Source organism: Parviterribacter kavangonensis, from assembly GCF_056863335.1.
In genome coordinates this window covers 2,153,573-2,265,606 of the sequence record NZ_JBXPJA010000001.1, presented here as the reverse complement: position 1 = coordinate 2,265,606, position 112,034 = coordinate 2,153,573, and the positions used below count along the sequence as shown (strand labels likewise).

The window sequence follows — 112,034 nt, the reverse complement described above, 5'->3', positions numbered from 1 at the left end:
CGGCGGCATGGGGGGAGATCGCGCGATGGCTGACGACCTGACTGATCCGCTCGCGCACTTCCGGGAGCGCTTCGTCGTCGACGACGACGGCCCCATCTACGTCGACGGCAACTCGCTCGGCCGGCTGCCGCACGCCACCGCGCAGCGCCTGCACGCCGCCGTCGAGGAGTGGGGGAGCCGGCTCGTCAGCGGCTGGCCGGACTGGATCGAGCTGCCGCGCAGCACCGGCGACCTGCTGGCCGAGCACGTCCTCGGCGCGCGGCCCGGCGAGGTCATCGTCTGCGACAGCGTCACGGTCAACCTCTTCAAGCTCGCCGGCGCGATGCTCGAAGCGCGGCCCGGCCGGCTCGTCGCGCTGGCCGGCGACTTCCCGACCGACCGCTACGTCCTCGAGGGGCTCGCGGCACGCCACGGCGTCCCGCTCGACCTCGTCGAGCGCGAGGACCTCGAGCGCGCGATGGACGGCGCGCGCCTCGCGGTGCTCTCGAAGGTGGACTACCGCTCGGGCGAGGTGCTCGAGCTCGACGGCGAGCCGCGGTGCCCGGTGCTGTGGGACCTCAGCCACGCGGCCGGGGCGATCGAGCTCGACCTCCACGGCTCGGGCGCCGAGCTGGCGGTCGGCTGCACCTACAAGTACCTCAACGGCGGGCCCGGAGCGCCCGCGTTCCTCTACGTGCGCGAGGAGCTGCAGCGCGAGCTCGTCTCGCCGATCCGCGGGTGGTTCGGCCAGCGCGAGCAGTTCGCGATGGGCCCGGCATACGAGCCTGCCGAGGGCATCGACCGCTTCCTCGCCGGCACGCCGCCGATCCTCGACCTCATCGCGGTGCGCAGCGGCGTCGAGCTCGTCGCCGAGGCGGGCATGGCGGCCGTCGCCGCGAAGCACCGGGCGCTGACCGATCACCTGATCGCGCTGCACGACGCCTGGCTCGCGCCACTCGGCTTCACGCTGGCCAGCCCGCGCGACGCCATGCGGCGCGGCGGCCACGTCTCGCTCGGCCACCCGCAGGGGTGGCAGATCTGCCGCGCGCTCATCGAGCAGGCGGGCGTCGTGCCGGACTTCCGGCGGCCCGACCTCATCCGCTTCGGCCTGCCGGCGCTCTACACGCGCTTCGCCGACGTCGAGGAGGCGGTGACGCGTACCCGCGAGGTGGTCAAGAGCGCTGTCCACTTGGGGATGGACGCCGTCCCCAGTCGGGTGACATAACTCCCCCAGGACGATCGCCAACGCGCCAGCTCGCTGTGGCGACGCGCCAGCGAGGTGCCCCTCCGGCAGGGATCGGAGCGCCCATGCGCCACCATCGCCGCCGCCCGTCGCCTGGGGGGGAACGTGCGGCCAGCTGGGGAGGAAGCTCCCTATGCGGGCGATCGCGCGTTCCGATCACCGGGTGAGAAGTCCCACGTCCCGAAACGGGAGTTCCGTTGCCACATCGTCCCACTTGGTGGGCGCTGCCCGCGCTCGCCCTCACGCTCGTTCTCGCCGCCCTCGGCGGAACCGCCCAAGCCGCCACCGTCACGCCGTCCGCCGACGGCTACGTCCGCGAGGACCAGGCCTCGACGAACTTCGGCTACGCCTCGACGCTCCGCGTCGACGGCTCGCCCTACTCGAAGGCCTACCTGCGCTTCCGCGTCAACGAGGGCGGCGCGCCCATCACCCGCGCCACGCTCCGCCTCTTCCCCAAGTCCACCATCACCAACTCGGGCGTCGCCGTCCGGCCCGTGACCAGCGGCACGTGGACGGAGGGTGGCCTGACGTACCGCAACGCGCCCCTCGTCGGCGCCTCCGCCGGATCGAGCGGCGGTCCGCTGCCCGCCGGGCAGTGGATCTCGGTCGACGTGACCTCGCTCGTCCGCGGTGACGGGGACGTCAACCTCGCCGTCACGACCGGCAGCATGACCTCCAGGACGTTCGCGTCCCGCGAGGACGCCGCCTACGCTCCGCGCCTCGTGGTGGAGACCAGCGCGAGCTCCCCCACCCCCCCGACGTCGCCCGCGCCGGCCCCGGATCCCGGCACCGGCGGCGTGCCGTTCCGCGGCGCCCAGAGCCACGGCCTGTGGTCGAGCTCGCCGCTCGACGTGAGCATGCGTGAGCTCGACATGCTCAAGTCGGCCGGCGCGACCTCCGTGCGGTTCGACGTCGCGTGGAGCAGCCTGGAGACGAGCGCGAAGGGCTCGTACTCGTCGTGGTACGTCGACAAGATCGACACCCTGTTCGCGGCCGCCGCGGCGCGCGGCATGAAGGTCGTCGCGGCGCTGCACACGACGCCGTGCTGGGCGTCCAGCGCGCCGGACACGCTCAAGCAGAGCTGCAGCGGCTCGTGGTGGGACCGCAACGTGCAGAACTACCCGCCGCGTGATGCCCGCGACTACGCCGACGCCGCCAGCTACGTCGCGAAGCGCTGGGGCGGCTACCTCGCCGCGCTGGAGATCTGGAACGAGCCCAACGAGGCGGCCCAGACGTTCCTCGTCTCGCCGGACCCCGCCGCCGACTACGCGCGGATCGTCAAGGCCGCGTACGGCCCGGTGAAGGCCGTTCAGCCCTCGCTGCCGGTGATCGCCGGCGCGACGTCGTTCGCCGACCGGGCGTTCATCGAGCGGCTGTACTCGCTCGGCATCGCCCCGTACGAGGACGGCATCTCGATCCACCCGTACTCCGAGAGCCGCAGCCCGTGGGAGACGGGATCGGCCGGTCAGGAGAAGTGGAACTTCAAGAGCGGCGTGCCGTGGGTGCGTGACGCGATGGTCGCCAACGGCGACGGCGCGAAGGGCCTGTGGCTGACCGAGTACGGCTGGTCGACGTGCACCGTCGGCTCGAGCAAGTGGTGCGTCAGCACCAGCCAGCAGGCGCAGTTCGTCGCCGACTCGTTCAAGGTCGTCCGCGACTCGGGTTGGGGATACGTCAAGGCGATGCTCGTCTACAACCTCCGCAACAAGGGGACGGATCCCCTGGACCGTGAGGCCCAGTTCGGGCTCCTCAACCGGGACTTCTCCCCGAAGCCGGGTTGGAACGCCTTCGCCAACGCCCTCACCACGGGGTGAAGTCACTCCCCGCTGGTTGACCATAACTCCGCTCGCCGGCGCGGCCCGGATCTCACCATCCGCCGCGCCGGCACGCGGGGAAGCCCCGAGTAGGACCTCGCAGGGAGGCAACTTGGGGAGGAGCGCCGGAGTGGGGACCGATGTACGCAGCGAGCTGCGCGCGGAACGGCACGGGGGGACGATCGAGCGGACCACCCGGCTCGCGCAATGCGCAGCGCGCGAGGAAGTTGCCGACGAGCGCCGCTGGATGCGGCTCTGCGCCATCGCCGACGCGTTCGTGCTGGCGGCGGCAGTGGGGATCGCGGGCGGGCGCGAAGCAGCAGAAGCGCAATCCGCGCACGTCCTGCTGTGGCTCTACCCCTTCCTGGTGACGGCGCTGATCGCCCAGCGCCACGGCTACCGACCACGGATCGCCCGCCGTTGCCTCGACGTCTTCGGGGATGTCCTGAGGGCGACCTCGGTCGGCGCGATGATCGTCCTCGCGCTGGCGTCCGTGCTCGAGCACGACGTCCAGCCCTCGATCGTCGTCGCGTGGCTCATCGGCTCGGCCGCGCTGCCGGTCGTGCGGTACGGGCTGATGACCGCGCGGCGGCAGGCGCTGGCCGCGGGAGGCGCCGGCTCGCCGACGATCATCCTCGGGGCGGGACGCGTGGCGGCGCAGGTCGAGCGCCGGCTGCTCGACCGGCCGGAGCTGGGCCTCCGGCCGATCGGCGTGCTCGACGACGACCACCCGGAGAACACGCGCTGCCGCGCGCCCGTCCTCGGGCGCCTGAACGACCTCCCCGAGCTCGCGCGCACACGTGAGATCGGCGACGTGATCGTGGCCTTCCCGGCATGCCGCGGGCGCGACGGGCTGCTGCGCGGGATGCTCGACGAGTGCTGCGCGCTCGGCATCCGTGTCTCGGTCGTCCCCCGTTTCTTCGAGTCGGGCACCACCGCGGCCACGGTCGCGGACCTCGGGGCGCTGCCGGTCTTCACGCTGCACCCCGCCGATCCGAACGGGTGGCAGTTCGCCATCAAGCACGCGCTCGACCGGATCGTCGCGGCGCTGCTGCTGGCGGTGCTCTCCCCGCTGCTGGCGGTCATCGCGCTCGCGGTGCGCATGAGCTCGCCCGGTCCCGTGCTCCTCCGCCAGACGCGGATCGGCTGCGGCGGCCGGCCGTTCGAGATCCTGAAGTTCCGGTCGATGCGGCCCGGCGCCGTGCCGACCGCGCCGCCCGCCGTGGAGGCCGTCGAGCCGGACGTCGCACCCGGAGGCGTCGAAGGCGAGGACCGGCGCACGAAGGTCGGGCGCTTCATCCGGCGGACGTCCCTCGACGAGCTGGCCCAGCTCATCAACGTCGTGCGCGGCGAGATGAGCCTCGTCGGGCCGCGGCCCGAGCGGCCCGAGTACGTCGACCTGTACGAGCGGCGGTTCCCGCGCTACGCCGAGCGCCATCGCGTGCGGCCGGGGATCACGGGCTGGGCCCAGGTCCACGGGCTGCGCGGCAAGACGTCGATCTCCGACCGCCTCGCCTGGGACAACTTCTACATCGCGAACTGGTCGCTCACCCTCGACGTGAAGATCCTGCTGCTGACGCTGAGCGCGGTGGTGCGGGGAGCGGAGTAGCGCGCCGGGGCGGTGCGGCCGGGCGCTCGCCGAGCACGCGCACCGCCTCGCGTAGCACCAGCGCGCACAGCACGATCTCGGTGCCGAGCATCGCGATGGCCGCGCCGCGTTCGGCCAGCGCCGGGATCAGCGCGACGTTCAGCGCCACGTTCAGCGCGACGCCCACGGCCGTGATCCGGACCATCGTCCCCGGGTGCCCGCGCGAGACGACGAGCGACGTCCCCAGGTAGACCAGGCCGATGAGCACGACGGTCGGGGAGAGCAGCCGCAGCACCGTGCTCGCCTCGCGGAACTCCTCACCGAGCAGCAGGACGGTGAGCGGCTCGGCGAGGACGGCGAACGCGATCGCGCACGGCACGAGCAGACCGAGCAGCATCGTCACCGCACGGCGGAACGCGACCCCGACCGGCGGCTGCGTGTCCGGCCCGAGGTAGGTGAACATCGCCGCGAACGCCCCGTTGACCGACGAGGTCAGGAACGCGGTCGCCTCGAGCAGCCGGTACGCCGCGCCGTAGGTGCCGACGGCGGCGGTGGTCGCCAGCACGGACAGCAGCACGACGTCGAGCTTCGCGAGCAGCACGCCGAGCAGGTCGCCCGCGGCGTACGGCCGGCTGCGGCGCAGCAGCTCGCGCGGGAGACGGCCGCGCAGCGAGAACGCGCGGACGCCGAGCCGGCGGCGCGCCAGGATGACGGCCAACGTCAGGCCGGCGGCGGCGCCGATGCTGTACGCGCCGCACACCGCGAGCATCCCGAGCCCCGCCGCGAGCGCGGCGAGCCCGATGGCGGCGGCGCCGGTGCGCTGGACGACGATGCACGCGGACAGCAGCTCGCTGCGCTCGTACGCGGTGAAGACGCCGAAGACCGAGCGCGCGGCCGACTCCATCAACAGCCCCGGCCCGAGGATCGCGACCGCGGCGCACGTCCGCGCGTCGTGGCCCAGCAGGGCGGCGCCGCCGACCGACGCGGCGACGATCGGCGTGCCGGCGCGGAACTTCAGCGCGATGACGCGCGCGACCTCGCCCGCGCGGTCGCGGTCCTCGGCGATGCGCCGGATGAGCAGGCGGTCCATGCCGAGGCCGACGGGCATCGTGACGACCTGCAGGAACGCGAACGCGAAGACGTAGATGCCGACCTCGTCCGGGTCGGTCTCGCGCGCGAGCACGATGAACAGGGCGAGCGTCGCGAGCTTGCCGGCGATCTCGCCCGCCGCGCGAACCACCGTGTTCCTGCGGGCGCGCCGCACCGCACCGGACGGTAGTGCGGAACGCGCCGCCCCGACCGGGAGAGATCTCCCCGGCACCGGCCATGCCTTCGGGGCACGGATCTCCCGGGTCGCCCCCGCCGCGGCGCGCCATCGTGACCTGCGTGGCGAAGGTCGCCCGCAGCGCTGCCGCCCTGCCGGCGGCCCTGGCCCTGGCGTGCGCGGCTGCGGGGGCGGCGACGCTCACGCTCGCCGCGTACGCCATCCACCCGCTCGCGCTGCCGCTCGCCGCCGCGGGGGCCGCGTTCCTCGTCTGCGCCGTCGTCCGGCCCGCCGCGGCCGTGGCGGCCGCCGTGGCCTCGCTGCCGCTCGAGTACGTACGGCTGCCGATCGGCGGCGGCGGGTTGTCGCCGACCGAGGCGATGCTCGCGGTCGTCGGGCTCGGCTGGGCCGTGCGCGCCACGCTGGCGCCGCGCACGGCGCCGCTGCCGCGCCTGGCCGATGCGCCCCTGATCGTCGCGCTGCTCGCGCTCGCCGCCGGACTGCCCGTGGCCGTGGAGCCGGCGCCGGTCGTGCGCACGCTGGTGCTGTGGACGCTCTTCGTCGCCGCGTACCTGACGGTCCGCGGGTGCTCGCAGGCCGAGGTGCGGCTCATGATCGCCGGGCTCGCGGTGGGGGTCGGGGTGCTCGGCGCGATCGGTGCGTCGGACTTCCTGCGGGCCGGGGACGTCGAGACGCTGGCCGGGGGCGCGATCACCCGCCAGCGCGCCATCGGCACGTTCACCGACGCGAACTACTTCGCGAGCGTGCTGCTGCTCGGCGTGTTCCCGGCGCTCGGCCTCGCACTGAGCGATCCACGCCGGTACGCGTGGCTCGCGTTCCCGATCGGGGGTGCGATCGCGGGGATCGTGTTCTCGCTCTCGCGCGGCGGCATGATCGGCCTCGCGGCCGGCGTGCTGGTGCTGCTCGTCTGGCCGCGCGCGCAGCGGACGCTGGTCGTCGCGGCGGCCGCGCTGCTCCTCGTCCTCGCCGCGGGCGCGATGCCGGTGCGGACGTCGTCGTTCTCACCCGTCGTCGAGCGCCTCGCGACGCTCGACAGCGGGTCGGCGACGGTGCGCGACCGGCGGCCGGAGATCTGGCAGCACGCCCGCGACGTCGCGCTCGACAACCCGCTCGTCGGCGTCGGGGTCAACCAGTTCGTGCACGAGGCATCGGTGAGCGGCCTCTACGAGCGCGGGCGCCCGCTCGAGAACGCCCACAACCTGCCGCTGAGCCTCGCCGCCGAGATGGGCTTCGTCGGCCTCGCCGCGTTCCTCGTCTTCTTCGCCCAGCTGCTGCGCCGCGGGATCTCGGCGCTGTCACGCCCCGCGGGCTTCGGGCTGAAGCTTGGGCTTCTCGCGGGCGTCGTCGGGTTCCTCGCGCAGGGGCTGACGATCGCGTCGTTCCGGCCGCCGGTTGCGTTTGGGACGTTCCTCGTCGTCGCCGGCCTCCTGACCGCGCTGCACGACGGGGACCGGCGCCGATAGGTGCGGCGCGAGCCGGTCGGCCACGACGCCCAGCCAGAGCGCCAGCGGCGCACCGATGAGCGCGGCGAGGAGCACGTAGAGCGTGGGCCGGGGCCGCACGACGCGCGTAGCGACCGGCGCCTCCACCGCGATCGCGATGCGCGACCGGGTCGTCGTCTCGAGCCGGCCCGAGGCGTAGCTCGCGAAGACGTGCGCGTACGTGTTGGCCAGCGCCTGCGCCTCGCGCGGGTCGCGCGACTCGGCGGCGATCTTCAGCAGCTGCGTCTCCGTGACGGCGGTGAACTCCATGCTGTCGTGGATGGCCTGCGCGTCGCCGGGCCGGTTCAGCGTGCGCGCCACGAGCTGGGCGATGACCGGGCTGTCGATGATCTCGGCGTACGACCGCGAGAGCGCCTGGCCCGCCTGCAGCGTGTCGAAGCTGCGCTCGTCGCCCGACACCGAGACGAGCAGCGTGCTCGAGGTCGAGTAGACCTTCGGCAGCACCTGCGACACGATCGCCGTGCCGACGACGATCACGGCGAACGCGGCGGCCACGAGCCGGCGGCGGCGCCAGGCCGCACCGAGCAGGTCACGCTCCATGTGCCCCTCCCACCGCCGGCTGCGCGGATCGCAGGACCTCGACGAGCATGTCGGCGCAGGTGGTCGCGTCCGGGTGATCGGCCACGAGCTCGCGCGCGGCGGCGCCCGCGTCCGCGCGGGCGACCGGGTCGGCCAGCTGCGCGAGCGCGTCGGCGACCGCCTCCGGATCGCCCGGCGGCACGCCGATCCCGGCGCGGCCCGCGAGCCGCCGCACGACGGCGCCGCCGCGCACGGCGATGACCGGCACGCCGGCGATCATCGCCTCGAACGCGGAGGTCCCGAAGCCCTCGCGGTCCGGCGCGCGCCGGTTCCCCGTCGGCTTCGTCAGCACGGCCACGGCGTCGAACGCGGCCATCCAGTGCGCCGCGTCCGGCACGTGGCCGACGAAGTGGACGCGCTCGTCGACGCCGAGATCGCGCGCCAGCCCGGCGAGACGAGCGGTCTCGCCCGGTGCGGCCGGGTCGTCGGCGCCGGCGACCACGAGGCGCCAGGGCTTCCCGCCCTCGTACGCGAGCGCGCGCAGCAGGTCGTCGACGCCCTTGAAGGGGACGAGGCGGCCGGCCATGAGCACGAGCGGCTCGTCGCCGACCGGCACGCCGAACCCGCGCAGCCAGTCCCTCGCCGCCTCGCGCCGGGCCGGCGCGACGTCGGGGCGGGGCGGCGGGATGATCACCGCGTCGGGCCGGCGGGTCGGCGCGGCCAGCTCCTCCACTGCCGCGACGACCGCGTCGGCCTGGCGTGCGACCGGCCGGGCGAGCCAGCGGTCGTAGCCGTGGTCGTGCTTGGCCCAGACCGATGGGATCCCGGCGAGCCGCGCGGCGGGCCCGGCGACGAGCTGGCCCTTGAGCACGTTGCCGAGCACGACGTCCGGCCGCTCGCGGCGCAGCACGCGCGCCAGCCAGCCGATGGGGCGGACGAGGTCGAGCGGGCTGCGCCCGACGGGGCGCATGCGCACCGGCACGCCGCGCTCCTGCAGCGCGAGGCGCAGCGGCCCGTCGGCGAGCAGCACGACGCTCGGCTCCAGGTCGTCGGCGGCGTCGAGCAGCCGCAGCAGCCAGCGCTCCGACCCGCCCATGCCCGCGTACGGCTGCACGACGACCACCTTCAGCGGCGTCCTCGCCTCCTCCATCACGACCTCCTCCGTTCGGCCAGCAGCTCGTCGTACAGCTCCGCCACGCCGTCGAGCTGGCGGCGCAGGTCGTGGTGCTGCGTGATGCGGCGGCGACCCGCCCTTCCCTCCGCGTCGGCCCGGCCCGGGTCGCGCAGCCGCTCGACGAGCGCGGCGACCAGGGCGCGGCGGTCCTCGGGGCCGACGATCGCCCCGGCGTCGTCCCCGACGACCTCGCGCATCCCCGGCACGTCGGTCACCACGACGCTGCGCCCGGAGGCGAGCGCCTCGAGGAGCGCCAGCGACATGCCCTCCCAGCGCGACGGCTGCACGACGACGGTGGCCGCCGCCAGCCACGTGCGCACGTCGCCGGTCTCGCCGACCAGCCGCACGCCGGGAACCTCGCGCCGCTCGATGACCGGGCGGTCCGGGCCGTCGCCGACGAGCGCCAGCAGCGCGCCCGGGACCACGTCCCGCACGGCCGGCCACGCGTCGAGCAGCGCCTCCTGACCCTTCTGCCGGTGCAGGCGCCCGACGCAGACCGCCAGCGGGACGGTGCCGAGCCCGAGCTTCCCCTTCACGGCCTCCCGCTCGCCGGGCGCCGGCTCCTCCCAGCGCTCGAGGTCGAGGCCGTTCGGCAGCACGCGGTAGCGCGCGTGGATGCGGTGGCGCTTGCCCGCCTCGCGCTCGTCCGCGCTGACGCACAGCACGACGTCGGCCCACCGCGCGCCGATGCGCTCCCACTGCAGCGCCGCGGTCCGCGCCGCGCCGCGGACGGCGAAGAACGACCAGGCGTGGGGCTGGAACACCGTGGGGATCCGGCGCCGCACCACGAGCCGGCCGGCGAGCCCCGCCTTCGCGGCGTGCAGGTGCAGCACGTCGGGCCGGTGCTCGGTGATCGCCTCGCGCAGGCTGCGGACCTCCCGCGGCAGCGCTCGTCCCGGCCGTGGGCCGGCCGGCCAGGCGTGGAACGTCACGCCGGCGCGCGTCAGCTCCTCCGGCACGGGGCCGCCGGGTGGCGCCGCGACCGCCACGGTGTGTCCGCGCGCGAGCTGATCGCACGCCAGCTCGCTCAGGACCCTCCCGAGGCCGCCGAGCGTCGTCTCGCTGGCGTGCAGCACGCGCAGGGGCACGAGATCGATCTTCCCGCCGGCGGAGCGTCGCGCCGCGCAGGGTTCGTGCGGCGCGCGGGGAACGTCCGTCCCCCACGGCGGGGAGATCTCTGCGCGAGGTGATGGGCCGCGGGGGACGAGCGGCCGGGGACCTGGCACGGGAGGAAGATCCCGGAGAGGGACGCCCGGGGCAGCGCTACAACGGCGCCGAGGGTGGATCCCAAGGACGGAGCACGCAGATCGGCCGGAGCCGTGTTGCACGTCGCGCAGCCGCACGACGCGGGTGTGCCGCGCGTCGCGTCGCAGCTCATCGTCGACCAGCTCGGGCGCGGCTGGCCGGTCGCGGTGGCGAGCCCGCCGGGCGGCGAACTGCAGCGCTTCGCGCTGCGGCACGGCGCGCGTTGGCTGCCGTGGCCGGCCAGCCGCGAGCCGGGCCGGTCGCTGGCCGCCGAGGTGCGCCGGCTGACGGCGATCGTCGCGGTCACCGACCCGCGCGTCGTGCACCTGCACTCGGCCAAGGCGGGACTGGCCGGGCGGCTCGCCGTGCACGGCCGGCGGCCCACCATCTACCAGCCGCACGCGTGGTCGTTCGAGGCGGTTGACGGCGTGATGGCGAGCTGCAGCGTGCGCTGGGAGCGCGTCGCCGCCCGTTGGGCGCAGCGCGTGCTGTGCGTCAGCGAGGACGAGCGGCGCCGCGGCGAGGACCGCGGCATCGCGGCGCGGTGGGCGGTCGTCCCCAACGGGGTCGACCTCGCGGCGCACTCGCACGCCACACCCGCCGACCGGCTGGCGGCCCGGCACGCGCTCGGGCTCGGCGACGCGCCGCTGGCGGTCGTCGTCGGGCGGCTGTGCCGGCAGAAGGGGCAGGACGTGCTGCTCGATGCGTGGCCGCGGGTGCTGCGCCGGGTGCCGGACGCGCAGCTCGTGCTCGTCGGCGACGGGCCGGACCGGGCCGCGCTGGCGGCGCGCGGGTGCCCGCGGGTCCTGTTCGCGGGCCAGTGCGAGGACGTCCCCCGCTGGCTCGCGGCGGCGACGGTCGTGGTGCTGCCGTCGCGGTGGGAGGGGCTGTCGCTGTCGCTGCTCGAGGCGCTGGCCGCCGGCCGCAGCGTCGTGGCGACCGCGGTGGACGGCGTGCGCTCGGTCGTCGGGCGGGAAGCCGGCGCGGTCGTCCGGGTCGGCGACGTCGTCGCGCTGGCGGAGGAGGTGGCGCGACGGCTCGCCGACCCGGTGTTCGCCGACGCCGAGGGCGCGTGCGGCCGGCACCGCGTCGAGCAGGACCACGACGTCCGCTTCACCACCGCCCGCGTCGCGGAGCTCTACGACGAGCTGCTCGCCGCGCCGAGCCCACGACCCGACCGGAAGCGTCTCGTGGGGGCGACGTGCTGACGCGGGCGCTCCGCCACGTCGCCGCGCGCGAGTCGCGGATCCTCGCGTACCACGGTCTCGGCCGGCCCGATCCGTCGGTCGACCCGGACTGGCTGCGCGTCGACCCGCAGCGGTTCCGCGCGCAGCTCGGCCTTCTGCGCGACGCGGGCTTCGAGTTCGTGACGGTCTCCGAGCTGGTGGGGCGGTGGCTGCAGGCCGGCCACCCGCCCACCGGGCTGGTCGCGCTGAGCTTCGACGATGGGATGGAGGACAACCGCTCCGTTCTGCTGCCGATCCTGGGGGAGCTTGGCGCGACCGCCACCGTCTACGTGGTGACGGGGCTGGCCGGGCTGCCCAACCCGTGGCTCGCTCCGGCGGCTCGCCAGCGCATGCTGACCCGCGAGGAGCTGCTCGAGCTGCACGCGGCGGGCGTCGAGCTCGGTGCGCACACCGTCACCCACCCGGACCTCTCGACGCTCGACCGTGCCGCATGCGTGCGCGAGATGGCCGGCAGCCGGGCGTGGCTCGAGGAGCTGATCCAGGCTCCGGTCACCAGCTTCGCGTACCCGTTCTGCCGGTACGGCCCCGAGGCGGTCGCGGCGGCCGAGGAGGTCGGCTTCGCTTCGGCCGCGACCTGCCACTGCCGCGGCGGCTGGGAGCCCTACACGCTCGCGCGCTGCATGATCACCGGCCGCGACGACCTGACGGCGTTCGCGCTCAAGGTGGCGGGGGTCTACGAGCCCCTCTTCCACTCGCGCGCGGGAGCCGCGGTCCGGCGCGCGACGCGAGCCCCGCGCCGCGCCCTGGCACGGAGGCACGCGACGACGGGCGCGTCTCCGCCGGCCGGGGAGGACCTGGTCCGCGGACCGGGCGTCTCCGATCGGCCATCGCCCCGCGCGGACGAGGAGCTCCTGCGGCGGGTCGCCGACGCGGCGCCGGGGGGCGTGCTGCTGTGGCGCGGGCCTCCTTCGCCGACCTCGAGCGACATCGATCTGCTCGTCATGCCGTGGGGGCGCGTGCGCGTCGCCCGGGCGCTGTCGGCGGCGGGGCTGCGGCCCCGGCCGGGCGATCCGGGGCACGTCGTGTGGGAGGGCGGCGCCCGCGACGTCGACGTGCTCGACGCCGAGGCGTGGCCCGACGCGTACCCGTCGCTCGTCGGCGTGGTGGCGCGGTCGTTCCGCGCGCACGGCGCCGCTCTGCCGGCCTCCTCTCCCGCCGATCGCGTGCTCGTCCTCGCCGCCGACGTCGTCGCCGGGCGGCCGGCGGGCAAGCTCGCCCCGCGCGCCGCCGCGCTGCTGACCGAACCGATCGTCGCCCGCAGGGCGCACGAGCTCGCTGCCGGACGGGGGGACGACGCCCTCGTCGGAGTCGTCGACGAACCCCGGACCGCGCGCGGGCGCCTCACCTACCCCGCCGCCATCGCGACCGCCACGCGGTCACCGGCGGCGCGGGCAGCGCTGCGCGACCGGGTGCTCGGGCGGCTCGGCGTCACCCCCGCCCGGCAGCGTGGGCTCGTCATCGCCCTGAGCGGGCTCGACGGCGCCGGGAAGTCGACGCTCGCGGACGCGGTGCGGGCGGGGCTCGAGGAGCGCGGGCGCCCGGTCGCGCACCGCTGGACGCGGCTCGGCACCGAGGACGCGCGGCTCAGCCGCATCGCCGCTCCGGTCAGGCGGCTGCTGGGACGCGACGGCACGATCGCCGATCCGGTCGCGGCCGGCGGTCCCACGGTCACCAAGCGCCAGGACGCGCGCGAGGCCGGCGACCGCTCGCTCGTCGCCTGGGGCTGGGTCGTCGTCGTGGCCGGGACCGCGGCGATCACGGCGCGCCGCGCCGCACGGGCCCGGGCCGCGGGCTTCGACGTCGTCTGCGACCGGTGGCGCACCGACGCCGTCGTCGACCTGCGGCTGCGGTACGGGCGCCATCGCGTCGCCGAGGCGCTGCTCCGCCACGCCGTCCCGCGTCCCGACGTCGCGGTCCTGCTGGCGCTCGACGCGGGCACCGCCGCCGACCGCAAGCCCGGCGATCAGGACCCGGGCGTGCTGCGGCGCGCCGAGGCCCTCTACGCGGAGCGATCGTGTGCCGACGGGCTCGCCGTCCTCGACGCGACGTCGCCGTCCGAGGAGCTCGCCGCGCGCGTGCTCGCGCTCGTCGACGACCGGCTGGGCACGGCACCGTCCCGGGCCGGCACGACGCCGCGGTACGCGCGCTTGACGACCGGCCGGAGGGTGGACCGCCACGCCCATCCCACGGTCCCGCGGCCGCCACGGCGGTACACCCGCGCTACGACGTGGCGCCGGCCGGACGTCGCGAAGAGGCGCTTGTACTCCATGTCCGCGCCGAGGAACTCGTGACGCAGGCGCTCCTCGAAGCAACGCTCGACCACCCAGAGGCGCAGCGCGAGCCCGGGGCCGTGGCGGCGCAGCCGCTCGTCGTAGCCGGTCTTCAGGAGGAAGTACGCGCCGGCGCGGACGAGCGCCAGGTCCATCGCGGCCGGCCGTCCGTCGACGCGCAGCAGCGAGATGCGCAGCTCGCCGGTCGCGTGGAACGCGGCGGCGACGTCGCGGTAGAAGCGCTCGGTCCGCGGAGCCGACGCGATGGCCGTCCCTTCGCGCGCCTTCCAGCCGCTGGCCTCGACGGCGAACGCGTCGGCGAGCGCGGCGTCGAGGTCCGCGGGGCGGGCGATGAGGTCGACCTCGACCTCGTGCTCGCGCAGGAGCTTGCGGCGCCGCCGCTCGATCTCCCGCCAGTGCTTCCGGCGCGCGTCGCGGTAGGCGGCGAAGTCGGTCTCGATCTCGACGACCGGCGAGACGTAGTCCTCCTCGAGGTGCAGCCGGTGCGAGTCCCCGTTCTCACGGAGGCAGGCCAGCAGCGGGTCGTCGTCCGCGAGCCCCCGGACCTCCAGGACATCGGCCCGCCGCGGCAGCGCGGCCTCGACCGCGGACGCGAGCGCCGCTCGGTCCGCGGCGGGCGCGATGAAGCGAGGGGTGTGCTCGTTCGCCATCGCCCGAAGGCGGCCGCGCTCGGCGAGCAGCGGGAAGACCGCGACGAGCTCGCCCGACCGCCACGCGGTGCTGATCGCCTCTCGGTCTCCGAAGGCGGCGGCCCACGCGCGGTACCAGCGCGGGTCGGCGAAGGGGGTGGCCTCGGTGCCCGCTAGCGCCGCCCAGTCTCCGGCCAGGTCGGCGACGGCGTCCGCCCCGGTGATCCAGCGCGTCACGACCGGCGCGTCGCGACGGCGGGCGCTGCCGCCGCGGCTGTCGGTGCGGGCGCCGCTCCCGCTGGCAGCGTGGACCCGCGAGCCGGTCATGCCGGTCCCTTACCCGCTCGCGAAGCCGAGCGCGCGCCTGCACGCCTGGGGCCGCGCCGCGTTGTGGGCGGGTCTCGGCGCGCTCGGCGTGGGGGAGGGCGACGAGGTGCTGATGCCGGCGTACCACCACGGCTCGGAGGTCGAGGCGGTCCGCCGGCGAGGCGCCGGCGTCCGGTTCTACGGCGGCGACGCCTCGCTGCGTCCGGAGGAGGACGAGCTCGAGGCGCTCCTCACCCCGGGCACTCGCGCGCTGCATCTCATCCACTTCCTCGGCCTGCCGCAGGACTCGGAGCGCTGGCGGACCTGGTGCGACCGCCACGGGCTGCTGCTCATCGAGGACGTCGCGCAGGGCTGGCTGAGCACCCACGCCGACGGCCGCCCGGTCGGCGCCGACGGGGACTTCGCGTTCTGGTGCCTGTACAAGAGCGTCGGCCTGCCGGAAGGCGCCGTCTCGACCGGCATCGCGCCCCCGGCCCGCCGCCCGCTCGACCCGCGCAGAGGAGCGAAGGCGCTCGCCCGCCACCACACGCGCTGGATCCTCGGCCGCTCCGGCACCGCACACGCCTTGGCGCGCGTGATCCGCGGGAAGAGGGCGGGGGGAGACGGGAACTTCGGCGTCGCGGGCGGCGACCTCGCGAGGGGAGCCTCCGGAGCGGAGTGGCCGGCCGGCGACATCCCCGAGGTGCTCGCTCTCGGCGATGCGGAGGCGATGCCGTGGTCGACGACCTCGTACCTCGCGGCGCGGCTGGGGGACCCCTCGGTCGCGGCACGGCGCCGGGCGCATCACGCGGCTCTGGCCGCCGCGCTCGCCGATCTGGTTCCGCAGCCGTTCGGGAAGCTGCCGCCGGGCGCGTCGCCGTTCGCCCTGCCGGTCGTCACCAGCGACAAGCTGCGCGCGCTCGCGCACCTGCGCGCGCGAGGCGTCGTCGCGCTGGACCTCTGGGGGGTGCCGCATCCGCTGCTGCCCGTCGACGCGTTCCCGGAGATCAAGGAGCGCCGGGCGACGACGATCGCCGTGCCCGTGCACCAGGAGCTGCGCCCCCGCGACCTCGACCAGATCGCCGATGCGGTCCTCTCGCTCCGGAGCTGAACCACGCGTCGACGTGGCGCCGTGCGCGGCCGCCGACCTGCAGCACGTCGCCGAGCGATGGACCGCGCTCGAGCGGCGCGCGGCGGAGCGGACCCCGTACCTGACCCACGACTGGGTGGCCGCGTGGGCCGCCGCCCACCGCCCGCAACGGCTCAGGCTCATCACGGTGACGGATCCCAGCGGCGACCCGATCGCGATCGGGCTGGTCGAGGAGCAGACCGGGGGGCGCTGGCGGTTCGCCGGGCGGCCGGTGACGCCCGCGCGCGGGCTGGTCGTCGCCGCCGGACACGAGGCGGCCGCCTGGGGCGCGTTCGCGACGTGGCTGCGCGAGCACCCGCGTGCCTGGGCCACGCTCGACGCCGACGGCCTCAGGGCGCCGCACGGCCTCCCCGGCCTGCGGCTGGTGCCGATCGCGAACCCGCGGCTCGCGCTGCCGCCCTCGTTCGCCGCCTACCTCGCCCAGCGGTCGCCGGTCGCCCGCAAGGCGCTCAAGCAGAAGCTGCGCCGGGCGGACCTGGCCGGAGCCGTCACGACGCAGGCGCCGCCGGAAGGCCGGCCGGCGGCGCTCGATCGCTTCCTCGCGCTGCACGCCGCGCGCGCCTCCATGAAGGGCGAGCGCCACCGTGCGATCAACGACCGGCTCGCGCAGCTGCTCGACCGCGTGGGCCGCGGCAGCGAGGTCGGCCTGCGCCTCTTCGAGCTCGAGTGCGGCGGCGACGTCGCCGGCGTCGGCATCCGGCTCGACCACGCCGGCACCGCCTTCTTCTACAACGCCGGCTTCGACCCGTCGTACGCCCGGATCGGCCCGGGGATCGTGCTCGCGCTCGAGTCGATCCGCGACGCGATCGACCGCGGCTTCGACACGTACGACTTCGGGCCCTCCCGGTACCGCTACAAGCGCGACCTCGGCGGCGACGACAGCGCCGTCGTCCGGCTGGAGGCAGCGGCGCCCGGAGCCCATGGGCGCGCGGTCCGGCTCGCCGCGGACCTCGTCGTCGACGCCCGCCGGCGCGGGAGCCGCCGCGACACCCGGACCGAGGCGGCCGCGCCCGCCAGCAGAGCGCTCGCCACCGGGTCGTCGCTCGCCCACACCCCGCCGGCGCAGGGACGCGGCGAGCGGGCGAGCGCGCGCGTCGGGTGACCGCGCACGGCCGCGGCCAGGTCGGCTTCGAGCCACCGGTACCCCACGCCCACCCGGTACGGACCCGGCCGCGGCACCGGCCCGCCGGTGACGGCGCGGTGCCAGGCGTGCGGCAGGTTCACGCCCGAGGCCAGCGCCAGCGGCAGCGATCCGTAGAAGCGGGGGTTCACGTCGATGAGCGCCGCATCCGCGCCCGAGCCGACGAACTGCAGCTGCGCGAGCCCCCAGTACCCCGCACGCCGCAGCAGCGCGGCGCAGCGCTCGACGAGCGCGTCGTCCGGCGCGACGCTGCGCGCCGCGCTGCTCGGGCCCGCGCCCGGCGGCCACGTCCGCACGGCCCGCTGCTGGAAGCGCGCGACGAGCGCGCCGTCCCGGTCGAGGACGAGCGACACCGCCGTCAACGGGCCCGGCGCTCGCGACTGCAGGAGGAGCGGCTCGTCCGGCGGCAGCGCCGCGAGCGCCCTGCGCAGCTCCCCGGCGTCCCCGATCGCTACCGCCGAGCCGACGGCGCCGGGGCGCGCCGGCTTGAGCATCAGCGGCGGGTCGATGGCCGCGCGCGCCAGCTCGGACGCCGTGCCGGCGGCGAGCTGCGCAGGAACCGCGAGGCCGGCCTCGGGCGCGAGCTCCGCCAACCGCCGCTTGTCTCGCAGCGCCTCGAGCGCGGCGGCCGAGGCGTAGGGGAGCGTGACCGCGTCGCGCAGCAGCTCGGGCGCGGCGAGCAGAGCGTCGATCGCGGCCTCGCAGCCGGGGTACACCACCGCGGCCTCGTGCTCGAGCGCCGCCGCCACGACGCGCGCCGCGAACCCGTCGCCGTCGGCACTCGGATCCGGCGCGGCGGCGCGTCGCACGGCGTACCGCGACCACAGCCCCGCCGCTCGCCAGCCCCGTCCGACGGCGATCACGTCGACCCCTGCCCGCCCGAGCGCCCGGACACCCGCGACGGCGCTCCGCACGTGGACGTCCGTGACGACAGCCGCCGGATCAGGCACCGACCGCGACCTCCAGGACCCGCGCGGCAGTGCGGGCGTCGGTGGGGTAGGCGCCCGGCGCGTCGAGGCGATGGCCGACGCGCATGCCGAAGAAGGTGGCCTCGAGCGGCTCGCGCATCGCGTCCGAGACGCCGGCGGCGGCGATCGCGCGGCTCGCCGCCGCGCGCGCGGCGGCACCGAACGGGCCGCTCCACGCGGACGCGAACGTCTCGACGAGGAGGTCCGGCGACCAGCGCCGGAGCCCGACGCCGAGGTCGAGGTACGACACCGCCGCGGTGAGGACGTCGTGCGACGGAGCGCCGCGGCGCACGCCGTACTCCCAGTCGACGAGGCCGCGCAGGTCGCCGCCATCGAAGAGGCAGTTCTGCGGGCCCGAGTCGTGATGGCGCAGGACCGCGACGTCGAGGCGGCGCACGTCGCGCCACGCCGCGGCGAGGAGCGCCCGGGTGCGGCCGTCGAGCACGCCGTCGGAGAGGGCGCTCTCCACCGGTCCCGCCACGTCGTCGGCCGGGCCGCGCACCGCCGTCGCGGCGGCAAGCCGGCAGAGCGCCGACTCGACCTCGGTCAGCGCCGCCGGCCACGCCAGCGACGCGGCGCGCGCCGGCGACAGCGGGACGACGTCGAGCGGCTCGCCGGCCAGGCCCTCCTGCGCCCAGCCGCCGCAGACGCGACCGAGCGGCCGCGGCGCCAGGCCGGCCGGCTCGGCGGCCGAAAGGAGGTCCGCCTCGCGGGCGGCCCGCCCGCCGTCCCCGCCGGCGAGCTTGACGACGACGAGCGGATGCGGAGCGGCCCCGAAGAGGAACACGGTCACGGCGGCGCGGCGCTGGAGGGCGAGGACGTGCAGGGCGTCGGGGGCGCTGCCGGGCAGGCCCAGCGAGCCCCATTCCGTGCGCACCGTGGAGGCGATCGCGTTCAGGTCCGGCCGCTCGCGATCGTTCGCGACGACATCCCCGAGGAGCCCCGCGACGACCTGCGCCGGGATGCCGCGGCGCGCGATGCCCGCCACCAGCGGCCCGAAGCGCCGGCTCGCCGGCAGCCCAGCCCGCAGCTGATGCGTGACGAGCCGCGCGTAGAACCGCAACGGCAGCGGCGACGACCGGGCGAAGGCCGCGCGCCACGGGTAGGCGACGTGCCCGTAGGCCGCGCCCGCGCCGCGCGCTCTCCTCACCCGCCCTGCCGCAACACGCCGAGGTCGGCGAGCCTGCGGTGCAGCTCGCCCTCCTCCATCCCGCGCTGGTGGCGCCCGCCGTCGCCACCCGTGCGCAGCCGCGCGGCCGCGCGGACCGCCTCGTGGCGCGAGTGCGCGCCGAGCTTGCGCAGGATGTGCTTGACGTGCGACCGCACGGTGTCGATCGACACCACCAGCCGCGCGGCGATCGCCTCGGTCGACGCGCCCTCCTCAAGCAGGTCCAGCACCTGCCACTCGCGCGTCGTCAGGACGCTCTCGATCGGCCGGGTCCGCGGCGCGCCGGACGCCACCGCGCGGTAGCTCTCGACGAGCCGGCGCGTCAGCCGCCGCGAGATCGCCGCCTCGCCGCGGCCGACCGACCGAGTCGCCCGGAGGATGGCGTCGGCCTGGATGCCCTTCGACAGGACGCCCGCCGCACCGGCGCGCAACGCGAGCAGCGACAGCTCGTCGTCCTCGCGCGCGGTCAGCAGGAGAACGGACACGCCCGGGTGCCTACGCGTCAACCTCAGCGTCGCGGTGACCCCGTCGACGTCCGGCATGTCGACGTCGATGACAACCACATCTGGAGAAACCGCCTCAAACCGGCCCAATACGTCAACTCCGCTTGACCCCTCAGCGGTGATCACGAGTCCGCGGATCCCGAGCGCCGCGTCGCGCAGCGCGCGGCGCGCCGTCGGGTCGTCGTCGATCAGCAGCACTCGGACGATCCGCTCATAACCCCGATGTCCACTGGCCACGAAGCGGATCGTGAATCCACCGGGGGATGGTCGCATGGTCCTCCTCGCACCCCCAATGAGGGAGGGCTCGGCGGTCATGCGGTTGAAGTTCTCCGACGACCGAACAGCCGTTCGGGTGAGGTTCCTACCTCATACGCCTGAGAGAACCCCTACCGCGGACTTCGACTGGCATGGGGTAAGCCTTTCGATGAGACTTGACGTAGGAACCTAACCCCCAGATGATGAGCATGACCGCTGGTCACATGACTGAACGCAAGGAAGAGCTCGATGTCGAGGAGCAGGGCGAGCGGGTGCGAGTCGTCGTAGCCGACGGCGACCCCCTCTCCCGCACGGTGATCCGCGATGTGCTCCAGCGCGCAGACGGGGTCGTCCTCGTCGCCACTGCGGGCGACGGGGTGGAAGCCGTGGAGCTCACCAAGCACTACCGCCCCGACGTGCTCCTGACCGAGCACCGGCTCGCGCGGCTCGACGGGTGCGAGGTCACCCGGCGCGTCGTCACCGACGTCCCCAGCATCAAGGTGATCCTCTTCACCATCGAGGTGAACGAGGACCTCGCCGTGGCGGCACTGCGCGCCGGGGCGGCCGGGGTGCTGTCGAAGGAGGTGCCGGTGGAGTCCGTCGTCCGCGCCGTGTCGGGCGTCACCCAGGGCGAAGCGGCGATCTCCCGGTCCCTGACGATGCGCCTCGTGGAGCGAGTGCGCCGGTTCCCCGACCGCCTGTCGGGGATGCGGCCGGTGAAGAGCCCGCTGACGCCGCGTGAGTGGGAGGTCCTCGACCTCGTCAGCTCCGGCGCGACGACGCAGCAGATCGCGGAGACGCTCGTCCTCACCGAGGACACCGTCTACAGCCACATCAAGAACATCATGCGCAAGCTCGGCGTCCACACGCGGATGGAGTGCATCGCGCTGGCCGAGCGCATGCGCCGCCCGGACATCGTCGCGCAGGCCCCCGTGCTGCCGGACCAGCGCTAGCCGATCGGGATGTCCTCGACGCCGCGCGGCTCGGCCGGCGGCGAGGGCTCCTGCTCGAGCCTTCCGATCCACCAGTCGAGCACCGCGCGCACGAACACGAGCAGCTGGCGGACGAGCTCCGCGAGCTGCTGACGGAGCTCGGGCGGCAGGACGTCGCGCAGCGTCGTCAGCAGCGCCACGAGCGCGTCGAGCTCGTCCGAGGCGCGCTCGGCGCTGCGCGGGACGTCCCAGCCCGCGGGCGGCGGGTGCTCGTCGGAGAAGCGCTGCTCGCGCTCGCGCGCGGCCTCCTCGGCGAGCCGCTCCGCCGCGCGCCGGGTCGCCTCGAGCCGCTCGCGCAGCGCGGTGAGTGGATCGGCGTCAGGCTGCGGCGGGGGCATCGAAGGAGATCCTGAGGGCTCCGTCCTCGAAGGTGGCACCTGCGGGTCGGTACCCGGCGAGGGCCGGAGGCAGCAGCATCGTGCGCTTGTGCGCGCCGACGCGGACGACGAGCTCGGTGCCGATCTTCTTCAGCTGCAGCTCCCCGCGTTCGGCGAACGGCAGCTCGAGCCGCAGCGATGCGCCGTCGCGACCGACCACGAGCCCCTGCGTGAACGTCGTGTGCAGGACCGACTCCGCCGCGCTGCCGTCGAAGAGTGCGTCGCCGAGCCGGTCGAGCATCTCCGGGCCGCGCACCTCGCGGTCGAAGTACGGCGCCTGCAGCAGCGGCACCGGGGCGAAGGCGGCGCGGACCTCGGCGAGCGCCTCCTGCTGCGTCGCGCGCCAGCCCGCGAAGTACGGCCCGACGTCGTCCGGGAACACGCGGTTCACGACGACCGCGTCCGTGAGGAAGCCGTAGAGGTTCAGGTAGGTGAACGTGCGCCGCGCCTCCTCGACCACCATCCGGTCGGGGTTCATGACGAGCCGCAGCGACACGCGCTCGCGATCGCGGAGGATCTCGTGCATCGCGATGAGGTTGCCGAGCAGGCGCTCGACGTCGGCGAGCACCGCGTCGCCCGGCAGCGTGACGTCGAGCAGCGCGCGCGCGAGCGGGCGCGCCGCGTCGAGCAGCCGCCCCTGCTGCGGGAAGACCTTCTCGAGCCACCAGCGCGCGACGTCGGGGAACGACAGCAGCCGCAGCGTCTCGCCGGTCGGCGCGCAGTCGACGACGAGCACGTCGAAGTCGCCGCTCTCGAAGTGCGCCTTGATCGCCAGCAGCGCGAACAGCTCGTCGCCGCCCGGCGGGACCGTCAGCTCCTCGGCGGAGATCCGGTCGACGCCGCGCTCGACGAGCAGCTCGCCCATCCACGCCTGCACGGCGGTCCAGTGCTGCTCGAGCTCGTCCTGCGCGGTGATCTGCCGGCCCCAGAGGCCGCCGCCGACGTCGGTGGGCTCGGAGCCGAGCTCGACGCCGAGCGCGTCGGCGAGGGAGTGCGCCGGATCGGTGGACACGGCGAGCGTCCGCAGCCCGGCGGCGGCGCAGCGGCGGGCGGTCGCGGCGGCCACGGAGGTCTTGCCGACGCCGCCCTTGCCCGTGTAGAGGATGGTGCGGCAAGGCACGAGCGGCACGAGTCTACGGACCGGACCACTACGCTGGCGCCCATGACCCGCTGGCCTCTTCTGCTCTGCATCTTCATCGCGTGCGCGCTCGGCGTCGCAGCGTGCGGCGACGACGGGGAGGGCGGCAGCAGCGATTCGCCGGACAAGATCCTGTCCGACACGTTCGGCAAGGACAAGGACGTCAAGAGCGGCCGCCTCGGCCTCGACGTCCGCATCGCGACGAAGGGCATCCCGTCGCTCACGCAGCCGGTCGCGCTGCGGCTCAGCGGCCCGTTCGCGTCGGTCGGCCAGGACCAGCTGCCGAAGTTCGCCCTGACCGCCGAGATCGAGGCCAACGGCCAGACCTTCAGCGGCGGCGCCACGAGCACCGGCGACAAGGGCTACCTGAGCTTCATGGGGCAGAACTACCAGCTCGGCAAGGAGCTCTTCGACCAGTTCAAGAAGGGCTACGCCGACCAGGCGAAGTGCAACCGCGACAAGGGCGGCGGGGGCGTCACGCTCAGCTCGCTCGGCGTCGACCCGCGGCGCTGGCTGACCGACGTCAAGAAGGTCGGCGGCGAGGAGGTCGGCGGCGCGCAGACGACGCATCTGACCGCCGGCGTCGACGTCCCGAAGATGCTCGAGGACGTCAACCGGGTCCTCGGCCGCACGGACCTGCAGAAGAGCGACCCGTGCGCGACCGACGGCGCCAACCAGCCGGACAAGACGGCGCCGCGCCAGCTCTCGGCCGACGAGCGCAAGCAGATCGCCGACGCCGTCAAGAGCGCGCGCGTCGACCTGTGGAGCGGCGACGACGACCGCATCCTGCGCCGCATCAACGTGGCGCTGAGCCTCGCCGACAAGACGCGCAGCGGCGACGTGAAGTTCGACCTCACGCTCGGCGACATCAACAAGGACCAGACGATCGAGGAGCCCAAGGACGCCAAGCCGCTCGAGGAGCTCAGCCAGAGCCTCGGCGGCGCGATCCCCGGCCTGGGCGGCGGCAGCGGCTCGTCCGGCTCCGGCTCCTCGGGCAGCGGCTCCTCGAGCAGCGGCTCGACCGGCGGTGCGTCGTCCGAGTACCTCAAGTGCGTTCAGGACGCCGGCCAGGACGTGGCCAAGCTCCAGCAGTGCGCAGAGCTCGTGAACAAGTGACCCGCCCCGCCGCGCTGGGGACCTGGAGCGGCGGGCGCTTCATGCACTTCGGCGAGCCGCTCGACGACGAGCGGCTCGTCGCCCTGCTGCGCCCCGACGCCGCGATCCCGACGGTCATCACCGCCGACACGTACGGCCAGGGTGAGGCGGACCGCATCCTGGGCCGCGCGCTCGAGGGCGCCGACCGCGACGCGGTGCGGATCATCGGGGCGATCGGCCATGACTTCTACGAGGGGCAGCGCGAGGGCGCGAAGGGCTTCCCGCGCTTCACCGACCCGCGCCTGCGCGGCGCCGACGCGTACGGGGACTACCTGCGCATGGCGGCCGAGCGGTCGCTGGAGCGGATCGGCATCGACCGCTTCGACGTCCTGCTCCTGCACAACCCGGACCGCACCGGCTACACGAGCGAGGCGGTCTGGTCGGGCATGGCGGCGCTGCGCCACGCCGGGCTGGCCGGCGAGATCGGCGTCGCGCCCGGTCCCGCCAACGGCTTCACGCTCGACGTCATCGACTGCTTCGAGCGCTTCGGCGACATCGTCGACTGGGCGATGATCATCCTCAGCCCGATGGAGCCGTGGCCGGGCGAGCTGTGCCTCGACGCGGCCGAGCGCCACGGCGTGCGCGTCATCTCGCGCGTCGTCGACTACGGCGGGCTCTTCTGGGACGACGTCGAGCCGGGCCACGACTTCGCCGAGCGCGACCACCGCCTCTTCCGGCCGGGTGGCTGGATCGAGGCGGGCCGCGAGAAGCTCGACCGCATGCGCCCGATCGCGGAGCGCCACGGCCTCACGCCGCTGCAGCTCTCGTGCGCGTGGAACCTCGCGCACGGTCCGGTCGAGCTCGTCGTGCCGACGCTCATCCAGGAGCGCGGCGGCCGGCCCGTCGAGGACAAGCGCGCCGAGCTGGCCGCCGTCGAGGCGACGTCGCCGCTGAGCCCCGACGAGGTCGCCGAGCTGCGCCGGATCGGCGACAACACCGGCTCCATGGCGCTCAAGGGCGCGACGCCCGAGCACGCCGGCCCGCCGCTGCCTGATCGCTGGGAGCTCGACGCCGACCTCGCCGGCCTCGCCGAGCGGTGGCGCATCGAGCCGGCACGTGACCTCGTCAAGAGCGCCGCGTAGCTACCGTCCCCCGGCGTGCGCGCGCTCCGGAAGTTCCTCCTCAGCGGGTCCGGCTGGCCTTACCTGCTCGTCCCGTTCATCCCGGTCGCGATCGCGCTGGAGCTGGGGCACGCCAGCGCCGAGGTCATCTTCTTCGCCGCCGCCTTGGGCGTCATTCCCACGGCGGCGCTCATGGGCCGCTCGACCGAGGAGCTCGCCGCGCGCACCGGTCCGGGCATCGGCGGGCTGCTCAACGTCACGTTCGGCAACTTCCCCGAGCTCGTCATCGCGTTCTTCGCGCTCAACGAGGGGCTGCAGGAGGTCGTCAAGGCCTCGCTGATCGGGTCGATCCTCGGCAACATCCTGCTGGTCATGGGCGCCGCGATGTTCATCGGCGGCCTGCCGCGGGAGCGCCAGTTCTTCGACCGCACGGCCGCCAACGTGCAGGTGCTCATGCTGCTGCTGGCCGCGGCGGCGATGATCATGCCGGCCGTCTTCCAGCTCGTCGACGGCGGTCGCCTCCCGCGCGTGGCCGAGGAGGAGGTCAACTTCGGCAACGACGTCGAGTCGATCTCGTTCATCGTCGCCGGGATCCTCCTGTTCACGTACGTCGCCGGGCTCTTCTTCAGCCTCAAGACGCACCGCAGCCTCTTCAACCCGGAGCACAGCGAGGACGACCACGAGGGCGAGGCGTGGTCGGTCAAGCGCTCCGTCGCGCTGCTCGCGGTGGCCGGCGTCGCCGTCGGCTTCATGTCCGAGATCCTCGTCGGCTCGATCTCCGAGGCGTCGGAGGGGATCGGCATCAGCGAGTTCTTCGTCGGCCTCATCATCGTCGCGATCGTCGGCAACGCCGCCGAGCACTGGGTCGCCGTCTACTTCGCGGCGCGCGACAAGATGGACCTCAGCGTGAACATCGCAATCGGCTCGAGCGCCCAGATCGCGCTGTTCGTCGCGCCCGTGCTCGTCCTGCTCTCGTTCATCCCCGGCATCGGCGACCACCCGATGTCGCTGGTCTTCAACGGCTACGAGCTGACCGCGGTCGTGCTCGCCATCCTCGTCGCGAACTACGTCGCGCACGAGGGCGAGTCGACGTGGTTCGAGGGCCTGCAGCTGCTCAGCCTCTACGCGGTGCTGGGCGTGGTGTTCTTCTACGCATGAGCGGTGCGCTGCCGTGGCTCGGCCTGTCGGCGGCGCTGCTCGTCTTCCTCTGGGTCGACCTCCACTACTTCGCGCGCGGCCGCGAGCCGAGCTTCCGCGAGGGGCTCGTCTGGAGCATCGGCTGGCTCGTCCTCTCGCTGCTGGCCGGCGTCGTCCTCTTCTTCACCGAGGGGTCGGAGCTGGCGGTCGACTACACGACCGTCTACCTCATCGAGCGGTCGCTGTCGCTCGACAACCTCTTCGTCTTCCTGTTGCTCTTCAGCTACTTCGGCGTGCCCGTGGAGCTGCGGGCGCGGCTGCTGTTCGTCGGCATCGTCGCCGCGCTCGTGCTGCGCGGTCTGGCGATCCTCGGCGGCGTCGCGCTCATCGAGGAGTTCCACTGGGTCACGTACGTCCTCGGCGGGCTGCTGCTCGTGCTCGCCTACCGCGTGCTGCGCGGGGTGGAGGAGAACGTCGACCCGGACCGCAACATCGCGGTGCGGCTGACGAGGCGGATCATGCCCGTGTCGAGCGAGTACCACGGCAACGCGCTGCTGTTCCGTCGCGACCACCGGCTGTGGGCGACGCCGCTGCTGCTGTGCCTCGGCGCGATCGTCGCGGCGGACATCGCGTTCGCGGTCGACTCGATCCCGGCCGCCTTCGCGATCACGCGCGACCAGTTCGTCATCTGGATGGGCAACGTCTTCGCCCTGCTCGGGCTGCGGGCCCTCTTCGTGCTGGTGGAGGCCCTGATCGAGCGCTTCCGCTACCTCGACGAGACGATCGCCGTGGTGCTCGCGCTCGTGGGCCTCAAGCTCCTGCTCGAGGACGTCGTGCACGTCGGCCCCGTGGCCAGCCTGCTCGCCGTCCTCGCCGCCTTCGCGATCGGGATGGTCGCGTCGCGGATCGGCGACCGCCGCTACTCGAGCTCCTCGACGTCGATGGTCTCGAGCTCCTCCTCCTCGTCGGGCACGTCGTCGTCCGAGGCGTCTGACGCCGGGCGGCCCGTGACCTGAAAGCGCTCGATCAGCGCGTCGCGGCGCGACTCGTCGACGGGGAGCTCGTCGGAGATGAGGACCCAGTCCGCGCCTTCGAACTCCTCCAGGTTGAAGATCTCGGTGTCGACGTCGGGGGAGTCGTCGACGATCACGATCACGTCGGTCTGGGGGTTGAAGTAGGTGCCAGGGCGGTTGACGAGCTCGTCGAGCTCGAACTGTCTCGGATCAGCCATGGCCGATCTTCTACCCCATGAGGTCCTTCATCTGCCGCCGGACCTCCTCCTCGACGTCGAGCGGCTCCTTGCCCTGGCGCACCCGGCGGGCGTTGCGGGCGACCACCAGCTCGCGCACCTCGGCTACGAGCGCCGGGTCGGCGGCGGGCGCGGGGGTGAGGCGGCTGATCTCCTCGTCCACGTCGAGCGGCGCCTCGCCGCGCGCCGCCCTACGAGCGTTCTTGGCCTCGACGAGCTGGCGGATCTCCTCATCGCGCTCGGCCGCGACGACCGCCGCCGGCGCCGCGGGGCGCGCTGCGCGGTCCTCGTCCTCGTTGAGCGACAGGCCGCCCTTCCCGATGTGGTCGTACCGGGGTCCCTTCAGGCTCAGGACTGCGACGATGGCTGCGACCAGCACCGTGCCGAAGAGGACGTAGCCGAAGGCCTCCTTCACGGCATGCAGGATGACCGATGTGGCGCCGCTTCAGAAGACGGACCTTCGCACCACGCCGCCCGGCGGTGTTCGGAGAGCAATGGCCGCTCGTCGTCGTCACCGGCCTCGTGCTCGTCGCCTCCGTGGCAGTTGTCATTTGGGTTCTGACGCGGTGACGAAGTACTCTCCGATGTGTCGTTGACTCGCGAGTCAACGCATTCTCTTCCCGAAGGAGCTACGCAGAACATGGTCGACTTCACGCTCACCGACGAGCAGAAGAACCTCCGCGACATGGCCCACGACTTCGCCGAGAAGGAGATCCGGCCGGTCGCCTGGGAGTACGACAAGGACGGGACCTGGCCCCAGGAGATCATCAACAAGGCCTGGGAAGTCGGTCTGATGAACACCCACGCGCCGGAGCAGTACGGCGGCGCGGGGCTCGGTCATCTCGATGGAGCCATCATCGAGGAGGAGCTCGCCTGGGGCTGCTCGGGCATCCAGACCTCCCTCGGCGCGAACGGCCTCGCGTCGGCGCCGGTCCAGATCGCCGGCTCCGACGAGGTCCAGAAGGAGTTCTTCGAGGACCTCACCTCGTCGCCGAAGCTCGCCTCGTTCTGCCTGACCGAGCCGGGCGCCGGCTCCGACGTCTCGGGCATGCGCACCCGCGCGGTCAAGAAGGGCGACAAGTACGTCCTCAACGGCTCGAAGTGCTTCATCACCAACGGCCAGTACGCCGACTGGTACACGGTCTACGCGAAGACCGACCCGGACGCCGGCCATCGCGGCATCTCCGCCTTCCTCGTCAAGCGCGATGACACGATCGTCATCGACAAGAAGGAGGACAAGATGGGTCAGCGGGCGTCGAACACGGCGACCGTGACCTTCAACGACACGGAGATCGACGCCAAGTACCTCCTCGGCGAGGAGAACAAGGGCTTCAAGGTCGCCATGCAGACCCTGGACTTCACCCGTCCGGGCGTCGCCGCCATGGCCGTCGGCATCGGCCGCGCCGCGTTCGAGTTCGCCTGCGACTACTCGAAGGAGCGCGTCCAGTTCGGCGTGCCGATCGCGATGCACCAGGCGATCCAGTTCATGCTCGCCGACATGGGCACGAAGCTCCACGCCGCGCGCCTCATGACGTGGAACGCCGCCGTGCTGCTCGACCAGGGCAAGCGCAACACGCTCGAGTCCTCGCACGCCAAGCGCTTCGCCGCGGACTCCGCGATGGAGATCACCACGGACGCCGTGCAGGTCTACGGCGGCTACGGCTTCATCAAGGAGTACCCCGTCGAGAAGCTGATGCGCGACGCGAAGATCATGCAGCTCTACGAGGGCACGTCGCAGATCCAGCGGCTCGTCATCGCCCGCGAGACGCTGCTGCCGCGCCGCGTCGAGGCGCCCGCCGCCGCGCACTGATCGCCCGCGGCATCACCGCCTGACCACGAAGGGCCGCCCCACCGGGCGGCCCTTCGTCGTGAGAGGGCGAGGGCGGCGCGGCTACGGCTCGTCGCCGTGCTTCTCGTGGCCGAGGCCGGCGCCGTTGCCGTGCTCGGTGTGGCCCTTCCCCTTCTCATGCCCGCCGGACGGCGGCGGCGGGGGAGGAGGCGGCGGCGGGTCCACCGGCGGCTCCTTCGCCGGCGGGGTCGTCGGCGGCGGGGTCGAGTCGCCCGTGGCGGCGGTCGTCGGCTCGGAGGCGGGGACCGTCGCGGTGACCGGCGCCGCGGTCGAGGGAGCCGTCGTCTTCGTCGGCGTGGTCGTCGCGGGCGCCTTCTCCTTCGGCGAGGGGCGCAGCGTCGCGGTGGTGCGGTTGGGCTCGCCGCCGGAGCCGGAGCCGCCGGCGCCCGTCCCGCCTCCGCCTCCGCCGCTCGGGGCCGACCCCGTCGGCGTCGCGGCGCGGCTTGCGGCGACCGTCGCGACGACGCCCATCACGCGTCGCTGCTCGCGCGCGTGGCGCTCGGCGACCGCCTTGACGATCTGCGCGCGCGGATCGGCGGACTGCGAGGACGCGACGCTCGGCGGCGCGGCCGCGCGCGCCGGGGGCGGGGCGCCGGGCGTCTCGGTCCCGCTGAGCGCGCCGGTCACCGCGAGGATCCCCGCCAAGACGGAGGCCGCCGCCGCGAAGCCGCCGCCGACGACGACCGCGCTCGACGCGCCGGAGGAGCCGGCTCCGCCCGCGCCGCCCGCGCCGCCCGCCGTGCATCCCGCCGCGACGGCGCCGCCCGCGGCGGCGCTCGCCAGCGCCTCGTGCGCGAGGAACGGCGCGACGGCGATCGGCAGCACCGCGCGGTACGTCGTGCCGACCTCGAGCATCGCGGCCTTGTTGGCCTTGCAGCGCGAGCAGTCGTCGAGGTGCTCCTCCAGCCACGCGTCCTCGGGCGGCGCCAGCGGGCCGTCCTCGCGCAGCTCGAGCAGCGTCATCGCGCGCTCGCACTCCGCGGTCCGCGGGGCGATGCCGCGCAGGGCCAGGCGCCGCAGCCGGCCGCGCAGCGCCGCGCGCGCCCGCCACGCCAGCTGGGCCGCGCCGTTCGCGGTCAGCCCCATGAGCACGCCGATCTCGGCGTACGACATCCCCTCGATCTCGCGCAGCACCAGCACCTCGCGCTGGCGCTCGGGCAGCTCGGCCTCGGCGGCGATGACGTCGTCGCGCAGCGCGTCGGTGAGCACCGCGACCTCGCCCTCGGCCAGGTCATCGCCGGCGGCCTCCGGCGGGTCGGCCACGACCTCGACGCGCCCGTGCTCGGACAGGCGGCGCAGGCAGGCGTTGCGGGCGGTCGCGAAGAGGTAGGCGCGCGGGTGCTCGATCGGCTCGGCGTCCGGGTCGTCCAGCCGCGCCAGGAGGCTCGTGAACGTCTCCTGCAGCGCGTCGGCGGCGTCCTCGGGCGTCCGGCAGAGCCGCAGGCAGTACGTGTAGACGCGATCCGCGAAGTCCTCGTGGAGCGTGAGGAAGGCAGCCTCTGTGGCCGAAGGCGCCACGCGTGGAGTCTGCTCCCCTCGCGCGCGCGGGGCAAGTGGCTGCTCCGAGCTCATGCCGCCGCCAGCCGCTCGCGCGCGATCCGCAGGGCCGTCGCGGCGTCGGTGGGCGCGGACACGACCCCGAGCCGCTCGCGATAGGCGGGCCGGACGCTCGCCCAGCCGGCGCCCTCGCCGGTCGTCGCCTCGCTGGTCCGCAGCACCAGCGCGTCCCGCGCTCGCCAGGCCAGGCGCGCCGCGGTCTCGACCCCCACGTCGAGCACCTCGGCGATCTCCGCGCACGGCATCTCCTCGAGCTCGCGTAGGGCGAGCACCTCCCGGTGCAGGGGAGCGAGGGTGGCGTGGGCGGTGACGACCCGGTCGGGCAGCAAGCGAGCTCGTGCCCCCTAGGCGGCGTGGGCGGCGCTCAGGTGCGCGATCAGCGTCGTGACGATCTCCTCGTCCCACTGCGCGCCGGCGCCCGCCAGCATGATCTCCAGGGCCTCGTCGAACGGCCGCGCGGCGCGGTACGAGCGGTCGGTCCGCATCGCGTCCCACGCGTCGCAGGCGGCGATGATCCGCGCGCCCAGCGGGATCTCGCGCCCGCGCAGGCCGTCCGGGTACCCCCAGCCGTCGTAGCGCTCGTGCGAGTGGCGGACGAGCAGCGCAGCGCCGCGCAGCGCGCTGACGTGCTCGAGCGTGCGCGCGCCGACGACCGGGTGCGTGCGCATGAGCTCGCACTCCTCGTGGCTGAGGTCGCCGGGCCGGTCGAGCAGCGACGCGGGCAGGGCGAGCTTGCCGACGTCGTGCAGGAGCGCCGCGTTGACGACGACCTCGGTCGCGCGGAAGCTGAGCTGCATCCGCTCGCAGACGACCTCGGACAGCACGGCGACGTTCTCCGCGTGTTGGAGGATCCCGCGCTGATCCATGCATCGGACCAGCACGTCCACGAGCGGCATGCGCCGTGCCGCGGAGCGCGTGGGTGTGGTGGGGGACATCGTTCCTCGGAGCAGAAGGGGTTGGACGTCGCTGAGAGCGCCGGGCGGGCCCGTTCTTACGGCGCACCTCCGAGTTGGCGCGTCGGCGGTCGGCCGCCACGGCCGAGCGGCGCGCGACTAGCCTCCACGCCGGTGCCGCGCCGAGCCAAGGACACCGAGCATGCCGTCGCCGCGGCCGCGCCGCTGGACGCCGCACGGGCGGCGGCGGGCGGGCCCGTCGAGGCCGCCGGCCGCGCGCGGGCCGATCCGCTGCTGGGGGAGCTGCGCCGCGCCGGCCTGCTGCCCCTGCTCGTCCTGCACTTCCTCGGCCGCGGGCCGTCGTACGGCAACCAGCTCATCGACCGCGTCGCCGAGGTCACCGGCGGCCTCGTCGCGGTCAACCCGAACACGATGTACCCGCTCCTGCGCTCGCTCGAGGGCCGCGGCCTCGTCGCGGGAGAGTGGGAGCACCCGGAGCGCCGGTCGCGGCGCTTCTACCGCCTCACCGAGGAGGGAGACGAGGAGCGGCGGCGGCTGAGCGCCGAGATCGCGCCGTACCTCGACGCCGTCGCCCGCGCGACTGCCTCCATCCGCGACGAGGTGCTCGACCACGGCCGGGGCGACTGACGGTGGGCACGGTCCGGGTCACGCAGGAGCTGCCCGCGCAGGTCAGCTTCGCCGAGAGCCTCTGGTACGACGTCAGCCGCTGGCCCGCGTTCGTCGACGGCTTCGGCCACGTGCGCAAGGTCGAGGGCGACTGGCCCCGCGAGGGCGCGCGCGTGCAGTGGCAGTCCACGCCGGACGGCCGTGGTCTCGTCAACGAGCGCGTGACCGCCTACGAGGTCCGCAGCGGCCAGACGGTCAGCGTCGAGGACCCGCGCATCGCGGGCGAGCAGGTGGTCACGTTCACGCCCGCCGACGAGGGCGGATCGACGATGACGATCGAGCTGCGCTACCGCATCAAGGACGGCACACCGCTGACACCCGTGGTCGACGCCCTCTTCGTCCGGCGCGCGTTCAGAGATGCGATGGCCAGGACGCTGTCGCGCTTCCGGCGCGAGCTCGCGGGCGATCTCGCCCTTGAGCGAGAGCGCACTTGAACCGATACTCCTGAAATGCGCCTCCGCCGCTTCGCCTTCTCAGCCTGCCTGCTCGGCCTCCTCGTGCCCGCGACCGCCTCGGCGGACCCGGGCAACAGCCAGCGGGACGAGCACGCCGCGATCGCGTCCTACTGGACGAAGGAGCGGATGATGAACGCGAAGCCGAAGGAGCGGATCCGGGCCGGCAAGGGCAAGCCGGGTGGCGGTTCGGCCGGCTTCACGAGCGGCGCCGTCTCGCTGTCCGACGCGGCGTACAGCTCGGTGGGCAAGGTCTTCTTCACGGAGAAGGGCGTGAACTACGTCTGCTCGGGAACGACGGTGCGCAAGCACAACGGCGGCCTTGACGTGTGGACCGCCGGCCACTGCGTCAACGAGGGCCCCGGCGCCTACGTAACGAACTTCGCGTTCGTGCCGGGCTACTACAACGGCACCGCCCCGCTCGGGAAGTGGACCGCTCTCAACAGCGATCTCCGCACGACCCCGGCCTGGCAGAGCAGCGGCGACTTCACGTACGACCTCGGCATCGCGCACGTGACGCTTTCGCAGGGCAGCGGCGACCCGGTCGTCTGGACTCCGGCTTTCAACCAGCCGGTCGAAGCGGGGAAGACGTCCTTCACCTCCTACGGCTATCCGGCGGCGGGCAAGTTCAACGGGCAGACGATGTTCTTCTGCACCTCGACCGTGCAGCGGTTCGACGGCGTCTTCGGCGATCCGATGGCGATCGGCTGCGACATGACCGGCGGCTCGAGCGGCGGCGGCTGGGTCTTCGCCGGCACGCAGACGGTGGGGTCGGTGAACTCGTACGGCTACCAGGGCCTGAAGAACACGATGTTCGGGCCGTACCAGGGCTCCGTCGCCCAGACGCTCTTCAACACCGCGCCGTGATCGGGGGGCCGGGCTGACCCGGCTCGCTAGGTTCCCCGCCCATGTTCGTGTTCAAGGCTGCGGTCGTGGGCGCGGGGACCATGGGCGGGGAGATCGCCCAGGTCATCGCCGCCGCTGACATCCCCGTCGTGCTCAAGGACGTCAAGCAGGAGTTCATCGACGTCGGGCTCAAGAAGGCGCGGGAGGTGACGGAGCAGCAGGTCGGCCGGCTGGTCAAGAAGGAGAAGATCACCGAGGAGCAGGGCCGCGAGCAGATCGAGGCCATCCTCGGCCGGATCACCGGCACAACGTCCTACGAGGGCTTCGGCGATGTCGACTTCGTCATCGAGGCCGTCCCCGAGCGGATGGAGATCAAGCAGGCGGTCTTCGCCGAGCTCGACGAGGTGACGCCGGGCCACGCGGTCCTCGCCTCGAACACGTCCTCGCTGTCGATCACCGAGATCGGCGACGCGACGAGCCGCCCCGAGAAGGTCTGCGGCTTCCACTTCTTCTACCCGGCATCCGTGATGCCGCTGCTCGAGATCGTCATCGGCGACGAGACCGATCGCGACACGGTCAACGCCGCGTACAACTTCGCCCAGGCGATCCGCAAGCAGCCGATCACCTGCGCCGAGGTGCCGGGCTTCGTCGTCAACCGCATCCTCAGCGCGGCGATGTCCGAGGTCTACCGGGCCCAGGAGGAGGGCGGGCTGTCGATCAAGCAGGTCGACGCCGCCATCCAGGAGGCCAAGCGCGCGCCGATGGGGCCGTTCTTCCTCGTCGACCTGCTCGGGCTCGACACGGTGCTCCACGTCTCCGAGCACATGGAGGACTCCTACGGGGACGAGCGCTTCTACGTCCACAAGGGGATGCAGAAGCTCGTCGCCGACAAGCAGCTCGGCGCGAAGACCGGCGGGGCCGGCTTCTACAAGGACGGAGAGCCGCAGATCGAGGGCGACGCCGAGCCGCCCGCCGACCTCCCCGATCGCATGGCCGCCAAGGCGCTCATCGAGGCGTGCCTGCTGCTCGAGGAGGGCGTCGCGGAGACGCGCGCGATCGACCTCGGGATGATGGCCGGCGCCGGCATGGACCCGCGGCGGGGCATCATGCCGCCGCTCATGTGGGCCGACGTGACGGGCCTCGACGTCGTGCTCGAGCAGCTCGAGCAGTTCCAGGAGCAGCACGGCGAGCGCTTCACGCCGCCGCAGACGCTGCGCCGCCTCGTGGCTCAGGGCCGCCTCGGCCTGAAGGCCGGCCAGGGCTTCTTCCCGTGGCCCCGGCCCGACGAGGGCCAGGAAGGCCCGGTCCAGCTCGAGTCGCGCGACGGCTACGCGATCGCCTGGCTGAACAACCCGCCGGCCAACTCGCTGTCGCCCGCCGTGCTCGAGTCGTTCAAGGCGGTGTGGGAGAAGGTCGAGGGGAACTTCGGCGCGCTCGTCGTCGCCTCGGGCAACCCGCTGCTGTTCTCCGCCGGCGCCGACATCAAGGCGTTCACGCAGATGGACGAGTCGAACGGGCGCGCGATGCTCGACGACATGCACGCGCTGCTGCGGCAGATGGAGCAGTCGCGCACCGTCACGATCGCCGCCGTCAACGCGATCGCCTACGGCGGCGGCTGCGAGCTCGCGATGGGCTGCGACGTCCGCATCGCCGCGGAGTCGGCCGTGTTCGGCCAGCCCGAGATCAACCTCGGGATCATCCCCGGCTTCGGCGGCACCCAGCGGCTGCCGCGGCTCGTCGGCATGAGCAAGGCGCTCGAGATGAACCTCACCGGCGACGCGCTGCTGGCCGACTCGGCCTACGAGTTCGGGCTCGTCAACGACGTCGTGCCGGACCACGAGCTCCTCGACACCGCCGTCGCGTGGGCGCGCAAGCTCTCCAAGCAGGCGCCGGTCGCCGTCGAGCAGCTCAAGCGGGCCGCCGCGAAGGCCGACCTCGACGAGGGCATCGAGGCCGAGAAGTCCGGGTTCCTCGCCGCGTTCACCTCGGAGGACGCGAAGGAGGGCATCGCCGCGTTCCTCGGGAAGCGGTCGCCCAACTGGCAGGGCAAGTGATCAACGACCTCCATCCGGCGTCGATGACGGAGATCGAGCGCCTCGCGGACCTCATCCGCGAGGCGTCGTCCGTCGTCGCGCTGACCGGCGCGGGGATCTCGGTGCCGTCCGGGATCCCCGACTTCCGCTCGCCCGGCACGGGCCTCTGGGAGAACGTCGACCCGATGGAGGTCGCGCACATCGACGTCTTCCGGCGCGATCCGGAGCGCTTCTGGCACTTCTACGGCGACCGGTTCCACTCGCTCGAGCACAAGGAGCCGAACGGGGCGCACCGCGCGCTCGTCGAGCTGGAGCGCCGCGGCCACCTCCACGCCGTCATCACGCAGAACATCGACCGCCTGCACACCAAGGCGGGGACGAGCGAGCTGATCGAGGTCCACGGGACGATCTCGCACTCGTCGTGCGTGGACTGCGGGGTGCAGGTGGAGCTGGAGGACGTCCGCGGCCGGCTGGCGGCGGCGCCGGACGGCGTACCGCGCTGCGTGTGCGGCAGCCCGCTGAAGCCCGACGTCGTGCTCTTCGGCGAGTTCCTGCCCGAGGGCGCGCTGGAGCGGGCGTTCGCCTTGGCGGCCGGCGCCGACGTCCTGCTGTGCATCGGCTCGTCGCTCGAGGTCTACCCGATCGCCCAGCTGCCGGCCCTGACACGGCAGGCGGGCGGGGCGGTCGCGATCGTCACGCAGGGCGAGACGCCGTTCGACGCGCGGGCGTCGGTGCGCCTGCGCGGCGACGTGGTCTCGGAGCTCGAGGCGCTCGTCGAAGCCCTGGCCTAGCGCTGGTCGCGCGGCGTAGAGTCGCGCGATGCGCTTCCTCGTCGCCACCGCGCTGCTGATCCTCGGCCTGGCCGCGCCCGCCGGCGCCACGGTCGTCACGTGGATCCCGGCGCCGCCGGACAACGCGCCGACGCCCGAGGAGTCCTGCAGCCGCTACGCCGCCTGCCCGCCGCCCACGATCGTCGTCACCGGCGAGGGCTCGGAGAACAACGACATCGAGGCGGGCGCGACCAGCGACGGCCGGATCGTCATCCGCGACCGCGGCGCCGCGATCCGGTCGACCGAGTGCTCGCCCGAGGAGGGCGGCGGCGTCTCGTGCCCGGCGGCCGGCGAGCTGACGATGCGGCTCGGCGACGGCGACGACCGCGCGACGGCGCCGGGCTGGACCGTGGACGCGGGCGCGGGCAACGACGCGGTGACCGGGTCGAGCGTCGACGGCGGGCCGGGCGATGACGTCCTCACCGGCACGGAGACGGGGGACAACCTGACCGGCGGCCCGGGACGCGACGTCGTGCGCGGGCTCGCCGGGCCGGACACCATCGCCGAGGGCGAGCCGGCGCCGGACGCCGACGTCCTCGAGGGCGGCGACGGCAACGACCAGCTCCAGTTCGCGGGCCGGACCGCCGCCGTGCTCATCGACCTCGCCTCGGCGGACGACGAGGTCGCGGGGACGGCGGGGGAGGGCAACGTCGTCTCGGGCTTCGAGGAGGCGCTCGGCGGCGACGGCGCGGACACCATCCTCGGCCCGTTCGCCGCGGCGCCCGAGGCCGGCATCTCGTCGCTCGACCTGCTCGGCGGCAGGGGCAACGACCGGATCGTCGACCGCAGCCCCGGCGCGTACTTCCTCTCCGGCGGCCCGGGGGACGACGAGCTCGTCGGCGGTCCCGCGCCGGCCGCCCCGCCGTTCAACGACGAGCTGGTGGGCGGCACCGGCAACGACCGCATCTCCGGCGGCCGAGGCACCGAGGCGCTGCGCGGCGAGAGCGGCAACGACCGGATCGCGGCGGGCGCCGGCAACGACGAGGTCACCGGCGGCCTCGGCGCCGACCGCCTCGACGGCGGGCCGGGCAACGACAACGTGGAGGGCAACGACGGCAACGACCGCGTCCTCGGAGGCGCCGGCCGCGACGTCCTCGTCGGAGGCCGCGGCCGCGACCTCCTCCTCGGAGGCCCCGGCAACGACCGCCTCACCACCGCCAAGGACCGCCGCACCCCCGACCGCGCCTCCTGCGGAGCCGGCCGAGACGTCCTCCTCGCCGACGCCCGCGACCGCGCGACCGGCTGCGAGACGATCCGGCCGAAGCGCCGCCGCTGACGCCGCGCACCCGCGCGTCGCCGCCCGCGACGACGATCAGGGGGAGATGCCGTCGGCCGTCCGGGCGCGGAGGGCGGCCTCGATGCGGCCGACGATCCTCTCCACGTCGGCGGCGGCGTCGTCGCGGAGGCCTCCGGCGAGGGCGTCTCCGGCGGCGGCTTCGAGGAGGGGGCGGGCGTCGCGGAGCTCCTCGAGGCGCTGCGCGAGGTCACGGCGCTCGCGCCAGGGCTCGAGCTCGGCGATCGCGGCGTCGAGCGCTATGCGGGCCTGGAGGGCGGCCTCGCGCAGCCTGCCGCCGTCGAGGTCGGCGCGGGCGCGCAGGACGAGCTCCTCACAGGCCAATGCGGCGTCCCTGCCGCCCAGCAGCGCCGCGAGACGCTCCTGGGGTCGCAGGGCGGCATCGCGGCGGGCACGCGGGCTCTTCGCCTCTCCCGGCTCGACCGCCTCCACCCAGCGGCCGTCCGCGACGTCCTCGCCGCGCCCGAAGCCGACGCGCACGACGAGGGCCTGCTCGAGCGCCACCTCGCGCACGTGCGGCTCGGCCGTCGACACCCGGTGGAGGTGCAGGACGCGGTTGAGGACGCCGAGCTCCGGCCCGACGCGCTCCGCCGCCGCGCCGAGCCACTCCCGCGCCTCGGCCTCGCCGACCGGCACGCCGCGCACGACGGTCGCGCGGGTGGTGGGGACGGCGGAGGGGGGAGGCTCCGGGTCGGCACGCTTGCCCCGGCGGCTGCGGAGCAGCCGCCGCTTCTCGGGCGCCCCGAGCACGCTGATCACGAGCACCCGCAGGGCCGCTTCGTCGCCCGCGTCGCGCAGGACGTAGCGGCCCGCGGGCGGACCGAGCACCCAGGGGAACTCGAACTGGACGAAGCGGAACAGCGGCGCCGCGCCGGCGGCGGGCGGCGCGGATCCGGCCGGCTGATCGCCGGCCGGCTCGCTCACTCGCCCTTGTGCGACAGGCTGGCCCGGTCGGGCGCGACCGTGATCGCGTACTTGCTCGGGGTGGCGCGCACCGTCGGGTTGTCGATCTCCGACAGGCGGTCGATCAGCTTGATCCACTGGCCCGGCTTGAGGACGGCGTTCAGCTGGCGGCCGGCCTTCGAGTTCGGGTCGTACATCGGGCGGAAGCCGACGTGGATGTGGTCGTTGTGATCGGCCATCGCGAGCGTGTTGTCCGTGCCCTCGTACTTCATCAGGGTGATGATCTGATGCGGCTTCATCGTCCCCTGGAGGGTGAGGAGCCGGCGGACGGCCAGGTCGGTGATCGAGCCCTCGCCCTGGTGCCCGATGATCGGGATCCCGTTGATCGCGGCGATGTCGACGGCGCTGCCGCTCGAGTGCTCCGAGACGTTGCCCGACGCGGTGTAGAAGCCGTGGCCGCACTTGAGGCTCGTGACCGTCGGGCGCATGCCGCTGGCCGAGAGGAACTCGAGCGTGGCGAGCACGCGGCGGTCGATCGCCGAGGCGCGGATGTCGCGGCGGCCGCAGTCGTAGATCTGCACGCGCGGGTCGCGCAGGACGCGCTCCTGCAGCTCGTTCTTGCTCATCAGCAGGATCTGGCCGATCGACGGGGTCCGGGCGTCGCTGCCGAAGAACGGGTTCTTGCCCTTCGCGCGGTAGATCGCGGTGGACTCGAGGAGCTTCCAGCCGTCGAGGATCGGCTTCGGGTCGATGCGCGGGGCGCCGCGGCCGGCCGGGCGGATCTCGAAGAGGACGTGCGGCGAGACCTGCGGAGCGATCCGGCCGATGCGGCCGAGGATGGTGCCGCCGATGACCCTCGAGCCGACCTTGAGGCGCTTGAGCGTGACCTCCTCGGGATCGAGCCCGAGGTCCTTGACGAAGTAGTTGCGGAACGTGGTGACGCCCTTGACCACGCCGGCGTCCAGCAGCTGGTCGCGGCCGCCGTGCTTCATGACGGTCGGCCGGGCCGGGTTCGCGTAGAGGCGCTCCTTGCGGACGCTCGACAGCTGCTCGGGCTTGCGGGCGACGTCGCGCTTGGACGACGACGGCGACGGCGCGCCCTTCTGCTGCGTGCCGGCCGAAGCGGCCTGCGTCGGCGCCGGGTCGGGCTTCGGGAGGTCGAGCTCCTTCGTGACCTCGGACTTCGACACCGTCGTGCGCTTCGGGACCGGGTGGCGCTTGGCGAGCTTGGCCAGGTGCCCGTACGTGTACGTGTTGCCGAAGACGTCGCGCAGCTGGATGAAGCGGCCGAGGCGCTTCGAGGTGCCCATGCGGACGATCTCGCCGTCCTGGACCGCGATGACCGGGCTGCCGGACTTCGCGTAGACGCTGATGCCGCGGCGCGAGCTGTCGGACTCGACCGGCAGCGCCGCGTTGTGGCCCTTGGCGATCCGCTTGCTCGCGTCCTTCTCGGAGATGTCGTCCGCGTACCGGGCGGTCGCGTAGACGGGGAACATGCCCTGCGTCAGGCCGGTGAGCGAGCCGACGAGGTCGCTCGGCATGCCGCCGATCAGGCGCGCGCGCATGAGGACCGAGTCGACGTACCAGTCGGCGTGGTTGTAGGCGAAGATGGCGCGGCGGAGGTCGCTGTCGGCGCCGGCGGCCTTCAGGTAGCGCGCGGCGGCGAAGATCGCGTCGACCGGGTTGTAGGGGTCCTTGCGCTTGTCGCCGTTGGCGTCGACGCCGTACTGCTTCCACGTCGCGGGCATGAACTGCATCCAGCCGACGGCGCCCGCGCTCGAGACGTTGAGGTTGCGGCCGTAGTCCGTCTCGATCTCGTTGATGGCCGCGAGGACCTCCCAGCGCACGCCGTACTCGATGCCGGCGGCCTGGTAGATCGAGAGCAGGAACGGCGGGATGCGGAACTTCTCGATGAAGAAGTTCGGGACGCCGATCGGGGCGGGGCCGATCTCGGCGACCGAGAGGGCCGGGTTGGCGAGCGTCGGGGCGCCGCCCGGCTCGCGCAGCTCGGTGCCCTCGCGCTTGGTGCGCTTGCGGCGGTCCTTGGCCTTCTGGTCCTCGTCGAGCATCTGCTCGGCGAGGTCGTCCGGGATGCCGGCCGCGGGCTTCCGGCCCGTCGTCTCCTGCTTGCTGCCGCCGCTCTTGGACGACGGCTCGGACGACGATCCCTGCTGCGGCTCGCTCGAGCCACCGCTGCCGCCGGACGACGGCTGGTCGTCCTGATCGGGCGTGGTGGGCGTCGTGGTCGTGGGCGGCTTCGGGACCGGGGCGGTGCCGGTGTCGACGCCGACGCCCGGCTGGGCGGCCGGCGGCGGCGTGATCTCGGTGACCGACGCGATCGGGCCCGTGATGCCGGGGAACGAGATGGCGCTCGCGGGCGTGCCCGGGGGAACGTCGACCGTCACGGTGACGCTCTGGCCGGTCACGAGCTTGACCACGAACGTCCGCGGCTCCGCGCTCGCGGGAAGGACGGCAGCACCGAGTGCGGCGGTCGCCAGACCGGCCGTCACGAGTGCACTGAGCAGCTTCCCACGTGGTGTCATGACCCTCTTCGATGTTCTCCCGACCCTGCCGGGCTGCGCCCGAACCGTACCCGTACAACGTTCTCCGCAGCCGGGACTAGCGGTGATCTTGCACAGACCTCCACCTGGATGAGGAGCTTCACCCTCGAGTCGAGGGTGAGGGTAGGGTCGCATCACCGCTGTTGACGGGGCTTCCGCGCTACTGTCAGCCGGCGATGACCGACGACACCAAGGGGATCCGTCAGCGCCTGCAGTCGGGGGGCGAGGACGCGCTCGGCAAGCTGGCGCAGGACCTGCTGGAGAACCCGCTCGTGAGCGGAGCGATCACGCGCGCCTTCGAGGCGCGCGAGAAGGCGGTCCAGGCGCAGGAGGTCGCGTTCAGCGCCCTCAACATCCCGTCCGCCGCCGACATCGAGCGCCTGACCCGCCGCGTCCGGTCGGTCTCGCAGCGGCTCGAGGGCATCGAGGACGGCGTCGACCGCCTCGACGACCGGCTGGCGAAGGTGTCCGCCTCGAACGACCTCGAGGCCCGCCTCGGCGCGATCGAGGAGCAGCTCGACGGCATCGTCAAGCAGCTCGCGTCGCTCCGCGAGGCGCTCCCCGGCGCGGAGTCGCCCGTGCCGCGCGAGCAGGAGCGGCTTCCAACGTAACGTCGACCGGAGGTCCGAGCTTGCGAGGACCGGAGGGCGAAACCCGGGAGCGAAGCGGTCTCCTCTTCACCGTCGGGCATTCGACCCACACGCTCGAGGAGCTCCTCGAGCTGCTGGGGCGCCACGACGTGTCGACCCTCGTCGACGTCCGCCGCTGGCCGCGGTCGCGGCGCCATCCGCACTTCAACACGGACGTCCTCGCCGGGGCGGTGCCCGCGTACTGGCACGCCGAGGCGCTCGGCGGCCGCCGCCGGCCCGTGGCGGGATCGGTCAACGGCGGCTGGGAGAACGACGCGTTCCAGGGCTATGCCGACCACATGGCGACCCCCGAGTTCCTCCGCGCGCTGGAACGCCTCGAGGAGCTCGCGCGATCGTCGCCCACGGCGTACATGTGCGCCGAGGCGCCGTGGTGGCGCTGCCACCGCAGGCTCATCAGCGACGCGCTCACCGCCCGCGGCTGGACCGTGTGCCACATCGGCCCCGACGGCCGCCTGTCGGAGCACGAGCTCCCGGACTTCGCGGTGGTCGAGGGCGGGCGGATCACCTACCCGCCGGCGCAGCTGTCCCTCTGACGGGGGCGAACCCCGCCGGGTGCCGCCCTACGGTTGGGGTGACCTTGCCGACCGCGCTGTCTCCCCACGACCACCTCGTCCGGCTGACCGGCCGCCCGGACGCCACGTTCCGCGAGCACCAGCTCGAGGCGATCAACGACCTCGTCGACGACCGGGCGCGGGTGCTCTGCGTCCAGCGGACGGGGTGGGGCAAGAGCGCCGTGTACTTCGTGGCGACGGCGCTGCTGCGCGAGCGCGGCGCCGGCCCGACGCTCATCGTCTCGCCGCTCCTGGCTCTGATGCGCAACCAGCTGGCGGCGGCGGAGCGCCTGGGCCTGAGGGCGCACACCGTCAACTCGACGAACCGCGACGAGTGGTCGACGGTCGAGGGGCTCCTCGCCGACGACGCCGTCGACCTGCTGCTCATCAGCCCGGAGCGCCTGAACAACCCGGCGTTCCGCGAGCGGATGCTGCCGCTCTTCGCCTCGCGCGCCGGCCTGCTCGTCGTCGACGAGGCGCACTGCGTCTCGGACTGGGGCCACGACTTCCGCCCGGACTACCGCCGGATCGGCGACGTCCTCGACCTCCTGCCCGACGGCGTCGGCGTGCTTGGGACGACCGCGACCGCCAACGACCGCGTCGTCGCGGACGTGGCCGGCCAGCTGGGCGGCGACCTGCGCATCTACCGCGGCCCGCTCGCCCGGCGCAGCCTGCGCCTCGAGGTCGTCGACCTGCCGCATCCCGCGCACCGGCTCGGCTGGCTGGTCGAGCAGCTGCCGAAGCTCGAGGGCTCGGGGATCGTCTACACGCTGACCAAGCGCGACGCGGATGCGGTCGCCGAGTTCCTGACCGAACACGGGGTCGCGGCGGCGTCGTACAGCGGCGACCGCGCGACCGAGGACCGGATCGCCGTCGAGGACCGCCTGCTGCGCAACGACCTGAAGGCCGTCGTCGCCACGAGCGCCCTCGGCATGGGCTACGACAAGCCCGACCTCGGGTTCGTCGTCCACTTCCAGGCGCCGGGGTCGGTCGTCTCGTACTACCAGCAGGTCGGCCGCGCCGGCCGCGGGGTCGAGCACGCCGACGTCGTCCTGCTGCGCGGCGCCGAGGACAAGCGGATCCAGGACTTCTTCATCGAGCAGGCGTTCCCGCGGCGCGAGCACGTCGACCGGGTGCTCGACCTGCTCGGCGACGACGGCGGCCTGACGACCCGCGAGGTCTCGGCCGGCGTGAACCTCGGCATCACGCGGATCGAGGCGATGCTCAAGGTGCTCGACGTCGAGGGGGCGGTCGAGCGGTCCGGCACCCGCTGGCGCCGCGTCCCCGGCGCGGACTGGGAGTACGACGCCGAGCGCTACCGCGCGATCACGGAGCTGCGCCGCGAGGAGCAGCGCGCCATGGCCGCCTTCGGCGCCGACGGCCGCTGCCTCATGCGCGCGCTGCAGGAGGAGCTCGACGACCCCGATCCGTCGGACTGCGGCCGCTGCTCGGTCTGCGCCGGTCCGCGCTTCGCGATCGAGCCCGCCGCCGACCTCGTCCGCGCCGCTCAGCAGCACCTCCGCTCGCAGCCGCTCGTCCTCGACGTCAAGAAGATGGCGCCCGACGACACCGGCGCGCAGAAGAAGATCCCCGAGGACGCCCGCGTCGAGGAGGGCCGCGCGCTCGCCCGCATCGGCGACGCCGGCTGGTCCGCCGAGATCGAGGCCGGCCTCGCCGCCGGCCGCGTCCCCGACGAGGTCGTCGAGGCCGCCGCCGCCCTCGTCCGCGCGTGGAGACCCGGCGTCCAGTGGGTCGCCGCCGTCCCGTCGCGGCGCGCAGCCGCCCCCGATGGATCTTCGCCCGGCGCGCCGGACGGCCCTCCGGCCGACGTCGTCTCCGACGCGGCCGCGCGGATCGCCGCGGCGCTCGGCCTTCCGTTCCGGCCGGTCCTCGAGCGGGTCGCCGACCGGCCGCCGCAGTCCGAGCTGCGCAACGCCGCTCAGCAGGTCGCGAACGTCCGCGGCGCCTTCGCGGTCTCCGGCGACGTTCCACCAGGGCCGGTGCTGCTCGTCGACGACCGGCGGCTCTCCGGGTGGACGCTCGCGATGACGGGCGGGCAGGTGCGGCGCAAGGGCGGCGGGCCAGTGTTCCCGCTGGCACTGGTGAGCGCTTTCTGATGGAACTTCCCGGCGGCGTGCAGATGCACGTCCAAGTCACGGCCGAGCAAACGGGCGGCGCCTTCTCGCTGCTCACCGACGTCGCCCCGCCCGGCTGGCACCTGCCGCCGCACCGGCACCTCGGCGAGTCCGAGACGATGCACGTCACGTCCGGGGCCCTGTGGCTCGAGATGGGCGGGGAGCGGCACGAGCTCCACGCGGGGGACACGGTGCACGTCCCCGCGGGGACGCTCCACGCGAGCGGCACGCTCGGCGCGCAGCCCCTCCACCGCGTCCTCGTGTTCTCGCCGGGAGGGATGGAGCGCTTCTTCGAGGAGCTCGCCGCGACGACGGACTCCACCGCGATGCTCGACCTCGCGACGCGCCACGGCTGGCGCTTCCGCTAGCCGCCCGGCTGCTCCTTCACCCAGGCGAGGATCGCCTTCGAGTGCTTCAGGACGGTGCCGTCCGGCAGCACCAGCGCCGGCAGCTTCGTGTCGCCCGTCGCCGCCTTCAGCTCGTCGCGCGAGCCCTTGCGCAGGAACGGGATCGGGTGCCCGTGCGCGGCGATGATCCGCTCGTACGCGATGCCCTTCTCGCGCAGCGCCTCCTGGACGCGGCGGCACGGGTGGATCTTCGGCCCGCCGTCGTCGCCGTGGCACGTGTAGAGGACCGGCTCGTCGCTCATCGCAATCCCTTCTCCCGCAGCTCCGCCAGCGCGGCCTCGGTCTTGCCGAGCGCCTCGAGGCCCATCCCGCGCAGCACGCCGGCCTCCTTCGTGAACTGGATCTCGTCGTACTGCACGACCTCGACCCGGTTGCCCCACGGGTCGCGGAACGTCAGCCCGCGTCCTTCCACCACGTCGGCGCCCGCCGCCAGCAGAGCCGTGCGGGCCGCCTCGCGGTCGTCGACCACCAGCCCGAAGTGCCGGTCCGCGTCCGCGGGCACCGATCGCCCGGCCGAGAACGCGAGGAACTGATCGCCGAGGTCGACGAAGGCCATCGACGTCCCCACGCGCCCGCGCAGCTCGAAGTCGAAGACGCGGCGGTACCAGGCGAGCGCCGCGTCGACGTCGCCGACCTCCAGCGCCACGTGGTTGATCCCGATCGCGCGCGCCGTCATGACGCGAGCCTAGATCCCCAGCAGCGCCGCGGCACCCGCGCGGCCGACGCGCTCGCCGGCAGCGACGAGCTCCTCGTGCGAGATCCGCTCGCGCCCGTCGCTCAGCACGTCGGACACCGCCAGCACGCAGCCGACCGCGATCCCGCGCAGCTCGCCGACGCGGAACAGCGCGGCGGCCTCCATCTCAACCGCCACGGCGCCGGCGTCCCGCCACGCCTCCTCACGCGACGGATCGCGCTCGTAGAAGACGTCGGTCGAGACGATCCGCGACACCGCGAAGCCGTCCGACGCCAGCCGCTGCGTCAGCGACGCGTCGCCCCGCACGACGTCGCCCCCGCCCAGCGCGCGCGACGTCCCGTCGTACGCCAGCGCCTCGCCCGCGACGACCAGCGACCCGAGGTCGAGCGCGCCGTCCAGCGCGCCGCACGTGCCCACGCGGATCGCCCGCGTCACGCCGAGGTCGCACAGCTCCTCCAGCACGATCGCCGCGCTCGGGCCGCCCATGCCCGTGCTCTGGATCGTCAGCGGCTCGCCGTCGGCCGCCGCGCCCGTGTAGCCCCACAGGCCGCGGTGGTGGTTGAACATCTTCGGCGCCTCCAGCAGCGCCTGGGCGAGCGTCAGCGCCCGCCCCGGATCGCCGGGCAGCAGGACGCGATCGGCGAGGGGAGCGGTGGGGTGCAGGTGGATCGGGGTGCGCGACACGGCGAACGACCTTAGACTCGGCCGGGCCATGGCCAAGAAGGACAAGAAGAAGAGCAGCGGGCGCAGCGACAGCGTCCGCACCGCCGTCGACCAGGCCTTCCAGGCAACGGCCGAGCAGGCGGAGACCGCGCGCGGTCGCGCGCAGGACATCGTGGACGAGCTGACGCAGGTCGCCGGCCGCTTCCGCGACGTCCTCGACGACCTTCGCCCGCCGTCGGGCGACGACCTCAAGGGCATCCAGGACTCGCTCGACGCGCTCGAGCGCCGGGTGACCGCGCTCGAGGCGGCGCAGGGCGCGTCCGCCACCGCCGCCGCGACCCGCAAGCCGGCGGCCGCTTCCACGGCCCGCCGCCGCACCCCGGCGAAGACGGCAGCCAAGCCGAAGGCGTCGCAGGCGAAGGCCACCGAGGCGAAGACCGCCGAGGGCGCCGATCCCGCGACGACCAAGGCGTCGTCCGCCGCCCAGAGCGGCACCGCCGCGACCTAGGGGAGAGGCGGGTCCATGGCCAAGCAGGTGTTCTCGTCGGCGAAGGAGTTCCGCGAGGTGATGGACCGCTGCTTCGCGATGATGTCCGACGATCCCGACATGGGGCCGAAGCTGCGCGACGCCGACGTCCCCCAGCGCTTCGAGTTCGACGACGTCGACGAGGTGGTCAACATCCGCGCCGCCCGTGACGGCGAGGACGGCTGCCTGCACTGGGAGTGGACCGACGACGTCGACTGGAAGCCGAAGGTCAAGATGACGATGTCCTCGGAGACCGCGAACAAGTACTTCCAGGGCAAGGAGAACGTCGCCATGGCGATCGCCCGGCGGCGGATCAAGACCGGCGGGGACGTGAAGGCGGCGCTGTCGCTCATCCCGATCACCAAGCCGATCTACGAGCGCTACCGCGACATGGTCGCGGCCGACTACCCGCACCTCAGCGTCTGATTCTCGCCGCCCGGACGTGAGCGACGACGAGCTCCCGAGCCTCGCCGAGGTGGCGAGCGAGATCGACGTCACGCCGGCGACCCTGCGCCGGTGGGCGTCGAGCGGGCTCATCCCCGGCTACGACGGCACCTGGACGCCGGCGGCCGCGGCCCACGCGCGGATCGTCGCCCGGCTGCGCGAGCGCGGCCACTCGCTCCAGTCGATCCGCGAGGCGGGCGAGCGCGGCCGGCTCGCGTTCGCCTACACCGAGGACCTCTTCCCGGCCGAGGAGCGCACGTACACGCTCGACGACGCGGCGAAGGAGCTGGGGATGGAGCCGGCGCTCATCCAGCGCATCCACCAGGCCGCCGGGCTCAGCACCACGCAGGAGCACCTGAGCGAAGACGACGTCCAGCTCCTGCGGTACATCAACGCCGTCCTCGGCGCGGGGTTCCCGCTCGTCGCGTTCCTGCAGCTCGTCCGCGTCTACGGCCAGGCGGTCGCGCAGATCGCCGACGCCGAGGTGCGGCTGTTCCACCTCTACGTCCACGAGCCGCTCATGCGCGACGGCGTCCCCGGCCTCGAGATGGCCGAGGAGATGGAGGGGCTCGCCCGCGAGATCCTGCCGCTGTCGGGCCCGATCATGGACGCGCTGCACCTGCGCTTCCTGAGCCACTTCGTCGAGCAGGACGTCGTCGGCCACATGGAGATCGACCTCGAGGACATGTCCGAGCTCGGCCGCCTCCGCGTCGCGGTCGCCTTCGCGGACCTCGCCGGCTACACGCGTCTCACGGAGGAGCTCGGCGACGAGCTCGCGATCAACGCGGTCGAGCGCTTCATCGAGGCCGTGGAGAACACGCTGCCCGACGACGCCCGGGTGGTGAAGACGATCGGCGACGGCGTGATGGTCGTCGCGTCCGACGTCCGCGGCCTCGCGGACTGGGCGGTCGGCTTCCAGGAGCTCGTCCGCGACGAGCGCCCGATCCCGCGGATCGGCATCCACGCCGGCGAGGTCGTCTACCGCGACGGCGACTACTACGGGCGCGAGGTCAACCTCGCCGCGCGCGTCGTCGCGCGCGCCGCCGGCGGCGAAGTGCTCGTCACGAAGCCGGTCGTCGACGCGGCGGGCGACAACCTGGCGTTCAGCGACATCGGATCGGTGAAGCTGAAGGGGTTCACCGAGCCGACCGAGCTGTTCCTCGCCAGACTGGGCGAGGAATGAGCGACGTCCTCGACCGCGTCCGCGCGACGGGCCTGCTGCCGGCGGGCGAGCCGGTCGTCGTCCTGCTCTCCGGCGGCCGCGACTCGGTCTGCCTGCTCGACTGCGCGGTCGCGCTCGGCGCCGAGGCCACCGCGCTGCACGTCAACTACGGCCTCCGCGACGACGCGGACGACGACGAGGCCTTCTGCGTCGAGCTGTGCGCACGGCTCGGCGTGCCGATCGCGCTCAAGCCGGCCGGCCCGAAGCCGCCGGCGGGCAACCTGCAGGCGTGGGCGCGCGACGTGCGGCTCGAGGCGGCGGCGGCGCTCGGTGACCGCGTCGCCACCGGGCACACCGCGACCGACCAGTCCGAGACGATCCTCTACCGCCTGGCCGCCTCGCCCGGCCGCCGCGCGCTGCTGGGGATGAGCGAGCGCGACGGAGCGATCGTGCGCCCGCTTCTGCACGTCACGCGCGACGAGACGGCGCGCTACAACGAGGCGCGCGGGCTGCCCTGGCGCGAGGACGCGACGAACGCGTCGGACGCCTTCGCGCGCAACCGCGCCCGGCACGAGCTCGTTCCCGCGCTCGAGCGCCTGCATCCCGCCGCCCAGCGCAACGTCGTCCGCACCGCGGAGCTGCTGCGCGACGAGGCCGAGGTGCTCGACCTCGTGGTGGAGACGGCGCTCGACGGGCGCGACCACATCTCCGTCGACCACCTGCGGGCGCTGCCGCCGGCGGTCGCGCGGCTCGTCCTGCGGCGGCTCGCCCAGGACGCCGTGGGCGGGCTGTGCTCGCGCGTCCCGGCCCGCCTGCAAGACGTCTTGCGGCTCGGGCACGGGGCGCTCGATGCCGGCGATGGCGTTCGGATCGTCGTCGACCGGGGCACCGTCCGCGTGACGAGGACCCCACGCCTCCGCACGCCGACCCGCTAACACTGGGAACCGAATGCCAGAGAAGACGATCGGCGAGATCCTCGTCCAGCCCGACGACCTGCAGCGCAGGGTGCGGGAGCTCGGTGCCGAGATCTCCAGCGACTACGCCGGCAAGGACCTGCTGCTCATCTGCGTCCTCAAGGGCGCCGTCTTCTTCCTCTCGGACCTCATGCGACAGATCGACGTGCCCTGCGAAGTCGACTTCATGGCGGTCGCGAGCTACGGCGACGCGACCGACTCGAGCGGCGTCGTGCGGATCCTCAAGGACCTCGACGCGCCGATCGAGGGGCGCCACGTCCTGATCGTCGAGGACATCGTCGACTCGGGCCTGACGCTGCAGTACCTGATGCGCAACCTGAAGGCGCGGGGGCCCGCGTCGCTCGAGGTCTGCGCCCTGCTCACGAAGCCCGCGAGGCGCAAGACGGAGGTACGCGCCAGGTACATGGGCTTCGAGATCCCGAACCGGTTCGTGATCGGATACGGGTTGGACCACGCCGAGCGGCATCGGAACTTGCCGTATGTCGCAGCGTTGGACGGATAGACTCCCTTGACTCCCATGAGCAGGTTCTTCAAGAGCGCCGCGTTCCCGATCCTGATCGTCGTGGTGCTCGCTTTCTTCGCGCAGCGCCTCATCGCGCCCAACGACAAGACCGCCCCGCCGGACTTCCCGACGTTCCTGTCGCAGGTCGACAGCGGCGACGTCAAGAAGGTCGAGCTCCGGCAGAAGGACAACACCGCCGAGGTCGAGCTGAAGTCGGGCGAGAAGTACGAGGTCGGCTTCGTCGACGCGTACGGCGACGCGCTGACCGACAAGCTGCTGACCGCCGAGTCCAGCGGCAAGCTGCCGCAGTTCGACGTCAGCGGGCGCAAGTCCAACGGCTGGCTGTCCCTGCTCACGTACGTCCTGCCGTTCCTCATCTTCATCGGGTTCTGGATCTTCCTCATGAACCAGGTCCAGGGCGGCGGATCGAAGGTCATGTCCTTCGGCAAGTCGCGGGCCAAGCGGATGAGCGTCGACTCGCCGAAGATCACGTTCCGCGACGTGGCGGGGGCCGACGAGGCGGTGGAGGAGCTCCACGAGATCAAGGAGTTCCTCGAGAACCCGAAGAAGTTCCAGGCGCTCGGCGCGCGGATCCCGAAGGGCGTCCTGCTCTTCGGCCCTCCGGGCACCGGCAAGACGCTGCTCGCCCGCGCGGTCGCCGGCGAGGCGGGCGTGCCGTTCTTCTCGATCTCCGGCTCGGACTTCGTCGAGATGTTCGTCGGCGTCGGCGCGTCCCGCGTGCGCGACCTGTTCGAGCAGGCCAAGCAGAACTCGCCCTGCATCATCTTCATGGACGAGATCGACGCCGTCGGCCGCCATCGCGGCGCCGGCCTGGGCGGCGGTCACGACGAGCGCGAGCAGACGCTCAACCAGCTGCTCGTCGAGATGGACGGCTTCGAGATGAAGGACAACATCATCTTGATCGCCGCCACGAACCGCCCGGACATCCTCGATCCCGCCCTCCTGCGTCCCGGCCGCTTCGACCGCCAGATCGTGGTCGACCGCCCCGACCGCAAGGGCCGGGCGAAGATCCTCGAGGTCCACACGCGCGGCAAGCCGCTCGCGAAGGAGATCGACGTCGACGCCCTAGCCGGCCAGACGCCGGGCTTCACGGGCGCCGACCTGGCGAACCTCGTCAACGAGGCCGCGCTGCTCGCCGCCCGCAACGGCAAGCGCGAGATCGGCCAGATCGAGCTCGAAGAGGGCATCATGCGCGTCGTCGCCGGCCCGGAGAAGAAGACCCGGGTCATGGGCGAGAAGGAGCGCCTGATCACGGCCTACCACGAGATGGGCCACGCGATCGTCGGGCACTTCCTCGAGCACGCCGACCCGGTGCACAAGATCTCGATCGTCGGCCGCGGCCAGGCGCTCGGCTACACGATCTCGATGCCGCAGGAGGACAAGTTCCTCACCACGCGCGCCGAGCTGCAGGACACGATGGCCATGACGCTGGGCGGCCGCGCGGCCGAGGAGATCGTCTTCGGCGAGATCACGACCGGCGCGTCGAACGACCTCGAGAAGATCACCGCGACGGCCAAGCAGATGGTCATGCGCTTCGGCATGTCCGAGCGGCTGGGCCCGCGTGTCTTCGGCCACGACCACGGCCAGCCGTTCCTCGGCCGCGAGTTCGCGTCCGAGCCGGACTACTCGGACGAGCTCGCCCGCGAGATCGACGACGAGATCCGCCGCATCGTCGAGGGCGCCCACCAGACGGCGAAGGACATCCTCAACGAGCACCGCGAGTCGCTCGAGACGATCTCGAAGATCCTCGTCAAGCGCGAGACGATCGAGAAGCACGAGTTCGAGGCGCTGCTCGACGGCAAGAGCGAGGAGGACGTGTTCGGCCCCGACGAGGTCGACACGCCGCCCACCGCGCCCGAGGCCCCGGCGAGCCCGGAGCGTCAGCCCGGCGCCACGCGGCCGCTCCCGCGCCCCGGCCTGGCCGGCGCGGAGTCGCGCGCGCTCGACCTGCCCGAGAAGCCAGAGCTCGCTTAGGACGGGCGCCGCCATGGCGGCTTCCTTCGAGGTCATGGGGATCGTGAACACGACCCCGGACTCGTTCTCCGACGGCGGCCTGTACCTCGAGCCGCGGTCGGCGATCGAGCATGGCCGGCACCTGGCGGCCGACGGCGCGGACATCCTCGACGTGGGCGGCGAGTCGACGCGGCCGGGCGCCGCGCCGGTGGGCTCCGACGAGGAGATCGCGCGGACCGAGCCGGTCATCCGCGCGCTCGCGACGGTCGGCGCGCTCGTCTCCATCGACACCACGAAGGTCGCGGTCGCCGAGGCCGCGGTTCGGGCGGGGGCGCGGTACGTCAACGACGTCAGCGCGTTCCGCCACGACCCGGACATGGCCGGCTTCGTCGCCGACGCGAAGGTCCGCTGCTGCCTGATGCACATGCGCGGCGAGCCGCGGACGATGCAGGAGGACCCGCACTACGACGACGTCGTCGACGACGTCCGTGCGCATCTGGAGGAGCGGCTGGCGTTCGCCGTGCGCGAGGGCGTTGCCGAGGACGCGATCGACGTCGACCCCGGCATCGGCTTCGGCAAGACCGCCGCGCACAACCTCGAGCTGCTGCGGCGGCTCGACGAGCTCGCGGCGCTCGGGCGGCCCGTCGTGGTGGGGACGTCGCGCAAGTCGTTCCTCGGGCGGCTGACCGGCCGCGAGGTCGGCGACCGGCTGCCCGGGACCATCGCCACGAACGTCCTCGCGCTCGAGCGCGGGGCCCGCGTCTTCCGCGTCCACGACGTCGCGGCGGTGCGCGATGCGCTGACCGTGGCCGCTGCTACGTTGCGCGCGAGATGACCGATCCCACGACCTGCGCACCGTCCCGTGCGCGTCTCGCGGCGCCGGATCGCCACCCGCTGATCCGGCCCGTGCCAAAGGCACTGTGCCGGCTCATCGGGCGTCGCCCGGCATCCACGATCCACGGTCGGGACGGCACACAGGCCGCGGGACCGATCATCACATGAGCCCCGACGACGACGTCGACCGCGACGACGAGGACATCGACGACGAGTCCTCCGACTTCGACGATGCCGACGACGAGTTCCAGACCGTCGTCAGCATCGAGATCAACGGCCTGTCGCTCTACACCCACCACGGGGTCACGGAGGCCGAGCGCGAGGTCGGCCAGCGGCTGCTCGTCGACCTGACGCTGGAGGTCGGCGAGGTCGACGCGACCGTCACGGACATGGTCGAGGACACCGTCGACTACGGGACGGTCTGCACGACGGTCGCCCTCGTTGCGCAGCAGCGCAACTACAAGACGCTCGAGCGGCTCTGCACCGCCATCGCCGACCGCCTGCTGGCCGACTTCCCGATCGAGGCCGTCTCGGTCAAGTGCGCGAAGCCCGAGCCTCCGATCGCCCTGCCGGTCGAGGAGGTCTCGGTCACCGTCTGGCGCGAGCCGGAGGACTGACCGATGCCGGCGCCCGCCCGCACGCGACAGACCGCGGCGGAGCGCCGCGAGACCGTCGTGCGCGAGGCGATCCGCGCGTTCGCGGCCGGCGGCTACGACGGCACGCGCACCGAGGACATCGCCAACGCGTCGGGGATCTCGCACGCCTACCTGTTCCGGCTCTACGCGACGAAGAAGGAGCTCTTCCTCGCCTGCGTCGACCGCTGCTACGACGACACGATCGAGCTCTTCCGCTCCGCGGTCGCCGACCCCGGCGAGGCCGACACGGTGCGCAAGGCGATGGGCCACGCGTACGTCGAGCTGCTCCAGGACCGCGAGCTGCTGCTCTTCCAGCTCCAGACGTTCGCGGCCGCCGAGGACCCCGACGTCCGGGCTCGGGTCCGTGCCCGGTACGTGCAGCTCCGCGACGTCATCGAGGAGCTGCTCGGCGAGGGCCCGGAGGCGGCGCTGCAGTTCATCGGCCAGGGGATGCTGCTCAACAACGTCGTGGCGCTCGAGCTCGATCCCGAGGAGTGGATCTGGCTCGGGGCGGACGTGGCGTGAGGACCGGGTACCTCGGGCTCGGGTCGAACGTCGGCGACCGGCGGGCCCAGCTGCAGGCGGCGGCCGACGCGCTGACGGAGCGCGGCGTGCGGGTGACGGCGAGCTCGTCGCTGTACGAGACCGATCCCGTCGGCGAGGTGCTCGACCAGCCCGACTTCCTCAACGCCTGCCTCCAGGTCGAGACGGATCTGGGGCCGGAGGAGCTGCTGGACGCCTGCAAGGCGGTCGAGGCGGCGCTCGGGCGCGTGGGGGCGGGGGAGGCGGGCTACGTGCGCCACGGGCCGCGGCCGATCGACGTCGACGTCCTGCTGCTCGGCGATCTGGAGCACGCGTCCGACCGCCTTCGCGTGCCGCACCAGGCGCTGCTGGAGCGCCGGTTCGTGCTCATCCCGCTGCTCGAGCTCGACCTGGCGCTGGCCACGCCGGACGGCGTGCGACTGGCCGACGCGTTGGCGCGCCTGCCTCTGGACGAAGGGGTCAGAAGGGCGGGGCGTCCGCTCAAGACCCCGGAGAACTGACCGACGTTCGGTGTGACCGCGTGGCTCCTGCCGCATCCACGCGGCGTTGCACACCATGCGTCGTCTCGTCTTCTCGTTCCTGCTCGTCGTCCTGCTCGTTCCCGCCGCCACGGCGGGCGCGGCGACGGTCGACGTCGCCGGCGGCGGCCTGCGGGTCACCGCGGCGCCGGGCGAGGCCAACGACATCCGCGTCTCGCTTGCGAGCGGCTCCTTCACGATCACCGACAGCGGCACGGGTGCGCCGCCGGCGATCGGGCTCGGGTGCTCGGCGGGCGGGTCGGCGCGGTCGGTGATCTGCGCGTCCGCCGGCCTGGGGCGCGTCACGATCGACGCCGGCGACGGCGACGACGTCATCACGGTCGACGCGGACATCGCGGCGACGATCACCGACGGCCCCGGCGACGACCGCGTCACCGGCGGTCCGCGCGCGGACCTGCTGATGGGCTCGGACGGCAACGACGTCGTGCTCGGCGGCGGGGGCGACGACAGCTTCGGCGACGCCGGTGGCGCCGGCTCCGACACGCTCGAGGGCGGGGCCGGCTCGGACACCGCCGACTACGGCGGGCGCACCGTGCCGGTCGTCGTGACGCTCGACGGCGTCGCGGGTGACGGCGCGGCCGGCGAGAACGACGACGTGCGCGCGACGGTCGAGAACGTCCGCGGCGGCGCGGGGGCCGACCGGCTTACTGGCGCCGCGACCGACGGGAACCTTCGCGGCAACGGGGGCGACGACGTCCTCGACGGCGGGTCGGGCGCCGACAAGCTCGAGGGCGGGTCCGGCTTCGACACGGTCGACTACGGCCGGCGGACCGGGGCGGTGACCGTGACGCTCGACGGGTCCGCGAACGACGGCGACACGACCGACCGCGCGCTCGACAACGTCACGAGCGACGTGGAGCGCGTGCTCGGTGGTTCGGCGAACGACACGATGACCGGGACGACGAACGGCGAGACCTTCGTGGGGGGCGGCGGCGACGACACGCTGCGCGGGGCGGCCGGCAACGACGAGCTGCAGGGCGGCGCGGGCGTCGACACGCTCGACGGCAGCGACGGCGACGACCTCCTCGGCGGCGGCGCGGGCGCGGACGTGCTCGACGGCGGCCGCGGGATCGACACGGCCGACTACCGCGACCGCACGAACGCGCTCGTGCTCGACATGCGCGTCGACCCGGTCCTCTTCGACCCGGGCGACGGGCGCGACCGGATGACCGGCGTCGACGGCGTCTACGCCGGGTCGGGCAACGACACGCTGCGGGGCAACGACGCCGACGGGCGCTTCGACGGCGGCCCGGGCGACGACGTCATCGACGGCGGGCTCGGCGCCGACCGCGTCGCCGGCGGCGAGGGGTACGACGCCGCCGACTACTCACGCCGCTCTTCCCAGCTCTGGCTGTCGATCAACGACGGCTCCGACGACGGCTCCTCCAACGAGCGCGACAACCTCGCTCGCGACCTCGAGGAGCTGCGCGGCGGCACGGGCGACGACAAGCTCACCGGCGGCTCCGGTGCCGACGTCCTGCGCGGCAACAACGGCAACGATCAGCTGTGGGGCAACGACGGCGACGACGTCGCGGAGGGCGGCAACGGCGACGACGTCTTCGGCGGCGGCGCGGGCGCCGACCGGCTCAGCGGCGGCGCCGGCAACGACAAGGCCAACGGCGACGACGGCGACGACACGATGGACGGCGGCACGGGCTTCGACTCGGTCACCGGCGGCAACGGCGGCGACACGCTCACCGGCGGCGACAACGACGACACCGTCGACGGCCAGAACGGCAACGACGTCCTCGACGGCGGGTCGGGCAACGACAAGGTCTGGGGCGGCAACGACACCGACGCGCTCGAGGGCGGGTCCGGCGACGACCAGATGGACGGCGGCGCCGGCGACGACCGCGTGCTCGGCCAGGACGGCAACGACAAGCCGAACGGCGGCGACGGCAACGACGAGATCGACGGCGGGGCGGGGAACGACAGCTTCGGCGGCGGCAGCGGCAACGACGTCGCCGAGGGCGGCGCGGGCAACGACAGCGTCAACGGCAACGACGGGGACGACCGCCTCTCCGGCGGCGACGGCGACGACAAGGTGTGGGGCGACGGCGGCGTCGATTCGGTGTCCGGTGGCGCCGGCAACGACCAGATCGGCGGCGGCGCGCAGAACGACACGCTCGACGCGGGCCCCGGCAACGACACCGCGGGCGGCAACGACGGCGACGACGCGGTCGACGGCGGCCCCGGCGCGGACACCGTCAACGGCGACGCCGGCAACGACCGCCTCGGCGGCGGAGACGACGACGACAGGGTCAACGGCGGCGACGGCAGCGACTCGGCCGACGGCGGGAACGGCAACGACCGCGTCTCGGCGGGCTCGGGCGACGACATCGCGCTCGGCGGGCTCGGCGACGACCGCGTCACCGGCGATCCCGGCCTCGACCTGCTCGACGGCGGCGACGGCAAGGACTCGCTCGACGGGGGCGACGGCGACGACACGCTGAACGGCGGCGCGGGCCCCGACACGCTCGAGGGCGCCGGCGGCACGGACACGGCCGACTACGGCGCGCGCGTCCGCTCCCTGCGCGTCACGGTCGACAACAAGGCCGACGACGGCGAGAAGGGCGAGGCCGACGACGTCCGCGCCACGGTCGACAACGTCATCGGCGGCGCCGGCAACGACTACCTCCAGAACGCCAACGACTACCCGCACCTCCTCTCGGGCGAGGCCGGCGACGACATGCTCGACGGCGGCCCGAACACGGACGACCTCCGCGGCGGCGCCGGCCGTGACCGCCTCGTCGGCCGCGCCGGCAAGGACAAGTTCGACGGCGGCGCCGGCAACGACCTCCTCAACGGCGCCGACGGCGTCGCCGAGGAGATGGTCTGCGGCACCGGCCTCAAGGACGCGGGGACCCGCGACGGCCGCGACCGCCCGAAGTCGTGCGAGAAGGTCAAGAAGGTCGCCCCCGGCGTCGGCGACCCGCCGCTCCCCGGCCAGTCGCGGACGGTCGCGCCGAGGACGACCCCCAAGCGCTCGGCGCCCGCCAAGCGCACGACCACGACGCGCCCGGGCCGCCGCACCGGCGTCCGCCTCGTCACCACCCGCGGCCGCTTCGTCGCGATCCCCGGCTCCCCCGGCGAGCGCATCGACAGCCGCCTCCTGCGCGACGTCGCCTACCTCAAGGCGAAGTACCACGTCGCCATCACCGACGGCTTCGCCCTCTCGGGTCACGCCTACAACGGCGAGCACCCCGTCGGCTTGGCCGTCGACATCGTCCCCGGCCCCGGCGGCACATGGAACCACGTCGACCGCCTCGCGAGGTGGGCCGAGCCGCGCCAGAACCGCCCGCGCGCCCCCTTCAAATGGGTCGGCTACAACGGCGACAGCGGCCACGGTCGCGGCCACCATCTCCACCTCTCGTGGAACCACGCGCCGGCGAAGCGCGGTCGCCCGGCCGCCTGGGTGCAGACGCTGCAGTTCGCCGGCGGCAAGCCGGTGCTCGCCCGCTGATCGCGCGTACACTCGCGCGGCCATGCTCCTGGTCGTCGACGTCGGCAACACCCAGACCCACTTCGGGACCTTCGTGGGGACCGACCTGGTGGAGCACTGGCGGTTCGCGACGGTGCGGACGTCGACCGCCGACGAGCTCGGTGCGGCGCTGCGGGCGCTGCTGGAGCTGCGGGGGCTCGGGTTCGGCGACCTCGACGCGTCGATCGTGTCGTCGACCGTGCCGCAGCTGGAGCCGGAGTGGATCGCGATGGCGCAGCGGTACCTCGGGCACGAGATGCTCGCCGTCGGGCCGGGGCTGAAGACCGGCATCCCGATCCGGTACGACAACCCGCGGGAGATCGGGGCGGACCGGCTCGTCAACGCGGTCGCGCTGTGGGAGCGCTACGGCGAGGGCAGCGTCTGCGTCGACTTCGGCACCGCGACGACGTTCGACATCGTCTCGCAGGCCGGCGAGTACCTCGGCGGCGTGATCCTCCCCGGCATCGAGATCAGCCTCGACGCGCTGACCGAGCGCGGCGCGAAGCTCCCGAAGATCGAGCTGAGCGAACCGAAGGGCGTCGTCGGCAAGTCGACGGTGGAGGCGATCCGGTCGGGGATCATCTACGGCTACGCCGGTGCGATCGACGGCATCCTCGGCCGGCTCGAGGGCGAGCTGGGGGAGACGTTCGACGTCATCGCCACCGGCGGCCTCGCCAACAGCATCGTCCCGTTCACCGAGCGCATCGACGAGGTCGACGACCTCCTCACGCTCACCGGGCTGCGCCTGCTCCACGAGCGCAACACGCGTTGAGCGCCGCCGTCGCGGCCGAAGAGTCCCGCGCGGTGGGCGCCGCCGCGCCGGAGGACCCTCCATGGATCGGCGCCGACAGGCGCGTCTTCCTCGCCGTCACGGCCCTGACCGTCCTCGCGGCGCTGCTGCGGTTGCCGTTCCTCGGCGCGCAGAGCCTCTGGTTCGACGAGACGTTCACCGACCACATCACGGCGGCCAGCTCGCTCGGCGACCTCTGGACCGCGATCCACGACACCGAGTCGACGCCGCCGCTCTTCTACCTGCTCACCGCGGGCTGGCGGCACCTGATCGGGAGCGGGTCGGAGGCGGCGCTACGCACCGTCTCGGGCGTCGCCGCGGTCGCGTCCGTGCCGCTGGCGTTCGCGGCGACGAGGCTGCTCGCCGGCCGGGTCGCCGCGCTCGGCGCCGCCGCGGTCGTCGCGGTCAGCCCGGTGCTCACGTGGTACGCGCTCGACGCCCGCGCCTACGCGCTGCTGGTCGCGCTCTCGTTCGTCACGGTCATCGCGGCGGCGCGCCTCGCGGACTCGCCGACGCCCCGCCGCGCCGCCGTCTGGGGCGTCGCGGTCGCCGGGGCGCTGTGGACGCACTACTTCGCCGTCTACCTCGCACTGGGGGAGGCGCTCTGGCTCGCCGCCGTGCTGCTGCCGCGCCGCGAGATCAAGCCGCTCCTCCTCGGCGGCGCCACCGCCGCGGTCCTCACCGCGCCGCTGCTGACGCTCGTCCTCGACCAGCGCGACACGCGCAGCGCGTTCATCGGGGAGCGCTCGCTCGGCGGCCGCATCTCGGAGACCGCACGGCAGCTCGCGATGGGCCCGAACGTCCCGAACGCCCTGCTCGAGGCGGCCGGGATCCTGCTCCTCGCCGCCGGGGTGCTCGCCGGCGCCGCGATCGCGCTGCGCCGCGACTGGCCATGGGTGGCCGGGCTCGTCGCCGTCCCGCTCGGCCTGCCGCTCGTCCTCGCCGCGACCGGCATCGACGACCACCTCTTCCTGCGCAACCTCCTCATCGGCCTGCCGGGCCTCGCCGCGCTTGCCGGCCTCGGGCTCACCCACCTCGGCGCCGTCCCGCTCGCCGCCTACGGCGCCCTCGCGACCCTGACGGTCCTCCTGATCGCCGGCGACTGGCGCTACCAGAAGACCGACTGGGAGCGGGCGGCGAAGCTCGTCCCGCGCAGCGAGCCCGTCGTTGCCGTCCCCGCGCTCAACGCCCCCGTCGCCGACCACTACCTCGACGCAACAGAGGGGTCAGGCACCGTGCGTGCAGCCGGTGCACGCACGGTGCCTGACCCCGTTGTTGCGGTGACGGTCGTGCTCGAGCCCGTGCGGACGACCGGCCGCTCCCTCCAGCCCGTCACCACGATCCCCCAGCTGCCCGGGTTCGTGCCCGAGGGCGAGCGGACCGTGGAGGGCTTCCGGGTCATCCACTTCACCGCTCCCACGCCGACGCCCGTCGACGCGGCAGCCATCGGCGGAGCGCTCGTCGGCCCCTCTTAGACTCGAAGCCGTGCCCCGGCGCCTCACCGACCCCTGGACGCTCGGCGGGATCGAGATCCCGAACCGCGTCGTGCTCGCCCCGCTCGCGGGCATCGGCAACTGGTTCGTGCGCCTGCAGGCCGCCCGCTACGGCGCCGGCCTCGCCGTCTCCGAGATGGTCTCGAGCTTCGGGATCCACTACGGCAACGAGAAGACTTGCACGGAGATGCTCCGGATCCACCCGGAGGAGGGCATCGTCTCGATCCAGCTCTTCGGCCAGGACCCCGACGTCATGCGCTCGGCCGCCAGGACGGTCGCCGAGACCGGCGCGCATCTCATCGACCTGAACATGGGCTGCCCGGTGCCGAAGGTCATGAAGACCGGAGCCGGCGCCGCGATGCTCAAGGACCACGACACCGCGGTGGCAGTCGCGAAGGCGGCGCACGAGGGCTCGGGGCTGCCCGTCACGGTCAAGCTCCGCAGCGGCGAGCGCAAGAGCGACAGGTCGAGCGGCGTCACGCTCGCCCGGCGCCTCGTCGACGAGGCCGGCGTCGCGGGGATCACGTTCCACCCGCGCTCCGCGCAGGTCCACCACAAGGGTGAGCCCGACCTGGAGCTCGCCAAGGAGCTCGTGGAGACGCTCGACGCCCCGGTGATCCTCAGCGGCGGCATGCGCGAGCCCGAGTGGATCCGCGACGCCTGGGACTACACGGGCGCCGAGGCGATCATGCTCGCCCGCGGAGCGCTGGGGAACCCGTGGCTCTTCGCCCGCGTCCTGGGCGAGCGCGAGGAGGAACCCAGCCGCGACGAGGTCCTCGCCGAGCTCGACTGGGTGATGGACCGGGCGGTGGAGCATCTCGGCCCCGATCGCGCCGGCCGCTACCTGCGCAAGTTCTACCCCTGGTACGTCGAGCGGATGGTCGAGGGACCCGAGGCCAAGGCGCTCCAGCAGGCGCTCCAGCAGACGACGAACGTCGACCAGGCGCGACGAGCTCTGGCGTTCCAGCCCGCCTAGCGGCTACCCTGCCGTCTCTTTCCCGGTCGACCGGGCCCCTCCACCCCCCCAGTAGAGCCCATGCCGCGAGACGTCATCCTCACCCCTGAAGGCCTCGAGAAGCTCAAGGCAGAGCTCGAGGACCTCACGACGAACAAGCGTCGCGAGGTCGCGGAGCGCATCAAGGATGCGCGCGAGTACGGGGACATCTCCGAGAACTCCGAGTACGACGACGCCAAGAACGAGCAGGCGATGCTCGAGTCGAGGATCGCGTCGATCGAGGAGAAGCTGCGGAGCGCGACCGTCATCACCGCCGAGGACCTGTCGACCGACCAGGTGCAGGTCGGCTCCGTCGTCCACATCAAGGACGAGGGCGGCAAGTCCGTCCAGTACACGATCGTGGGCTCCTCGGAGGCCGATCCGGCCGAGCGCAAGCTGTCCAACGAGTCGCCGGTCGGCCGTGCCCTGATCGGGCACAAGAAGGGCGAGACCGTCACGGTCCAGCTGCCGAACGGCAAGTCGCGGGACCTCAAGATCACCAAGATCGAAGTCGCGTAGCGCGGCGCCGCAGCCTTGAGCGACGACCTGCTCGCCGCTCGGCGGCAGAAGCTCGAGCAGCTGCGCGCCGACGGCATCGATCCGTTCCCGCACGAGTTCCCCGGCGTCGTCTCCACGGCATCGGTCCAGCGCGCCCACGAGGACCTCGAGGCCGGCGTCGACGGCACGGACCGCTACCGGGTGGCGGGGCGGCTCGTCGCGCGGCGCGGCCAGGGCAAGATGGCGTTCCTCGACCTCGAGGACCGCTCGGGCCGCATCCAGCTGCAGTCGAAGGCCGACACGCTGGACCCCGAGGAGCACGAGCGCCTGCTCTCCCTCGACCTCGGCGACCTCGTCGGCGTCGACGGGCTCGTCTTCCGCTCCCGCAAGGGCGAGCTGTCGCTGCGCGTCGAGGGCTTCACCGTGCTCGCGAAGTCGCTGCGCCCGCCGCCGGACAAGTTCCACGGCGTCGCCGACGTCGAACTGCGCTTCCGCAAGCGCGAGCTCGACCTCATGGGGAACGCCGACACCCGCGAGCTGTTCGTCAAGCGCGCCAAGGTGATCTCGACGGTGCGGCGCTACTTCGACGACGAGGGCTTCGTCGAGGTCGAGACACCGGTGCTGCAGCCGCTGTACGGCGGCGCGCTGGCGCGGCCGTTCGTCACGCACCACAACCAGCTCGACCGCGACCTCTACCTGCGGATCGCGACCGAGCTGTACCTCAAGCGCCTGATCGTCGGCGGCCTGGAGCGCGTGTACGAGCTCGGCAAGGACTTCCGCAACGAAGGGGTGTCGCACAAGCACAACCCCGAGTTCACGATGATCGAGTGGTACGAGGCGTACGCCGACTACGAGGACGAGGCGACGCGGCTCGAGAACGTCGTCTCGCAGGTCGCGGCGGCCGTCGGCTACGAGGGCGAGATCGACTTCTCGCCGCCGTGGCGCCGGGTGACGCTGCGCGACGCGATCCTCGAGGAGAGCGGCGTCGACATCTACGCGCACCGCTCGACCGAGGAGCTGGTCGCGGCCGTGGGCGACAGGCTCCCCACCGAGGACCGCTCGTGGCCGCAGCTCGTCGACGACCTCTTGTCGAAGTTCGTCGAGCCGAAGCTGATCCAGCCGACGTTCCTCATGGACTACCCGAAGGAGCTGTCGCCGTTCGCCAAGGACCACCGCTCCGAGGAGGGCCTCGTCGAGCGGTGGGAGGCGTTCTGCGGCGGGATGGAGATCGCGAACGCGTTCACCGAGCTCAACGACCCCGACGAGCAGCGCGCGCGCTTCGAGGCGCAGCAGCGGCTGTCGATGGGCGGGGACGAGGAGGCGCAGCCGTACGACGAGGCGTTCGTCGAGGCGCTCGAGCAGGGGATGCCGCCGACCGGCGGCGTCGGGCTCGGGATCGACCGCCTCGTGCTGCTTCTGACCGGGAAGCACTCGATCCGCGAGGTCGTGCTCTTCCCGGCGATGCGCGACTGAGACCGCACCGCGCGGTAGCGTCCGCGGCGTGTTCGAGCGCTTCACCCCGGACGCCCGGCAGGCCGTCGTCCACGCGCAGGCCGAGGCCCGCGCCCTGGCGCACGGGGCGATCGGGACGGAGCACCTGCTGCTCGGCGTCCTGTGCGTCGAGCGGGGCACCGCGGCGCGCGCGTTCCGCGGGCTGGGGCTGTCGGCCGACCGGGCGCGCGAGGAGGTCGAGCGGCTCGCCGGTCGCGGCTCGTCGCCGCCGCACGGCCAGATCCCGTTCGAGCCGCGCCTGCGCCGGACGCTCGACGTCGCGATGAGCGAGGCGATGAGCCTCGGCCACGACGCCGTCGGCACGGAGCACCTCGCCCTGGCGATGACCGCCGAGCGCCGCGGCATCACCCAGCAGGTCCTCGGCGCCGTCGCCGACCCGGCGGTGCTGCGCCAGGCGCTGCTCGACGCCCTTGCCGGCGGCGAGCCCGTCGCGCCCGAGGACGCCCCGCCCACGCCGGTCGACGTGCCCACGAGCGTCTCGGTGGTCCTCGGCGACGACGTCCGGGCGCTGCTCCGGCAGGCCGGAGCGCTCGCCCTCGGAGAGGACGCCCGCGAGGTCAGCGTCGACCACGTCCACCGGGCGATCCACGACGCGTTCAAGGCCGCCGCGCCGGCCGCCCCCGAGAACCCCTAGGGACCATTCCCGATTGTCGGGAGGCGTCGCGAGGACGACGCTCTTCCCACGATGACCGAGAACCCCACACCTCCGACTCCCGAGCCCGGCGACCCCCTGCACGGGGAGACCTCCGGCGCCGGAGACGCGCCGCCGCGCGGCGGCCCCGAGACGCCCGGATGGGCTCCACCTCCGATCCCTCCGGGCGGCGGGTCGCCGCCTCCGAACCGGCGGCTGCTGCGCTCGCGCGGCGACCGCGTCCTGTTCGGCGTCTGCGGCGGCGTCGCCCGGTACTTCGGGATCGACGCCGTGATCGTCCGCATCGCGGCGATCGGCCTGACGCTGTTCGGCGGCGCCGGCCTGCTGCTCTACATCGCCGCGGTCCTGCTCGTCCCGGAGGAGGACCCGGCGCACCCGGGCGTCCCGCCCGCCGAGCCGACCCGCAACCGCTGGCTCGTGATCCTCGGCGTGGTCGCGCTCGTCGTGGCGCTCGGGCCGATCCTCTTCATCCCCGCGATCGCCATCGGCGGGATCGTCGTGCCCCTGGCGATGCTCGTCCTGATCGGGCTGGGCGTCGCATGGCTCGTGACCGGCAACAAGCCCGGCCGCGACGCGCGGTCGATCACGAAGGCGACGCTGATCGGGCTCGGCGTGCTCCTGCTCATGGCCGTCCTCTCCGTCGGCGCGTTCTGGGGCGCCGCGGCCGGCGGCGAGGGCGTCATCGCCGGCCTCGTGATCGCCGCGGGCGTCGCCGTGCTGGCCGCCGCGTTCCTCAGGCCGGCCCGCTGGCTCGTGCTGCCGGCGCTCGCGCTGGCGATCCCCGCCGGGTTCGTCGCGGCCGCCGACATCTCGCTCGACGGCGGGATCGGCGACAAGACGTACCGGCCGAGCACCGCCGCCGAGATCCGCGACACGTACGAGATCGGCGCGGGCGAGCTGACGATCGACCTGCGCGGCGTCGACCTCCCCGCCGGCGACCGCCACGTCGGCGTCGACGTCGGGATGGGCCACGCGCAGGTCCTCGTCGACCCCGGCGTCTGCGTCGCCACGACCGCGCAGGTCGGGATGGGCGCCATCGACGTGCTCGGCGACGAGAGCGGCGGCGTGGACGTCGACGTCGACGACCTCCGCCAGTCGCGGCCCGGCGCGCCGCGCGTCGTCCTCGACGCGGACGTCGGCCTCGGCTTCGTCGAGGTCCGTCACGACCTCGCCGACGACCACGGCGGATTCGGCCCCGGCCGGAGGTTCAACCGCGACAACGACCCCGACCCGGTGGGCAACGCCGGCTGCCTTCGCGATGCGGCCTGACCTCCCCTCGATCGTCGCCGGCCTCTGCCTGCTGCTCTTCGGCGGCGTCCTCGCTTTGGACGCCGCCGACGTGCTGACGCTGCGGTTCGAGGCGCTGGGGCCGCTGGCGTTCGGGGTGGTCGGGGCGATCCTGCTCGCCCTTGGGCTGAGCCGCGACCACTAGCGTCTGACGCCGAGGACCATGGCGACCGCCACCGCACAGCCCCCGCTGCGCCGCGCCGCGGACGGCGCGATCCTCGGCGGCGTCTGCGCCGGCATCGCGCGGCGGATCGGGATCGACCCGCTGATCGTCCGTCTCGGGTTCGTCGCGGGCACCGTGGCGGGCGGGTTCGCGATCCCGCTCTACGCGCTGCTCTGGCTGCTCGTGCCCAGCGAGGACGGACGCGCTCGCCGCGTGCAGATCCGCGGCGGCCGCGGCACGGTCGAGGTGACGATCGGCGCCGCGTTCCTCGTGCTCGCCGCGCTGCTCGCCGTCCGGGCGAGCGGCGTCGCCTGGTTCTCCGACGCGATCACGTGGCCGCTCGTGCTCGTCGCCGCCGGCGGCGCGCTCATCTGGCGCAGCTCGCAGGCCTCCACTCGCCCGGCGGCACCCCCGCCGACGGCCGTCCCGCCCACGACCGCCGCAACCGCCGAGACGACGACCGAGGAGCCGAGAGCCTTCGCCGCCCGCCTCGCCGGCAACGTCAGCCGCACCGGTCTCGGCGTCGCGCTCGTCATCGCCGCCGCGATCGTCTTCCTCCAGGCCACCCACGCCCTCAGCGCCGCGCGCGACGTCGCCCTCGGCGCGCTCGTGGTCGCCGTCGCGCTGGCGGTCATCTTCGCCCCGTTCGTCCTGCGCCTCGTGCGGTCGCTCACGCAGGAGCGCGCGGAGCGCATCCGCTCGCAGGAGCGGGCCGAGGTCGCCGCGCACCTGCACGACAGCGTCCTGCAGACGCTCGCGCTAGTGCAGAAGCGCGCGGACGACCCGAAGGCCGTCGCGGCGCTCGCCCGGCGCCAGGAGCGCGAGCTGCGCGCCTGGCTTCTCGGCACGGCAACAACGGGGTCGGGCACCGTGCGTGCAGCGCTCGAAGCGGCCGCCAACGAGGTCGAGGCAGCCCACGGCGCGGAGGTCGAGGTCGTCGTCGTCGGCGATCGCGAGCTCGACGAGCGGACCGCCGCGCTCGTCGCCGCCGCGCGCGAGGCGATGGTCAACGGCGCCAAGCACGGCGGCGGCGAGGTGTCCGTCTACGCCGAGGCGAGCGGCGACCGCACGCAGGTCTTCGTCCGCGACCGCGGCTCCGGGTTCGAGCCCGCCGACGTGCCGACCGACCGCCGCGGCATCACCGAGTCGATCGTCGGGCGCATGGAGCGCCACGGCGGACGCGCCACGATCCACGCGCGGCCGGGAGAGGGAACGGAAGTGGAGCTGGAGCTGTGATCCGCGTCCTGCTCGTCGACGACCACGCCCTGTTCCGCAGGGGCGTTCGCGCCGAGATGGAGGAGGCCGGCGGCGCCGCGGAGGGCGGCGAGGCGCTCGAGGTCGTCGGCGAGGCGGCGACGGTCGACGAGGCGGTGCGGTGCATCGCCGACCAGCGGCCCGACGTGGTGCTCCTCGACGTTCACCTCCCGGACGGCAGCGGCGCCGACGTCATCCCGCGCGCGCCGGGGCCGAAGTACCTCGCGCTCAGCGTCTCCGACGCGCCCGACGACGTCATCGCGGTCATTCGCGCCGGCGCCCGCGGCTACGTCACGAAGACGATCGACGCCGCCGAGCTCGCCGACGCGATCCGCCGCGTGCACGACGGCGACGCGGTGTTCTCGCCGCGCCTCGCCGGCTTCGTGCTCGACGCCTTCGCGCAGGCGCCGCCGGCGCCGACGCGCGCGAAGCCGGAGCACGACCCCGAGCTCGACCAGCTCACCCCGCGCGAGCGGGAGGTCCTCCAGCACATCGCCCGCGGCTACCTGTACAAGGAGATCGCCCTGCGCCTGGGCATCAGCGCCAAGACCGTCGAGGCCCACGTCAGCGCGGTGCTGCGCAAGCTCCAGCTCTCGACGCGCCACGAGCTGACGCGCTGGGCGTGGGAGCGGATGGAGCCGCCCGCGTAGTCGTCCGCCCGCGGTGCCATGTTGCCGCGATGGCGCCTGGCCTCGTCATCGAGGGCGACAACCTGGCCGTCCTGCGCGAGCTCGCGGACGACCCGGACTGGCGCGACGCCCGGCTGGCCTACCTCGACCCGCCGTTCAACACGCACGAGCGCTGGGGCGACTTCCACGACAGCCTCGACCGCGCCACGTGGTTGGAGCAGATGGAAGAGCGCCTCGAGGCGACGTGGGCGCTGCTCGGAGAACGAGGCTCGCTCTGGCTCCACTGCGACGACCGCATGCAGCACCACGCGCGCGTGCTCCTCGACGATCTGGTGGGGGAGGACCGCTTCGTCGCCACCGTCATCTGGCAGCGCCGGTACAGCCGCGAGAACCGCAAGGCGATCGGGACGGTCCACGAGTACCTGCACGTCTACGCGCCACTCGGCAACGGGTGGCGCGAGCACCGAAACCGACTGCCGCGGCGCGATCCCGCCAACACGTGGCGCAACCCCGACAGCGACCCGCGCGGACCGTGGAGCACGACGTCGCTCGTCGCGCAGGCCGGCCACGCCACGCCCGAGCAGCACTACACGATCACGACGCCCTCGGGGAAGGTGGTCGAACCGCCGCCGGGCTCGTGCTGGCGCGTCACGCAGGATCGCTTCCGGCGCATGGACGCGGCAGGTGAGATCTGGTTCGGCAGCGAAGGCCGCAACGTGCCGCGCCGCAAGGTGTTCCAAGCGGAGGCGAAGGGCCTCGTCCCGTGGACGTGGTGGCCCTGCGACGAGGTCGGCCACACCGCCGAGGCACGGGCCGAATGCGCCAAGCACGCGCCCGACCGAACCCCCTTCGCCACCCCCAAGCCCGAACGCCTCATGACCCGGATCATCGAGATCGCGACCGACCCGGGCGACCTCGTGCTCGACCCGTTCCTCGGCTCGGCCACCACAGCTGTCGCGGCGCACCGCCTCGGCCGCCGCTGGGTGGGGATCGAACGGGAACGCAGGACCCTCGATCTGCATGCGCTTCCGCGCCTCGCTAGCGTGGCCGGAGAGGCCTTCTCCACGGCGCTTCGGCCGGTCCGGAGCGGGGAAGGTCCGTTGGTAGACTGAACCATGCCCGCCAACCGACCCCGACCGCTCATCCATTCGGCCTCGCCTGCCGAATACTCGGGTAAGCGCCGGGCCTATTCGCGTCCCTTCGAGCCACTTCCGCCTCCCCCTTCAGGAAGGACCTAGCAGCACCATGTTCGAGCGATTCACAGAGCGAGCCAGGCAGGTGGTCGTTCTCGCGCAGGAAGAGGCGCGAACGCTCAAGCACAACTACATCGGCACCGAGCACATCCTCCTCGGCCTCCTCAGGGAGGAGGAGGGTCTCGCCGCCCGTGTCCTCGAGTCCCTCGACATCACCGTTGAGCGTGTGCGCGCGCAGGTCGTGCGCATCGTCGGCTCCGGTGAGGAGGTGACGTCGGGCCAGATCCCCTTCACGCCCCGTGCGAAGAAGGTCCTCGAGCTCGCACTCCGCGAGGCGCTCAGCCTCGGCCACAACTACATCGGCACCGAGCACATCCTGCTCGGCCTCGTCCGTGAGAACGAGGGCGTCGCCGCGCGCATCCTGCTCGACTTCGACGCCGACTCCGAGAAGATCCGCAACGAGGTCATCCGGATGCTGTCCGGCCCCGGCGGGCGCCGCCAGGGCGGCCAGTCCGGCGCCGGCGCCGGCGCGGGCGGTCCGCAGGGCGAGGGCAAGAAGTCCTCGAAGCTGCTCGACCAGTTCGGCCGCAACCTCACCAAGCTCGCCTCCGACGGCAAGCTCGACCCCGTCGTCGGCCGTGAGACCGAGATCGAGAGGATCATGCAGATCCTCTCGCGCCGCACGAAGAACAACCCCGTCCTGATCGGGGAGCCGGGCGTCGGCAAGACCGCCGTCGTCGAGGGCCTCGCGCAGCGCATCACGAACGCCGACGTGCCCGAGCTGCTGAAGGGCAAGCAGATCTACACGCTGGATCTCGCCGCCCTCGTCGCCGGCTCGAAGTACCGCGGCGAGTTCGAGGAGCGCCTCAAGAAGGTGATGAAGGAGATCACCCAGCGCGGCGACATCATCCTGTTCATCGACGAGCTCCACAACCTCGTCGGCGCGGGTGCCGCCGAGGGCGCGATCGACGCCGCCTCGATCCTCAAGCCGGCGCTCGCCCGCGGCGAGCTCCAGACGATCGGCGCGACGACGCTCGACGAGTACCGCAAGTACCTCGAGCGCGACAGCGCGCTGGAGCGCCGCTTCCAGCAGATCCGCGTCGACCAGCCGTCGACCGAGGAGACCGTGCAGATCCTCAAGGGCCTGCGCGACCGCTACGAGGCGCACCACAAGGTCGAGATCACCGACGAGGCCCTCGAGGCCGCGGCGGAGCTCGCCGACCGCTACATCTCCGACCGCTTCCTGCCCGACAAGGCCATCGACCTCATCGACGAGGCCGCGTCGCGCATGCGCATCAAGTCGATGACGTCCCCGCCCGTGTACCGGGAGCTCGAGGACGAGATCGAGTCGACGCGGCGCGCGAAGGAGGCCGCGATCGAGGCGCAGGAGTTCGAGAAGGCCGCGTCGCTGCGTGACACGGAGCGCCGGCTGACGAACAAGAAGCGCGAGCTCGAGGAGCGCTGGGAGTCCGGCGAGGACGGCGAGCGTCCCGCCATCGGCGAGGAGGAGATCGCCGACATCGTCTCGATGTGGACGGGCATCCCGGTCTTCAAGCTCACCGAGGCGGAGACGGCGAAGCTCATGCGCATGGAGGAGGAGCTCCACAAGCGCGTCATCGGGCAGCACGCCGCGGTCGAGGTCATCTCGAAGGCCATCCGTCGCTCGCGCGCCGGCCTGAAGGACCCGAAGCGGCCGACCGGCTCGTTCATCTTCCTGGGCCCGTCGGGCGTGGGCAAGACGGAGCTGGCGCGGACGCTCGCCGAGTTCCTCTTCGGCGACGAGGACGCGATGGTGCGCATCGACATGTCGGAGTACATGGAGAAGCACGCCGTGTCGCGGCTCGTCGGCTCGCCTCCGGGCTACATCGGCTACGACGAGGGCGGCCAGCTCACGGAGGCGGTCCGCCGCAAGCCGTACAGCGTGCTGCTCCTCGACGAGATCGAGAAGGCCCACCCGGACGTCTTCAACATCCTCCTGCAGATCCTGGAGGACGGCCGTCTGACCGACGCCCAGGGGCGCACGGTCGACTTCCGCCACTGCATCGTGATCATGACCTCGAACATCGGGGCCTCGGAGATCGCGCGGAACACCCCGCTCGGCTTCGCGGTCACCGAGGACGAGACGGGCGTGTCGTACGACGACATGAAGACCCGGATCATGGGCGAGCTGAAGAAGGTCTTCCGGCCCGAGTTCCTCAACCGCATCGACGACGTCATCGTCTTCCACAAGCTCCAGAAGGACGAGATCAAGCAGATCATCGACCTCCTGCTGCTGCGGATCCGCGAGTCGATGGCCGAGCGCGAGCTCCAGCTGGAGCTCACCGAGCCGGCCCGCGACCTGCTGGTCGAGAAGGGATGGGACCCGGCGATGGGCGCCCGGCCGCTGCGCCGCGCGATCCAGCGCTACATCGAGGACCCGCTGGCGGACTTCGTCCTGCGCTCGCAGCTCGAGGCGGGCGCGACCGTCATGGTCGACGCCGTCGAGGAGCCGGAGCCGGGCGGCGCCGAGGACGGGGCCGACCCGATCAAGCTCTCGATCATCCAGCCGAAGAAGGTGCCTGCGGCGGTCGGCGGCGGCGAGGCCGAGGCGGCCGAGCACGCCGAGGACGCTCCGGCGGCCGACGAGGGTGGCGAGAGCGCCGAGTAGGCGGCTCTCTGACAACGACGTGATTGGCGAGAGGGCGGCCCGGCGGGCCGCCCTCTCTCGTTCCCGGCCGTAGCCTGTTGCACCGGATGGCCGAGGTGGAGATCAAGGTCCGCGACGACGGGCCGTACAAGGTGACCGGGCCCGTGCGGATCGTCGACGCCGACGGCAACGCGTGGGAGCTCGAGGGCGACCGGCCGGTCGCGCTGTGCCGCTGCGGGCACAGCCGGACGAAGCCGTTCTGCGACAAGTCGCACCGCGAGGCGGGCTTCCGCAGCTGCGAGCGGGTCCATGGCGGATCCTGAGCGGCGCGGGCCCGGGACCCGTGCGGTCCACGCCGGCCTGCCGGCGCCCGCGCAGGGCGAGCCGTTCCTGCCCGGTCCTGTCTTCGCCGCTCCGTTCCACCTCGCCGGCGAGGCCGACGCGCACGAGTTCCGCTACCACCGCTACGGCAACCCGACGTGGTCGCACTACGAGGCGGCGCTCGGCGAGCTGGAGGGCGGCGAGGCGGTGATCTTCGCGAGCGGGATGGCGGCGGTCACTGCGGTGCTGCTGTCGGTGCTGGAGCCGGGCGACGTGTTCGTGGCGCCGTCGGATGCGTATCCGGGCGTGCGCGACGTGGCGACGACGCACCTGGTGCCGATGGGCGTCGAGGTGCGGCTGGTGCCGACTGAGGAGCAGGCGATCCGTGACGCTCTGCCCGGCGCTCGCCTCGTGTGGGTCGAGGTGCCGTCGAACCCGGCGCTGGACGTGCTCGACCTCGCCGCGCTGGCTGACGACGTGCATGCCGCGGGGGCGCTGCTGGCGGTGGACAACACGCTGGCGACGCCGTTGGCGCAGCAGCCCTTGGCGCTCGGTGCCGACCTCTCGATGACGTCCGCCACGAAGGCGCTGAGCGGGCACTCGGACCTCATCCTCGGTCACGTCGCCGTGCGGACCGCGGTGCTGGCCGACCAGCTGCGGGCGTTCCGCACGCGGACCGGCGCGATCCCCGGGCCGTTCGAGGTGTGGCTGGCGCACCGGTCGCTGGCGACCCTGGACGTGCGGCTGGAGCGGCAGTGCTCGAACGCGCTGGCCCTGGCGACGGCGCTGCGGGGGAGCTCGGCCGTGCGCGACGTGCGCTACCCCGGTTTGAGTGATCATCCCGGCCATGCGGTCGCGGCGCGCCAGATGAGCGGGCGGTTCGGCAGCGTGCTGGGCTTCACCTTGGAGGACGCCGAGACGGCGCAGCGGTTCCTCGCGGCGTGCTCGCTCGTCGCGGAGGCCACGTCGTTCGGCGGCGTGCACACGAGCGCGGAGCGGCGCGCGCGGTGGGGCACCGACGCCGTCCCGGACGGGTTCGTGCGGCTGAGCGCGGGCCTGGAGGACCCGGAGGACCTGGTCGCCGACGTCGTGGGTGGACTTCCGTAGGGGACGGCGTCATCCGCAGGGACGACGCCAAGATCGTCCGCGCGGCCGTTTTGGGTACGGCGACCAGTCCATAGCGTCGCCGCCCATGAAGAAGCTCATGACCTCCGGCGCTCTGGCGCTGGCTCTCACCGGCGCCGGCGCGGCCGTCGTGGTGGCGCAGGACGCGCCGCCGACGGTCGACGTCGCGGTGGGTGCGAAGACGATGACGGTGTCCGGCGCGGACGCGCTGAAGACCGGCCCGACGAAGCTGCGGTTCACTCCCGGCAGGGGCGGGCCGAAGGGCGTCGCCGTGGTGCGGCTGAAGGACGGCGTGACCCCGGCCGCGTTCGCCGCCGCGGTGCCGAAGCTGCGGGCGCCCGAGCAGGCCGAGCAGTACGGCACGTTCGTCGCCAGCGGGTTCTTCGCGTCGCGGTACAGCACCACGATCGACCTCGCCGAGGGCGACTACGCGCTCGTCGACATGAGCGGCAAGAAGCCCGCCTACCGCACGTCGTTCCATGCGGGTCCCGAGGCCGGGACCGCGGTCGCGCCCGCCGCGGACGTGAAGATCGGCCTGAAGGACTACGAGTTCGCGATGCCGTCGACGCTGCCGCGCTCCGGCGTGTTCCGCGTCGAGAACGACGGCAAGCACCTGCACCACGCGATCGTCATGCAGTTCAAGAAGGGCGTGAACACCAAGGCGGTGCTCCGCAAGCTGTCGGCCGGCAAGGAGCCGCGCAACGCGTTCGCGGGCCCGCCGAGCGCGCTGGTCGACGTCGTGTCGCCGGAGACGGTCAACGACGTGGACGCGAAGCTGCGGCCCGGCAAGTACCTCTTCGCCTGCTTCCTCCAGAACGGGCCGAAGGCCCCGCCGCACGTGGCGCTGGGGATGACGAAGGTCGTGACGGTGAAGTGAGGCATCCGGGGCCGGGGTCTGTCCCCGGCCCCGATCACCTCAGGACAGCGTCGCCTTCAGCGTGAACTCGTCGACGCCGGCGAGGGCGCGCGAGATGACGCAGCTCTCCTTCGCGGCGTTCGCGGCCTCCTCGAACTTCGCCTGGTCGATCCCCTCGACCGACCCGGTGACCTCGAGCTGCATCTGCGTGATGGTGGGGACGCCGTCGACGTTGCGCAGCTGGGCGCGCGCGGACGTGTCGAGCGCCTGCGGCGGGTGGCCGTCGTTCGTGAGGACGAGGCTCAGCGCCATCGTGAAGCAGCCTGCGTGCGAGGCGGCGAGCAGCTCCTCGGGGTTCGTACCGCCCTCGCCCTCCTCGAAGCGGGTCTTGAAGGAGTAGTTGCCCTCGAAGATGCCGTTGCCGACGGTGATCCGGCCGTTGCCGGACTGGAGGTCGCCCTCCCAGTGGGCGCTGCCGTTGCGTGTCGCCATCTGCTCCTCCTGCGTCGAAGTCGTGCCGAGTCTGCCACGTCATCGGCGGACGGGCCCGGTGCCGTCTACCCCCGGCTCTAGGGTCGGCGACCTCAGATGGCACGCGCGACCACCATCCACGTCTGCTCGGAGTGCGGGCACTCCACGCCGCGCTGGCAGGGGCGCTGCCCCGGGTGCGGCGCGTGGAACACGCTGGTCGAGGAGCGGGTGGAGCCCGCCGCCTCGGCCGGTGGGGCTGCGCGGGGCCGGCGGTCCGGCGTCGCGGCGGGGACGCCGCGGCCGCTGAAGAACGTCGACACGACGCCGGTGCCGCGGCTGCTGACGGGGATCGGCGAGCTCGATCGCGTCCTCGGTGGCGGCATCGTCCCCGGCTCGCTCGTGCTGCTCGGCGGCTCGCCGGGGATCGGCAAGTCGACGTTGACCAACATGGCGCTCGGGAACGTCGCCGGCGCAGGGCGGCGGACGCTCTACGTCTCGGGCGAGGAGTCCGCGGCGCAGATCCGCCTGCGGGCCGAGCGCCTGGCCGGCGCGGCGCTCGAGGTTCCGGTGCTGGCGGAGACGAACCTCGACACCGTCGTGGCGACGCTGGAGGCCGAACGGCCGGAGGTCTGCGTCATCGACTCCGTCCAGACGCTGCACGCGCCCGAGCTGACCGGCGCGCCGGGCTCCGTCGGGCAGGTCCGCGAGGTCGCCTCGCGGATCATGGAGGTCGCAAAGCGGCTGTCGATCGCCGTGCTGCTCGTCGGGCACGTGACGAAGGAGGGGTCGCTCGCCGGCCCGCGCGTGCTCGAGCACCTCGTCGACACGGTCCTCCAGTTCGAGGGCGAGCGCGAGCGGACGTACCGCACCCTGCGCGCTTTGAAGAACCGGTTCGGCTCGACGAACGAGGCGGGCGTCTTCGAGATGCGCTCCGGCGGGCTCGTCGAGGTGCTCGACGCGAGCGCCCGGTTCGTCGGCGAAGCCACCCGCGCGCCCGGCTCCGTCGTCCTCGCCTCGATGGAGGGCACCCGCCCGCTGCTCGTCGAGGTCCAGGCGCTCGTCAGCCCGTCCGAGCTCGTCCCGCCCCGCCGCGTGGTCAACGGCCTCGACCGCAACCGCCTCGCGCTCGTCCTCGCCGTCCTCGGCCGCCACGCCGGCATCGGCGTCGGCACCGCCGACGTCTTCGTCAACGTCGTCGGAGGGGTCCGCATCGACGAACCCGGCGCCGACCTCGCGATAGCCCTCGCCGTCGCCTCGGCCGCGAAGGGCATCGCGCTGGGAGGCCCGGCCGCCGCCGGAGGCTCCTCTCGGGCCGTCGCCTCGGCCGGAGGCTCCTCCCGGGCCGCCGTCTCCGCCGGAAGCTCTTCGCGCGCCGGCGCCGACGGCTCTCCGGCCCCTCTCGCGGCCTTCGGCGAGGTCGGTCTCACCGGCGAGATCCGGAGCGTCGGTCATGCGGACCGGCGGCGCGAGGAGGCCTCCAAGTTCGGTCTTCCGACGGTCCTCGGGCCGCCGGAGAGCGGGGTGACCGAGGTGCGGACGCTCCGGGACGCGATCCGGATCGCTCTCGGAGCGGGGGCGCGCGAGCAGCGCGCCGCCTGATCTTCGAACGACCACGTCGGCTCCGCCGGCCGACGGGGTGATCGTCAACGACCGTCCGCGGTTCGCGAAGCGCCGACCCGGGAACGCCCGGGGCGTGACCCGTTCGTTCGTCGCCCTCGCCGCGCTCATCGTCACGCTGCTTGCCACCTCTTCGGCGAGCGCGCAGGACCTCGTGCTCCCGAAGTCGGGCGCGGCGCCGGAGCAGACCGCATCGGAGACCCTCGTCGGCCGCGCCGTCGACGGGCTCTCCAGCTCCTCCGTCTACGTCGATCCCGAGGCGGAGGCGGCGATCAGCGAGGAGCAAGCCGACGAGCTGCGCCGTCGCATCTCCGAGCGCAACGCCGGCCCGCTCTACATCGCCGTCACGCGCGACGCGATCAAGCAGGAGGCGGGCGGCGACGCGGCGTCGGCGCTGCTCGAGATCGCGAAGGGAGTCGGCCGCCCCGGCGTCTACGCGATCATCGCCGGCCGCTCGTTCCGGGCCGGTCAGTCGCGCGGCGCGCTCGACGACGGCGCGGCGCGCGAGCTCGCCGGGAAGGCGCTCGACGAGCAGCGCGCGAACGGCGCGTTCCCGATCCTCGAGCGCTTCGTCGACCTCGTCGGCGAGGCGAAGGCCAACGGCGGCGCAGCGCCGGGCGACGGCAGCCCCGGCGGAGGAGGAACCGGACTCCTCGGCCTGCTCGCGCTCATCGCGGGCGGCTTCGGCTTCGTGGCATGGCGGCGCCGGCGCCGGCAGCGCAAGGAGCTCGAGGCGCAGGTCGAGGACCTCCGCGGCAGCGCGCGCGACGACCTGGTAGCGCTCGGCGACGACATCCGCGCGCTCGACATCGACGTCGAGATGCCGGACGCCGACCCGAGGGCGAGGGACGACTACGCCGCCGCGCTGCAGCGCTACGAGGAGGCCGATCGCATGCTCGACCGCGCCAGAGGGCCCGAGGACTTCGGCCCGATCGGCGAGGCGCTCGAGGAGGGCCGCTTCGCGATGACCTCGGCCAAGGCGCGGCTGGCCGGTCAGCAGCCCCCGGAGCGCCGGCCGCCCTGCTTCTTCGACCCGCGCCACGGCCCGTCGACCCGCGAGGTCCTCTGGTCGCCCGACGGCTACCAGGACCGGCCGGTCCCCGCCTGCGAGGCGGACGCCGTGCGGATCGAGAGCGGCAACGCGCCGCTCGTCCGCGAGTACGAGACGGCGTACGGGCGCATGCCGATCTACGACGCTCCGGCGTACTACGGCCCGTACGCCGGCGGCTTCTTCGGCGGCTTCGGGGGCTTCCTGCCGGGGATGCTCTTCGGCTCGCTGCTCGCCGGCCCCGGCTTCGGCTTCGGGGGCGGCTTCTACGGGGACGGGGGCGAGGGGGGCGACTTCGGCGGCGGCGACTTCGGCGGCGGCGGCTTCGATCCCGGCGACTTCGGCGGGGGAGGGGACTTCGGCGGCGGCGGCGACTTCGGCGGCGGAGGGGACTTCTGAGGGGCCGCAGAGGGCCTCAACGCGCGGCGGTCCGGTCTTCCCCTAGAGTGGGCGGCTGAGACCCGGTCAGACCCCTGTCTCCGCTAGAATGGGGGTCTGATGGTGCCACGTACCGGGGAAGAGCTCGCTGAGCTCGAAGCACGCCAAGAGCCCCGGCTCGTCAAGGCGCTGGAGATGGTCGCGCCCGGCACGGCGCTCCGTGAAGGCATCGACAACATCGTCCATGCCCGCACCGGTGGCCTCATCGTGATCGGTGAGCCGGAGGACCTCAGCTTCCTCTTCTCGGGCGGCATCAAGCTCGAGATCGACTACACGCCGGCGCTGCTCTACCAGGTGGCGAAGATGGACGGCGCGATCGCGCTGAACGGCAACGCGACGAAGATCAGCTGGGCCAACGTCCAGCTGATGCCGGACCCCACGATCCTCAGCCTCGAGACCGGCACCCGCCACCGCACGGCCGAGCGCGTCTCGAAGCAGACCGACGCCCTCGTCATCGCGATCAGCCAGCGCCGCGACGTCGTCTCGCTCTACGTGGACGGCGCGAAGTACATCCTCGAGGACATCCCGGTCGTGCTCGCGAAGGCCAACCAGGCGCTCGCGACGCTCGACAAGTACCGCAGCCGCCTCGACCAGGTCTCGACCCGCCTCACGGCGCTCGAGTTCGAGGGCGGCGCGACGCTCCACGACGTCCTGACCGTCCTGCAGCGGTCCGAGATGGTCACCCGCATGGCCGTCGAGATCGAGCGCTACATCGTCGAGCTCGGCATGGAGGGCCGGCTCATCGAGATGCAGCTCGAGGAGACGATGGTCGGGGTCGCGGGGGACAAGCAGGCGCTCGTCCGCGACTACCTCGCCGACGGCGACGACGAGACGTTCGCCGCGGCGCTCGACCAGCTCGGCAGGCTCCCGCACCAGGACCTGCTCGACTTCGGCCGCCTCGCCGAGGTCCTGGGCTACGACCGCAAGCTCAACACGCTCGACTACCCCGTCTCGCCGCGCGGCTACAGGATCCTCGGACGGATCCCGCGCCTGCCCAAGCTCGTCGTCGGGCAGATCGTGCGCGAGTTCGGCGGCCTGGACGGCATCCTCGCCGCCACGGACGCCGAGCTGGAGACGGTCGAGGGCGTCGGCGAGATCAGGGCGAAGGACATCCGCGAGGGCCTCCGCCGCCTGCAGGAGATCAACCTCGTGGACCGCTACTTGCAGACCTGACACACAGGCGGCGCACCGGGCCAGAAGGACCGCGCCGTGGAACTAGGAGGGCACCATTCCCGAGACCATCGACACCGACGAGATCAACCTGGAGGACCTGGTCCCCGAGCCCGAGTGCATCGACTTCGAGATCGGGGACTCCGTCGTGTACCCGCACCACGGCGCCGGCAAGGTCGTCAAGAAGGAGGACAAGAACATCCTCGGTGAGGTGAAGCAGTACCTCACCATCAAGATCCTCCACAACGACATGACCGTGATGGTCCCGTGTGAGAACGCGGGCAAGGCCGGTCTTCGTCGCATCATCGACGAGGAGGCCGTCAAGAAGGTCCTGTCGGTGCTTCAGGACGACGTGTCGGAGATGCCCAAGAACTGGAACCGCCGGTTCAAGCACAACCGCGACAAGATCAAGACGGGCGACATCTACGAGCTCGCCGAGGTCGTTCGCAACCTCGCGCTGCGTGAGCACGAGAAGGGCCTGTCGACGGGTGAGAAGCAGATGTTCACCCGCGCCAAGAAGATCCTCGCGTCCGAGCTGATGTACGCGCTCGAGAAGGACGAGGACGAGGCCGAGCTCTACCTGGACGAGCTGCTCGCCGAGAGCGCCGGCCAGAAGGTGGTGGCTGCGAAGTAAGCGCTTCAGCGCTTCTCGTCGCAGCAGGTCGTGGCGAGCGCCTTGGGTCCTACCGGCCCAAGGCGCTCGTCGTCGTTCGGGGCCGTCCGCTCTACGCGTGGTCGCTCGAGGCGCTGCGCTCGGCGCCCTCGATCGGCGAGGTCGTGATCGCCGGCCCGCCGGAGCTCGCGGCGGCGCCGCCCGACGGAGCCGTCGTCGTGGCCGGGGGCGCCGAGCGCTCGCACTCGGTCCGCAACGCGCTGGCCGCGTCGAGCGGCGACCCGATCCTCGTCCAGGACGCCGCGCGGCCGATGCTCGACGTCGATCTGGTGGAGCGGTGCCTCGCCGCCCTCGAGGGAGCCGACGCGGTCGTCGCCGCCGCGCGGGTCACCGACACGACGAAGGAGGCGGGGGAGGACGGGATCGTCGCCCGGACGCTCGACCGCTCCCGGCTGTGGGCCGTCCAGACGCCGCAGGTGTTCCGCCGCGCCGCGCTCGAGGCGGTACTCGCCCAGCCCGACGACGTGCTCGCTCGCGCGACCGACGACGCATCGCTGGTCGAGGCGGCCGGCGGTGTCGTGCGCGTCGTGGAGGCGCCGCGCGAGAACCTCAAGGTCACGACGCCGCTCGATCTCCGGGTCGCGGAGCTCCTGCTGGCCGAGCGCTGACCGCTTCGTACAGTCACTCGGACGTGCTGACCGACTACCACGTCCACCTGCGTCCGGACGAGCGCGACGCGGGGCCGGACCGCTACTTCACGCCCGCGAACGCCGAGAACTACCGCACCGTCGCCGCCGAGCGCGGGATCGCCGAGCTCGGCGTCAGCGAGCACGTCTACCGCTTCACCGCCGCCCTCGATGTCTGGCGCCACCCGCTCTGGCAGGAGTACGCGCGCGACGACATCGATGCCTACTGCGCGTTCGTCCGGGAGGAGACCGACCTCAAGCTCGGCATCGAGGCCGACTTCATCCCCGGGCGCGAGGACCGGATGGCCTCGCTGCTCGAGGACCGGCCGTGGGACTACGTCGTCGGCTCGATCCACTTCCTCGGCGACCACGCGATCGACTACGACAAGTACGACGTGTGGAACACCGCCTCGTCGCCGGACAAGGTGTGGAGCACGTACTTCGACTGGCTCGGCGAGCTGGCCCGCACCGGCATGTTCGACGTCCTCGCGCACCCGGACCTCGTGAAGATGTGGGGCAAGGAGCGCCCGCGCCCCGACGGCGACCTGCGCCGCTTCTACGACCGCGCGATGGAGGGCATCGCCGAGTCCGGGATCGCGATCGAGGTCTCGACGGCCGGGCTGCGCAAGCCGGTGGGCGAGCTCTACCCCGACACCGCGTTCCTCGAGATGGTCCTCGACGCCGGCAACCCGATCGCGCTGTCGAGCGACGCCCACACCGCCGACCAGCTCGGCTTCGGGTACGACCGCGCGCTCGAGGTGCTGAGCGACCTCGGCGTCACCGAGCTGTGCGTGTTCGAGAACCGCGAGCGGCGGCTCGAGCCGATCGGCGCGACGTGAGCGTCTCGACCGGCATCGGGTGGGACAGCCACCGGCTCGTCGAGGGGCGGCCGCTCATCCTCGGCGGCGTGCGGATCGAGCACGACCGCGGCCTGCACGGCCACTCGGACGCCGACGTGCTCACGCATGCCGTCATCGACGCGCTGCTCGGCGCCGCGGCGCTGGGCGACATCGGCGAGCACTTCCCGGACACCGAGGAGGCGTGGCGCGGCGCCGACTCGCTCGCACTGCTGCGCGACGTCGTCGCTCTCCTCGGCTCGCGTGAGATCCTCCACGTCGACACGACCGTGTTGATGGAGCGCCCGAAGCTGTCGCCGCACAAGGCCGCGATCCGCGACGCGCTGGCCGGTGCGCTCGCCGTCGCGCCCGATCGGGTCAACGTGAAGGCGACGACCGGCGAAGGCCTCGGCTTCGTCGGCCGTGCGGAGGGCGTCGCGGCGCTCGCCGTCGCGACGCTGGCCCGGCCATGAACGCCGTGCTCGCTGCGGGCGGCGGTGAGCACGAGCTGGAGTGGGTCCTCAGCGGGGTGCTGCTGAGCGTGAGCGTGTTGCTCGTGCTCGCCTACATCAGCCGCGTGCCGTACCCGATCTGGCTGACGCTGGGCGGCGCCGTCCTCGGGTTCTTCCCCGGCCTGCCCGATGTCCGGCTCGAGCCGGACATGGTGCTCGTGCTCGTCCTGCCGCCGCTGCTGTACTCCGCGGCGTTCTTCTCGGACCTGCGCGAGCTGCGCCGCAACGTGGGGCAGATCGGCCTGCTCGCGGTCGGTCTCGTGCTGTTCACCACGGTGGGGATCGCGGTGCTCGCCCACATGCTCGTGGGCGAGCTGTCGTGGGAGGAGGCGTTCGTCCTCGGCGCCGTGCTCGGGCCGACCGACCCGGTGGCGGCGTCGGCCATTCTCAGCCGCGTCGGGGCGCCGCAGCGGGTCGTCGCGGTGCTCGAGGGCGAGAGCCTCGTCAACGACTCGACGGGCCTGATCGCCTACAAGTTCGCGCTGGCGGCCGCCGTCAGCGGGACGTTCTCGCTCGCCGACGCCGCGGGGGAGTTCGTCCTCAGCGTCTCGGGTGGCGTGGCGATCGGCCTCGCCGTCGGCGTCGCGGTGTCCGCCGTGCGCCGGCGCATCGAGGACGCGCCAACCGAGACGGTCCTCTCGCTCGTCACGGCCTACTTCGCGTACCTGCCGGCCGACGCGGTCGGCGCCTCCGGCGTGGTCGCGGCGGTGACGGCGGGGATCTACCTCGGCTTCCGCGCGACGGTGCTGACGACCGCCGAGACGCGGCTGCAGCTCATCGCGCTGTGGCGGCTGCTTGTCTTCGTGCTGAACTCGATCCTCTTCGTCCTCGTCGGGCTGCAGCTGCCGGGGATCGTCGACGCGCTGGAGGGGGAGTCGTTCGTCTCGCTCGCGGGGGACGCGCTGCTGATCGCGCTCGGCGTCATGGCGATCCGCTTCTTCTGGGTCTTCTCCTCGACGTACGTGCCGCAGTGGTGCTTCCCGGCGCTCATGCGGCGCGGCCCGTCGCCCGACCCCCGCGAGACGACGATCGTCGCGTTCACCGGCATGCGCGGCGCGGTCTCGCTGGCTGCGGCGCTGGCGATCCCGGAGTCGGTGCCCGGTCGCGACCTGATCGTGCTGTTCGCGTTCACCACGATCTTGTGGACCGTCTGCGTGGAGGGCCTTTCGCTGCCGTGGCTCATGCGCGTGCTCGGCATCACCGACGACGACCAGATGGCGTACGAGGAGAACAAGGCGCGGATGCTGGCCGCGAAGGCGGCGGTCGAGCGCGTCGACGAGCTCGTCGGCGAGGAGTGGGTCCGCGACGACACGGCCGACCGCGTCCGCGGCATGTACGACTTCCGCCGCCGGCGCTTCCTCGAGCGTCTCGGGAAGGCCGACGGCGAGGAGGAGAACATCGACGGCCGCTCCCAGGACTACCAGCGCCTCCTCCTCGAGATCCTCGCCGCCCAGCGCACAGCGCTCATGACGCTCCGCCGCGAAGGCCGCATCGGAGACGAGGTCCTCCGCCGGGTCGAGCACGACCTCGACCTCGAAGAGACCCGCCTCGACGGCGGCCGCCCCTAACGCAGGGACAGTCCCTTCATCGCCGGGGACAGTCCCTTCATCGCCGGGGACAGTCCCTTCATGTTGAGGGTCTGTCCCCCAGCGGGCCGGTTCGTTGACTTCAGATGAAGGGACTGTCCCCCAACCTAAAGGGACTGTCCCCCAACCTAAAGGGACTGTCCCCCTTTCGGATGGCGTACGCTTGTACGTCATGACGGACGCAGCGGCGGTCTTCGATGCGCAGGCCGGGGACTACGACGGCGCTCGGCGGCGTTTGATCCCGCCGTTCGATGCCTTCTACGGGACGGCCGTGGGGGCGCTTCCGGACGCGCCGCGGCGGGTGCTGGATCTCGGGGCGGGGACGGGGCTGCTGGCGTCGATGATGGCCGCGGCCCATCCGGGTGCGCAGCTGACGCTGCTCGACGGGTCGGAGGCGATGCTCGACGAGGCGCGGCGGCGGCTGGGGGACGGAGCGGCCTACGTCGTCGGTGACCTCGCCGATCCGCTGCCGGACGGCCCCTGGGACGCGGTCGTGTCGGCGCTGGCCATCCATCACCTCGACGACGCCGGCAAGCGGGTGCTCTTCGGCCGCGTCCGGGCGGCGCTCGCGCCGGGTGGCGCGTTCGTCAACGCCGAGCAGGTCTCGGCACCCTCCCCGGACCTCGAGGACGCGTACCGGCGCTGGCACCGCGACGAGGCGTTCGCTCGCGGGTCGACGCCGGAGGAGTGGGCGGCCGCGGAGGAGCGGATGCGCCTCGACCGCTGCGCGACCGTGGCCGACCAGCTCTCCTGGCTGCGCGCCGCCGGCTTCGCGCACGCCGAGTGCGCCTTCGACGACCACCGGTTCGCGGTCCTCGTCGCGCGCTGAGGGCTAGGTCTCGGCGGGCTCCTCGCCGACGCGGAAGATGCGCTCGTTGTGCCAGTGGTCCTCGAGCGCGGCGATCGCGCCGTCACGGTCGTCGGCGCGGACGCGCTCGATGATCTGCGCGTGCTCCTCGACCGACGGCCGGGCGAGCGCGGGCCGGGCCCAGTAGACGAGATCGAACCGGCGGTTGCGGTCGCGCAGCCGGCGGAGCAGCTCGATGAGCTCGTCGTTGCCCGAGCAGCCGTCGAACACGCCGTGGAACCGCAGGTCGGCCGCGAGGGCCTCCTTCGCGCGGCGCCGCTCGATCGCCTTCGCGACGGCCTCGTTCGCCTCCTCCAGCCGGTCCTGGTCCTCGGGCGCGAGCGGCCAGGCCATGCGCAGGGCCAGCGTCTCCAGGGCGGACAGGATGGGGAGCAGGCGGCCGGGCTCCTCGACGTCGAGCGAGGACACCTTCGTCCAGCGGTTGCGAGCCGTGGTGACGAGGCGCTCGTCCTCCAGCTGGCGCAGGGCCTCGCGCACGGGCGTGCGACTGACCCCGAACCGCTCGGCGAGCTCGGTGTCACGCAGCTGCTCGTCCGGCTCAAGCACGCCCTCGACGATCCACTCCTTCAAGGCCTCGTAGATCCGCTCACGAGCCGACAGCTGCGGCAGTGGCGGAGCGTCCCGGGGGAGGGGGCTCATGTGACGAAGATCATACAAGGGGGGATCGCTCTCCGCGTGCGATGTGTGATATATTGGACATCGCACACGAGATCGGAGGACGCGATGCGCACCCAACTTCACACCCACAACGGCCGCGAGGCAGCGGTCACCATGCGCCTCGCCGGTCCCGCCGATCAGCCCGCCCTGCGGCGCCTGGCCGCGATCGACTCGCAGGCCGCGCCCGCCGGTGACGTCCTGATCGCCGAGGTCGGCGGCAGCATCCGCGCGGCCGTGCCGGTCGCCGGCGGCCCCGCGATCGCCGACCCGTTCGCGCCGACGGCGAACCTCGTCACGCTCCTGCGCGAGCGGGCGGCGCAGATCGCCACCCCGCTCCGCGCCCCGAAGCGCGAGCGGCGCCTCGCCCTCCGCGCGGCGTAGCCAGGAACCTCCTCCCGGGGGCCCAGAAAGCAGCAAGCGGCGCGGCGCCTCCCGGAGGGCCGCGCCGCTCGCGTTCCCGGGCCGCCTCGCGGCGCGAAGGGCGGCGGGCCTTGCCTATCTCTTCGCGGCGACGCGTTCGATGAGGTCGGCGGCGCGGCGGCGGCCGTCGGCTCGGCGGATCTCCGCCGAGACAGCTCTCATGCGGTCGCGCAGGGCGGTGTCGCCGGCGAGGCGGTCGACGGCGGCCACGAGGTCCTCGTCGGCGAAGCCGTAGGTGTCGAGCCGCTCGCCGAAGCCGGTCTCGGCGACGCGCTGGGCGTTGTCGTACTGGTCCCAGAAGAGCGGCGCGACGACCATCGGCGTGCCCAGGTGGAAGCACTCGGTGACGGTGTTGTTGCCGCCGTGGGTCACCGCAAGATCGCACAGGGGCAGCAGCGCGGGCTGGGGGAGGAGCTCGGCGCCCCACATCCGCTCACCGAGCCGAAGCTGCTCGTGCAGCGGGCCCATCGAGACGATGAACCGGTGCCGCGTCGTGCCGAGGACGTCGATCAGGCGCTGCATCAGCTCTACGTCGGCCGACCCGAGGCTGCCGAGGCTGAGGTAGACGAGCGCGCCCTCGCCGCGCAGCACCTCGGCCGGCACCTCGACGCCGGAGGCGGGAGCGTCACGCACGCACGAGTCGATCCGCTCCCAGGACGGGCCCAGCGGGCGCCCGCGGTCGTAGTCCACGGCGCCCGGATAAAGGTAGACGTTCAGGTCCTCGGACGTGTGGATGAACGCGAGGTCCTCCAGGGGCGGGCAGCCCCGCGCGCGGCACCACGCGTCGAACTCGCCGTGGAGCTCCGAGTGCGTGCGCCGGTACTCGGCGAGGAACTCCGCCCACCCGGACCGGTCGCCCACGGGGTAGCCGGAGAAGACGGGCGGGAGGTCGGGATCCGGGACCTCGAGCGGGTTGCACGACACGATCCGCACCCACGGCGCCGGCTGGCGCACGACCGCGGGGAACGCGACGACGTTGTCCTCCACGACCACGTCGGGCCGGACGTCGTCGAAGATCTCCTCGAGCCGATCGTCGACGTACTTCGCGCCATCGATGAGCGCCTCCCACGTCGGCTTGATGAACGCCTCGAGCTGCTCGATCGTCGGCCGGCGGAAGATCGGCGCCGTGTCGCGGATGAAGTCGGTCCAGAACTGGCCCGGCGCCTCCTCCGTCTCCGCCGGCGGCGTCAGCCGCATCACGCGCTCCTCGAAGCCCTGTGCCTCGAGCGTCCCCGCGAACGACTCCTCCACCACGAACACCACGCGCGCCCCGCGCCGCAGCAGCTCCTGCCCGATCCCGACGCAGTTGTTCGTGGGCCCGTACGCCTGCTCCGGGAAGAAGACGACCGTGCGGGCCATAGGGTCCGGGCTTGTACATGGCCCCGACGACGCTCGTCAAGCCGCGCACGTGATCACCGTCCGCCAGGCGCTCGCTCTGCCCTCGCTGCGCCGGGGGCTGCCGGAGGTCGTCGCCGGCGAGCAGGCGCTCGACCGGCCGGTCCGCTGGGTGCACGCGGGCGAGGTGCCGAACATCGCCGAGCTGCTGCGCGGCGGCGAGATCCTCCTGACCACCGGCATGGGGATCGGTACGCGCGCCGCCGACCAGCGCCGCTTCGTGAGCGACCTGGCCGAGCGCGGGATCGCCGCGCTGGTGATCGAGCTGGGCGAGCGCTACGAGGGCGGCCTGCCGAAGGCGCTCATCCGGGCCGCCGAGCAGCACGGCCTGCCGCTCATCGTCCTCCACGCCACCGTTCCGTTCGTCGGCGTCACCGAGGCGATCCACACCGCGATCGTCGGCGGCCGCGTCGACGAGCTGCGCCGCGTCGACGAGCTGCAGGAGCGCTTCACCGCCGTGATGCTCGACGGCGGCGGCGTGCAGGGCGTGCTCGCGGAGCTGGCCGAAGCGCTCGGGAACCCCGTCTTCCTCGAGGCCGCCGACGGACGCCTCCTCGCCCACGCCGCGCCGCCGGGCGCGCAGGCCAACCCGCTCGCCGCCTGGGCCGACGCGGCGGCCGATGCCGAGACGGTCGGAGCGACGACGCCCGTCCCCGGCGAGCACGGCACGGCCGGCCGTCTCGCGTCGCTGCCGCTCGAGAGACCACTCGAGCCCTTCGCCGCCGCCGCGCTGCACCGCGCCGCCGGCGTGGTCGCCCTCGCCCTGCTGCGCAGCCGCCAAGAGGAGGAGCTGCTGGCCGCCGGCCGCGGAGACTTCCTCGCGAAGCTCGCCGCCGGAGGGATGGGAGCGACGACCGCCGCCGCGCGCGCGAAGGAGCTCGGCTTCCGACCGCGCAAGCTCGCCGCCCTCCTCCCATTGGTGGTCCGGAGAGCCGGTGCAGAGGTCTCATGGACGTCGGCTCTCGGAGACGTGGAGCGGGCTCTGACCAAGGTCGGGGTTCCGGTGTTGGTGGGTGTGGACGAGAAGCGGGGGCGGTTGCTGGTGCTCGCCGCTCTCCGTGACGCGGCGGACAGGGAGGACGTCGCGGGGCGGCTTGCGGCACTCGTGCGGGCGACCGCGCTGAAGCGGCTGGATGCGGACGTCGTCGTCGCGGCCGGGCCGGCGGCGCCGTGGGGGCAGGCGGGGGCGGCGCTGAACGACACCGCGGAGACCGCGGACGCGGCGGCGGGGCTGCCGCCGCGCGAGTGGCACGACGCGCTTGCGATGCCGCTCGACCGGCTGCTGTACCGCCTGCGCGACGACGCCGAGCTGCAGCGCTACGTCGACCGCCTCCTCCAGCCGGTCCTCGACCACGACGCGACGCGCCGCCATCCGCTGCTGCCGACGCTCGACGCGCTGACCGCGCACGGGGGGCGGAAGGCCGAGACCGCGCGGGCGCTGCACCTCAACCGCCAGGCGCTCTACGACCGCGTCGCGCGGCTCGAGACGCTGCTGCAGGCCGACCTGAGCGACAGCGAGACGCTGCTCGCCCTCCACCTCGCGGTCCGCGCCCACCGGACCAGACACAACGTCCAGCCACGCACCGACTGACTGGACGAGCTGCCGGGTTGCATCCACGCGCGCGAAGCGCCAGCCTGCGCGTCATGACCGCGACTGCCGCCGCCACGGACGTCCGCGTGCTCGACAACCTCATCGCAGGAGCACGCGTTCCGTCGGCCGCCACCGACTTCCTCGAGGACCGCAACCCCGCGACGGGGGACGTCCTCGCCCGCGTCCCGCTCTCGACCGCCGCCGACGTCGACCGGGCCGTCACCGCCGCCAAGCAAGCCCAGCGCGAGTGGCGCGCGACGTCCCCCCAGCAGCGGGCCCGCGCCGTCATGGCGCTGCGGGCCGCCCTCGACCACCACCGCGACGAGCTCACGCGCCTCGTCACGACCGACATGGGCAAGACGCTCGACGACGCCGCCGCCGAGGTGGGCCGCGGCATCGAGTCGTGCGAGGCCGCGATCGGGATGCCGCACCTGCTCAAGGGCGAGAACCTCGAGGGCGTCGCGACCGGCGTCGACGTCGAGCTCGTCCGCCAGCCCGTCGGCGTCGTCGCCGCCATCACGCCGTTCAACTTCCCGGCGATGATCCCGCTCTGGTTCCTCCCGTACGCGGTCGCCGCCGGCAACGCGTTCGTGCTCAAGCCGTCCGAGCAGGACCCGCTCGCCGGCGAGCGCATCGTCGAGCTGGCGAACGAGCTCGGCGTCTTCCCGAAGGGCCTGATCAACCTGGTCCACGGCGCTCACGACGTCGTCAACGCGCTGCTCGACCACCCCGACGTCGACGCGATCAGCTTCGTCGGCTCGGCCAAGACCGCCCGCTACATCGCCGAGCGCGCAACCACGAACGGCAAGCGCGTCCAGGCGCTCGGCGGCGCGAAGAACGCGATGGTCGTGATGCCCGACGCGGATCCGGACCTGATGGTCAACGGCGTCCTCGGCTCCGCGTTCGGCGCGGCCGGCCAGCGCTGCCTCGCCGGCTCCGTCGGCGTGCTCGTCGGCACGAGGCAACAGCAAGACGAGGCGCGCGACCGCATCGTCGCGGCGGCCGCGAAGCTCAAGAGCGGCGCCGGCGACGACCCGGCGACCGACGTCTGCCCGGTCGTCAGCACGACGGCCCGCGACCGCCTCGTGAACGACATCGCGCAGGCGCAGGACGAGGGCGCGACCGTCGTCCTCGACGGCCGCGGCGAAGAGGGCCCCGGCGGCTGCCAGCTCGGCCCGACGATCCTCGACGACGTGCCCGCCGGCCACCGAGCGCTGGAGGAGGAGCTGTTCGGGCCGGTGCTCACGCTCGCCAGAGCAAGCAACCTCGACGAGGCGCTCGAACTGGTCAACGCCAGCCGCTACGGCAACGCCTCGGTCATCTTCACCGAGTCCGGCGGCGCCGCCCGCGCGTTCCGCTACGGCGTCGAGGCCGGGATGATCGGCGTCAACGTCGGCGTCGCCGCGCCGGTCGCCTGGTTCCCGTTCTCCGGCTGGAAGGACTCGATCGACGGCGACCTGCACGCCAACGGCCGTGACGCGGTCGAGTTCTACACCCGCAAGAAGGTGGTGACGAGCCGATGGGCATGACCCACGACGAGCTGCAGCGGGCCGCGCACGACCACCTGCTGCTGCACTTCTCCAAGCAGGGCATCGACGACCTGCTCGTGCTCGAGCGCGGCGAGGGGCCGTACGTCTTCGACACGAAGGGCAAGCGCTACATCGACGCGCTCTCGAGCCTCTTCTGCGCGCAGATCGGCTACAGCTACGGCGAGGAGATGGCGGCCGCCGCCGCGACGCAGCTCACCACGCTCGCGTTCAACACGAACTGGGCGACGGCGAGCCCGCCGGCGATCGAGCTCGCCGAGCGCCTCGCCGGCGTCGCGCCCGACGGGATGGAGCGCGTCTTCTTCACCAACGGCGGCTCGGAGTCCGTCGAGGCGGCGTGGAAGCTCGTCCGCGAGCACTACCACGCGATCGGCCAGCCGCAGCGCCGCAAGGCGATCGCGCGCGACGTCGCCTACCACGGCGTGACGCTCGGGGCGCTCAGCTTCACCGGCGTCGGCAGGTTCAAGGAGCCGTTCGGCACGCCGCCGATCGACGTCACCCACGTCTCGACCACGAACGCGTTCCGCGCGCCCGACGGCGACGACCCCGAGGCGTTCCGGGCGCGGCTGCTCGGCGAGGTCGAGGACGCGATCCTCGCCGCCGGCCCCGACGAGGTCGCGCTCATCATCGCCGAGCCGGTCCAGAACGCCGGCGGCGCGCTCGTCGCCCCGCCCGGCTACTGGCGCGGCCTGCGCGAGCTCGCGGACAAGTACGGGATCCTCCTCATGGCCGACGAGGTCATCTGCGGCTGCGGCCGCCTCGGTGAGTGGATCGCCACCGGCCGCGAGGGGATCACGCCCGACCTCGTGTCGCTCGCGAAGGGCCTGACGTCGGCGTACGCGCCGATGGGCGCCGTCGTCGCGGCCGAGCGCGTCGTCGCGCCGATCGAGGAGCGCGGCGCGGTCGTCCGCCACGGCATCACGTTCGGCGGCCACCCGGTGAGCGCCGCGATCGCGCTGAAGAACATGGAGATCTTCGAACGCGACCAGGTGCTGGAGAACGTCCGTGCGCTCGGCCCGTACCTCGGCGAGCGGGTCAAGACGCTGCGCGAGCTGCCGATCGTCGGCGACACGCGCGGGGACGGGTTCTTCTACGCGATGGAGCTCGTCAAGGACGAGGCGAACACGCGCTTCGACCAAGCCGAGCGCGACCGCCTGTTGCGCGGGTTCCTCCCGCAGCGTCTGCGCGAGGCCGGCCTCATCGCCCGCGCCGACGACCGCGGCGACGCGGTGCTGCAGATCGCCCCGCCGCTCATCAGCAACAAGGCGCTGCTCGACGAGATCGTCGACCGCCTCGCCGAGGTGCTGACCGACGCCGGCGTGCACATGGGCGTCGGCGCGACGGCGGGCGTCGCCTAGGCCATGCTCGAGCAGGTGCAGTACCGCAACCTCGTCGGCGGCGCGCTCGTCGACGGCGTCGAGGGCGCCACGCGCGAGGTGCTCAACCCCGCGACCGGCGACGTCATCGCGACGGTGCCCGAGGGCTCCAAGGCCGACGTCGACCGCGCCGTGCAGGCGGCGCGCGAGGCGCGGATCGGCTTCCGCGACACGACGCCCGCGCGCCGGCAGGAGCTGCTGCTGGCCATGGCCGACGTGCTCGAGGAGCACGTCGACGAGCTGGCCGCGATCGAGACGCTCAACGTGGGCAAACCCCGCTCGCTGTCGGCCGAGGAGATGCCGATCTGCGCCGACGAGCTGCGCTTCTTCGCGGGCGCCGCGCGGACCGCCCACGCGCCCGCGGCCGGCGAGTACAGCGGCGAGCACACGTCGTTCGTCCGGCGCGAGCCGATCGGCATCGTCGGCCAGATCGCGCCGTGGAACTACCCGCTGATGATGGCGATCTGGAAGATCGCCCCGGCGCTCGCGGCGGGCAACGTCGTCGTGCTCAAGCCGTCCGAGCTGACGCCGCTGTCGACGCTGCGCTTCGCCGAGCTGATCGCCGACGTGCTCCCGCCCGGCGTGCTCAACGTCGTCACCGGCGACGGGCCGAACGTGGGGGAGGCGCTCGTCACGCATCCCGACGTCGCGATGGTCTCGCTGACCGGCAGCGTCGGCACGGGCAAGCGGATCGCGCGCAACGCCGCCGACACGCTCAAGCGCGTGCACCTCGAGCTCGGCGGCAAGGCGCCCGTCGTCGTCTTCGGCGACGCCGACCCGAAGGCGGTCGCCGAGGGGCTGCGCATCGCCAGCTTCCTCAACTCCGGCCAGGACTGCACCGCCGCGTCGCGCGTGCTCGCGATGCCCGAGATCCACGACGCGCTGCTCGAGGAGCTGGCGGCGACGGCGTCCTCGCTCGTGGTCGGCGACCCGGCGGAGGGCGAGCGAGTCGAGATGGGCCCCGTGATCTCCGAGCGCCAGCAGCAGCGCATCCTCGGGTTCCTCGACCGCGCGGCATCCAACGGCGCCGAGATCGTCACCGGCGGGAGCGCCGGCCGCGACCGCGGGTTCTTCGTCGAGCCGACGATCGTCGCCGGCGTCGCGCAGCGCGATGAGATCGTCCAGCAGGAGGTGTTCGGGCCGGTCGTGACGGTGCAGCGCCTCGAGGACCGCGAGCAGGCGTTCGCGCTCGCCAACGACGTGCCGTACGGCCTCGCCGCGTCGGTGTGGACGCGCGACGTCGGGACGGCGATGGAGGCGGTCCGCCAGCTCGACTTCGGCTGCGTGTGGGTCAACGACCACCTGCCGTTCCTGTCCGAGATGCCGCACGGCGGCTTCAAGGAGTCGGGGTACGGCAAGGACCTCTCGACGTACGCGCTCGACGACTACACGCGCATCAAGCACGCGATGGTCAAGCTCGGCTGAGCGACAGCATGAGCGGCGGATGCCCGCGCCGCTCTTCTCGCTCGAGGACGTCGTCGTGCGGCGCGGCGGCACCGAGGTGCTGCGCGGCGTCACGGCGACGATCGAGGACGGGGCGACGGCGATCGTCGGGCCGTCCGGGTCGGGGAAGTCGACGCTGCTGCGGCTGCTGAACCGGCTCGCGGATCCGGACGGCGGGCGGATCCTGCTGCGCGGGGACGACCTGCGTGCGCTGGACGTGCTGGCGCTGCGCCGCCGGGTCGTGCTCGTGCCGCAGCTGCCGGCGCCGCTCGCCGGCGACGTGGCCGCCGAGGTGCGCTACGCCGCGCCGGACGCCGACGTCCCGGCGCTGCTCAAGCGCGCCGGCCTCGACGCCTCCTACGCCACCCGCGAGACCAAGCGGCTGTCGGTGGGCGAGCAGCAGCGCGTCATGCTGGCGCGCGCGCTCGCCGTGCAACCGGAGGTGCTGCTGCTCGACGAGCCGACGTCCGCGCTGGATGGGCGGTCCCGCGCCGCGGTGGAGGCGACGATCGCCGCGCTCGGGGTGCCGCTCGTGCTCGTCACCCACGACCCCGGACAGGCCATCAGGCTGACGCGGCGGCGGCTCGTGCTCGACAAGGGGAGGCTCGCCGGATGAGCACCGCGGCCGGCATCGACCTCGCCGACGTCGCGGCGGCGCTCGTCCTCGTCGCGCTGGCGGGGCTCGTGTCGCGGCTGCGCCGCGTCGGCCTCGAGCAGGACATCGCGATCGCGGTCGTGCGGTCGTTCCTGCAGCTCACCGCCGTCGGCTTCGTCATCAAGGCGATCTTCGACGCCGACTCGTTCGTCTTCGTCGTGCTGCTGCTCACGGTGCAGGTCGTCGTCGGCGCGCTGACCGCCCGCAGCCGCGCGAAGCGCGTCCCCGACGCCCTGATCCCGCTCCTGATCGCGCTGGGCGCCGCCGCGGCGGCGACGCTCGGGCTGGTGCTCGCGCTCGGGATCTTCCCGTTCGAGACCGAGGCGCTCGTCCCCGTCGGCGGGATGGTCGTGGGGAACGCGATGACCGCGGCGGCGGTCGCCCTGAACCGGTTCGGCGACGAGCTGCACGACTCGGTCGGGGAGGTCGAGGCGGCGCTGGCGCTCGGCGCGACGTCGGCGCGCGCGGCGTCGCCGCTCGTGCGCCGCAGCCTGCGGTCCGGCCTCATCCCGCTCATCGACCAGACGAAGACGACCGGCGTCGTCACGTTCCCGGGGATCATGGTCGGGATGCTGCTCGCGGGCGCCGAGCCGCTGGACGCCGTCCGGTTGCAGCTCGTCCTCCTGTGGGTCCTGCTCGGCGCCGTCGCGCTGTCGTCGCTGATCGCCGTCACGCTCGTCCAGCGGGCATGCTTCACGCCCGACCACCAGCTTCGGGAGCTGCCATGAGCGTCTACGCGCTGAACCTCTTCGACCTCGCCGACAACGACGACTACAAGGCGTACTCGCGACGCTCGCTCGACGCGGTGCGCAAGTACGGCGGCGACGTCGTCGCGATCGGGCGCCTGGCGGGCGCCGCGACGGAAGGCGACGCCGAGCCGCGGCAGCTCATGATCCTCGTCGAGTGGCCCTCGCAGCAGGCGTTCGACGACTTCGTCGCGGACCCCGAGCACGAGGACCTCCACCCACTGCGCGAGAACGGGACCGAGCGCTACCTCTGGTGGCTCTACGACCGGCTGGAGGACCTGCGGCCCGTCTTCGCCGCGCGCTGAGACGTCAGCGGCGCGGCGGCAGCCAGAGGCGCACGTTGCGATCGGTCCGCGCGCCGTCGAGGTCGTCCGGCCGGCCGCCCTGCGCATCGAGCCACGCGAGCCGCCGGGCCGCTCCCGGCAGGTCCTTGTCGCCGGGGCCGCCGGACTGGTCGACCATCCAGGTCTCGATCGCCCGCTGCCCGTCCGGTCCGGCGACGAGCCGCAGCATCCGGCCCTGCTGCGGCCAGTCGGCGAGGGACGCGGTCGTGATCCGCCAGTAGCCGCCCGCCTTCGTGCGGACCGGCCGGATCTCGTTGCGGTGCGTGTCGCCGGTGAGCTCGGCGACGACGGCCCTGGAGCTCGCGAGCGCTGCGCGAGCGAGCTTCGCGCCGGGGCCTCCGGTGCGATGCAGGCCGTGGTGGTCGACGACGAGGACCGCGGCGTCGCCGGCGCGGCGCAGCTCGCGGCGCAGGAACCGAGCCTGCGCGCGGTCGAGCACGCCGCCGGCCCCGCCGGCGCGGTTGACGGTGTCGAGCACGATCGCGCGCACGCCCGGAGCGACGTCGGCCACGTAGTCGAGCCGGTCGCCGGTGCCCGGCACGCCGGCGGCGGCGCGCAGGCGGCGCAGCAGCTCGGCGTTGCGCAGGCCGCGGCGGCCGAGGTCGGAGGGCACGGTGGCGGCGCCGCCGCCGGCGAGCTGCCCCAGCAGCTCGTCGAGCGCCCGGCGCGGCACCGACTGCAGATCGGGCGTGGCGCTGCCGCGCAGTCGGCCGAGGTCGTAGCGATCGACGATGCCGCGCAGCGCGGGGTCGAACGTCTTGAGCATCCGGCGGCCGGTCGCGATCGCGTCCGTCGTGGTCGTGGGCGGCAGCTCGCCCTGGAGCAGCAGGTCGTGGTTGCCCAGCGCGGGCAGCCATCGCGCGCGGAGCCCCTGCGAGACGAACGGCGTCTCCGCGCGCTCGAGCAGGCTCGGGATGCGGGGCGCGTCGACGGCGGGCCGGTAGAACGAGCCGTCGGGGTTCGACGCCTGCTGCACGCCGCGATACCCGCGCCTGCCCGAGTCGGGATCGACGCGGCGGCCGTCGAGGATCGCCAGCAGCTCGGTCAGCTCGTTGCTCTGCGCGTTGTCGATCAGGTCGCCGGCGAGGAACATCGTGTCGGGCCGCTCGCCGTTCATCGAGCGGATCGCCGCGGCGAGCACTTGCGGCGAGAGCGCCTCCTGCGGGCGGAACGTCGACGTGAACGGCGGTCCGAGCCGGTCGAGGAACGGCACGCGCGCCGGCGACTCCTCGTCGCGGAGGTGGATGTCGGAGAGCTGCCCGAATCGCGCGACCTCACGGTCCGCGCGGCCCTGCGGAGCGAGCTCCGTCCTGTCCTCCAGCGGCTCGCCGGGCCCGCGCTCGAGCTGGCCGTCCCCGTCGCGGTCGACGATCGTCGAGCGCAGCGTCGAGCCGGGAGCGAAGCTCTCGCGCTGCTGGATGCCGGCACAGCCGGAGAGCGCGACGACGGCGACCGCCGAGGCGGCGAGGATCCTGGCCCTCATCCGACGTCCTCCCGCAGGCCGGCGACGATCGGCTCCCGGCCGACCCTTCGCGTCACCGCGGCGACCGCCAGCGCGCCGAGGGCGGCGAGCCCTCCGGCGGCGACGAGGACGTGGCCGGGACCGGGGGTGAGGGAGAGCCCGGCGTAGTCGGCGGCGAGCGCGCTGACCGCCGGACCGAGCGCGAGCCACTCGAGCAGGACGCCCGCGATCGTCGCCGGCACGAGCACTGCGGCGCAGGCGCCGCCCAGGACCTTCGCCAGCGCGCGGCCGCCGGCGCCGGTCGTGCGCAGCAGAGCGAGGGTGGGCCGCCGCTCCCGGGCGGTGAGCACGAGGGTCTGGGCGAGGATCGCGAGGCAGACGAGGCCGACGGTCAGCGCGACGACCCGAAGGACGGTGGCGAGCAGGCCGAGGAAGGCGGTGTCCCGGGTCGTCGCCGCCGTCGCCCGCGTGGGCGGCACGCCGATGGCGCGCAGCCGGCGGCTCACCGTCGCCCGGTCCGCCCCGCGGTCGAGCCGCACCGCGATCGACGGCAGGTTGAGGACGCCCAGCTGCTCGAGCCGCTCGGATGGGGCGTAGGCCACGCGCCCATCGTTCTCGAGCGCGCGGACGACCCCGCTCACGCGGTACCGCGTCTCGGTACCCGTCGGCAGCGCGACCGCGAGCGTCGACCCCGGCCGCAGGCCGAGGGCGTCGGCGAGCCCGCGCCCGACCTCGACCTCGTCCGGTCCGCGCCGGCGCCGCCCGCTGTCGAGCGGCGGCTGCTCGAACGACTCGTCGCCCCGCGGGAACGCGACGAGCCGCAGCGGCTGCCCGAGTGAGAACGCCGCGGTCGCGTTCACCGTCCATCGCGGGGCCGCCGCGGCGACCCCGTCGACCCGCTCGATGTCCCCGACCCGATCTTCGTCCGCCGCCGCCGTCAGCGCGTACCGCTTCCCCACCGTTCCCGGATCCTCACGCAGCGCGACGAGCAGGGAAGCGAGCGCGAGCAGCAGCACGAGCGTCGCCGACGCCGCGGCCAGCAACGTGACCGTCGTCGCCCACCGCGCCCGCCGTGCCGTCGCGAGTCGCGCGCCGAGCGCGGGAAGGCCGGCGGCCGGGCGGCCGAAGCCCATGCGGCGGGCACGGCGGCGGGGCGACGTGGCGAGCTCTCCTCCCCGCAGCAGGGCGGCGATCGGGGCACGGGTCGCGGACCACGCCGGCCAGGCGGAGGCTGCGGCGACGAGGCCGACGATCACGAGCCACGCGGCGGCGAGGAACCAGGCGAGCGCGGGGCCCCGCCCGACCTGGTTGAGCGCAGCGAGCAGGTCGTCGGCGGGACCGTGGACGGCGAGCCAGCCGAGGGCGAGGCCGGCCGCGGCGCACGGTGCGGCGACGAGGGCTCCGCGACGGGCCTGGTCGAGGATCACGCGGCGGCGGGAGAAGCCGACGGCACGCTGGACGCCGATCGACGGGAGCCTTGCCGCGACCTCCGCGCGGGCGGACGCCCCGAGCATGACCCCCGCGGTGCCCACCGCCACGAGGGAGAACGCGACGAGCAGCGCGATGACGATCCCGGCGGCCTGCCCGACGAGGACCTGGACGCCGGCACGGGTCACGAAGCGGATGTTGCTCAGGCCGAAGGTCACCCCGCGCGCCTGGGCGAGCGTCACCTCCTCCTGCGACCGGTCGCGCAGCCAGATCAGGCCGAGGTTGACGGGCAGCGGCCTGAACGGCGCGCCGACGGCACCGGCATCGACGTACACCCGCGGGACCGCGGCGAGCGGATAGGCGACGTTGTCGGGCGACCGCGCGATCCCGACGACGCGCGTCGCCCCCGCACGGCCGAGCCCGAGGTCATCGCCGACGGTCACGCCCCACGACCGCGCGACGCCCTGCTCGACCACGACCTCGCGAGGCCCGCGGACGTCGCGGCCGGCGACGACCTCGTAGCCGCGCCGGCCGGGCTCGACCACCTGGATGGCCCCGTTGCGTGCCTCGTGGGACCCGAAGAAGAGAGGCACTCCGGTGATCTCCGTGCGGAAGCGCACCGCGTCGAGGTTCGGGAGGGCCCCGAGCGCGCGGATCGCGTCCGTCCGGTCCTCGTCGGCGAAGCGCACGATCACGTCGGGAAGATCCGCCCGATCGGCCGCCCGCCCGAAGGCGCCGGAGAGGGAGAGCGCCGCGGTGAGAGCCGTGCCGACGACGAGCGCCGCGGCGAAGACGCCCGCGGCGGCGAGGATCGCTCGCGCGCGTGTCACCGCAACCGCCCCTCTTCGAGCCGCACGACCCGGTCGGCGATCGCGGAGGCCTCGGGTTGGTGCGTGACCATCGCGACGGCGCGCCCGTCGTCCGCCATGCGGCGCAGGAGGGCGAGGACGGTCGCGCCGGAGACGGGGTCGAGGTTGCCGATCGGCTCGTCGGCGAGGACGACCGCCGGGTCGGCGATCAGGGCGCGGGCGATGGCGAAGCGCTGCTGCTCGCCGCCGGAGAGCTCGTGGGGACGCGACGCCGCGACGTCGGACAAGCCGAGTTGCTCGACGAGGACACGACCGCGGCGCTCGAACGCGCGCCGGTCGCCGTTCATGACCTGCGCCGGCAGCAGGACGTTCTCGAGCCCGGTCAGCTCGGGCACGAGATGGAAGAACTGGAAGACGAACCCGATCGTCCGCGCCCGCAGAGCGGTCAGGGAGCGGTCGCTCGCCCCGTCGACACGGGCGCCCGCGACGACGATCGACCCGCTGTCACAGCGATCGAGCCCGGCGAGGAGGTGCAGCAGCGTCGACTTGCCGGATCCGGACCGCCCGACGATCGCGACGAGCTCTCCCGCACCGACGTCGAGGTCCGCTCCGTCTAGGACCCGGCGGGCCGCGCGGCCCCTTCCGAAGCTCTTGACGACCGCTCGTGCCTCCACCACCTGCATGGCACGTCCCTAGCCTACGAGCCGTGCTCCTGCAGGAACGCATGGCCCCGCGCAGCGGGGCGCCGGGTCTCCGCGTCTCCACGCCCGTCGCCGTCGTCGGCGGCTCGGTGCTGCTCGCGGCGCTCACCGCGCTCCTGCCGACCGCGCCGACCTACGACCCGTGGGCGTGGATCATCTGGGGCCGCGAGATCACCGAGTGGAACCTGTCGACCGTCGACGGCCCGTCGTGGAAGCCGCTGCCGGTCATCGTCACCACGATCACGGGCCAGCTGGGCGATGCGTCGCCCGTGATCTGGACCTGCGTCGCCCGCGCCGGCGCGATCGCCGGCGTCATGCTCGCGTTCCTGCTCGCCCGGCGCTTCGCCGGGACCGTCGCGGGGATCGTCGCCGCGGCGGGCCTCGCGCTCATGCCGTGGTGGCTGCGCAACGCCACGCTCGGCAACTCCGAGGGGCTCATGGTCGCGCTCGTCTTCGGCGCCGTCCTCACCGAGCTGCACGGCCGCCGCGGCTGGGCGTTCACGCTCGGCATCGGCGCCGCGCTGCTGCGGCCCGAGGTCTGGCCGTTCCTCGGGCTCTACGCGCTCTTCCTGCTGCACCGGGACCGCAGCCGGGTCAAGTGGGTCGTGCCCGGGCTGCTGACGCTGCCGGCGCTGTGGTTCATCCCCGAGTGGTGGGGGAGCGGGAACGCCTTCCGCGCCTCGGACCGCGCGCAGAACCCGAACCCGAACAGCCCCGCGTTCGCCGACCACCCCGCGCTCGAGGTGCTGAAGGACTGGATCGGGACGACGCCGGCGGTCGCCGTCGGAGGGGCCGTCGTGGCGATCGTGCTCGCCTTCGTGTGGAGGACGCGCGAGGACCGCCGGCCGGTGCTCGGGCTCGCGCTGCTCGCGCTCGCGTGGGCGGGCCTCGTCGCGGTCATGACGAGCCGCGGCTTCAGCGGCAACCAGCGCTACCTCATCCCGCCCGCCTCGCTGCTCATCGTCATCGGCGCGGTCGGCGCGGTCTGGCTGCTGCAGCTCGGCTGGCGCCGGCGGGTGCCGGCCGTCCTCGCCGCGGTCGTCGCCGTCGGGCTGAGCGCCGCGTTCGTTCTGCCCGACGCGAAGGACCTCGACCCGGTCATGAGCGAGGCCAAGCACCAGATCGACCTCGTCGACGAGCTCGAGACGCTCGTCGCGCAGGCCGGCGGCGCGGCCGCGCTGAAGGCGTGCGGGCGCCCGTTCACGAACGCGTTCATGGTCCCGCAGGTCGCCTGGCGCCTGCACCTCCACACCAACCAGGTCAACCTGCGCCCGGTCCCGCCCGCCGTCGTCTTCCACGTCCGCCTCGGCCGCCACTCGCTCTTCTACGGCCCCGGCCTGCGCGACGCCGCGCCGCACTACCGTGCGCGGGAGGGAGACTGGGTGCTGTCCGCCGACTGCCCCGCGCCCACGGCATGAGCGCCGCCGCACCACCCGCACCGCAGCGAGCCAAGCCGCTCGACCGCCTCATCGCGACGGCGAAGGCCGTCGCCGCCCGGCCGAGCCCGCTCGTCGTCGCGATCGCGCTCGCCACCGCGCTGACGCTCGTCTCGCTGTACCTGCGCACCCGCGCGCTCAACGCCGGCTTCTGGATCGACGAGGCGCTTGCGGTCGGCGTGGCGTCGCACGACCTCTCGGACATCCCGCACGTGCTGCGGCTCGACGGCTCGCCGCCGTTCTACTACGCGCTGCTGCACGGCTGGATGGTCGCCTTCGGGACCTCGGAGACCGCCACGCACTGGCTGTCGGTCGTCTTCGCCGTCCTGACCGTCCCGGCCGCGCTGTGGGTCGGGCGCAGCCTCTTCGGCCCGCGCGTCGGCTGGGCCGCGGCGGCGCTGGCGGCGATCAACCCGTTCCTCACCTACTACGCCCAGGAGACGCGGATGTACTCGCTGCTCGCGCTCCTCGGGCTTGTGGTCACCGGCGCGTTCCTGCACGCGTTCGTCGTCCGCGACCGCCGCTTCCTGCCGGTCTTCGGCGTCGCGCTGGCGGCGATGGTCTACACGCACAACTGGGCGATCTTCCTCGGCCTGGGCACGGTCACCGCGCTCGCGCTGCTGCTGCGCTGGACGCCGTCGAACGAGCGCCGTCCGCTCCTGAAGGACGCCGTGCTCGCCTACGGCGGCGCGTTCCTGCTCTTCGTCCCGTGGATCCCGACGCTGCTCTTCCAGGCCCGCCACACCGGCGCGCCGTGGGCCGAGCGGCCGGACTTCGAGGCGCTGCGCGCGGCGCTCGGCGTCGTCTTCGGCGGCCCGACGCCCGCGATCGCGCTGCTGCTCGTCGCCGGCAGCGGGATCGTCGGGCTGGTCAAGGACGGCCGCGACCGGCGCACGACGGCGCTGCTCGTCATCTGCCTCACCGCGGTCGCGCTGGCGTGGCTCGCGTCGCAGCCGACGCCCGCGTTCTCGACGCGCTACTTCTCGGCGTTTCTCGGTCCGCTGCTCGTCCTCGCCGCGGTCGGCCTCAACAACGCCGGCCGGCTCGGGCTCGTCTGCTTCCTCATCATCGTCTCGTTCTGGTTCACGCCGCGCACCGGCGCGCTGGAGAGCAAGAGCAACGCCCGGTCGGTCGCCGCCAGCGTGCAGACGCTCGTCACCGCCGGCGACGTCGTCGTCTCCACCCAGCCCGAGGCGCTGCCGCTCGTTGCCTACTACCTCCCCGGCGGCGTGCGGTACGCGACGTCGCTGGGCCCGGCGTTCGAGCCCGGCCGCGACGTCGGCGTCTTCGACTGGCGCGACGCCCTCGACCGCCTCCGGGCGGCGAAGCCCGGCCCGACGAGCGACCGCGTCGTCCGGTCTCTCACGCCCGGCCAGGAGATCGTGCTCATGGAGCCGATCCTGCGAACGGCGAAGTGGGGGGCGCCGTGGACCTCGCTCGTCCGCAAGCGCACGGTCCAGTGGGAGCGGCGCCTCGACGCCGACAAGCGCCTGCGCCGCGAGGCCGTCGTGCCCGTCTTCGGGTTCGATCCGCTGCCGCGCGGGGTACGTGCCGTGGTGTACCGGCGCGTCACCGATCGCCAGCGTTAGCGAAGGTTAAGGTCGGTTAGGAGGGCTCCGGAAATCGCCCTTCCGTGGGCAGTCTGGGGCGCATGGCAACGACTGCTGAGTTCCCCGCTGTCCGGCACAGCGGGGCTGACACGAAGCCCTACGTCGTCATCGGGGGCGGCCCGGCCGGGCTGACCGCCGGCTACCTGCTCGCGAAGGCGGGCAAGCCGGTCATCGTCTTCGAGGCCGACGAGCAGGTCGGGGGGATCGCGAAGACCGTCGTCGACCCGTACGGCTACCGCTTCGACCTCGGCGGCCACCGCTTCTTCACGAAGAACCAGGAGGTCAACGACCTCTGGCTCGAGATCATGGGCGACGAGTTCCTCATGCGCCCGCGGATGTCGCGCATCTTCTGGCGCGGCCGCTACCTCGACTACCCGCTCAAGGGCACCGACGTCATCAAGAAGCTCGGTCCGGTCGAGGTCGTCCGCTGCGGGCTCTCGTACCTCTGGGCGACCGTCAAGCCCAAGGGCCGCGAGGACAACTTCGAGCAGTGGGTCCAGAACCGCTTCGGCAAGCGGCTCTACAACCACTTCTTCAAGTCCTACACCGAGAAGGTCTGGGGCGTGCCGACGACCGAGATCCGCTCCGAGTGGGCCGCCCAGCGCATCAAGGGGCTGAGCTTCTTCAGCGCCGCGAAGGCCGCCTTCTTCGGCAACACGGGCAACATCAAGACGCTCATCGACAAGTTCCAGTACCCCCGCTACGGCCCGGGGCAGATGTGGGAGCAGATGACGACGCGCATCGAGGAGATGGGCGGCGAGGTCCGCATGGAGACGGCGGTCGAGCAGATCGAGCTCGACGAGCGCTCGAAGGAGGTCGTCGCGATCCACGCCGGCGGCGAGCGGATCGAGCCGAAGGGCGTCATCTCGTCGCTGCCGCTGCGCGACACCGTCCGCATGGCCGACCCGAAGGCCCCGGCCGAGGTCGTCAAGGCGGGCGCCGGCCTGCGCTACCGCGACTTCCTGACCGTCGCGCTGGTGCTCGAGGGCGAGGACCTGTTCCCCGACAACTGGATCTACATCCACGAGCCGGGCGTCCACGTCGGCCGCATCCAGAACTACCGCTCGTGGAGCCCGTGGATGGTGCCGGACCCCGACACCGCCTGCGTCGGCCTCGAGTACTTCGCCTTCAAGGGCGACGAGCTCTGGACCATGGACGACGACAAGCTCATCGAGCTGGCGACGAGCGAGCTGCACCAGCTCGGCCTCGCGCGGCCCGAGCAGGTCAAGCGCGGCTACGTCGTCCGCGTGCCGCTCGCGTACCCGATGTACGACGAGCACTACGCCGAGAAGGTCGCGACGATCCGCGCCTGGCTGGACCCGATCAAGGGCCTCGTCCAGGTCGGCCGTAACGGCCTGCACCGCTACAACAACTCGGACCACTCGATGCTCAGCGCCATGCGCGCGGTCGACAACCTGCTCGGCCGCGGGGCGCACGACATCTGGGCGGTCAACGTCGAGTCGGCGTACCACGAGGAGCAGACCGACGCCGACAGCGAGAACCCGTACAAGAAGGTCCCCGTGACCGACGCCATGCGCGCCGAGGAGCGGGCGATGGCCGAAGCGGCCTAGCCGCTCCAGCCCGGTCTCAGCCGACCGGCTCGGGCTCCCTCGCCGCACCGGCGGGGAGCTCGACCGGCAGGCTGAGGACGAACCGCGCGCCCGGCCGGTCGTCGTCGATCAGCTCGAGCCGGCCGCCCAGGCGCACGGCGAGCTCACGGCCGATCGCCAGGCCGAGGCCGAAGCCCTCCTCGCCGCCGGTCGAGCTGCCGCGGCGGAAGCGCTCGAAGATGACCTCGCGCTCGGCGGGCGGGACGCCCGGCCCCTCGTCGCTGACCTCCACCGTCGCGCGCTCGCCGTGGTAGGCGGTCACGACGCGCACCGCCTCGCCCTGCGGCGTGAAGCGCAGCGCGTTGTCGAGCAGGATCCGGATGATCCGCGCGACGGCCCCGGGGTCGCCCTTCGCCCAGCACGGCGCGATCGGCGGGACGACGTCGACGCCGATGCCGCGGTCGGCGGCGCGCAGCTCGAACTCGGCGGCGACGGCGCGGCTCATCTCGCCGAGCTCGAGCGGCTCCGACCGCAGCGGCGCCTCGGCATCCAGGCGGCTGAGGTCGAGCAGATCGGAGGCGAGGTGCTCGAGGCGGCGCAGCTGCTTCTGCGCGCCGGAGATCTGGCGGTGCGCGTCGTCGAGGTCGACGCGGCCCTCGTCGAGGTCGTCCTCCAGCAGCTCGAGCATGCCCTGCAGCAGCGTGAGCGGCGTGCGCAGCTCGTGCGAGGCGGTCGCGACGAACTGGCGGCGCGCCGCCTCCTGGCGCTGGAGGCTCGCGTGCATCGACGCGAGCGCGCGGGCGAGGTCGCCGACCTCGTCGAGCGCGTCGTCGTGGGGGATCTCCGGATCCCGGCCCTCGGTGGTGCGGATCGCCGCGTCGCGCAGCCGCCCGAGCCGCCGCGTCAGCGTCGACGCGAGGCCGCCGCCGAGCAGCAGCGCGACGACGAGCCCGACGAGCGCAGCGGTGAAGAACGCGCCGCGCACCTGGTCGACCGTCTCGCCGACGTCGGTCAGCGGCTTGCGCGCCGCGGCGACGCCGACGACCTTGCCCTCGCGGTCGCGCAGCAGCATCGCGATGCTCGTGTCCTCGGGCGTCGTCGTGCTCACGGTGCGGCGGGTGCGCAGGGCGCGGTAGACGTCGGTGCGCGTGGGCTCCGTCTGCGTCACGGTGCTCGGGTACCGCTCCGCCGGCGTCTGGTCGTAGATGAGCACGCGCGCGCCGGTGCGCTGCGACAGCCGGTACGCGTTCGAGAAGAACAGCTGCTGGGCGTAGTCGGCCTCGATGCCCGGGCGGGCGGCGAGGACGGCGGCGCGGAAGCTCGACGCGCTCTCCTCGCGCAGCCGGTCCTGGAGCGGCCCGAGCAGCGTGAACGCCGCCACCAGCAGCGTGACGGCGCTGGTCAGCAGGAGCGCCGCCAGCAGGCGCGGCCGCAGCCCGTACCACCGTCGCATGGGCACGAAGGCTAGTCGGCGCCATGACCGCAAGATCCTCTTCGCGCGCGCGTTGGAGCGGCCATGCGCATCCTCCGGGCGTTCCTCGCCGCTGCGGCCGCGGTCCTCGCGGTCGCCGCTCCCGCCTCCGCCGACCAGATGGGCCCCGACTGGGTCTCGTCCGACAACGTCGAGTACCTCGGCTCGATCAAGGACGACTTCGGGCTCACCACCGGCGCGAAGGTCATCGGCGACCGCCTGTTCGTCACGAGCGGCAAGAACATCTCGATCTACGACATCACCGACCCCGCCTCGCCGCAGCGGCTCGGCTCGATGTACGCGAACGTCGCCTGGGAGAACGAGGAGGTGCCGACGAACGGCGAGGTGCTCGCCGTCGCCTCGGACTTCTACTCGGCCACGCCGAGCTGCCTGTCGCAGATGCGGGTCACCGGCTGCGTCCAGTTCTTCGACGTGCGCGACCCGGCGAACATCAAGGAGGTCGGGTCGATCCCGGTCGCCAACCACACCGCCGAGTGCGTGCTCGACTGCCAGTGGTTCTACGGCCGCGCCGGCACGATCATCGACGCGCGCGGGATCCTCGACGGCACGCCGCCGAAGATCGCCGGCAACTGGATCGAGGAGCTGCGCGCGCAGGGCGTCGACTCCAAGAGCTGCCACCACATGCGCGAGATCCGGCCGGGCGTGCTGCTGACCGCGTGCCAGCCGTTCTCCGTCATCACCGTGAACGCCGCGGACGCGCCGGGCGCCTCGCCCGAGCACCCGAAGGTGCTCTACACCGGCGAGTCCGACGCGTTCGTGCACTCCGCGCGCTGGCCGCGCAAGGGCAGCGACAAGTTCGTGCTGATCGGCGGCGAGACGAACTTCACCGGCCAGTGCGACGGCGCGAACGGCGAGTTCCGCACGTACAGCGCCGAGGCGGTCAACCAGGGCGAGTCGAAGACCTTCGAGGGGCCGATCGCGCGCCTGCAGCCGGCGGGCAACGGCACGTACGTCGACGGCAAGCCGATCGCCAACCACCTCGGCTGCTCCGTCCACTGGTTCCAGGAGCACTCCACGTTCAAGAACGGCGGCTTGGTCGCGCTGTCGGAGTACGAGGACGGCGTGCGGTTCCTGCAGATCGGCAAGGACGGCTCGATCACCGAGCAGGGCTTCTTCGCGCCGCTCGGCGGCTCGTCCTCGTCGCCGAAGTGGGCGAAGGACGACGTCGTCTACTCGCTCGACTACGACCGCGGCCTCGACATCATCCGCTGGAACGGCGAGCACTACGTCCCGACCAAGAAGGGCAAGGGACGCACGGCGTTCAAGCGCGAGCGCGGCGCGATCAAGGGCACGAACGGCGTCTCGGAGGTGCCGGCGCTGACCGCGGCGCAGCAGAAGCGGGCCGACGCGCTTGCCGCCGAGCTGCAGGCGCAGGGCTGGTCGCCGGGGCTGTGCCGCCTCGCGGCGCAGCGGGCGGTCGCCTCGCAGGGGACGATCGCCACCGCGCTGGCGTCGCTGACGCGCTAGGGGTTCTGGAAGCGGTACCCGGCCCCGCGGACCGTCAGGATCAGCGTGGGCCGGTCCGGCGCCTCCTCGAGCTTCTCGCGGAGGTGCCGGATGTGCACGTCGATCGCGCGCGGGTCGCGGTAGGCGCTGTCGCCCCAGATCGCCCGCAGCAGCTCCTGGCGGTTGAACAGGCGGCCGGGTGCGGCGGCGAGGCAGGTCAGCAGCTCGAACTCGCTGAAGGTCAGGCGGACCGGCTCGCCGCGGCAGGCGACCTCGCGCGTGCGCCGGTCGATCGTCACGGGGCCGGCGGTGATGATGTTCGTGTCGCCGCCGCCGACGCGGCCGCCCGCGCGGCGCAGGACGGCGCGGATGCGGCTGCGCAGCTCGGCGAGGCCGAACGGCTTCGTGACGTAGTCGTCGGCGCCCGCCTCGAGCCCCTGGACCGCGTCGGCCTCGCTGTCGAGCGCGGTCAGCATGATGATCGGGACGACGTTGCGCTGGGCGCGCAGCTCGCGTGCGACGTCGTAGCCCGACGGGCCCGGCCCGAGCGCGACGTCGAGCAGGACGACGTCGAACCCGGCGCCCGCGGCGTGCTCCAGCGCCTGCTCGCCGTCCGCCACCGACACCACGTCGTGGCCCTCCCGCTGGAACGAGCGCTCCAGCAGCGCTCGCAGCTCGGCCTCGTCGTCGACGACGAGGATGCGCAGGGGGACGGCGGACATCTACGAGGCCTTCTCGCGCGCCTCCCGGCGGCGGGCGGCGGCGAGCCGCAGCTGCTCGTGCTCGACTTGGCGCTTGAGCTGCTGCAGGGTGCGGCGGAGGTTCGCGCGGACGGTGGGGGCGGCGACCCGCTCGGCGACCCAGCCGCCGATGCCCGAGCCGACGACGCCGTAGGCGATGCGCAGCTCGACGTCGGTGCGGCCGAGCTCGCGCTCGCGCAGCCGCCAGCGGCCGCGCTGGTCGATGCCGGTGACGGAGTTCCAGGCGATGTCGGACGGCTCGATCCACTCGACGATCTCGACCATCCCGCCGATCTCGGCCGAGCCGACGCGCATGAGCATGCGGTACCGCGCGCCGATGTCCTGCGCCTGGTCGCCCTCGACCTCCCAGCGCGTGACGCCGGCCATGAAGTGCAGGTAGCGGCTCGGATCCGAGACGAACGACCAGACGGTCGTCGCCGGCGCCGAGACCTGGATGCGCGCGTCGACCCTCATCCGACGACCGGCAGCCGGCGCTCGGCGGCGAGCGCGTCGAGGGTCTCCTGCATGAGCCGCAGGACGTGGTCGTAGACCTCGTCGAGGTCGGGCTCGTCGCCGAACTCGGCGCGCAGGTCGATCGGCGGCAGCGTCTCGATCGTGATCTTCGCGGGCAGCGGGAGGTGGCCGAGGAAGTCGCCGACGTTGAGCACCCACGGCAGCGCCAGCGAGACCGGCAGCACCTTGAGGCGGAACGCGCGATCGAGCAGGAGCAGCTTGGCGAGCGTCTCGCCGCGGCTGAGGAAGAGCGACGTCTCCTGGCCGCCGATGCTGACGACCGGGACGACCGGGACGTCGTGGTCGAGCGCGAGGCGGATCCAGCCCTTGCGGCCGTCGAAGTCGACGCGGTTGCGCTCCCACACCGGGCGGTGGACCTCGTAGTCGCCGCCGGGGTAGACGAGCAGCGCCGCGCCGGCGTCGAGCGCCTCGCGCGCGTTGTCCGGCGACGCCGCGACCGTTCCGAAGCGGCGCAGGAAGGACAGCCCCGGCATCGAGAGCACGAGGTTGTGGGCGAGCTGGTAGAAGCGCCGCTCGACGCCGAAGTAGGCGCTGAACGCGAGCGTGAAGACGCCGGTGTCGGGCGTCAGGTTGCCGCCGGAGTGGTTGCCGACGAGCAGGACCGGGCCGTGCTCGGGGATGTTGCCCAGCCCGCGGACCTCGCCGCGGAACCAGATGCTCGACAGCAGCCAGAGGCTGGGGAGCACCTCGCGGATGTAGTCGGGGTCGCGCTCGTCCAGGTCGGCGGTGGGGATGCGCTTGGTGACCTGACCCGCGAGCCCCTTCACCGCGCGGCCGAGCATCCCGCCGCGGTCCTCGCGCTCCTCGGACCCGAGCGCCTCGCGGACGCGTTCGCCCGTCGAGTGCCCGTTGCGTGATGCGCGTGACGCCGTGCCCGCCATGGCGGGGAAGGTAGCCGAGCCGGGCGGCTCAGGCGGCGATCCGCGTCGCCGCGGGCTGGTCGCCGAGCGCGTCGACGCGGGCGAAGAAGCGGTCGAGCATGCCGTTGACCTGCTCCGGCCGCTCCACCTGCGGAACGTGGCCGCAGTTCTCGAGCACGATCTGCTCGGCGCGCGGCAGCCACTTCTCGACGTGGCGCTTGAAGCCGTGGGGGATGAGCGTGTCGTGGGTGCCCCAGACGAACATCGACGGAGCGCTCAGCTCGCTCAGCCGCGGGTAGAAGCCGCCGCGGCCGAACGGCTTGTCGAGGTAGATGTTCCGCGCCGACGCGAGGAAGGCGATCCGGCCGCCCGGCGAGCCGTAGATGCGCTGGAACTCGTCGCAGACGACGTCGGCGACGGAGGGGTCGACCGCGTCGGGGTCGGCGAAGAGGCTCCAGAACTGGCCGGCGACCATCCCGCGCGTGAAGCGGTGGGGCAGCATCCCGAACTCGGGGCGCAGCATCCGCACGATCGGGTGGAACTCGCGCTTGATGAAGGCGACGGCGGGGGCGAGGAGGCCGAGGCCCGCGACGCGGTGCGGGTGGCGCAGCCCGACCTCGATGCTGACCCGGCCGCCCATCGAGTTGCCGACGAGGTGAGCGCGGCCGATGTCGAGCGCGTCCATCACGTCGACGACGGTCTCGGCGAAGTAGCGGGCGGTGTACGGCGCGGTCAGCGGCTTGGACGACGACCCGAAGCCGGGGAGGTCGAGCGCGTGGACGCGGTAGCGCTGACTGAGTGCGGCGGCGGTGTCGAAGAACGAGCTCTTCGCGCCGCCGAGGCCGTGGATCAGGAGGACGTCGCGCGGGCCCTCGCCCATCGTGAGCGTGGAGACGCAGGCGCCGCCGGTCTTGACCTCGTGGACGCGCATGAGCGGCGGCCGGCCGTCGGGGAGGCGGAAGAGGCCCTCGAAGCCGACGGCGAGGTCGAGGTTGCCGCGCGCGTAGAGGGAGCGCTGCGAGAAGGCCTCGATGCCCGACAGCTCGCCCTGGCGCAGCTTCAGCCACGTCTCCGCGTCGGTGCCGATGACCACGTCGGGCTTGCGGTTCGTGACGCCCCTGCGGACCCGCGCGCCGTGCGTGGTGCAGCGCACCTCCCACGTGTGGCCGATGTCCGCGAGGCGGATCTGGTAGGTCGCGTCGAACCCGGGCTCTGCGCCCAGGTAGCGCTCCGGAAGCGTGCGGAACGCGTCGTCGACGGGAGCCAGCCGTGGCTTGAGGTGGTGCGACCCGGACACCTGGCGCGGGACAGTACCCAACGGATCGGCCTCTAACCGCGATGACCCCGCAATCTGGGGATACGACGTTCGTCTATAGGGTGATCCGGGAGATGCCGCGCCCCCTTCGCGTCCAGGACACCCGCACCGGCGAGCTGGTCACCGTCACGCCGCGCGACGACGACAAGATCGGCATCTACGCCTGCGGTCCGACGGTCTACAACCGGATCCACATCGGCAACGCGCGCCCGTTCGTGGTCTTCTCGCTCCTGCGGCGGTTCCTCGCCCACGAGGGCTACGCGCCGGTGTTCGTCGCCAACGTCACGGACGTCAACGACAAGATCTACGACGCCGCTCGGCCCCTGGGCAAGCCCTCGGCGGAGCTGGCCGCGGAGATGACCGCCGCGTACAAGGCGGACACGGACCTGCTCGGGCTCGGCCGGCCCGATGCGGAGCCGCTCGCGTCCGAGACGATCGAGCCGATCGTCGACCTCATCGCCGCGCTGGTCGAGCGCGGCGCGGCCTACGAGGCGTCGGGCGACGTCTACTTCCGCGTCTCCGCCGATCCGGCGTACGGCTCGTTGTCGCACCGGTCGATCGACGACATGGACCAGGGCGAGGGCGTCGAGGGCGCTCACCTGAAGGAGCATCCCGCCGACTTCGCGCTGTGGAAGGCGCAGAAGGAGGGCGAGGACACCGCGTGGCCCTCGCCGTGGGGCCGCGGGCGGCCGGGCTGGCACATCGAGTGCTCGGCGATGGCTGAGGAGCTGCTGGGCGTCGGGTTCGAGATCCACGGCGGCGGGAGCGACCTCGTGTTCCCGCATCACGAGAACGAGGCGGCCCAGACGCGCTGCGGCCGCGGGGCCGAGCTCGCCCAGGTGTGGATGCACAACGGGATGCTCCAGCTGAGCGGCGCGAAGATGGCCAAGTCGGTGGGGAACATCGAGCTGCTCCACGACGCCGTGGAGCGCTGGGGCCGCGATACGCTCATCTGGTTCTTCGTCGCCGGCCACTACCGCCAGCCGATCCAGTACTCCGACGACTCGCTGACGAACGCCGCGAACACCGTCACCCGGCTCCGCGAGCTGGGCCGCTCCGTGGTCCCGGGCGAGTCCCCGGCGGAGCTCGCCGTCCACCGCGACGCGTTCTTCGACGCGCTCGCCGACGACTTCAACACCCCCGCCGCGGCTTCCCACCTGTTCGCGTGGGCGCGCGCTGCGCGCGAGCTGGCGGCCGACCCCTCTCGGGGCGGCGCGATCGGCGACTCCCACCTCCGCGAGATGCTCGGGGTCTTCGCGCTCGAGAACCTGCTCGAGGGCGGCCGGGAGCCGTCGCCCGAGGACCTCGACCTCCTCTCGCAGCGCCAGGCGGCGCGCGCCGAGCGCGACTTCGCCGAGGCCGATCGCCTCCGCGACGAGCTGTCCGCCCGCGGCTGGCAGGTCCGCGACGGCGCCGGTGGCGCCGAGCTCGTCCCGGTCGACCGATGAAGCCCCGCGGCGGCAAGAAGCAGACCCCGCGCGGCGCCGCCCACCGCCATCGCACCGCGAAGGACGCCCCGTCTTCACCTTCCGGCCCGGGCGGGAAGGGATCGCGGAAGGCGTCTCCGCCGAAGTCGTCTCCGCCCGGCGGCCGCGGGGGCCCGCACGCGTCTCCGGGCGGCGGCCGCGGCCCCAATGCGTCTCCGGCCGGCGGCCGAGGCGGCTCGAAGCCGCCTCCGCGCGGTGGCAAGCCGTCTTCGCGCGGTGCGAAGGCTTCTCCGCCCACCTCCGCGGCGGGGCGCCGGGCCGCCGAGCAGTTCGGCGGCGGCGGGGACCTGCGACGGGTCGCCTCCGCGGCGGTCGCGCGCGGGCGCGCGGACGTCCTCTACGGGCGCAACCCGGTGATGGAGGCGCTGCGCGCGGGGCGGCGGCGCGTGAAGAAGGTCTGGGTGTCGCCGGCAGCGTCGAAGGAGCCCTGGCTCGCGAACGTCCCCACCGCGGTCGTCGACGCCGACGAGCTGGAGGAGCGCGCCGGAACGGACGCACATCAGGGCGTCGTGGCCGCGGTCGGGCCGTATCCGTATGCCGACGCGGCGGACCTGCTGGCACTCGATGCGCCCCTGATCGTCGCGCTCGACGAGGTCCAGGACCCGCAGAACCTCGGCGCGATCGCCCGGACCGCCGAGTGCGCGGGCGCGAGCGGGCTCGTCATCCCCGAACGACGCAGCGCCGAGGTCACGGGCGCCGCCGCGAAGGCGTCGGCCGGCGCCGTCGAGCACCTGCCGATCGCGCAGGTCCGCAACCTCGCCGACTTCCTCGGCGACGCGAAGGCCGCCGGCCTCTGGTGCTACGGCGCGACGGAGAAGGGCGACACCAGCTACGACCGGGTCGATTGGGCGGGCGGGATCGTGGTCGTGATGGGGGCCGAAGGCAAGGGGATCCGTCCGCGAGTTCGTGCAGGATGTGACGTGCTCCTGTCCCTTCCGCTCCACGGCCGGATCGGATCGCTGAACGTCAGTGCAGCTGCGGCCGTGGTCCTCTACGAAGCGGTCCGCCAACGTGGGGGTTGACAGAACCTCCGCAACTTGGGTACAAGTCTGCGCGTAAGTCAGCCTCAAGTCGAGGTTGATCCCATACTCAATCGACCTTTCAGTCGGCGCCAGGGGAGGAGCGCGCCACTGAGCAAGAACCCCTACCTCGACGGGGCCTCCCGTCGTGGTCCGGAAGGACACGCTCATGGCTCGGCTCTCCGCACATGCTCAATCTCAACCTCAGGTTGAGGATTCGTATCTCATCGCCCTTGCGAAGCAGGGTGATCCGGTTGCGTACGACCGTCTCGTCCGCCGGTACTACGGCTTCGTCCGCCTGAAGGCGTCTTCGTACTTCCTGGCCGGCGGCGACAGCGACGACCTCATCCAGGAGGGGCTCGTCGGCCTGTACAAGGCCGTCCGCGACTACCGCTCCGACCGCGAGTCGAGCTTCCGCAACTTCGCGGAGCTCTGCATCACGCGGCAGATCATCACGGCGGTCAAGACGGCGACGCGCAACAAGCACACGCCGCTCAACCAGTACGTCTCGTTCTCCTCGAGCCCCGCGTCCGCCCCGGAGGGCGAGCCGACGCTCGACGAGGTCATCCCCGGCCCGACCGTGCACGACCCGGTCAACCAGGTCGTCTCGAGCGAGGAGCTCCAGGCGCTGGTCGCCTGCCTCTCGACGGCGCTGAGCGACCTCGAGTCGCGCGTGCTGGCGCTCTACCTCGACGGGCGCTCGTACGAGGAGATCGGCGGCCGGCTGGGCTGCGACACGAAGACGGTCGACAACGCGCTGCAGCGCGTCAAGCGCAAGGTCGGCGTCCACCTCCGCGGCCGCGCCGTCCTGCAGTAGGCCGTCGAACGGCGCGCCTCGTTACCTTGGGGCGCGCGTCGCCATGACCACCTTCGAGATCATCCTCATCATCGTCGTCGCGATCGTCGCGCTGCTGGCCGTCGCGGGCTACGCCGTGAACCGCCGCCGCAGCGAGCGCGATCGTGCCGCCCTCCTCGAGCGCGCGCTCAAGGCCGACCAC

103 protein-coding genes and 4 pseudogenes (2 of these 107 running past the window's edge) are annotated in these 112,034 nt (G+C 73.3%); 76 read left to right on the top strand and 31 right to left on the bottom strand.

What is annotated here, in order from left to right; translation table 11 throughout:
* The 4 genes from AC1UE4_RS11590 to AC1UE4_RS11575 form a co-directional block, all read left to right on the top strand.
* Window positions 1-41: the end of an alpha/beta hydrolase gene (locus AC1UE4_RS11590; RefSeq protein WP_482917380.1), read on the top strand. 670 nt of this gene lie to the left of the window's left edge; 41 of the gene's 711 nt are visible here — the last part of the coding sequence; its start codon lies beyond the left edge, outside the window; it ends in the stop codon at window positions 39-41.
* On the top strand, window positions 26-1,204 hold the full coding sequence (locus AC1UE4_RS11585; RefSeq protein ID WP_482917379.1) for a kynureninase: 1,179 nt from the start codon (window positions 26-28) through the stop codon (window positions 1,202-1,204). Before AC1UE4_RS11590 ends, AC1UE4_RS11585 begins: the two co-directional genes overlap by 16 nt.
* 215 nt (window positions 1,205-1,419) lie before the next feature.
* On the top strand, window positions 1,420-3,036 hold the full coding sequence (locus AC1UE4_RS11580) for a CBM96 family carbohydrate-binding protein (protein ID WP_482917378.1): 1,617 nt from the start codon (window positions 1,420-1,422) through the stop codon (window positions 3,034-3,036).
* Between the two features lie 247 nt (window positions 3,037-3,283).
* Window positions 3,284-4,645 (top strand): exopolysaccharide biosynthesis polyprenyl glycosylphosphotransferase, encoded by a 1,362-nt coding sequence (locus AC1UE4_RS11575; RefSeq protein ID WP_482917377.1) that lies wholly within the window; start codon window positions 3,284-3,286, stop codon window positions 4,643-4,645.
* On the opposite strand, the gene AC1UE4_RS11570 is transcribed toward AC1UE4_RS11575, so the two are convergent.
* A complete protein-coding gene (locus AC1UE4_RS11570) occupies window positions 4,584-5,888 on the bottom strand; it encodes a flippase (RefSeq protein ID WP_482917376.1) in 1,305 nt (434 codons plus the stop codon). The two genes, AC1UE4_RS11575 and AC1UE4_RS11570, sit on opposite strands and share 62 nt — an antisense overlap.
* Before the next feature lie 62 nt (window positions 5,889-5,950).
* On the opposite strand from AC1UE4_RS11570, the pseudogene AC1UE4_RS11565 reads away from it, so the two are divergent.
* Window positions 5,951-7,150: pseudogene (locus AC1UE4_RS11565) on the top strand (O-antigen ligase family protein); the annotation flags it as partial.
* 54 nt (window positions 7,151-7,204) lie between these two features.
* Here AC1UE4_RS11565 and AC1UE4_RS11560 read toward each other — a convergent pair.
* From AC1UE4_RS11560 to AC1UE4_RS11550, 3 genes are read right to left on the bottom strand one after another with little or no spacing between them, the layout of a single operon-like run.
* Complete coding sequence (locus tag AC1UE4_RS11560; protein WP_482917375.1) at window positions 7,205-7,951, bottom strand: YveK family protein; 747 nt, start codon at window positions 7,949-7,951, stop codon at window positions 7,205-7,207.
* Window positions 7,941-9,080, bottom strand: coding sequence for a glycosyltransferase (locus tag AC1UE4_RS11555; RefSeq protein ID WP_482917374.1), 1,140 nt, complete (start codon window positions 9,078-9,080; stop codon window positions 7,941-7,943). Before AC1UE4_RS11555 ends, AC1UE4_RS11560 begins: the two co-directional genes overlap by 11 nt.
* Complete coding sequence (locus AC1UE4_RS11550) at window positions 9,080-10,192, bottom strand: glycosyltransferase (RefSeq protein WP_482917373.1); 1,113 nt, start codon at window positions 10,190-10,192, stop codon at window positions 9,080-9,082. The genes AC1UE4_RS11555 and AC1UE4_RS11550 overlap by 1 nt, the downstream gene beginning before the upstream one ends.
* Window positions 10,193-10,423: 231 nt before the next feature.
* Here AC1UE4_RS11550 and AC1UE4_RS11545 point away from each other — a divergent pair, with 231 nt between their 5' ends.
* Together AC1UE4_RS11545 and AC1UE4_RS11540 are read left to right on the top strand one after the other, a co-directional pair.
* On the top strand, window positions 10,424-11,557 hold the full coding sequence (locus AC1UE4_RS11545; protein ID WP_482917372.1) for a glycosyltransferase: 1,134 nt from the start codon (window positions 10,424-10,426) through the stop codon (window positions 11,555-11,557).
* A pseudogene (locus tag AC1UE4_RS11540) lies at window positions 11,551-12,147 on the top strand (polysaccharide deacetylase family protein); the annotation flags it as partial. The gene AC1UE4_RS11545 and the pseudogene AC1UE4_RS11540, both read left to right, overlap by 7 nt.
* 1,448 nt (window positions 12,148-13,595) lie before the next feature.
* Here the strand turns inward: AC1UE4_RS11540 and AC1UE4_RS11535 are convergent.
* Entirely contained in the window at window positions 13,596-14,843 is a 1,248-nt protein-coding gene (locus tag AC1UE4_RS11535; RefSeq protein WP_482917371.1) for a GNAT family N-acetyltransferase, read from the bottom strand.
* Here AC1UE4_RS11535 and AC1UE4_RS11530 point away from each other — a divergent pair.
* Both AC1UE4_RS11530 and AC1UE4_RS11525 read left to right on the top strand, forming a co-directional pair.
* The gene (locus AC1UE4_RS11530; protein WP_482917370.1) at window positions 14,842-15,933 is read left to right on the top strand and encodes an aminotransferase class V-fold PLP-dependent enzyme; all 1,092 of its coding nucleotides are present in this window, start codon (window positions 14,842-14,844) and stop codon (window positions 15,931-15,933) included. The two genes, AC1UE4_RS11535 and AC1UE4_RS11530, sit on opposite strands and share 2 nt — an antisense overlap.
* Window positions 15,908-16,774: pseudogene (locus AC1UE4_RS11525) on the top strand (GNAT family N-acetyltransferase); the annotation flags it as partial. The gene AC1UE4_RS11530 and the pseudogene AC1UE4_RS11525, both read left to right, overlap by 26 nt.
* Before the next feature lie 50 nt (window positions 16,775-16,824).
* Here the strand turns inward: AC1UE4_RS11525 and AC1UE4_RS11520 are convergent.
* The 3 genes from AC1UE4_RS11520 to AC1UE4_RS11510 are packed head-to-tail and all read right to left on the bottom strand — an operon-like array spanning window position 16,825 to window position 20,025.
* Complete coding sequence (locus AC1UE4_RS11520) at window positions 16,825-18,027, bottom strand: carboxylate--amine ligase (protein ID WP_482917369.1); 1,203 nt, start codon at window positions 18,025-18,027, stop codon at window positions 16,825-16,827.
* A gap of 28 nt (window positions 18,028-18,055) precedes the next feature.
* Entirely contained in the window at window positions 18,056-19,231 is a 1,176-nt protein-coding gene (locus AC1UE4_RS11515) for a hypothetical protein (RefSeq protein ID WP_482917368.1), read from the bottom strand.
* Window positions 19,228-20,025 carry a response regulator gene (locus AC1UE4_RS11510; protein WP_482918235.1) on the bottom strand — a complete coding sequence of 266 codons (798 nt, stop codon included), beginning with the start codon at window positions 20,023-20,025 and terminating at the stop codon, window positions 19,228-19,230. The genes AC1UE4_RS11515 and AC1UE4_RS11510 overlap by 4 nt, the downstream gene beginning before the upstream one ends.
* A 206-nt stretch (window positions 20,026-20,231) precedes the next feature.
* Here AC1UE4_RS11510 and AC1UE4_RS11505 point away from each other — a divergent pair, with 206 nt between their 5' ends.
* A complete protein-coding gene (locus AC1UE4_RS11505) occupies window positions 20,232-20,960 on the top strand; it encodes a response regulator (RefSeq protein ID WP_482917367.1) in 729 nt (242 codons plus the stop codon).
* On the opposite strand, the gene AC1UE4_RS11500 is transcribed toward AC1UE4_RS11505, so the two are convergent.
* Window positions 20,957-21,337 (bottom strand): hypothetical protein, encoded by a 381-nt coding sequence (locus AC1UE4_RS11500; RefSeq protein WP_482917366.1) that lies wholly within the window; start codon window positions 21,335-21,337, stop codon window positions 20,957-20,959. The genes AC1UE4_RS11505 and AC1UE4_RS11500 overlap by 4 nt on opposite strands.
* The gene (locus AC1UE4_RS11495; RefSeq protein ID WP_482917365.1) at window positions 21,318-22,496 is read right to left on the bottom strand and encodes an ArsA family ATPase; all 1,179 of its coding nucleotides are present in this window, start codon (window positions 22,494-22,496) and stop codon (window positions 21,318-21,320) included. Before AC1UE4_RS11495 ends, AC1UE4_RS11500 begins: the two co-directional genes overlap by 20 nt.
* Window positions 22,497-22,538: 42 nt before the next feature.
* Between AC1UE4_RS11495 and AC1UE4_RS11490 the strand changes: the two genes are divergently transcribed.
* From AC1UE4_RS11490 to AC1UE4_RS11475, 4 genes are read left to right on the top strand one after another with little or no spacing between them, the layout of a single operon-like run.
* Complete coding sequence (locus AC1UE4_RS11490) at window positions 22,539-23,630, top strand: hypothetical protein (RefSeq protein WP_482917364.1); 1,092 nt, start codon at window positions 22,539-22,541, stop codon at window positions 23,628-23,630.
* Window positions 23,627-24,751 (top strand): aldo/keto reductase, encoded by a 1,125-nt coding sequence (locus tag AC1UE4_RS11485; RefSeq protein ID WP_482917363.1) that lies wholly within the window; start codon window positions 23,627-23,629, stop codon window positions 24,749-24,751. Before AC1UE4_RS11490 ends, AC1UE4_RS11485 begins: the two co-directional genes overlap by 4 nt.
* A gap of 15 nt (window positions 24,752-24,766) precedes the next feature.
* Window positions 24,767-25,888, top strand: a complete 1,122-nt coding sequence (cax, locus tag AC1UE4_RS11480; RefSeq protein ID WP_482917362.1) for a calcium/proton exchanger — start codon at window positions 24,767-24,769, stop codon at window positions 25,886-25,888.
* Entirely contained in the window at window positions 25,885-26,883 is a 999-nt protein-coding gene (locus AC1UE4_RS11475) for a TerC/Alx family metal homeostasis membrane protein (protein WP_482917361.1), read from the top strand. Before cax ends, AC1UE4_RS11475 begins: the two co-directional genes overlap by 4 nt.
* Here the strand turns inward: AC1UE4_RS11475 and AC1UE4_RS11470 are convergent.
* Both AC1UE4_RS11470 and AC1UE4_RS11465 read right to left on the bottom strand, forming a co-directional pair.
* A complete protein-coding gene (locus AC1UE4_RS11470) occupies window positions 26,787-27,098 on the bottom strand; it encodes a hypothetical protein (protein WP_482917360.1) in 312 nt (103 codons plus the stop codon). The two genes, AC1UE4_RS11475 and AC1UE4_RS11470, sit on opposite strands and share 97 nt — an antisense overlap.
* A 10-nt stretch (window positions 27,099-27,108) precedes the next feature.
* Window positions 27,109-27,531: a hypothetical protein gene (locus AC1UE4_RS11465; RefSeq protein WP_482917359.1), complete on the bottom strand. Its 423-nt coding sequence runs from the start codon at window positions 27,529-27,531 to the stop codon at window positions 27,109-27,111.
* Window positions 27,532-27,756: 225 nt separating this feature from the next.
* Between AC1UE4_RS11465 and AC1UE4_RS11460 the strand changes: the two genes are divergently transcribed.
* Entirely contained in the window at window positions 27,757-28,926 is a 1,170-nt protein-coding gene (locus tag AC1UE4_RS11460) for an acyl-CoA dehydrogenase family protein (protein ID WP_482917358.1), read from the top strand.
* An 81-nt stretch (window positions 28,927-29,007) separates the two neighbouring features.
* On the opposite strand, the gene AC1UE4_RS11455 is transcribed toward AC1UE4_RS11460, so the two are convergent.
* Genes AC1UE4_RS11455 through AC1UE4_RS11445 form a run of 3 tightly spaced genes read right to left on the bottom strand, consistent with a single transcriptional unit; the run spans window position 29,008 to window position 31,388 of the window.
* Complete coding sequence (locus AC1UE4_RS11455; protein ID WP_482917357.1) at window positions 29,008-30,483, bottom strand: sigma-70 family RNA polymerase sigma factor; 1,476 nt, start codon at window positions 30,481-30,483, stop codon at window positions 29,008-29,010.
* A gap of 50 nt (window positions 30,484-30,533) precedes the next feature.
* On the bottom strand, window positions 30,534-30,851 hold the full coding sequence (locus AC1UE4_RS11450; protein ID WP_482917356.1) for an RNA polymerase sigma factor: 318 nt from the start codon (window positions 30,849-30,851) through the stop codon (window positions 30,534-30,536).
* Between the two features lie 15 nt (window positions 30,852-30,866).
* On the bottom strand, window positions 30,867-31,388 hold the full coding sequence (locus tag AC1UE4_RS11445) for an HD-GYP domain-containing protein (RefSeq protein ID WP_482917355.1): 522 nt from the start codon (window positions 31,386-31,388) through the stop codon (window positions 30,867-30,869).
* Window positions 31,389-31,589: 201 nt separating this feature from the next.
* Between AC1UE4_RS11445 and AC1UE4_RS11440 the strand changes: the two genes are divergently transcribed.
* From AC1UE4_RS11440 to AC1UE4_RS11415, 6 genes are read left to right on the top strand one after another with little or no spacing between them, the layout of a single operon-like run.
* Entirely contained in the window at window positions 31,590-32,063 is a 474-nt protein-coding gene (locus tag AC1UE4_RS11440; RefSeq protein ID WP_482917354.1) for a PadR family transcriptional regulator, read from the top strand.
* A gap of 2 nt (window positions 32,064-32,065) precedes the next feature.
* On the top strand, window positions 32,066-32,536 hold the full coding sequence (locus AC1UE4_RS11435) for an SRPBCC family protein (RefSeq protein ID WP_482917353.1): 471 nt from the start codon (window positions 32,066-32,068) through the stop codon (window positions 32,534-32,536).
* A gap of 15 nt (window positions 32,537-32,551) precedes the next feature.
* Complete coding sequence (locus tag AC1UE4_RS11430) at window positions 32,552-33,421, top strand: trypsin-like serine peptidase (protein ID WP_482917352.1); 870 nt, start codon at window positions 32,552-32,554, stop codon at window positions 33,419-33,421.
* Window positions 33,422-33,462: 41 nt separating this feature from the next.
* Window positions 33,463-35,454 carry a 3-hydroxyacyl-CoA dehydrogenase/enoyl-CoA hydratase family protein gene (locus AC1UE4_RS11425; RefSeq protein WP_482917351.1) on the top strand — a complete coding sequence of 664 codons (1,992 nt, stop codon included), beginning with the start codon at window positions 33,463-33,465 and terminating at the stop codon, window positions 35,452-35,454.
* Window positions 35,451-36,224 (top strand): SIR2 family NAD-dependent protein deacylase, encoded by a 774-nt coding sequence (locus AC1UE4_RS11420; protein ID WP_482917350.1) that lies wholly within the window; start codon window positions 35,451-35,453, stop codon window positions 36,222-36,224. The genes AC1UE4_RS11425 and AC1UE4_RS11420 overlap by 4 nt, the downstream gene beginning before the upstream one ends.
* Window positions 36,225-36,252: 28 nt before the next feature.
* A complete protein-coding gene (locus AC1UE4_RS11415; RefSeq protein ID WP_482917349.1) occupies window positions 36,253-37,539 on the top strand; it encodes a calcium-binding protein in 1,287 nt (428 codons plus the stop codon).
* 36 nt (window positions 37,540-37,575) lie between these two features.
* On the opposite strand, the gene AC1UE4_RS11410 is transcribed toward AC1UE4_RS11415, so the two are convergent.
* Window positions 37,576-38,481, bottom strand: coding sequence for a coiled-coil domain-containing protein (locus AC1UE4_RS11410; protein ID WP_482917348.1), 906 nt, complete (start codon window positions 38,479-38,481; stop codon window positions 37,576-37,578).
* Entirely contained in the window at window positions 38,478-41,003 is a 2,526-nt protein-coding gene (locus AC1UE4_RS11405; protein ID WP_482917347.1) for a lytic murein transglycosylase, read from the bottom strand. Before AC1UE4_RS11405 ends, AC1UE4_RS11410 begins: the two co-directional genes overlap by 4 nt.
* 194 nt (window positions 41,004-41,197) lie before the next feature.
* Between AC1UE4_RS11405 and AC1UE4_RS11400 the strand changes: the two genes are divergently transcribed.
* Genes AC1UE4_RS11400 through AC1UE4_RS11385 form a run of 4 tightly spaced genes read left to right on the top strand, consistent with a single transcriptional unit; the run spans window position 41,198 to window position 44,725 of the window.
* Window positions 41,198-41,632: a hypothetical protein gene (locus AC1UE4_RS11400; protein ID WP_482917346.1), complete on the top strand. Its 435-nt coding sequence runs from the start codon at window positions 41,198-41,200 to the stop codon at window positions 41,630-41,632.
* Window positions 41,633-41,652: 20 nt separating this feature from the next.
* Window positions 41,653-42,204, top strand: coding sequence for a DUF488 domain-containing protein (locus AC1UE4_RS11395; RefSeq protein WP_482917345.1), 552 nt, complete (start codon window positions 41,653-41,655; stop codon window positions 42,202-42,204).
* 38 nt (window positions 42,205-42,242) lie between these two features.
* Entirely contained in the window at window positions 42,243-44,339 is a 2,097-nt protein-coding gene (locus tag AC1UE4_RS11390; protein WP_482917344.1) for a RecQ family ATP-dependent DNA helicase, read from the top strand.
* The gene (locus AC1UE4_RS11385; RefSeq protein WP_482917343.1) at window positions 44,339-44,725 is read left to right on the top strand and encodes a cupin domain-containing protein; all 387 of its coding nucleotides are present in this window, start codon (window positions 44,339-44,341) and stop codon (window positions 44,723-44,725) included. Before AC1UE4_RS11390 ends, AC1UE4_RS11385 begins: the two co-directional genes overlap by 1 nt.
* Here AC1UE4_RS11385 and AC1UE4_RS11380 read toward each other — a convergent pair.
* Genes AC1UE4_RS11380 through AC1UE4_RS11370 form a run of 3 tightly spaced genes read right to left on the bottom strand, consistent with a single transcriptional unit; the run spans window position 44,722 to window position 46,142 of the window.
* Window positions 44,722-45,006, bottom strand: coding sequence for a glutathione S-transferase N-terminal domain-containing protein (locus AC1UE4_RS11380; RefSeq protein ID WP_482917342.1), 285 nt, complete (start codon window positions 45,004-45,006; stop codon window positions 44,722-44,724). The genes AC1UE4_RS11385 and AC1UE4_RS11380 overlap by 4 nt on opposite strands.
* Entirely contained in the window at window positions 45,003-45,440 is a 438-nt protein-coding gene (locus tag AC1UE4_RS11375; protein WP_482917341.1) for a VOC family protein, read from the bottom strand. Before AC1UE4_RS11375 ends, AC1UE4_RS11380 begins: the two co-directional genes overlap by 4 nt.
* A 9-nt stretch (window positions 45,441-45,449) precedes the next feature.
* Window positions 45,450-46,142, bottom strand: a complete 693-nt coding sequence (locus tag AC1UE4_RS11370; RefSeq protein ID WP_482917340.1) for a phosphorylase family protein — start codon at window positions 46,140-46,142, stop codon at window positions 45,450-45,452.
* A 28-nt stretch (window positions 46,143-46,170) separates the two neighbouring features.
* Here AC1UE4_RS11370 and AC1UE4_RS11365 point away from each other — a divergent pair, with 28 nt between their 5' ends.
* The 26 genes from AC1UE4_RS11365 (at window position 46,171) to AC1UE4_RS11240 (ending at window position 73,149) form a co-directional block, all read left to right on the top strand.
* On the top strand, window positions 46,171-46,629 hold the full coding sequence (locus tag AC1UE4_RS11365; RefSeq protein WP_482917339.1) for a hypothetical protein: 459 nt from the start codon (window positions 46,171-46,173) through the stop codon (window positions 46,627-46,629).
* Between the two features lie 15 nt (window positions 46,630-46,644).
* Window positions 46,645-47,073 (top strand): SCP2 sterol-binding domain-containing protein, encoded by a 429-nt coding sequence (locus tag AC1UE4_RS11360; RefSeq protein WP_482917338.1) that lies wholly within the window; start codon window positions 46,645-46,647, stop codon window positions 47,071-47,073.
* A 16-nt stretch (window positions 47,074-47,089) separates the two neighbouring features.
* Window positions 47,090-48,274 (top strand): adenylate/guanylate cyclase domain-containing protein, encoded by a 1,185-nt coding sequence (locus tag AC1UE4_RS11355; protein ID WP_482917337.1) that lies wholly within the window; start codon window positions 47,090-47,092, stop codon window positions 48,272-48,274.
* The gene (tilS, locus tag AC1UE4_RS11350) at window positions 48,271-49,188 is read left to right on the top strand and encodes a tRNA lysidine(34) synthetase TilS (protein ID WP_482917336.1); all 918 of its coding nucleotides are present in this window, start codon (window positions 48,271-48,273) and stop codon (window positions 49,186-49,188) included. The genes AC1UE4_RS11355 and tilS overlap by 4 nt, the downstream gene beginning before the upstream one ends.
* A gap of 13 nt (window positions 49,189-49,201) precedes the next feature.
* Window positions 49,202-49,729 carry a hypoxanthine phosphoribosyltransferase gene (gene hpt / locus AC1UE4_RS11345; RefSeq protein ID WP_482917335.1) on the top strand — a complete coding sequence of 176 codons (528 nt, stop codon included), beginning with the start codon at window positions 49,202-49,204 and terminating at the stop codon, window positions 49,727-49,729.
* Between the two features lie 15 nt (window positions 49,730-49,744).
* Window positions 49,745-51,724: an ATP-dependent zinc metalloprotease FtsH gene (ftsH, locus tag AC1UE4_RS11340; protein ID WP_482917334.1), complete on the top strand. Its 1,980-nt coding sequence runs from the start codon at window positions 49,745-49,747 to the stop codon at window positions 51,722-51,724.
* A gap of 13 nt (window positions 51,725-51,737) precedes the next feature.
* Window positions 51,738-52,538, top strand: a complete 801-nt coding sequence (gene folP / locus AC1UE4_RS11335) for a dihydropteroate synthase (protein ID WP_482917333.1) — start codon at window positions 51,738-51,740, stop codon at window positions 52,536-52,538.
* Window positions 52,539-52,701: 163 nt separating this feature from the next.
* On the top strand, window positions 52,702-53,154 hold the full coding sequence (gene folB, locus AC1UE4_RS11330) for a dihydroneopterin aldolase (protein WP_482917332.1): 453 nt from the start codon (window positions 52,702-52,704) through the stop codon (window positions 53,152-53,154).
* 3 nt (window positions 53,155-53,157) lie between these two features.
* Window positions 53,158-53,697: a TetR/AcrR family transcriptional regulator gene (locus AC1UE4_RS11325; protein ID WP_482917331.1), complete on the top strand. Its 540-nt coding sequence runs from the start codon at window positions 53,158-53,160 to the stop codon at window positions 53,695-53,697.
* Window positions 53,694-54,215 (top strand): 2-amino-4-hydroxy-6-hydroxymethyldihydropteridine diphosphokinase, encoded by a 522-nt coding sequence (gene folK, locus AC1UE4_RS11320; RefSeq protein WP_482917330.1) that lies wholly within the window; start codon window positions 53,694-53,696, stop codon window positions 54,213-54,215. Before AC1UE4_RS11325 ends, folK begins: the two co-directional genes overlap by 4 nt.
* Window positions 54,216-54,270: 55 nt before the next feature.
* Window positions 54,271-57,717: a hypothetical protein gene (locus AC1UE4_RS11315; protein WP_482917329.1), complete on the top strand. Its 3,447-nt coding sequence runs from the start codon at window positions 54,271-54,273 to the stop codon at window positions 57,715-57,717.
* A 22-nt stretch (window positions 57,718-57,739) separates the two neighbouring features.
* The gene (locus AC1UE4_RS11310; protein WP_482917328.1) at window positions 57,740-58,507 is read left to right on the top strand and encodes a type III pantothenate kinase; all 768 of its coding nucleotides are present in this window, start codon (window positions 57,740-57,742) and stop codon (window positions 58,505-58,507) included.
* Complete coding sequence (locus AC1UE4_RS11305) at window positions 58,504-60,000, top strand: glycosyltransferase family 39 protein (RefSeq protein ID WP_482917327.1); 1,497 nt, start codon at window positions 58,504-58,506, stop codon at window positions 59,998-60,000. The genes AC1UE4_RS11310 and AC1UE4_RS11305 overlap by 4 nt, the downstream gene beginning before the upstream one ends.
* 10 nt (window positions 60,001-60,010) lie before the next feature.
* Window positions 60,011-60,994 carry a tRNA dihydrouridine synthase gene (locus AC1UE4_RS11300; protein WP_482917326.1) on the top strand — a complete coding sequence of 328 codons (984 nt, stop codon included), beginning with the start codon at window positions 60,011-60,013 and terminating at the stop codon, window positions 60,992-60,994.
* A 60-nt stretch (window positions 60,995-61,054) separates the two neighbouring features.
* A complete protein-coding gene (gene greA, locus AC1UE4_RS11295; protein WP_482917325.1) occupies window positions 61,055-61,531 on the top strand; it encodes a transcription elongation factor GreA in 477 nt (158 codons plus the stop codon).
* 15 nt (window positions 61,532-61,546) lie between these two features.
* A complete protein-coding gene (gene lysS / locus AC1UE4_RS11290) occupies window positions 61,547-62,983 on the top strand; it encodes a lysine--tRNA ligase (protein WP_482917324.1) in 1,437 nt (478 codons plus the stop codon).
* 28 nt (window positions 62,984-63,011) lie between these two features.
* A complete protein-coding gene (locus AC1UE4_RS11285) occupies window positions 63,012-63,656 on the top strand; it encodes a Clp protease N-terminal domain-containing protein (RefSeq protein WP_482917323.1) in 645 nt (214 codons plus the stop codon).
* A gap of 51 nt (window positions 63,657-63,707) precedes the next feature.
* Window positions 63,708-64,943: a PspC domain-containing protein gene (locus AC1UE4_RS11280; protein ID WP_482917322.1), complete on the top strand. Its 1,236-nt coding sequence runs from the start codon at window positions 63,708-63,710 to the stop codon at window positions 64,941-64,943.
* Window positions 64,933-65,106, top strand: coding sequence for a hypothetical protein (locus AC1UE4_RS11275; RefSeq protein WP_482917321.1), 174 nt, complete (start codon window positions 64,933-64,935; stop codon window positions 65,104-65,106). The genes AC1UE4_RS11280 and AC1UE4_RS11275 overlap by 11 nt, the downstream gene beginning before the upstream one ends.
* 18 nt (window positions 65,107-65,124) lie before the next feature.
* Window positions 65,125-66,360 carry an ATP-binding protein gene (locus tag AC1UE4_RS11270; RefSeq protein ID WP_482917320.1) on the top strand — a complete coding sequence of 412 codons (1,236 nt, stop codon included), beginning with the start codon at window positions 65,125-65,127 and terminating at the stop codon, window positions 66,358-66,360.
* On the top strand, window positions 66,357-67,028 hold the full coding sequence (locus AC1UE4_RS11265; protein ID WP_482917319.1) for a LuxR C-terminal-related transcriptional regulator: 672 nt from the start codon (window positions 66,357-66,359) through the stop codon (window positions 67,026-67,028). Before AC1UE4_RS11270 ends, AC1UE4_RS11265 begins: the two co-directional genes overlap by 4 nt.
* Window positions 67,029-67,057: 29 nt before the next feature.
* Window positions 67,058-68,119 (top strand): site-specific DNA-methyltransferase, encoded by a 1,062-nt coding sequence (locus tag AC1UE4_RS11260; RefSeq protein ID WP_482917318.1) that lies wholly within the window; start codon window positions 67,058-67,060, stop codon window positions 68,117-68,119.
* Between the two features lie 133 nt (window positions 68,120-68,252).
* Entirely contained in the window at window positions 68,253-70,847 is a 2,595-nt protein-coding gene (locus AC1UE4_RS11255; protein ID WP_482917317.1) for an ATP-dependent Clp protease ATP-binding subunit, read from the top strand.
* 86 nt (window positions 70,848-70,933) lie between these two features.
* The gene (locus AC1UE4_RS11250; RefSeq protein ID WP_482917316.1) at window positions 70,934-71,149 is read left to right on the top strand and encodes a CDGSH iron-sulfur domain-containing protein; all 216 of its coding nucleotides are present in this window, start codon (window positions 70,934-70,936) and stop codon (window positions 71,147-71,149) included.
* Complete coding sequence (locus AC1UE4_RS11245) at window positions 71,136-72,254, top strand: cystathionine gamma-lyase (protein ID WP_482917315.1); 1,119 nt, start codon at window positions 71,136-71,138, stop codon at window positions 72,252-72,254. Before AC1UE4_RS11250 ends, AC1UE4_RS11245 begins: the two co-directional genes overlap by 14 nt.
* Before the next feature lie 85 nt (window positions 72,255-72,339).
* Window positions 72,340-73,149 carry a hypothetical protein gene (locus AC1UE4_RS11240; RefSeq protein ID WP_482917314.1) on the top strand — a complete coding sequence of 270 codons (810 nt, stop codon included), beginning with the start codon at window positions 72,340-72,342 and terminating at the stop codon, window positions 73,147-73,149.
* A 39-nt stretch (window positions 73,150-73,188) separates the two neighbouring features.
* Here the strand turns inward: AC1UE4_RS11240 and AC1UE4_RS11235 are convergent, their stop codons facing one another.
* Window positions 73,189-73,620, bottom strand: coding sequence for an OsmC family protein (locus AC1UE4_RS11235; RefSeq protein ID WP_482917313.1), 432 nt, complete (start codon window positions 73,618-73,620; stop codon window positions 73,189-73,191).
* Between the two features lie 96 nt (window positions 73,621-73,716).
* Here AC1UE4_RS11235 and radA point away from each other — a divergent pair, with 96 nt between their 5' ends.
* The 9 genes and pseudogenes from radA to AC1UE4_RS11190 all read left to right on the top strand — a co-directional run bounded on the left by radA (window position 73,717) and on the right by AC1UE4_RS11190 (window position 82,934).
* On the top strand, window positions 73,717-75,198 hold the full coding sequence (radA, locus tag AC1UE4_RS11230; RefSeq protein ID WP_482917312.1) for a DNA repair protein RadA: 1,482 nt from the start codon (window positions 73,717-73,719) through the stop codon (window positions 75,196-75,198).
* Between the two features lie 94 nt (window positions 75,199-75,292).
* Complete coding sequence (locus tag AC1UE4_RS11225; RefSeq protein ID WP_482917311.1) at window positions 75,293-76,663, top strand: hypothetical protein; 1,371 nt, start codon at window positions 75,293-75,295, stop codon at window positions 76,661-76,663.
* Between the two features lie 99 nt (window positions 76,664-76,762).
* A complete protein-coding gene (gene disA, locus AC1UE4_RS11220; protein ID WP_482917310.1) occupies window positions 76,763-77,875 on the top strand; it encodes a DNA integrity scanning diadenylate cyclase DisA in 1,113 nt (370 codons plus the stop codon).
* A 67-nt stretch (window positions 77,876-77,942) separates the two neighbouring features.
* Complete coding sequence (locus tag AC1UE4_RS11215; protein ID WP_482918234.1) at window positions 77,943-78,506, top strand: CarD family transcriptional regulator; 564 nt, start codon at window positions 77,943-77,945, stop codon at window positions 78,504-78,506.
* A gap of 17 nt (window positions 78,507-78,523) precedes the next feature.
* Window positions 78,524-79,153: pseudogene (ispD, locus tag AC1UE4_RS11210) on the top strand (2-C-methyl-D-erythritol 4-phosphate cytidylyltransferase); the annotation flags it as partial.
* A gap of 23 nt (window positions 79,154-79,176) precedes the next feature.
* On the top strand, window positions 79,177-80,010 hold the full coding sequence (locus tag AC1UE4_RS11205; RefSeq protein WP_482917309.1) for a histidinol-phosphatase: 834 nt from the start codon (window positions 79,177-79,179) through the stop codon (window positions 80,008-80,010).
* Window positions 80,007-80,480, top strand: a complete 474-nt coding sequence (ispF, locus tag AC1UE4_RS11200; protein WP_482917308.1) for a 2-C-methyl-D-erythritol 2,4-cyclodiphosphate synthase — start codon at window positions 80,007-80,009, stop codon at window positions 80,478-80,480. The genes AC1UE4_RS11205 and ispF overlap by 4 nt, the downstream gene beginning before the upstream one ends.
* Window positions 80,477-82,087: a Na+/H+ antiporter gene (locus tag AC1UE4_RS11195; protein WP_482917307.1), complete on the top strand. Its 1,611-nt coding sequence runs from the start codon at window positions 80,477-80,479 to the stop codon at window positions 82,085-82,087. Before ispF ends, AC1UE4_RS11195 begins: the two co-directional genes overlap by 4 nt.
* A gap of 190 nt (window positions 82,088-82,277) precedes the next feature.
* Window positions 82,278-82,934 (top strand): class I SAM-dependent methyltransferase, encoded by a 657-nt coding sequence (locus AC1UE4_RS11190; protein WP_482917306.1) that lies wholly within the window; start codon window positions 82,278-82,280, stop codon window positions 82,932-82,934.
* A 3-nt stretch (window positions 82,935-82,937) separates the two neighbouring features.
* On the opposite strand, the gene AC1UE4_RS11185 is transcribed toward AC1UE4_RS11190, so the two are convergent.
* Complete coding sequence (locus AC1UE4_RS11185) at window positions 82,938-83,612, bottom strand: GntR family transcriptional regulator (protein ID WP_482917305.1); 675 nt, start codon at window positions 83,610-83,612, stop codon at window positions 82,938-82,940.
* A gap of 84 nt (window positions 83,613-83,696) precedes the next feature.
* Between AC1UE4_RS11185 and AC1UE4_RS11180 the strand changes: the two genes are divergently transcribed.
* Window positions 83,697-84,011: a hypothetical protein gene (locus tag AC1UE4_RS11180; RefSeq protein ID WP_482917304.1), complete on the top strand. Its 315-nt coding sequence runs from the start codon at window positions 83,697-83,699 to the stop codon at window positions 84,009-84,011.
* Window positions 84,012-84,125: 114 nt separating this feature from the next.
* Here the strand turns inward: AC1UE4_RS11180 and AC1UE4_RS11175 are convergent, their stop codons facing one another.
* A complete protein-coding gene (locus tag AC1UE4_RS11175; RefSeq protein ID WP_482917303.1) occupies window positions 84,126-85,409 on the bottom strand; it encodes a glycosyltransferase in 1,284 nt (427 codons plus the stop codon).
* 49 nt (window positions 85,410-85,458) lie between these two features.
* On the opposite strand from AC1UE4_RS11175, the gene AC1UE4_RS11170 reads away from it, so the two are divergent.
* Genes AC1UE4_RS11170 through AC1UE4_RS11140 form a run of 7 tightly spaced genes read left to right on the top strand, consistent with a single transcriptional unit; the run spans window position 85,459 to window position 93,108 of the window.
* Window positions 85,459-87,036 (top strand): PucR family transcriptional regulator, encoded by a 1,578-nt coding sequence (locus AC1UE4_RS11170; RefSeq protein ID WP_482917302.1) that lies wholly within the window; start codon window positions 85,459-85,461, stop codon window positions 87,034-87,036.
* Window positions 87,037-87,089: 53 nt separating this feature from the next.
* A complete protein-coding gene (locus AC1UE4_RS11165) occupies window positions 87,090-88,565 on the top strand; it encodes a CoA-acylating methylmalonate-semialdehyde dehydrogenase (protein WP_482917301.1) in 1,476 nt (491 codons plus the stop codon).
* Window positions 88,556-89,941, top strand: coding sequence for an aspartate aminotransferase family protein (locus tag AC1UE4_RS11160; RefSeq protein ID WP_482917300.1), 1,386 nt, complete (start codon window positions 88,556-88,558; stop codon window positions 89,939-89,941). Before AC1UE4_RS11165 ends, AC1UE4_RS11160 begins: the two co-directional genes overlap by 10 nt.
* A 3-nt stretch (window positions 89,942-89,944) precedes the next feature.
* Window positions 89,945-91,384, top strand: coding sequence for a gamma-aminobutyraldehyde dehydrogenase (locus AC1UE4_RS11155; RefSeq protein WP_482917299.1), 1,440 nt, complete (start codon window positions 89,945-89,947; stop codon window positions 91,382-91,384).
* A 19-nt stretch (window positions 91,385-91,403) separates the two neighbouring features.
* On the top strand, window positions 91,404-92,018 hold the full coding sequence (locus AC1UE4_RS11150) for an ABC transporter ATP-binding protein (protein WP_482917298.1): 615 nt from the start codon (window positions 91,404-91,406) through the stop codon (window positions 92,016-92,018).
* Window positions 92,015-92,785 carry an ABC transporter permease gene (locus AC1UE4_RS11145; protein ID WP_482917297.1) on the top strand — a complete coding sequence of 257 codons (771 nt, stop codon included), beginning with the start codon at window positions 92,015-92,017 and terminating at the stop codon, window positions 92,783-92,785. Before AC1UE4_RS11150 ends, AC1UE4_RS11145 begins: the two co-directional genes overlap by 4 nt.
* A complete protein-coding gene (locus AC1UE4_RS11140; RefSeq protein WP_482917296.1) occupies window positions 92,782-93,108 on the top strand; it encodes a DUF1330 domain-containing protein in 327 nt (108 codons plus the stop codon). The genes AC1UE4_RS11145 and AC1UE4_RS11140 overlap by 4 nt, the downstream gene beginning before the upstream one ends.
* A 4-nt stretch (window positions 93,109-93,112) precedes the next feature.
* Here the strand turns inward: AC1UE4_RS11140 and AC1UE4_RS11135 are convergent, their stop codons facing one another.
* The 3 genes from AC1UE4_RS11135 to AC1UE4_RS11125 are packed head-to-tail and all read right to left on the bottom strand — an operon-like array spanning window position 93,113 to window position 97,529.
* Window positions 93,113-94,630 (bottom strand): metallophosphoesterase family protein, encoded by a 1,518-nt coding sequence (locus tag AC1UE4_RS11135; protein ID WP_482917295.1) that lies wholly within the window; start codon window positions 94,628-94,630, stop codon window positions 93,113-93,115.
* On the bottom strand, window positions 94,627-96,867 hold the full coding sequence (locus AC1UE4_RS11130) for an ABC transporter permease (RefSeq protein WP_482917294.1): 2,241 nt from the start codon (window positions 96,865-96,867) through the stop codon (window positions 94,627-94,629). Before AC1UE4_RS11130 ends, AC1UE4_RS11135 begins: the two co-directional genes overlap by 4 nt.
* On the bottom strand, window positions 96,864-97,529 hold the full coding sequence (locus tag AC1UE4_RS11125) for an ABC transporter ATP-binding protein (protein ID WP_482917293.1): 666 nt from the start codon (window positions 97,527-97,529) through the stop codon (window positions 96,864-96,866). Before AC1UE4_RS11125 ends, AC1UE4_RS11130 begins: the two co-directional genes overlap by 4 nt.
* Window positions 97,530-97,552: 23 nt before the next feature.
* On the opposite strand from AC1UE4_RS11125, the gene AC1UE4_RS11120 reads away from it, so the two are divergent.
* The 3 genes from AC1UE4_RS11120 (at window position 97,553) to AC1UE4_RS11110 (ending at window position 102,164) form a co-directional block, all read left to right on the top strand.
* Window positions 97,553-98,965: an ArnT family glycosyltransferase gene (locus AC1UE4_RS11120; protein ID WP_482917292.1), complete on the top strand. Its 1,413-nt coding sequence runs from the start codon at window positions 97,553-97,555 to the stop codon at window positions 98,963-98,965.
* Window positions 98,962-100,572: a glycosyltransferase family 39 protein gene (locus tag AC1UE4_RS11115; RefSeq protein WP_482917291.1), complete on the top strand. Its 1,611-nt coding sequence runs from the start codon at window positions 98,962-98,964 to the stop codon at window positions 100,570-100,572. The genes AC1UE4_RS11120 and AC1UE4_RS11115 overlap by 4 nt, the downstream gene beginning before the upstream one ends.
* A gap of 62 nt (window positions 100,573-100,634) precedes the next feature.
* Entirely contained in the window at window positions 100,635-102,164 is a 1,530-nt protein-coding gene (locus AC1UE4_RS11110) for an NAD(P)/FAD-dependent oxidoreductase (RefSeq protein WP_482917290.1), read from the top strand.
* Between the two features lie 16 nt (window positions 102,165-102,180).
* Here the strand turns inward: AC1UE4_RS11110 and AC1UE4_RS11105 are convergent, their stop codons facing one another.
* Window positions 102,181-103,596, bottom strand: a complete 1,416-nt coding sequence (locus AC1UE4_RS11105; RefSeq protein WP_482917289.1) for a HAMP domain-containing sensor histidine kinase — start codon at window positions 103,594-103,596, stop codon at window positions 102,181-102,183.
* A gap of 63 nt (window positions 103,597-103,659) precedes the next feature.
* Here AC1UE4_RS11105 and AC1UE4_RS11100 point away from each other — a divergent pair, with 63 nt between their 5' ends.
* Window positions 103,660-105,102 (top strand): LVIVD repeat-containing protein, encoded by a 1,443-nt coding sequence (locus AC1UE4_RS11100; protein ID WP_482917288.1) that lies wholly within the window; start codon window positions 103,660-103,662, stop codon window positions 105,100-105,102.
* Here AC1UE4_RS11100 and AC1UE4_RS11095 read toward each other — a convergent pair.
* The 4 genes from AC1UE4_RS11095 to AC1UE4_RS11080 all read right to left on the bottom strand — a co-directional run bounded on the left by AC1UE4_RS11095 (window position 105,099) and on the right by AC1UE4_RS11080 (window position 108,533).
* Window positions 105,099-105,803, bottom strand: coding sequence for a response regulator transcription factor (locus AC1UE4_RS11095; RefSeq protein WP_482917287.1), 705 nt, complete (start codon window positions 105,801-105,803; stop codon window positions 105,099-105,101). The two genes, AC1UE4_RS11100 and AC1UE4_RS11095, sit on opposite strands and share 4 nt — an antisense overlap.
* Window positions 105,804-106,295: an SRPBCC family protein gene (locus AC1UE4_RS11090; protein WP_482917286.1), complete on the bottom strand. Its 492-nt coding sequence runs from the start codon at window positions 106,293-106,295 to the stop codon at window positions 105,804-105,806. It lies immediately after the preceding gene.
* The gene (locus tag AC1UE4_RS11085; RefSeq protein ID WP_482918233.1) at window positions 106,292-107,137 is read right to left on the bottom strand and encodes a 1-acyl-sn-glycerol-3-phosphate acyltransferase; all 846 of its coding nucleotides are present in this window, start codon (window positions 107,135-107,137) and stop codon (window positions 106,292-106,294) included. Before AC1UE4_RS11085 ends, AC1UE4_RS11090 begins: the two co-directional genes overlap by 4 nt.
* A 127-nt stretch (window positions 107,138-107,264) precedes the next feature.
* Entirely contained in the window at window positions 107,265-108,533 is a 1,269-nt protein-coding gene (locus AC1UE4_RS11080; RefSeq protein WP_482917285.1) for an alpha/beta fold hydrolase, read from the bottom strand.
* 71 nt (window positions 108,534-108,604) lie between these two features.
* On the opposite strand from AC1UE4_RS11080, the gene cysS reads away from it, so the two are divergent.
* The 4 genes from cysS to AC1UE4_RS11060 form a co-directional block, all read left to right on the top strand.
* On the top strand, window positions 108,605-109,978 hold the full coding sequence (gene cysS, locus AC1UE4_RS11075) for a cysteine--tRNA ligase (protein ID WP_482917284.1): 1,374 nt from the start codon (window positions 108,605-108,607) through the stop codon (window positions 109,976-109,978).
* A 326-nt stretch (window positions 109,979-110,304) separates the two neighbouring features.
* Window positions 110,305-111,039 carry a 23S rRNA (guanosine(2251)-2'-O)-methyltransferase RlmB gene (gene rlmB / locus AC1UE4_RS11070; protein WP_482918232.1) on the top strand — a complete coding sequence of 245 codons (735 nt, stop codon included), beginning with the start codon at window positions 110,305-110,307 and terminating at the stop codon, window positions 111,037-111,039.
* 166 nt (window positions 111,040-111,205) lie between these two features.
* The gene (gene sigH / locus AC1UE4_RS11065; RefSeq protein ID WP_482917283.1) at window positions 111,206-111,853 is read left to right on the top strand and encodes an RNA polymerase sporulation sigma factor SigH; all 648 of its coding nucleotides are present in this window, start codon (window positions 111,206-111,208) and stop codon (window positions 111,851-111,853) included.
* Between the two features lie 43 nt (window positions 111,854-111,896).
* Window positions 111,897-112,034: the beginning of a hypothetical protein gene (locus AC1UE4_RS11060; RefSeq protein ID WP_482917282.1), read on the top strand. Its footprint extends 222 nt past the window's final position; only the first 138 of its 360 coding nucleotides appear in the window; it begins with the start codon at window positions 111,897-111,899; its stop codon lies beyond the right edge, outside the window.

Excerpts from the sequence above, each read along its gene's own strand:
- AC1UE4_RS11105 (WP_482917289.1), bottom strand. The coding sequence starts at position 103,596 with ATGCGACGGTGGTACGGGCTGCGGCCGCGCCTGCTGGCGGCGCTCCTG.
- AC1UE4_RS11505 (WP_482917367.1), top strand. The coding sequence starts at position 20,232 with ATGACTGAACGCAAGGAAGAGCTCGATGTCGAGGAGCAGGGCGAGCGG.
- AC1UE4_RS11275 (WP_482917321.1), top strand. The coding sequence starts at position 64,933 with ATGCGGCCTGACCTCCCCTCGATCGTCGCCGGCCTCTGCCTGCTGCTC.
- AC1UE4_RS11135 (WP_482917295.1), bottom strand. The coding sequence starts at position 94,630 with ATGAGGGCCAGGATCCTCGCCGCCTCGGCGGTCGCCGTCGTCGCGCTC.
- AC1UE4_RS11240 (WP_482917314.1), top strand. The coding sequence starts at position 72,340 with ATGAAGAAGCTCATGACCTCCGGCGCTCTGGCGCTGGCTCTCACCGGC.
- AC1UE4_RS11380 (WP_482917342.1), bottom strand. The coding sequence starts at position 45,006 with ATGAGCGACGAGCCGGTCCTCTACACGTGCCACGGCGACGACGGCGGG.
- AC1UE4_RS11090 (WP_482917286.1), bottom strand. The coding sequence starts at position 106,295 with ATGAGGGTCGACGCGCGCATCCAGGTCTCGGCGCCGGCGACGACCGTC.
- disA (WP_482917310.1), top strand. The coding sequence starts at position 76,763 with ATGGTGCCACGTACCGGGGAAGAGCTCGCTGAGCTCGAAGCACGCCAA.
- AC1UE4_RS11575 (WP_482917377.1), top strand. The coding sequence starts at position 3,284 with ATGCGGCTCTGCGCCATCGCCGACGCGTTCGTGCTGGCGGCGGCAGTG.
- AC1UE4_RS11155 (WP_482917299.1), top strand. The coding sequence starts at position 89,945 with ATGCTCGAGCAGGTGCAGTACCGCAACCTCGTCGGCGGCGCGCTCGTC.
- AC1UE4_RS11140 (WP_482917296.1), top strand. The coding sequence starts at position 92,782 with ATGAGCGTCTACGCGCTGAACCTCTTCGACCTCGCCGACAACGACGAC.
- AC1UE4_RS11150 (WP_482917298.1), top strand. The coding sequence starts at position 91,404 with ATGCCCGCGCCGCTCTTCTCGCTCGAGGACGTCGTCGTGCGGCGCGGC.
- AC1UE4_RS11255 (WP_482917317.1), top strand. The coding sequence starts at position 68,253 with ATGTTCGAGCGATTCACAGAGCGAGCCAGGCAGGTGGTCGTTCTCGCG.
- sigH (WP_482917283.1), top strand. The coding sequence starts at position 111,206 with ATGGCTCGGCTCTCCGCACATGCTCAATCTCAACCTCAGGTTGAGGAT.
- AC1UE4_RS11315 (WP_482917329.1), top strand. The coding sequence starts at position 54,271 with ATGCGTCGTCTCGTCTTCTCGTTCCTGCTCGTCGTCCTGCTCGTTCCC.
- AC1UE4_RS11270 (WP_482917320.1), top strand. The coding sequence starts at position 65,125 with ATGGCGACCGCCACCGCACAGCCCCCGCTGCGCCGCGCCGCGGACGGC.
- AC1UE4_RS11095 (WP_482917287.1), bottom strand. The coding sequence starts at position 105,803 with ATGTCCGCCGTCCCCCTGCGCATCCTCGTCGTCGACGACGAGGCCGAG.
- AC1UE4_RS11235 (WP_482917313.1), bottom strand. The coding sequence starts at position 73,620 with ATGGCGACACGCAACGGCAGCGCCCACTGGGAGGGCGACCTCCAGTCC.
- AC1UE4_RS11475 (WP_482917361.1), top strand. The coding sequence starts at position 25,885 with ATGAGCGGTGCGCTGCCGTGGCTCGGCCTGTCGGCGGCGCTGCTCGTC.
- AC1UE4_RS11510 (WP_482918235.1), bottom strand. The coding sequence starts at position 20,025 with ATGCGACCATCCCCCGGTGGATTCACGATCCGCTTCGTGGCCAGTGGA.
- tilS (WP_482917336.1), top strand. The coding sequence starts at position 48,271 with ATGAGCGACGTCCTCGACCGCGTCCGCGCGACGGGCCTGCTGCCGGCG.
- AC1UE4_RS11385 (WP_482917343.1), top strand. The coding sequence starts at position 44,339 with ATGGAACTTCCCGGCGGCGTGCAGATGCACGTCCAAGTCACGGCCGAG.
- AC1UE4_RS11145 (WP_482917297.1), top strand. The coding sequence starts at position 92,015 with ATGAGCACCGCGGCCGGCATCGACCTCGCCGACGTCGCGGCGGCGCTC.
- AC1UE4_RS11160 (WP_482917300.1), top strand. The coding sequence starts at position 88,556 with ATGGGCATGACCCACGACGAGCTGCAGCGGGCCGCGCACGACCACCTG.
- AC1UE4_RS11460 (WP_482917358.1), top strand. The coding sequence starts at position 27,757 with ATGGTCGACTTCACGCTCACCGACGAGCAGAAGAACCTCCGCGACATG.
- AC1UE4_RS11250 (WP_482917316.1), top strand. The coding sequence starts at position 70,934 with ATGGCCGAGGTGGAGATCAAGGTCCGCGACGACGGGCCGTACAAGGTG.
- hpt (WP_482917335.1), top strand. The coding sequence starts at position 49,202 with ATGCCAGAGAAGACGATCGGCGAGATCCTCGTCCAGCCCGACGACCTG.
- AC1UE4_RS11365 (WP_482917339.1), top strand. The coding sequence starts at position 46,171 with ATGGCCAAGAAGGACAAGAAGAAGAGCAGCGGGCGCAGCGACAGCGTC.
- AC1UE4_RS11375 (WP_482917341.1), bottom strand. The coding sequence starts at position 45,440 with ATGACGGCGCGCGCGATCGGGATCAACCACGTGGCGCTGGAGGTCGGC.
- AC1UE4_RS11535 (WP_482917371.1), bottom strand. The coding sequence starts at position 14,843 with ATGACCGGCTCGCGGGTCCACGCTGCCAGCGGGAGCGGCGCCCGCACC.
- AC1UE4_RS11415 (WP_482917349.1), top strand. The coding sequence starts at position 36,253 with ATGCGCTTCCTCGTCGCCACCGCGCTGCTGATCCTCGGCCTGGCCGCG.
- AC1UE4_RS11530 (WP_482917370.1), top strand. The coding sequence starts at position 14,842 with ATGCCGGTCCCTTACCCGCTCGCGAAGCCGAGCGCGCGCCTGCACGCC.
- AC1UE4_RS11185 (WP_482917305.1), bottom strand. The coding sequence starts at position 83,612 with ATGAGCCCCCTCCCCCGGGACGCTCCGCCACTGCCGCAGCTGTCGGCT.
- AC1UE4_RS11560 (WP_482917375.1), bottom strand. The coding sequence starts at position 7,951 with ATGGAGCGTGACCTGCTCGGTGCGGCCTGGCGCCGCCGCCGGCTCGTG.
- AC1UE4_RS11325 (WP_482917331.1), top strand. The coding sequence starts at position 53,158 with ATGCCGGCGCCCGCCCGCACGCGACAGACCGCGGCGGAGCGCCGCGAG.
- AC1UE4_RS11470 (WP_482917360.1), bottom strand. The coding sequence starts at position 27,098 with ATGGCTGATCCGAGACAGTTCGAGCTCGACGAGCTCGTCAACCGCCCT.
- AC1UE4_RS11260 (WP_482917318.1), top strand. The coding sequence starts at position 67,058 with ATGGCGCCTGGCCTCGTCATCGAGGGCGACAACCTGGCCGTCCTGCGC.
- AC1UE4_RS11085 (WP_482918233.1), bottom strand. The coding sequence starts at position 107,137 with ATGCTCGGCCGCGCGGTGAAGGGGCTCGCGGGTCAGGTCACCAAGCGC.
- AC1UE4_RS11360 (WP_482917338.1), top strand. The coding sequence starts at position 46,645 with ATGGCCAAGCAGGTGTTCTCGTCGGCGAAGGAGTTCCGCGAGGTGATG.
- folP (WP_482917333.1), top strand. The coding sequence starts at position 51,738 with ATGGCGGCTTCCTTCGAGGTCATGGGGATCGTGAACACGACCCCGGAC.
- radA (WP_482917312.1), top strand. The coding sequence starts at position 73,717 with ATGGCACGCGCGACCACCATCCACGTCTGCTCGGAGTGCGGGCACTCC.
- AC1UE4_RS11445 (WP_482917355.1), bottom strand. The coding sequence starts at position 31,388 with ATGGATCAGCGCGGGATCCTCCAACACGCGGAGAACGTCGCCGTGCTG.
- AC1UE4_RS11165 (WP_482917301.1), top strand. The coding sequence starts at position 87,090 with ATGACCGCGACTGCCGCCGCCACGGACGTCCGCGTGCTCGACAACCTC.
- AC1UE4_RS11195 (WP_482917307.1), top strand. The coding sequence starts at position 80,477 with ATGAACGCCGTGCTCGCTGCGGGCGGCGGTGAGCACGAGCTGGAGTGG.
- cysS (WP_482917284.1), top strand. The coding sequence starts at position 108,605 with ATGCCGCGCCCCCTTCGCGTCCAGGACACCCGCACCGGCGAGCTGGTC.
- AC1UE4_RS11490 (WP_482917364.1), top strand. The coding sequence starts at position 22,539 with ATGACCCGCTGGCCTCTTCTGCTCTGCATCTTCATCGCGTGCGCGCTC.
- AC1UE4_RS11500 (WP_482917366.1), bottom strand. The coding sequence starts at position 21,337 with ATGCCCCCGCCGCAGCCTGACGCCGATCCACTCACCGCGCTGCGCGAG.
- AC1UE4_RS11100 (WP_482917288.1), top strand. The coding sequence starts at position 103,660 with ATGCGCATCCTCCGGGCGTTCCTCGCCGCTGCGGCCGCGGTCCTCGCG.
- AC1UE4_RS11125 (WP_482917293.1), bottom strand. The coding sequence starts at position 97,529 with ATGCAGGTGGTGGAGGCACGAGCGGTCGTCAAGAGCTTCGGAAGGGGC.
- AC1UE4_RS11555 (WP_482917374.1), bottom strand. The coding sequence starts at position 9,080 with ATGGAGGAGGCGAGGACGCCGCTGAAGGTGGTCGTCGTGCAGCCGTAC.
- AC1UE4_RS11190 (WP_482917306.1), top strand. The coding sequence starts at position 82,278 with ATGACGGACGCAGCGGCGGTCTTCGATGCGCAGGCCGGGGACTACGAC.
- AC1UE4_RS11180 (WP_482917304.1), top strand. The coding sequence starts at position 83,697 with ATGCGCACCCAACTTCACACCCACAACGGCCGCGAGGCAGCGGTCACC.
- AC1UE4_RS11310 (WP_482917328.1), top strand. The coding sequence starts at position 57,740 with ATGCTCCTGGTCGTCGACGTCGGCAACACCCAGACCCACTTCGGGACC.
- AC1UE4_RS11400 (WP_482917346.1), top strand. The coding sequence starts at position 41,198 with ATGACCGACGACACCAAGGGGATCCGTCAGCGCCTGCAGTCGGGGGGC.
- AC1UE4_RS11425 (WP_482917351.1), top strand. The coding sequence starts at position 33,463 with ATGTTCGTGTTCAAGGCTGCGGTCGTGGGCGCGGGGACCATGGGCGGG.
- AC1UE4_RS11280 (WP_482917322.1), top strand. The coding sequence starts at position 63,708 with ATGACCGAGAACCCCACACCTCCGACTCCCGAGCCCGGCGACCCCCTG.
- greA (WP_482917325.1), top strand. The coding sequence starts at position 61,055 with ATGCCGCGAGACGTCATCCTCACCCCTGAAGGCCTCGAGAAGCTCAAG.
- AC1UE4_RS11115 (WP_482917291.1), top strand. The coding sequence starts at position 98,962 with ATGAGCGCCGCCGCACCACCCGCACCGCAGCGAGCCAAGCCGCTCGAC.
- AC1UE4_RS11430 (WP_482917352.1), top strand. The coding sequence starts at position 32,552 with ATGCGCCTCCGCCGCTTCGCCTTCTCAGCCTGCCTGCTCGGCCTCCTC.
- ftsH (WP_482917334.1), top strand. The coding sequence starts at position 49,745 with ATGAGCAGGTTCTTCAAGAGCGCCGCGTTCCCGATCCTGATCGTCGTG.
- AC1UE4_RS11405 (WP_482917347.1), bottom strand. The coding sequence starts at position 41,003 with ATGACACCACGTGGGAAGCTGCTCAGTGCACTCGTGACGGCCGGTCTG.
- AC1UE4_RS11110 (WP_482917290.1), top strand. The coding sequence starts at position 100,635 with ATGGCAACGACTGCTGAGTTCCCCGCTGTCCGGCACAGCGGGGCTGAC.
- folB (WP_482917332.1), top strand. The coding sequence starts at position 52,702 with ATGAGCCCCGACGACGACGTCGACCGCGACGACGAGGACATCGACGAC.
- AC1UE4_RS11175 (WP_482917303.1), bottom strand. The coding sequence starts at position 85,409 with ATGGCCCGCACGGTCGTCTTCTTCCCGGAGCAGGCGTACGGGCCCACG.
- AC1UE4_RS11245 (WP_482917315.1), top strand. The coding sequence starts at position 71,136 with ATGGCGGATCCTGAGCGGCGCGGGCCCGGGACCCGTGCGGTCCACGCC.
- AC1UE4_RS11585 (WP_482917379.1), top strand. The coding sequence starts at position 26 with ATGGCTGACGACCTGACTGATCCGCTCGCGCACTTCCGGGAGCGCTTC.